Below are 115,343 nucleotides of genomic sequence, written 5' to 3'. Positions count from 1 at the left end.
TTGGTGGACGTCACTTGCAGCCAGGCCATGCCGGCGCCGCGGCCCTTGGCCCAGCGGAGGATGGCAGCGACCAGCTTGCCGCCATGACCCTTGCGGCGGGCGTCGGCGGAAACGGCAAAGGCCTCGATCCCGCTCATGTCGAAATCATGCACGGCGAGCGCTGCCGCATAGGGCGTGCCGTCTTCGCTCTCGCGCATGAAGAGACCGTGGGCGGGCTTGATCGCGGTCACCACCTCGGCAAGTCCCGCCTTGGTGAGGCCCTCGACCGGATTGATGGCAAGCGACGCATCGACGAAGCGCCCGACATCCTGGCTTGGCAGCACCTCTATGGCATCCTCGGCGGAGAACGCCTTGAGATCGAGCGTCATCACGAGGCTTTCGTCGAAATGGGTCGCACCTTCCGCGCCGAGATAGTCGCAGAGCGGTTGGGGTGTCAGCGGCGTCTCCCGGATCAGCAATGGCCGGCCGAAGGCGGCGTAATGACGCTTCGCCTTTTCAAGCCGGATTTCCATGTCGGCGATGTCCGAGCGGTCTAGCACCGAAAGGCTGTTCAGCCGTTTGGAGGGGTGGCCGGCGGTGATGCGCAGCTGCCAGGCGCCATCGTAGAGCACGTTCTTGGCAGGCCAGGCACGCAATCCCATGGCTTCCAGCCGGCGGACGAGCGGAAGATCAATGTTCAAGTCAGTTCCGATCCAGTGACGATCCGTTTGCCGCATCTAAGCGCGGCAGGCTTTGGCTGTAAACACGGAAGGCGGCGTTGCCGCCGCCTGTGTTGCGATGCAGCAACGCCTGTTTCAGCTGCGATAGTCGCCGTTGATCGCGACATATTCCTTTGTCAGATCGCAGGTATAGATCGTCGCCTGGCCGTCGCCGATGCCAAGATCGGCACGGATGGTGATATCTTCCTCGCGCATCACGGCAGAGGTGTGGGCTTCCGAATAGTCCGGGTCGCGTTCGCCGTTGACGGCAACGCGGACATCGCCAAACCAGATCGACAGCCGGTCGCGGTCGGCCTTTTCGCCGGCCTTGCCGACGGCCATGACCACACGGCCCCAATTGGCGTCTTCGCCGGCGACCGCTGTCTTGACCAGCGGGGAATTGGCGATAGAGCGGGCAATCTCGAAGGCGGCGCGATTGTCTTCGGCGCCGGTGACATTGACCGTCACCATCTTGCGGGCGCCTTCGCCGTCGCGCACGATCTGGATTGCGAGATCCTTCATCAGCGCGTGGAGCGCGGCGCGGAAATCATCAAGGCGGGGATCGCCGGCGTCAGTCACCGGATCCTGGCCGGGCGCTTTTCCGGTGGCGAACACGAGCACGGTGTCGGATGTGGACGTGTCGCTGTCGATGGTGATCGAGTTGAAGCTTTCGCCGACGCCTTCAGACAGCAGCGCCTGAAGCGCTTCGGCGGAGATCGCCGCATCGGTGGCGATGAAGGACAGCATCGTCGCCATGTCGGGCGCGATCATGCCGGCGCCCTTGGCCATGCCGTTCAGCGTGACCTCGACGCCGTCGATGGTGGCGCCGCGGGTTGCGACCTTAGGATAGGTGTCGGTGGTCATGATCGCCCGGGCGGCATCCTGCCAGAAGTCGGGCGTTGCATCCCGCGCCATGTCTGCGAGCACGCCTGCGAATTTGGAGGCATCGAGCGGTTCGCCGATCACGCCCGTGGAGGCAAGGTAAACCTCGCCGGTGCTGCATCCGGCAGCTTCCGCAGCCGTCCTTGCCGTCAGCGCGGTCGCCTCGCTGCCCTTCTTGCCGGTAAAGGCGTTGGCATTGCCGGAATTCACCACGACAACCTTCGCCGTGCCGTTTGCAAGATTGGCCCTGCAGAAATCCACCGGCGCCGAAGGGCAGCGCGAACGCGTGAAGACGCCGGCAACCGCTGCCGGTTCGTCGAAGATCATCATCATCACATCGGTGCGGCCCTTGTACTTGATCCCGGCGCTGGCCGTTGCCAGGCGCACCCCGTCGATCAGGGGCATCGGGGTCAGGGATTTGGGCGCGAGCGGAGAAATGGCAGTGGACATGATGACCCTCATTGTGGCCGGGCAGCGTCAGTGCCCCGGCCGGATAAGTTTCCGGCCCGCAGAGCGGGCCGGAGTTTGATTTTACTTCTGCATTTTATTGACGGCGTCGTAGCTTGCTTGCAAGTCCTTATCTTCGATAACGACCGTATCGCCCTGCTTGAGATCGTTGACGACCTCATTGTATTTTTCGCCGGCGACCAGCTGCTGCAGCTGCGGCTTGATCTGATCGAAAGCGACAGGGGCCTTCTCGCGCTTGTCCTCGACCTCGATCACATGGTAGCCGAAATCGGTCTTGACCGGGGTTTCGGTGTATTTGCCGGGCTCGAGCGCAAAGGCTGCCGCTTCGAATTCCGGTACCATCTGGCCCTTGGTGAAGTAGCCGAGGTCGCCGCCTTCCGGGCCGCTCGGACCGGTGGAGTGTTCCTTGGCGAGCTCTTCGAAGCTTGCGCCGCCGTCGAGTTCCTTGATGATCTCGTTGGCTTCGGCCTCATTTTCGACGAGGATATGGCGGGCGTGGACTTCTTCCATCTTCGGCGCCTTGGCGATTTCCTCGTCATAGCGCGCCTTCAGCATGTCATCGGTAATCTGCTTGCTGATCACCTGATCGAAATAGGCGTTGTAGAGTTCCTGCTCGCGCAGCTGTTCCATACGGGTCTTGAACGCATCGGTCTCGTCGAGGCCTTCGTCGGCAGCGGCATCCGAAATCAGCTTCATGTCGATGAGGCTTGAAAGCGCGATGGCGCGCATCTGGTCTTCCGGCATCTGGCCGAACTGACCCTTGAACTGGTTGACCGTCTCCTGAAGTTGCGCTTCGGTGATCGGCGTGCCGGCAACGGTTGCCACCACGGCATCACCATCGGCGGCGGTTTCGGTTGCGCCGGTGGTCTGGGCGGTCTCGGCGGCGGTGTCGGAAGTGGTGGTGTCCTGCGCAAAGACCGGTGCGGCAAAGCTGACGGTGGTTGCGAGCAGCGCTGCGGCTGCCAGGGTTCGTTTCTGCATGAGTTCACCTTTTTGGTTTGTTTGAACGTAAACGTTGCGGCCCGTCGAGATCAGCCGATGAATGGTCGGGAATGTGGTTGCCTCTCCTCCGTCCGTCAACGCAAAACGGCGTCGAACGTTGCAACCTTTCTTCTTTTTAATCTGAAGCGAAGCTGAACGGAGGGCGGTTCTTCGCGCGATTCTGCCTTTTTTGCCACGGGCTTTGACGTTGACATAGCTTGACCCCCCTCTTATCTGTCTGCCAATCCAGCGTCCACACGTCCGGACGCGCATCGATGCAACGGGCGATACATAGAATTCAACTGTGACAACTTTCGGAAAGAGCGATTGAAATGGTCTCACTCGGTGGCGTAGCCCGCAAATTGTTCGGTTCGGCCAACGACCGCCGGATTCGTGCCTACCGGCCCCGTGTCGCGGCGATCAACGCGATGGAAGAGCAGATTTCGGCCCTTTCCGATGAGGCGCTGAAGGCCAAGACGGCAGAATTCAGGCAGCAGCTCGCCGATGGCAAGACGCTCGATGACATTCTGGTCGAAGCTTTCGCGGTGGTGCGCGAAGCTGCAAAGCGCGTGCTTGGCATGCGCCCGTTCGACGTTCAGCTCATCGGCGGCATGATCCTGAACGAGAATTCGATCGCCGAAATGAAGACCGGTGAAGGCAAGACGCTGGTCGCAACGCTTCCGGTCTACCTGAACGCGCTTGCCGGCAAGGGCGTCCATGTCGTCACCGTCAACGATTACCTCGCCCGCCGCGACAGCGAGCACATGGGCAAGCTCTACGGCTTTCTGGGTCTCACGACCGGCGTGATCTATCACGGCATCGACGACCGTCAGCGTCGCGACGCCTATATCGCCGACATCACCTACGCCACCAATAACGAGCTCGGCTTCGACTATCTGCGCGACAACATGAAGATGCAGCGCTCCGAAATGGTCCAGCGCGGCCACAACTATGCGATCGTCGACGAAGTCGACTCGATCCTGGTTGACGAGGCGCGCACGCCGCTGATCATTTCCGGCCCGCTTGATGACCGCTCCGACCTCTACGTGTCGATGAACAAAATTATCCCGATGCTGGAAGAAGGCGATTACGAGCTCGACGAGAAGCAGCGCTCCGCCAACTTCTCCGAGGACGGGATGGAGAAGCTGGAAAAGCTTCTGACCGAAAACGGCATGATGAAGGGCGCCTCGCTCTACGATATCGAGAATGTCGCGATCGTCCACCACCTCAACAATGCGCTGCGCGCCCACAAGCTGTTCTCGCGCGACAAGGACTATATCGTCCGCGACGGCGAAGTGGTGATCATCGACGAGTTCACGGGCCGCATGATGCCGGGCCGGCGCTATTCCGATGGCCAGCACCAGGCGCTGGAAGCCAAGGAAAACGTCAAGATCCAGCCGGAAAACCAGACGCTCGCCTCGATCACCTTCCAGAATTATTTCCGCATGTATGACAAGCTTGCCGGCATGACCGGTACGGCTGCGACCGAGGCGGAGGAATTTGCCAATATTTACGGTCTCGAGGTCGTCGAAGTGCCGACCAATGTGCCGATCGCCCGTCTCGACGAGGACGATGAAGTCTATCTGACGCAGCAGGAAAAATACCTGGCGATCGTCGAAGAGATCAAGGAGGCCAAGGCCAAGGGCCAGCCGGTTCTGGTCGGCACCACCTCGATCGAGAAGTCCGAGCTTCTGGCCGCTGCCCTGAAAAAGGACGGCATTACCGATTTCAGCGTGCTGAATGCGCGTTATCACGAGCAGGAAGCCTTCATCATCTCGCAGGCCGGCGTTCCGGGCGCGCTGACGATCGCTACCAACATGGCCGGCCGCGGTACCGACATCCAGCTCGGCGGCAATCTCGAAATGCGCATCGAAGCCGAGCTCGGCGATACCGAGCCGGGCATCGACATCGTGACCAACGAGCAGGGCGAGCGGGTGGAAGTCGCCCGCAAGTTCACGCCGCCGGGTCCCGAGCGCGAGGCGAAGGAACAGGCGATCCGCGAGGACATCGCCCGGTTGAAGGCCCAGGCGCTTGCCGCCGGCGGACTTTACGTGATCGCGACCGAACGCCATGAAAGCCGCCGCATCGATAACCAGCTGCGCGGCCGTTCCGGCCGTCAGGGCGATCCGGGCCGTTCGAAATTCTATCTGTCGCTTCAGGACGACCTGATGCGCATCTTCGGTTCCGACCGCATGGAAAGCATGCTGACGAAGCTCGGCCTGAAGGAAGGCGAGGCGATCGTCCATCCCTGGATCAACAAGGCTCTGGAGCGCGCGCAGAAGAAGGTCGAAGCCCGCAACTTCGATATCCGCAAGAACCTGCTGAAATATGATGACGTGCTCAACGACCAGCGCAAGGTGGTCTTTGATCAGCGCAAGGAACTGATGGATTCGGACGACATTTCCGAAATCGTCACGGAAATGCGCGAAGACGTCATCGAAAAGGCGGTCAAGAGCCGCATTCCCGAGCGCGCCTATGCCGAGCAGTGGGATGTTGCCGGGCTCAAGGAAGACTGCCTGCGCATTCTCAATCTCGACCTGCCGATCGAACAGTGGGCGGAAGAAGATGGCATTGCCGAGCCCGAGATCGAGGAACGCATCAACCAGGCCGCAAAGCAGATTGAAGCCAGGCGTGCCCAGCAGGCCGAGCAGTTCGGTCCCGATGTTCTGAAATATGTCGAACGCCAGGTCGCGATGCAGGCGCTTGATCACCTGTGGCGCGAGCATATCGTCAATCTCGATCATCTGCGCTCGGTCATCGGCTTCCGGGGTTACGCCCAGCGCGACCCGCTGCAGGAATACAAGGCCGAGGCTTTCGAACTGTTCCAGGCACTGCTGAGCAATATGCGCGAAGTCGCCGTTTCGCAGCTGTCGCGTGTCCAGCTTGTTCGCGAGGCCCCGCCGCCGCCACGCCCCGAGATCGATCTCGCGCAGGTGCGCGCCAGCCATATCGATCCGGAAACGGGCGAGGATGAAATGGGCGCCGAGCAGGTTGCTTCCGGCGAGGCCGCGTCCATTCCCGATGAATGGAAGAATGTCGGCCGCAACGAGCCGTGCCCTTGTGGCTCCGGCCTCAAGTTCAAGCACTGCCACGGCAAGTTCGCGTGATGATCGGTCGCCCCGGAGATTTCAACCGGGGCGATGACATCCTGCTTGCCAGCATCCCGGCCTTGCGTTACACATTCTGCATGATGATCAGCACGAACAACATTGCTAACTGGTGGTGGGCTCGCTAAAGGCGGCCGCGATCACCCATGTTTACCTGATCAGACGAAGCCGCCCCCGCAAGAGGCGGCTTTTTTGTTGGCCGTCCTTGTGAAGGGTTTAACGTTTTTCTGGATGCGCGCGGCGCATCGCGCGATGGAGCAAGCAGAATGAGCCTTCATGAACGGCCCGACGGCGGCGAAACCTATATCACCAGGGGTGGCGTGACCATCACGCGCACGCGGCGCTTCGTGCCCTATGACGACGCGATCTCGGGCTATATCGATCGGCTGGATTCGCGCCGGGGTGCGGTGCTCTCGTCAAACTATGAGTATCCGGGCCGCTACACCCGCTGGGACACCGCCGTCATCGATCCGCCGGTGGCGATTTCCTGCAATGGCCGCAATGTCTGGCTGGAGGCCTTCAATGGCCGTGGCGAGGCGCTCCTCTCGCTGATCCTGCCGGTGCTCGAGGCGCTGGATGCCCTCACGATTCTTTCGCGCGAGACCCGCCGCATCGACCTGAAGGTGGCAGAGCCCGACCGGCAGTTCACCGAGGAGGAGCGCTCCAAGGCGCCGACGGTCTTTACCGTGCTGCGGGCGATCACGGATCTGTTCTTCTCCGAGGAAGACGCAAGTCTCGGGCTTTACGGCGCGTTCGGATACGATTTGGCCTTCCAGTTTGACGCGGTGACGCTCTCTCTTGAACGGCCCGCCGACCAGCGCGACATGGTTCTGTTCCTGCCGGACGAAGTTCTGATGGTCGACAACCATGCGGCAAAGGCCTGGATCGACCGCTATGATTTCGAAAAGGACAGTGTCACCACCAATGGCCGGGATGGCACGATCGAACCCGATCCCTTCCGCCCTTCCAACAGCGTACCGCCGAAAAGCGACCACCGCACGGGCGAATATGCGGAACTCGTCACCAAGGCCAAGGAAAGCTTCGTGCGCGGCGACCTGTTCGAGGTGGTCCCCGGCCAGCAGTTCATGGAACGCTGCGCAAGCCAGCCCTCGGCGATCTCCAAGCGGCTGAAGGCCACCAATCCGTCGCCCTATTCCTTCTTCATCAATCTCGGCAATCAGGAATATCTGATCGGCGCCTCGCCGGAAATGTTCGTGCGCGTGACCGGAAGGCGGGTCGAGACCTGCCCGATCTCCGGTACGATCAAGCGCGGCGAAGATCCGATCGCCGACAGCCAGCAGATCCTGAAGCTGCTCAATTCGCAAAAGGATGAGTCCGAGCTGACCATGTGCTCCGACGTCGATCGCAACGACAAGAGCCGGGTCTGCGAGCCGGGCTCGGTCAAGGTGATCGGGCGGCGCCAGATCGAGATGTATTCGCGGCTGATCCATACGGTCGATCATATCGAGGGCCGGCTCAGGGCCGGCATGGATGCCTTCGACGCCTTCCTCAGCCATGCCTGGGCCGTGACGGTGACCGGCGCGCCGAAGCTCTGGGCCATGCGCTTCATCGAGCGCAATGAAAAGAGCCCGCGCGCCTGGTATGGCGGCGCGATCGGCATGGTCGGCTTCAACGGCGACATGAATACGGGGCTCACGCTGCGCACCATCCGCGTCAAGCAGGGCGTGGCCGAAGTGCGCGCCGGCGCGACGCTGCTCTATGATTCCGATCCCCATGAAGAGGAAGCGGAAACCGAGCTGAAGGCATCGGCGATGCTTGCCGCCATCCGCGAGGCGGATGCGGAAAAGCGCGCGCCGGCCGTCCGGGCCGTCGAGAAGGTCGGTACGGGGCTGAAGATCCTGCTGGTCGATCACGAGGACAGCTTCGTTCACACGCTCGCCAATTATTTCCGCCAGACCGGCGCGGAGGTGTCCACCGTGCGTTCACCCGTGGCCGATGAAACCTTCGACCGGGTGGCGCCCGATCTGGTGGTGCTGTCGCCCGGGCCGGGCATGCCGAAGGATTTCGATTGCAAGGCGACGATCAAGAAGGCGCGGGCGCGCAATTTGCCGCTCTTCGGCGTCTGCCTCGGGCTGCAGGCGCTTGCCGAGGCCTATGGCGGCACGCTGCGCCAGCTTGCCGTGCCGATGCATGGCAAGCCATCGCGCATCCGCATTCTCGAGCACGGCCGCCTCTTCGACGGGCTTCCGAGAGAGATCACCGTCGGCCGTTATCACTCGATCTTTGCCGATGCCGTGGCACTGCCGCAGGAATTCGTGATTTCGGCCGAAACCGATGACGGCATCGTCATGGGCATCGAGCACCAGAGCGAGCCGGTGGCCGCCGTTCAGTTCCATCCGGAATCGATCATGACGCTCGGCGGCGATGCCGGCATGCGGATCATCGAAAATGTGGTGGGCAAGCTTGTCGGTCATCAGGATGTTTCCGGCAGGAAAGCTGCCGGCTGAGGCTTGCGGAATGCGGAAGGTTTGAGTAGCTATGCGCGGCGGACCGCTCCGGTCCGCCTATTGCATATGACCGTCATGGCATTCCGGTACGGTCGGACACTCAGGCAGTTTGCATCCTCCGAAGGGAACCGTCCGGTTTCCCGCTGATGCATGAACGGCAGGGAAGCGCGCGATGAGCACAGCCGAAAAACACAGCATCCCCCGCAAGCTCGCACTGGCGACCATTCCACTGTCGATCCTGGTGCTCGCGATCAAGCTTGCCGCCTGGTATCTGACCGGCTCCGTTGCCCTTCTGTCGGATGCGCTGGAATCGATCGTCAATGTGGTCGCCTCGGTCGCGGCCTTTGTCGCGATCGTCTATGCGTCGAAGCCCGCCGACCATGATCACCAGTTCGGCCATCACAAGGCGGAATATATCTCCGCCGTGATCGAGGGTGTCGCGATCGTCTTGGCGGCCCTCCTGATCTTCAAGGAGGCGGCTTCGGAGCTCTTCCACCCCGACATGCCCAATGACATCCATATCGGCCTCGCCGTCAACGTTGTGGCAAGCGTGATCAACGGTGTCTGGGCCTATGTGCTGGTGCGCGCGGGCCGGGCGGCGCGCTCGCCCGCTCTGGTGGCGGACGGCAAGCATATCCGCACCGACGTCATCACCTCGATCGGCGTCGTGGCCGGCCTCGCGCTTGCACTCGCCACGGGTTATGCGATCTTCGATCCGCTGATCGCAATCGCGGTCGCGCTCCATATTGTCTATGCCGGCTGGCAGTTGATCAGCGAATCTGTGGGCGGGCTGATGGATACGGCGCTGTCGCCGGACGAGATCGCGACCATCGAAAGGGCGATCATCGAGAATGGGTCCGGCTCGTCAGGCGCGCACGATCTGCGCACGCGCCGGGCAGGCTCCGCAGCCTTCATCGATTTCCATCTCGTGGTGAGCGAAAACATGCCTGTCGGCGAGGCGCACGACATCTGCGACCGTCTGGAGGCAGCGATCAAGCACGCGATCCCCGGTGCGTCGCTTGCCATCCACGTCGAGCCCGAAGGCGTGAAGCCGCACGGGGTCCGGGTTCGCCTCAGCTAGAGCATGGTCACGGTTTCACCGAAGCGCCGCGCTATCGTGCGTTTGTGAAGCATTTTCGTTGACGTCAGGTTTTTCCACCTGAGCGAAGTGCATTGAAGGAGCCTTCCATGGCAAGCACAGATGTTTCCGGTCTCTCCCAGCTTGGTCACGCGGTCGAGACGCCGTCCTCGCCCGAAGAGGCGGTAATGGAGAGGGTGCCGTTTTCCGAGGCCGGAACGGATTTCGTGGTGCGCTTTACCGCACCCGAATTCACCTCGCTCTGCCCGATGACCGGGCAGCCGGACTTCGCCCATATCGTGATCGACTACATTCCCGGCAAATGGCTGGTCGAATCGAAATCGCTGAAACTGTTCCTGCATTCCTTCCGCAACCACGGCGCCTTCCACGAGGACTGCTCGATCTATATCGCCAAGCGCATCGTGGCGCTGACCGAGCCGAAATGGCTCCGGTTCGGGGCCTATTGGTATCCGCGTGGCGGCATTCCGATAGACGTGTTCTGGCAGACCGGCGCGCCGCCCGACGGTGTGTGGCTGCCGGATCAGGGTGTCGCGCCTTATCGCGGCCGCGGCTGAACGAATAAAGGCGGCGCCTTGCGGGGCCGCCTTTTGCGTGAGGGTGATCAGCCGGCCATCATGGCGATGCCGGCAAGCGCGGTGGCGCCGCCCAGGATACGCGACAGCGTCATGCCACCGAGCCGGTTGAGGCCGATGCCAAGGCCTACGCCTGCCGCATGGAGCAGCGCCGTGCCGGCGATGAAGCCGAGGCCGAAGGTTGCAGCGCCGGCGCCGCCGAGCTCCGTGCCGTGGGCGTAGCCGTGAAACAGCGCGAAGACGGCGACCACGGCCGCACTTGCCGAAGCCGGAAGCTTGACCGCGAGCGCCACCATGAGGCCGAGGGCGACCACGGAGGCGAGGATTGCAGGTTCGACGAAGGGCAGCGATACGCCGGAAAGCGCCAGCGCGAAGCCGATACCCATGGTCACAACGAAGGCCGCCGGAACCGCGAGCATGGCGCGCCCGCCGATCATCGCGGCCCAGATGCCGACCGCGACCATCGCCAGGATATGGTCGGCGCCGGTCATCGGATGCGACAGGCCGGCCATGAACGAGCCGTGCTCGGCGGGATTGAGATGGGCGAAGGCCGGAGCGCCGGCGGCAAGAAGAAGGCCAGCCGAAAGGGCGGCGGGCCGGGCGATGCGCTTGAACATGGTTCCCTCTTTGTCAGTCTATGAAATGTCAGTCTATGAAATCAGCGGGTCCAGACTATCGCCGGGTTCTCCGGCCTGTCCACTGGCAATTTGACGTAGACTGTGCAGCGCAACATAAAAAAGCCGCCCGGTGGTACGGGCGGCCGTGTGCGTCAGCTCGGTGCCTTTTATTTCAGCACGCGTGGTTCGGTCTTGACCTCGTTGCCGGACTGGCGTTCGAACATCCAGCCCGGATATTCGCGCGGCAGCGCGGAGACGGCGTTGAGTTTTTCCATCTCGTCGGCAGTGAAGGTGATGTCGGCGGAGGCAATGTTGTCGTTCAGCTGGTCGGCCCGCTTGGCGCCGACGATCACGCTGGTGACGGCCTGCTGGTGCAACAGCCAGGAAAGCGCGATCTGTGCGACTGAAACGCCTTTTGCTTCGGCAATCGGTCGCATCACGTCGATGGTGGCGAAGCCGCGCTCCTTGTCGACGGGCGGGAAGTCGAAATCGACCCTTCGTCCGCCGCCATCCGTCTGGTTGTCGCGATCATATTTGCCGGACAGGAAACCGCCGGCAAGCGGCGACCAGACCATCAGGCCGACGCCTTCCGATCTCAGCATTGGAACGATCTCGCGCTCGAGGTCGCGCCCGGCGATGGTGTAATAGGCCTGAAGCGACCGGATCGGCGCGAGCCCCTTGCGCTCGGAAATGCCGAGCGCCTTGGCAATCTGCCAGGCGGCCCAGTTCGAGACGCCGACGTAGCGGATATGGCCGTGGCGGACGAGCGTGTCCATGGCTTCGAGCGTTTCCTCGATCGGGGTCGTGTTGTCGAAACCGTGGAGCTGGTAGAGGTCGATATAGTCGGTATTGAGCCGCTTCAGGCTGTTCTTGACCTCGCTCATGATTGTGACGCGGGACGAGCCGCGCTGGTTGACGCCTTCACCCATGGCGCCGAACACCTTGGAGGCGATCACCACCTGGTCGCGGGGGATGCTGAGGTTCTTCAGCGCCTGCCCGGTAATCTCCTCCGAGCGGCCCTCGGAGTAGACATTGGCGGTATCGAGAAAATTGATGCCGGCGTCGAAGGCGATCTTCACGAGATCGTCGGCGCCGTTCTGGTCGAGACCGCCGATGTGTTTCCAGATGCCTTCGCTGGTGCCGAAGGTCATCGTGCCAAGGCAGAGTTCGGAGACTTTAAGGCCGGAATTTCCAAGTCGATTGTAACGCAAGGTCTTATCCTTTCGCGTTGAAAAGGGTTTGCCTCAGGCATCGCTTTGCGAAGCCATGGCAGGATCAAACAGATAGAAATGATAGGAATGGCGCGGGGAGGTATCCCCGGTACTGACAGTGGTTGATATGGTGATCCAACACTCGGATTTCAAGATCGGGACGGGAACTGCGGGCCACCCCCTGTTGTTTTGAGCCAGACATTGTATTGGCCCGATATTCGCATTAAGTCGGGGTAGAGAATCCATACTCCGGAGATTGCGATGAACGACGAAGACGACGACAAGACGAAAGAACTGCCCTTGGGCAAGGAAGCGGAAGCCAATCTGTTCAAATCGCGATCGATCTTCATCTATGGCCCGATCACGCAGGAACTGGCGCAACGCGTCTGCTCCCAGCTCGTGGCGATGGCCGCCGTCTCCGATGAAGACATCCGTATCTTCGTGAACTCGCCGGGCGGTCACGTCGAATCGGGCGATTCCATCCACGACCTGATCAAGTTCATCAAGCCGAAGGTGATCATGATCGGTTCCGGCTGGGTCGCCTCCGCCGGTGCCTTGATCTACGCCTCTGCGGAAAAGGAACAGCGCGTCTGCCTGCCCAATACCCGCTTCCTGCTGCACCAGCCCTCCGGCGGCACCCGCGGCATGGCGTCCGATATCGAGATCCAGGCGCGCGAGATCATCAAGATGAACGAGCGCCTGATCAAGATCTTCTCCAAGGCGACTGGCCAGCCGGAAGAGAAGATCGCAAAGGATATCGATCGCGACTACTGGCTGTCCGCCGAGCAGGCGATCGAATACGGCCTTGTCTCGCGCATCGTGACGAGCCAGAGCGAACTTTGAGAACAGGCGGCCCGTGACCTCTTATGGGTCGCGGGCCGCAAAATGTTGCAGACAGTCTTTCCGGGCGGGTCTCGTCCCTAGACGTCATTCCTGCCGGCTTCCGCCTCTTCCTTCTGCCCCGCCCACGTCAATAGCGCGTCGAGCGCCGGGCAAAGCGCCTGACCCCAGTCCGTGAGGTGGTATTCCACCCTTGGCGGCACCTCCGGATAGACCACGCGGCCGACGATGCCGTCCGTTTCCAGCGCGCGAAGCTGCTGGATCAGCATCTTCTGCGATACAGCGGGGATTGCCTTTTCCAGCTCCGAAAACCGCATGACCCTGCCGCCGAAAAGGTGGAACAGGATCACCAGTTTCCATCGTCCTTCCAGAAAACGCAGTGCAGTCTCCACGCCTTCCGCGGCGGATTCGCGCGTGTACTGAACCTTACTTAAAGGTGGGTACCCTACTTTTTTGTCCGTACTTGTCATTTTTTGAGTTTAGCCCACATTTCAACGGCGCGCAACGAAACCATGAACAAGGACAATCATTATGCTCGATCTACCCAAGGCGATTGCGACATATCTTTCCGCCGATCCAGGCGATGGCGATACGGTCATGCATTGCTTTACCGAGGATGCAGTTGTGCGCGACGAAGGCGAGATCCACACCGGAAGGCCGGCCATTGCGGCCTGGAAGGCAAGCACGGCAACGCAATACCAATACACCAGCACGCCGTTTGCCGCCAGAAACGAAGCTGGCAAGATCGTCGTCAGCGCGCACGTCGAAGGCAACTTTCCGGGGAGCCCCGTTGACCTCGATTATGCCTTCACCCTGAGCAGCGACCTCATACAAACGCTGGAGATCGGCTGATGGATGAGTTTGCGGGAAAGCGGGCGTTCGTGACCGGCGGCACCCGCGGCCTGGGCGCCGCGGTCGTCGCCTATCTTGCGGCGCGCGGTGCTGATGTGGTGACAACGGCCCGATCGAAGCCGAGTGAGGTGCCGGACGGCGTCGCTTTCGTCGCGGCTGATATCGCCAGTGCCGAAGGGTGCGCGACTGCCGCTGCCGAGGCCGTGCGCCTTCTCGGCGGGCTCGATATCATCGTTCACGTCGCGGGTGGTTCGTCGGCGCCGGGCGGCGGTTTTTCCGCGTTGACAGACGATATCTGGCAACGCGAAATAGACCTTAACCTCATGCCTGCGGTTCGGCTCGACCGGCAGCTTGCGCCGCAACTGGGCGAAGGCGGGGTCATCGTGCATGTGACCTCGATCCAGCGACAATTGCCGCTGCCGGAATCGACCACGGCCTATGCCAGCGCCAAGGCAGCGCTTTCAGCCTATAGCAAGAGCCTGTCGAAGGAGCTGGCACCCAGGGGCATTCGCGTGGTGCGGGTGTCGCCCGGCTGGATCGAAACGGAAGCCTCCATTCAGCTTGCCGAACGCATTGCCGAGGGCTACGGAACCGACTACGAGGGCGCAAAGGCGATCATCATGCGCTCCCTCGGAGGCATTCCGCTTGGGCGCCCGGCGAAGCCCGAGGAAGTGGCTGCCGTCATCGGCTTCCTTGCATCTCCCGCAGCCTCGGCGGTCACCGGCGCCGAATTCGTTGTCGACGGTGGCACGATCCCTGTGGTCTGAACGTCGGCACGATCGTCAGCCGTCGGACTTTTTTTTGAACCTCGCGCATTTTCGCACGTTTATAGAAAGCTAAACAAGCCGTTAATCCTGAGTTCAGGTGGCAGGTTTTATATACGTCACCATAGCTTTCGAGGCCATTCCGGGCTTCGGGTTTGTAATAAAAAGAACGGGAGATGCAAATGTTGAATAGGGCAAAGAAATTGGTGGCTGCTGCGCTTGCCACGCTTGTCGTTGCGACAAGTGCTATTCCTGCGCAGTCAATGCAGGTGAACGGCAATCCTGCCGGTGCGAACGGCAATATCGAGCGCGTTGACGGACGCAACTGGGACCGCGACGGCCGCGATGGCCGGAATTGGGATCGCCGTCAGGGTTATGATGGCCGTCACGGTTATGACCGCCGTCATCACGCCTATAATGGTCGCGGCGGCTACTACAATCGTGATCGCTACAACCGTTATCCGCCGGGCTACCGTCCGCCGCGTCCCGGTCCGAACTGGCGCTGGGACAATAACGACAATGCGTGGGTTCCGCTTGCCGTTCTCGGTGCGGGTGCTCTGATCATCGGCGGTGCTATTGCTGCCAACAACAATAACAACAATCGTCAGCAGCAGACCAATGGTGTGAACCCGCGTCATTACGCATGGTGCGAGCAGCGCTACCGCTCCTACCGCGCCTATGACAACACCTTCCAGCCCTATAACGGGCCGCGTCAGCAGTGCCTGTCGCCCTATTATTGAGCGCAATAGAATGGCCTGACCAGACCCCGGCGGATAACCGCCGGGGTTTTTTCATGCGCGGGTGAGCAGCGCCACCGCTTCGACATGATGCGACCACAGGAACTGGTCGATCGGAATTACCTTCTCAAGCCGGTAACCGCCATCGATCAGGATCCGCAGATCGCGGCCGAGCGTTGCGGGATTGCAGGAAACGGCGACGATCTTCTTGACCTTAGAGGCCGCAAGCTCCTCGCATTGCTCGCGCGCGCCGGCGCGCGGCGGGTCGAACACCACGCCGTCGAAACCCTGCAGCTCGCGCGGCAGAAGCGGCCTGCGGGAAAGATCGCGGCGCTCGCTGGTCAACGGCTTCAGACCCTGGCGGTTGCGCACGGCAAGATCGAGAGCGGCAAGGGCCGGGGCATCGAATTCCACCGCATGCACGCGCGCCTTTGCTGCAAGCCGGAGCGCGAACGTGCCGAAGCCCGAAAACAGGTCGGCGACCGACTTGCAGCTCTTCAGATGCGCCACCACAAGGCCTGCCATCGTCTCCTCCGCTTGGCGGGTTGCCTGCGCAAAGCCGGAGGGCGGCGGGCTCACCCTGGTGCCGGCAATATCGAGCGTTGGACGGGCGGGCTCGATGATGATTTCATCCTCATAGGTCAGCCGGGCAATGCCCTTGACCGCCATCACCGCCCGGGTCGCGGCCTGGCGGCGCTTGTCCGACGGCGATTTCAGCCCGGAAAAGCTCACGTCAAGCCCGGTTTCCGTTTCGAGCACCGAAATGCGGAACGGCTCGTTGCCGGTCGCCAGGATGCCGGCCAGGAGTTTCAGCGCCGGAAGCCGTGAAAACACGGCCGGCGAGAGCACCGGACATTCCTCGATCTCGACGATATGATGGCTCTGCGGGCTAGAAAACCCGAGGATGATGCCCTGGTCGGTTTTCCGCGCCGAAAATGTGGCGCGGCGGCGCTCGCCCGGGGAGGCCGTCACCAGCGGATCGACCGGACAGTCGATGCCGTGCGCGGAAAGCGCGTCGATCACCACCTGACGCTTGAACGCATGATATGGCGCCGCGGCGAGATGCTGCAGGGAACAGCCGCCGCAGGTGCCATTCACGCCGTCAGGGCCGAAATGGCGACAGGCAGGCGCGATTCGCTCCGGGGCGGGCTTCAGAAGCGAGATCAGGTCGCCCGAGGATTTCTGCCTTGCAATGGTGATCGTCTCGCCTGCAAGCGTGAACGGCACGAAGACCTGGCCCGAGGGCGTCGAGGCAATGCCGTCGCCCTGGGCGCCGAGCTTCTCGATCGTGACGGTTTCGGCTGACATGGGATTTAGTCCTCTTTCTCTTCGGGTTTGCGACCGGCCAGCAGAAATTCGCGGTTGCCGTCGCCGCCTTCGATCGGGGAGGGCGTGGTGCCGAGACTGATCCAGCCCATGTCTTCGGTAAGCCAGCGTTCGAGCTCGGCGGCAATCGCCGGGCCCATCGCCATGTCCTTGAGGAGACCCTTCTTGCCGACATTGTCCTTGCCTGCCTCGAATTGCGGCTTCACCAGCAATACGCAGAAGGCGCCGGGCGCCGCAAGCGCGAGCGCCGGCGGCAGCGCAAGCTTCAGCGAGATGAAGGAGACATCGGAAACGATGAAATCGACCGGTCCGTAGGTCACATCCTGCGGGCCCAGGTGGCGCGCGTTGAGGCCTTCGATATTGGTGACGCGCGGATCGGCGGCGATCCGCTCTGCCATCTGAGCATGGCCGACATCTATGGCCGTCACATGGCCAGCGCCACGCTCGAGCAGGACCTCGGTGAAGCCGCCCGTGGATGCGCCGATATCGAGCCCGTGCTGACCGGCCGGCGACAGCGTGAAGTGATCAAGGGCCGCGGCAAGCTTCAGTGCCGCGCGCGAAACATAATCCTTGGCGGGATCGTCGATCTCGATCCTGGCATCGGCGCTGACCGTCATCGCGGGTTTGGAGGCCTTGCGGCCGTTGACGGTGACAGCGCCGCGCGCAATCGCGTCGCGCGCCCGTGAACGGGTTTCGAAACGGTTGAGCGTGACGAGAAGCTGGTCGAGGCGCATGGCGGTCATGGCCGCTCCATGGACGGTTTTTCCAGGCTGCGCAAGCCTTCAGCCGATCGTGCCGGTTGACATGCCGCGATGGCCGAGTGCTTTGAACACCGTTTCGACGATGCCGTCACGGTCAAGGCCCGCATGGGCATACATGTCCTCGGGCTTCGCCTGTTCCATCCAGATATCCGGAAGAACGAGTTGGCGCACCCTGAGCCCGTGGTCGAGCAGGCCTTCATTGCTGAGGAACTGGACGACATGCGCGCCGAAGCCGCCAACCGAGCCTTCCTCGATCGTCACCAGCACCTCGTGATGGGCGGCAAGCTGGCGGATCAGGTCGTGATCGAGCGGCTTGGCGAAGCGGGCATCGGCAACCGTGGTGGAAAGCCCTGCGGCGTTGAGCACGGTTGCCGCCTCGCGACATTCCCCAAGCCGCGTGCCAAAGGACAAGAGCGCCACCTTGGAGCCCTCGGAAATGATCCGTCCCTTGCCGATTTCAAGGATTTCGCCGCGCTCCGGCAGAAGCACGCCGGTGCCTTCGCCGCGCGGATAGCGGAACGAGATCGGACCTTCATCATAGGCTGCGGCGGTGCGCACCATATGCATGAGCTCCGCCTCGTCGCCTGCGGCCATCACCACGAAACCGGGAAGCGCTGCAAGATAGGTGGTGTCGAAGGAGCCCGCATGGGTCGGGCCGTCGGCGCCGACGAAACCGGCGCGGTCAATGGGAAAGCGCACAGGCAGGCCCTGGATCGCGACATCGTGAACCACCTGATCGTAGCCGCGCTGAAGGAAGGTGGAGTAAAGCGCGCAGAAAGGTTTGATGCCTTCGCTGGCAAGCCCTGCGGCAAAGGTCACGGCATGCTGTTCGGCAATGCCGACATCGAAGATCCGGCTCGGATAGATTTCCTCGAACTTGTCGAGACCCGTGCCGGACGGCATGGCAGCGGTGATCGCCACCACATCCTTGTCGTTGCGTGCTTCCTCGATCAGCGCCTTGGCGAAGACGGAGGTATAGCTCGGCGCATTGGGCTTGGACTTCGCCTGATGGCCGGTGACGACATCGAAACGGCTGACGGCATGACACTTGTCGGCGGCGGCTTCTGCGGGCGCATAGCCCTTGCCCTTCTGGGTCACGACATGGATCAGCACCGGCCCGCGGGCATTGTCGCGGGCATTGCGCAGCACCGGCAGAAGGTGATCGAAGGAGTGACCGTCGATCGGGCCGATATGATAGAAGCCGAGCTCCTCGAACATGGTGCCGCCAGTAACATAGCCGCGGGCGTGCCCGACGGCACGCGAGATCGCGCTTTCGATCGACTTGCCGAGATAGGAGGTGAGCCGCTTGCCGAAATCGCGGACCTCGAGATAGGTCTTGCCGGAGGCAAGGCGTGCGAGATAGGCGCTCATCGCACCGGTCGGCCTTGCGATCGACATGTCGTTGTCGTTGAGGATCACGATCTGGCGGGCACCAAGCGCGCCGGCATTGTTGAGCGCCTCGTAGGCCATGCCGGCCGACATCGCGCCATCGCCGATCACGGAGATCACGTTGCGGGGCTTGTCCTGCAGCTTGGAGGCGACAGCCATGCCGAGACCGGCGGAAATCGAGGTCGAGGAATGGCCTGCCCCGAAGGGATCATATTCGCTCTCCGCGCGCCGGGTGAAGCCGGATATGCCGCCTTCCTGGCGCAGCGTCGTCATCCGGTCGCGGCGGCCCGTCAGAATCTTGTGGGGATAGCACTGGTGGCCGACATCGAAGATCAGCCGGTCGTCAGGCGTATTGAAAACCTTGTGGATCGCGATCGTCAGTTCGACCACGCCAAGGCCTGCTCCCAGATGACCGCCCGTGCGCGAGACGGACGAAATCATTTCCGCGCGCACTTCATTGGCAAGCTGCGGAAGATCGCGGTCGTCCACCTCGCGCAGGTCCGCGGGATAGCTGATCCGGTCAAGAATGGACGTTTTGGACGGTAGCGTCACGATAGCGGCCTCTCACGCCCCAAAAGAGCGTTCTTTTCTAAATCGTTTCTAGCGAATATCAGCGTTCGGGCAAAGGAACAAATTCCTGTTCGTCTCCGGGCACCAGCCCGAAGCGCCCCTGACGCCAGTCTTCCTTCGCCTGTTCGATCCGTTCCTTGGAGGATGACACGAAATTCCACCAGATATGGCGGGGCTTTTCGAGGGCCTCTCCTCCGAAAAGCATGAGACGGCATCCGTGTTCCCCGGCGCCTGCAATCGTGATCGTGTCCTTGGGCGCCAGCACAAGCAATTGCTCGGCCTCGAATGTGTCGCCGCCGACTTCAAGCGCGCCCTCAAGGATGTAAATCGCGCGCTCCTCATGCTCGGCCGGAAACGACAGCCTGGCGCCGGGGCGGAGCGCAATATCGGCAAGCAGCGTATCGGTGAAGGTCTTCACATCCGCCGTGAGGCCGCAGAAATGGCCGAGCACCACGCGCCCGCTCACACCGTTTTCGGAAATGGTCGGCAGCGCCTTCTTTTCCGTATGGCCGAATGTCGGATCGATCTCCTCGTCACGCTCGGGCAGCGCAAGCCAGGTCTGTACGCCTGAAAGCGCGTGCGGCCTCAGGCGCAGATCCTCGGGCGTGCGCTCGGAGTGAACGATGCCGCGCCCTGCCGTCATCAGGTTGACGTCGCCGGGCCGGATCACGGTGTGATTGCCAAGCGTATCGCGGTGACCGATCTCGCCTTCGGTCAGATAGGTGACAGTCGAGAGTCCGATATGGGGATGCGGCTTCACGTCGAGGGCCTCGCCATGGCCGCCGAAGCGGGCCGGGCCCATCCGGTCGAAGAAGATGAACGGCCCGACCAGACGGCGCTTGATCGTGGGCAATGCGCGGCGGACTTCGAACCCGCCGATATCGCTGGTGCGCGGGATGATCAGCTGGGTGACGTCATTGCAGCTTTCGGCATCGCCGAATTCGGGGTCCTTGCCTGGAAAGAAAGACATGTCCGATACTCCCGGCGCTTCGAAGCGCCCATGATTACTGCGGGTCGAGCGGCTCCGTGCCGGCCGGACGCCCCTCGCGGTCGAGGCGGATCTTCTCGACGCGGGCTTCCGCCGCGCTCAAGAGCTTCTCGCAATGTTTCTTGAGCGCTTCGCCGCGGGCATAGATCGCGATCGATTCTTCGAGAGCCACATCGCCACGCTCGAGACGGGCAACGATCGATTCCAGCTCCTCGACGGCGCGTTCGAAGGTCAGCCCTGTTACATCCGTCGGTTTTGCCGCTGCTTCCGCCATGTCAGGGCCTCTTTCCTGTCCGTGAAGTGATGCCAGTGTGTTTTGGGAAGGTAATGCGCCCCGAGCTTATTGCAAGTCAAGCGATCGCGGGCGCCCTGCTAACCATTCGATAACCCTGTCATGGCGTTTGCCCGTGAAAGCGCCTATATAACGCTGAGCTTTTCGCGCTGCGGCACTTTAAACGCGCGCGCAATGCCGGTGAAAACGTGCGTAACGGCGTCCTCAGGCGCCGAAAGGGTGTGGGCTATGGATGAACGACATCCAGAAAGAACGGAACTGCGCGTTCCCTATCGAGATATCGACATGCATGGGCGGATGCACACCGCAGCCTATATCGAGCATGCCGAGGAAGCGCTGGCGCGGTTCTGGCAGTTCCGGCCCGAGGTTCCAAACGAGCCCGCCTATGTCGTGCGCAAGGTCGGCTGCACCTTCTATCGCGGCTTGAGAAATGGCGAGCTTGCCGAACTGATCGTGCGCGCGGCCAAGATCGGCGGCAAGTCGATCGGCTTCAATGTGGCGGTGCAGTCGGGCAACCAGATTGCGGCCGAAGTCGAGCTGTTGTGGACCGCGGTCCACCGCGCCAATGGCGAGCCGGCCCCGCTGCCGGAGGCAACGCGGGACTGGCTGTTTTCGTTTCTCGATTAGGCGTCGCTCGAAAGTCTCTGCGGCAGGAGCGGATAGCCAAGCATCACCGCGCGGGCGGCAAGCGCTGCAAGCACGGCCTTGATCAGGTCTCCCGGCACAAAGCCCATCGATCCTGCAACGGCTGGCGAGATACCCATGCCGACGCCATAGGCAAGCCATGCGATGCCCAGGAAATAGACCACCACCACGCCGCCGGCGACGGCTGCGATGAAAAAGCCGAAGGTCTGGCGAAGCGGATTGTCGTTTTCCGCAGCATGCTCTGCAAGTGCGCCGCAGATATAGGCGCCTGGGAGCCAGCCGATCAGAAAGCCTGCCGTCGGTCCCGCGAATGCGCCAAGCCCGCCGCGACCGCCGGCAAGGATCGGCAGCCCGATCGCGACGAGCACATAGATGACCAGAATGGCGGCAGCGCCGCGCTTGCGGCCGAGGATAAGACCCGCCAGCATGACGCCGAGCGTCTGCGCGGTAATCGGCACGGGAATGAAGGCCAGCGGGATCGCCGGAAGCATGCCGAGGGCTACAATGATGGCCGCGAACAGCGAAACCAGAACCAGATCACGTGAGGTCATTTCAAGTTCCTTCTGTCTGCACCGCGAATGCCGCGGGCATCGATGGCATCGGCGATACTGTCCGCGTCCCGCAAGGTCAAGATGATCAGCGGCACAATCGCGCCCGACGGCCTGAACCTGATGCCACGGGCGCGGTGGGCGTCACGGATTGCGCCATAGCGGGAGAGAATATCCGGGACGAAGCGAATGACAAGGCCGACCGCAAGCCCGATATCGGCCGCCTTCACCAGGCCGAGCCTTTCAAGCGGGCGGGCCCAGCGGGTAATCGTGTCGATGAAAGCGGGGACAGGCGTGGCAGCGGTCACGGCTGCTGCCGCCAGCATCAGCGCCGAGAGCCTGAGCACCGATTGTGCCGCCTGCTGCCACGGGTTGAAGATCAGGCCGACGCCGCCGACGAAGAGAGCTGCAAGCGCCAACGGCACCAGCCGCGAAAACGCGGCGCGCAATCCGAGCGGCAGGCTCGCATAGGCAAGCGCTGCCAACAGCATGAAACCTGACAGCAGAAGAAGGTCCTTGACGAGGAAGGCCGCAAGCGAAAACGCTACCAGCCCGGCAAGCTTCGGCCCCGGCGGCAGCCGGTGGAGCAGGCCATTTCCCTCGACATAAAGCGCCTGCATCAGCGGTTCATTTCTTCGTATTGCGCGATCACAGCAGACGGCGCGCCGTCTGCTGCAAGCCGCCCCTCGTGAAACAGCAGCACCCGCTCGAAATCGACCAGCGATGCCAGATCGTGCGAAACGACGATGACGTCTTCTTCAAGCGCCTGAATGGTATCTGCCACACGCTTGCGGTTCTTCAGGTCGAGCTGGTTGGTCGGCTCGTCGAGGATCACCAGCGAGGGTTCGGTTGCAAGCACGGCCGCGAGGGCTGCAAGTTGAAGCTCGCCGCCGGAAAGTTCGTGGGCGCGGCGCTTGGCAAGGTGCGCGATGCCGAGGCGGGCAAGCGCTGCCTCCGAGCGGGCAGGAATGTCGGCTTTGGCAACCCCGCGCGCCTTCAGCCCGAGTGCGATGTCATCCTTCAGGATCGGCAGGATGATCTGGTTTTGCGGCGACTGGAACACGAAGCCGGTATCCGCCATCACCCCTTGCGCATCCGACACGCTGTCCCGGCCATTGACCGTGACGCTGCCGGTGGTCGGGCGCGTGAGGCCGTTGATCAGCCTGGCAAAGGTCGTCTTTCCGGAGCCGTTCAGCCCGATCACGCCGATCCGGCGCCCTGTCAGTTCCAGCGTCAGGGGATGAAGCGCCACCCGGCCCTCATGGGTAACGCCGGCTGCTCTGAATTCGATGTGCACGTCTGCCCCCGGCCGGTTTTCCCTCCTTATAGGCAGGAAAAGCCGGTTCCGAAAGTGTCAGTTTGGTTGTGCTTGACGCATGCCGGGACCGATGTTCTTATTTTGTCCGAATCGGTTCAGGCTTTTTCATGACCATCACGATCTCCAACATCGATGCCCGGCGGATCTTTCTTGCACGTCAGGGCCTTTCCATGCCGCCGGGCAGGGGGATGGACAAGGCAGGTCTCCTCGCTCTGATCGAAACGATCGGCTTCGTGCAGATCGATTCGATCCGCACCGTCGAGCGCGCTCATGACCTGATCCTGTTTTCCCGCAACCAGACCTATCGCAAGGCGCATCTGGCTGAGCTTCTCGAAAAGGACCGGGCGCTGTTCGAGCACTGGACGCATGATGCCTCGTTTATTCCGATGGCATTCTATCCCTATTGGAAACACCGTTTCCGCCGCGAGGAAGCGCGGCTGATGGAGCGCTGGCGAAAATGGCAGGGAGAAGGCTTCGCAGCGGTTTTCGACGAAACCTATGAGGAGGTGCGCCGGCGCGGGCCGATCTTTGCCCGCGAGCTGAAACAGGACGACCATGTTTCGGGTGGCTGGTGGAACTGGCATCCGGCCAAGACCGCCCTCGAATACCACTGGCGCACGGGACGGGTCTCGATCTGCCACAGGGTCAATTTCCAGAAGGCCTATGACCTTGCCGAGCGGGTCGTGCCTGATCGCCACCGCCTTGCCGAGATCGATCACGATGCCTTTGTCGACTGGGCCTGCCGGGCAGCACTCACCCGCCTCGGCTTTGCAACGACGGGCGAGATCGCTGCCTTTTTCGCGCTGGTCTCGCCCGACGAGGCAAAGGGCTGGGCTGCCGCAAACAGGGACAGTCTCGTCGAAGTGGGCGTTGAAACCGTGGACGGGGAAAGGCCAAGGGCGGCGCTTGCGCTCGCCGCGGAGATCGAGACGCTCTGCGATGTGCCGGAGCCGCCGACGCGGATCCGCGTGCTGAGCCCGTTCGACCCGATCCTGCGCGACCGCAACCGCGCCGAAAGGCTGTTCGGCTTTTCCTATCGCATCGAGATTTTTGTGCCGGAGGCGAAGCGCCAATATGGTTATTACGTCTTTCCGCTTCTCGAAGGCGACCGGCTGATCGGCCGGATCGACATGAAGGCGGACCGGAAGCGCGGAAAGCTCGACGTAACGCGGCTATGGCTGGAACCCGGCATCCGCGCCTCCGCCGGACGGCTCGCAAGGCTCGATGCAGAGCTTTCGCGGCTTGCCCGGTTCTCCGGCCTTGAGGGCGTGCATTATCTGCCGGGATTTCGCGAGGCTTGATCCTCGACGCGGCCGTGATCGCTCCGGATGCTTCGGCGGGCTCAGGTGCGGAAGGCGGCAGCGCAAACCGAGATGATACGATGTCAGAAGGGGTCTTTGTGGCGCGCCGCGCCGGGTGATGATGAGAACTATGTCTACGCCATAGCCCTCTAATTGAAGATTGGAGGACGGCAGCCGTTCACTGGATAAAGTCAGAAGAAACCCATGGTCACTTTCCTCGTTGCCACGCCGTTCAGCGACTGATTTGGGGAGAGACGTGCCCGGCAGCTTTAGATTTCTGTAAGTCGATCGCGGACTTCTCTCCATGGAAGCGAAGGTCCGAAAAGGGCTCCGATATACCTCGCAGCCACACCTTATTGTCGCTCGAAGCGATAGCGCACCGAACCGCCCCGCAGCACGCGGAACCGATCGCGAGTATTCGGGGCGGCCGGGTTCGACAGCGGCAGCACGCGCCATTGGGCGGGATCGAAAACGAACGGGACGTAGAGGATACGGTATCGTCGCTTGAGCTCGAGGCTCGCACTGCCCGCGACCTCGAGTTCGCGGGCAGTGAGTTCGAACTCGCCGCCCGCGTCCACCGACGACTTCACCTCGTAGAGCCATTCGTTGCGCTCGGTGACGACCCGGAAATCATAACCGAGGCTATCGTCGCCAGCGGGGCCCGTGCAGAAAGCGGCGCGGTTGGATGAGACCCAGCAAACGTCGGTCATTTCCTTGGGATGCCGCCTGCGCAAATATTCGCGGGCGAGCCACTCACTCGCAATGCCCATCGCGGTCTTCACTGCTTCGGGTGGTTGCGTTCGCCACGACTGACCGCCACCTCCTCCGCCGCCTCCGGGCGTTCCTGGTACGCGCTGATCTTGCAGGCGCAGTCGCGGGGCACGGCTCCGCGTGAACCAGTCATCGCCGTTTTGGATCGCGGCGGTAGCAAGTGCCTCGAACCGCCGGACGAAATCTCCAGCACCCGCGTCGAGCTTCTCTCCCGCGAACGGGATCGTGCGCCGCGCGGCTTCCGCTTTCCGCTTCGCCTCGCGCGCCTCGATCGCATCGCGTTGCAGATCGTCGGGATCGAGCCCAAGGCGTGCGAGATCGGCGGTGAGCGGCATCCCCGCCGGCCAAGCTCCCACACGCGCGTAGAATTCCGGGAGCCGTGCCGCGTCGAGCTTCTCGAAGTCGAGCAAGCCGGCTTCGTCGAGCGTGCGGACCAGCGTTTGCGAGTCGGCCGCTTCGATCAATGCCGGCACCGCCTTCTCGCTTTTGCGGCACCATGCGCGCGCCAGCCCAGCGAGGTCCGGATGATAGGCCAGCACGAGCTTGCGGTTGTCTGCGGCGACACGGTCGAGCGGCGGGAGATCGACCTCCGGATTGTCCGGACCCAGAAGCTCTGCGGCGGCGGCAGCCGCGCGCGCTGCCACGACCTCGCGGGTGAGCGATTCGAGGATCCGAGGCCACGCCGGATCGAATGTCACGAAGTCGAGGCTCCGCGCGGCCGCATAGGCGGCAAGGTCCTCGCCCGCGGCCCATACGCCGGCAAAACGGCGACGGACACGATCGAGCAGCCCCGGCTTGAGTTCACCGAGATACACCTCGAACATGCGCCGGAAATCGTTCTCGTCGTTGAGCGGCGGATAGCCCAGCGACGCGAGTGTTTCGGCATAGGACGCGAAATCGAACCCCATCGCCCGGCGGATGAACCCCTGATTGTCGGTTTCCTCGACTGCGGCAAGCGATCGCTCGGCGATCGTCTCGTCGAACCGCTCGGAAACCCAGGAGCGCAGGTTCAGCGACGAACCAAGTCGCTCGTGCAGCTCTTCGAGGTCCTTGGCGCGTTCGAGCCCCCCGAGATGTGCGACGACAGGAAGCAAGGCGCGCACCCGCCATTCGACGCCGCTGCGAGTCGCCGCGAAATGATCGCGGATGATGGTCTCGTCGCGTTTGATGGCGCGTGCATAGTGTTCCTCGGTCGGCTTCCCGGCGCCACCGAACCCCGCCCGCTCCAGACGTTCGAGCATGGTTTCCAGCGTGTTCCGACGCACTCCCATCAATTTGGTAATGGCTGGCGCCGCCTCGCAGAGTAGGTCGAGCCCTATCGCGGCGTCCGCGACCAGCACAAGGGTCGGCGACTTGGGATGAGCGACCGGCTGGGCGCGTTCGTCGCCGCGTGCATGTGCGAGCTCGCCATCGATCATCAGCGCGAAGCTGGCGCAGCGCCGGAGCCGGATCTGGCGCAGGCGGCGCTCCAGTTCGTCGGGCGGTATGGTCCGCAATTCGAGGGGGTCGCCCAGGTATTCGTGAGCGAGGACGGCGGCATCGACGAGCCAGGCGAGCGCGTCGGCGACGAGCGGAGGGTCGTTCGGTTCGGGTGCGAAGTCCTCGCCGTCGACGATGAGCCGCACTTCGCTAGAGTCGGCGAGCTGCACCCGAAAGCCAGCCATGGCCTCGATAAGGCCGGCGATCGTCGCGCCGTCATTCTCGCCGACGTCGAGCACCGCTTCCCCGCGATCGGCCAAGGCCCGCGCCGCGAATCCTTGCCGCTCGCTTGTGATATGGACGAGCGGCGGATCGGTCGGGTCCGGACGACAGCATTCAAGACTCCCCATGCGCTCTACGACCAACGAGAGGGCCGCTGGCAATGCGCCCTTCGTTTCCGCGACGTCGCTCCAAGCGCGGCGTAGTTGGTCGCGCAGATCGCGGCGCTCGGCGGCTGAGAGGTCTTCCAGGCTGTCCGCGAGCGATGCGAGGCGCGCGGCCGCATTGTCGCGGCTCGACCAGTCGCGCAAACCGATGCGCGGGTCGAACAGGATCGCAGGCAACGCAGCGCGGGCGCCGACCTCGGACTGAAAACGCGGAACGAAACGCGGTGGCGGCTGGCGGGCAGCGGTTGTCGACCAGCTCGCCGCGGGCGCCGCGAAGACGATCTCGTCCTGTTTCGTGCTGGCGACCCAAGGCGCGGTGGCGAGAAACACCGCCAGCGGCGTCGGCAGCGCGACGCGGTTGTGATGGCGGTAATGCTCGATAGAAAATTGGAAATATTTGTCGCCATGGTCGCGCAGGAAGGTGACGATTAAATCGGACAGAGCGGCGCGGGCATCGACGGACAGCTCGGCATATTCGGTCTGACCCGGCAGCCGCCAGATATCGCCGGTCAGGTCGTAATCGGTGTAGGGATTTTGGAAGGATGTCGAGCCGACCTTGGCTACCCATACCCTGTCGAAGCCCTGCTTCGCCGAGACGGTGGAGAGGATATCATTCCAATAGCCGGTTGGTGTCCCGCGGCGCCGGACATCGGCAGCGAGCGCCGGAAGGCCGTCGCTCGTTCCAAGCAAGGCGAGAAAGCGGGCCCAGTCTTCGCGCCGATCGTCCGCGGCGGCTCGCGGCCAATCACCGAAACTGACGAGCAGACGGTCGCGCGCCCGACCGCAATCGGGCGAGATTGCGGCTGCCTCGACGAGATATTGTTCGACCGTGCGGCCGAGCGATGTCCAGGCACCCGAGAACAGCGCGGACCGTGCCCGGCTCCATCCGCCGAGGGTCGGCACCGACAGATCGGCCGCGCGCAGAGCTTCCTCGATCTGTTTCCCGCCCCCGCCGCGCCACACCTTGAACGACCAGAGCAATGCCTCCTGGCGCTGGAGAGCGCTCGCCTTCGGTTCGAGAGCACCCTTGAGCGCGAGCAGCACGTCGAGCGGATCGTAACCTCTGAGGAGCCCGGCCTTCTCGAATGCACGCTGGGTCGTCTCGGTCAGCGCGATCGCAGGGCTCAGGAACCGGAATTTGCGCTTGAGCGACGCCGGCGGGCTAGGCGGGCCTTCGCCGCGCCGGCCACGCCCGCCCTTCGTCCGGATGAACACTGGCGGTGCGCCGTCGCGGCCCTTTGCCGTCGCCACAAGGAGTTTGCCGTCGGCATCAACAAATATCTTCCGGCCTTCGAGCGACGACAGTTGGAGAGCGGCCGCGTCAAACACCGTGTGGAGGTCATCGAGAAATGTCTTCCACCGGGTCGGCGAGGCCCTGCGCCCGCGCGCCAGCCAATCGGCCACCGCTTCGGTCCATCCGCACAGCGCATCGCCGGATAGCTCCAGGGGCAAACTCACCGACGCCGCGAGCGCCTTGATACGCGATACGCGATCGGCATTGAGCATATCGGCAAGAATATCCGCCTCGGCGACCTCCGCGAGCCGCCGCTTGGTCATCAGACCCGTTTTGACCTCGGGCCAGACGTAAAGTGTTTTGAAGCTCGCCCAGTTCGACGGACCGCCCGACACGACGTGCCAGATCGCAGCTTCCCCGAGTGGGCGTTCGATATTTCGGAAGGCGGCAAGCACCTTGGGCAAATGCGGCGACGCCCAGGCAGCGAGATCGACGACGGCTGTCGGCGGCAGTTCGAGGCCGCGATCGACGATTTCGGTTGCCGCTATCGCGCAGGCGGTGGCCGCCGCCTCGAGCAGGTGCCTGTTGAGCGGCAGATCGGGCTTCATCGAACGGCGATCGATATCGGCGAAGAAGGGTGCATCGATATGTCCGGCCATCGGTGACGTCGCATTTTCGGTCATCGGCAGGAAATTGTAGAGACGCCCCGCCGCACCGCACCCGCCGAGCGGTACGGCGACCGATACGACCGCCTCACCCTGCCATTCGAGCCACCGTTTCAGCATCGTAGCAGCCTGCATGCTTGCACGGATGGCATCGAACAGGGGTTCTTTAGGCAGGACCGAGCGAGCGAGCAGATAAGAGTTCCCGTCGACCGTGACCTTCGCCAGCGAGCAAGCATCGGATGCCATATCGGCAATCGGTTCTACCGAGCGGGTCGAGCGGCGGTGAAGGACGGACGCATCCTCGCGTGCGATCTCCACATCCAACGCCGCAAGCCGATCGAGGAACAGGAGCACCGGCGCCTTAGGATCAAGCAACTCATTTACTTGTCGTTCAGCGAGTGCGACGGCATCCACAGATTTCAGCGGCAGCGAGACGACGGCCGCGAATCCGGCGGCCGCGAGCGCATCAAGCGCATCGTTTCGTTCTGACACGGGCTTGGGAACCAGATACCGAGGCACGGTCGCCGCCACATAGCTAGCGTCCTCGGGGCTTGCACCGATGGCTAACAAGTCGGCCTCGATCTCTTCCTGTGTCGCAAATCGTAAGCAATAGCCGTCGAAGCGGCCGCGCGACCCCGTTGGAGAACTCGAGAATATCCGAACCTCGTCGGTCAGCGCCTCGACGCTTCGGAACCCGAGTCCTTTGTTGCCGATCCCTTCTCCGATACGCTTGTCGCTGGTCCCGATATTGATAACCGCATCGAGGTTCGATCGGGTAAAGGCGCGCCCGCGGTTGGCAACGAGCAACTCGCCGCTATCGTCAGCCGAAATCAGAAGCCGGACGGCGATTTCTCCCGTGCCGTCGAGTGTGTCTGAAGGGTGCGCGTCATGCCCGTTTTGCACTAGCTCGAAAAGGACGCGGTCGCCATATTGGGTACCGATGACCTCGTTGAGATTCTTCAGGCTTTCATAGACTTTGATTTTGCGCCGGCGGCCTTCGAGCGCATATTCGAGCTGCGAGGTTGCGATATTCGCGATTTCGCGAGCGAAGTCCCACGGCATCAGATCGCGGTCGGCGTGACGAGGCGCATCGCTGTCAGCCGTGATCGACAAGAATTGCTTCCTCCCCTAAAGCTGCTCTGCAGGCTGATTGTCGCCTTCCATCCCCGAGCGAGGGATAGCACAAAGGAGAGGAAAGCAAACCGTCGCTAAAGGATCGAGAAGGTTATGCCCTTGAAAATCACCTCGAGCCCGTAGAGGCGCTCATCGTATTACAAAGAACGGTTCGAGTAACGTCCGCTTCCCCAACGTGCCAGCCTAGCTGGTGCCACGACTGCTACCTCCAGGCTCAACCGATGGATCTGACCGGCTTATTGAAGCCGCGTGCGGACCTTGGACCGGATGTGAGAATAAGTGCAGTAAAATGGCAAGTAAGCAGGATGATTTAAGGAAACATTTTTAGGTCGCGGGCATTGCAGTCCCGTTTTGCAGCCAGCCGACCCATCTTCCAAGGAACGCGCGATAATTCTTCATCGTGATCTGAAGGAAGTGCAGGCCGACGACGGCCTGATTTTTTTGCTTCGTACTAACAAAGCAGAACCTCGTAACCGGCGCCCCTTCCGTCGTTTGGCCATGGCTGTCGAGGTAGAGTACGCCCCCGTGCGCCAGGCCATTTCGCAGGATGCTGCAGAATGTTTCGGTAGCAAGCACGTCGGCAGCGGATAGAGCGGTGTCCGTAGCAAGAACTTGTTGAACGGCCAGCGGCAGGCCTTGTCTGGAAAGGTCGGGTAATGCTGTCCCCTTCGGCAAATAGTGATATCGCCACGCGCCGGCTTCGTAGAACGGTGCCTTGACAACAGGGTTCTGACCAATGTCCGCCTTCACCGCCTTTGCGAGCGAGGCATCGAGGATCGCATCATTGAGATGACCGACCGCTCGGCCGTTCTGCGGCTTCCATATCCTCTCGATGGGCAAATTCACCATCGGCGTTGAGATCGCTAGCAGGAATGACGCGTTCAGCGGGAGCTCCCGCCCATCGGCCTTGTTCGAAACCGAAGGCCACAACTGTTCAAGCAGTATCAGGCACCGTTGCGGAACGTCGATGCTAAAATTTTGCGGATTGCCCATCTACTCCCCCAACTACCTCGTTCAGTTATCGTAACACAGTCGCCGCTGTCCTTCAGGTCTCCTCGAGAGGAGCTGGGAACAGTGTAGTTCGCCAGATAATTGGTGTGTCTTCGTCCGGCTCCAGCTCCAGCAAGCCGCGACGGATTCTTGTGACAATCATTCGACCGAAAGCGATTCGAACTTTTCGCCGCCGAACGCCGCCATTTCTACGCTCTTCTGCGCGCGGGCCGGCCTCTACCAGATGCAAGGGCGTGCGCTCGGCGGCTATAGCGTACTGCGGAGGGTAATCGGCGGTATTTGGCGCGCCCGACAGGATTCGAACCTGTGACCTTTGGAATCGGAATCCAACACTCTATCCAGCTGAGCTACGGGCGCATCTGCATGGCCTTTCGGCCTGCGCGGTTTCTTTAACCCAGCTTGCCCGCTGCATCAATCTCAAAATTCGTTTCTGCCCAAAACCGGTCGCCCGGCCGTTCGTCCGTCCAGTCCTCGCGCGCTTCGTGGTATTAGACATAAGGCTAAGGCGCATGCTTCAGGGCATGCTGCGGGCGCTGGAATCCCGCAGGGGATTCAATGACCTGAGGGAAGGGCAATCTTCATATATAGCAGAATTGGTATATCAGCTTCGGTACTATCAATTTGACAGGCGCGGCTCTCCGGTTTCAGTTGCATGCCGCGATCTGCGTTTTGCAACCTTCCGGGTTGCGTTGGGGAGGACCTGAGGCCGCACGGGCGGCCGAGGCGCAGGACGAGAACATATTCGCGAATTGGGAGAGAGTTATGAAATTGGTAGTTTCCGCACTTGCCGTTGCGGCGATGACGGTCGCGTCCTTTGCCGTTCCGGCCTTTGCGCAGGACAAGGGCACGATCGGGATCGCGATGCCCACCAAGTCCTCCGCACGGTGGATTTCGGACGGTCAGTCCATGGTCGACCAGTTCAAGGAAGCTGGCTACGCCACCGACCTGCAGTATGCAGAGGACAATATTCCCAACCAGCTGTCGCAAATCGAAAACATGATCACCAAGGGCGTGGACGCGCTCGTGATCGCCTCGATCGACGGCACCACGCTTTCAAACGCCCTGGCAAACGCATCTGCCGCCGGCATTCCGGTGGTCGCCTATGACCGCCTGATCCGCGAAAGCCCCGATGTCGACTATTACGCCACCTTCGACAACTTCAAGGTCGGCGTTCTTCAGGCCGAAAGCCTTGTTTCGGGCCTGAAGGAGCGCTTCCCGGATACCAAGCCCTGGAATGTCGAGCTGTTCGGCGGTTCGCCGGACGACAACAACGCCTATTTCTTCTATGATGGCGCCATGTCCGTGCTGCAGCCGATGATCGATTCCGGCGAGATCGTGATCCCGTCCGGCCAGATGGGCATGAACCAGGTCGGCACACTGCGTTGGGACGGCGCGGAAGCCCAGGCCCGCATGGATAACCTGCTTTCGGCGAACTATACCGACAAGCAGGTGAATGGCGTTCTGTCGCCCTATGACGGCCTGTCGATTGGCATTCTTTCCTCGCTGAAAGGCGTTGGCTATGGCTCCGGCGATCAGCTGATGCCGATCGTGACCGGCCAGGACGCCGAGGTCCCTTCGGTCAAGTCGATCATTGCCGACGAGCAGTATTCGACCGTTTTCAAGGATACGCGTGAACTGGCCCGCGTGACGGTTGGCATGGTGGACGCGCTGCTTGCCGGTGGCGAGCCGGAAATCAACGACACCAAGACCTATGACAATGGCGTCAAGGTCGTCCCGTCCTATCTGCTGGCACCGGTCTCGGTCGACAAGTCGAACTGGGAAGCGGTCCTGGTTGACCAGAGCGGCTACTACACGCTCGACCAGCTGAAATAATCATCCGGGCCGGCGCCTTGGCGCCGGCCTTTTCCGTTCGGAATTCTTCTTCCGATCATTTTTGACTTACGTGCCTCAAAACCTCTGGCGTTCCCCGGTGGTTTTATGGCAGAAGACCTCCGCACATTCGGAGGTGCATCCAAGATACGGCCCTTAGAGGTCCTAAACGGGAGAGAGATATGAGAAAGATCGTATCAATTTTTGCTGCTGCTTCGGTGGCAGCGATTGCCATTGCCGCACCGGCAATGGCGGCAGACAAGGGCTATGTCGGCATCGCGATGCCGACCAAGGGCCTTGACCGCTGGAACAAGGACGGCGCGTCCATGGTCGAGCAGTTCGAGGCGGCCGGCTACAAGACTGACCTTCAGTACGCCGAAAACGAAATTCCGCAGCAGCTGTCGCAGATCGAGAACATGATCACCAAGGGTGTGACGGTTCTGGTCGTCGCAGCCATCGATGGCGGTTCGCTGACCGGCCCGCTCGCCAACGCAGCCGCCGCCGATATTCCGGTGATCGCCTATGACCGCCTGATCCTCAACACGCCGGACGTTGACTTTTATGCCACGTTCGACAACTTCAAGGTCGGTGTTCTCCAGGGCAACAGCCTGGTCGAAGGCCTGAAGCAGCGCTTCCCCGACGTGAAGCCGTGGAATGTCGAGCTGTTCGGTGGTTCGCCGGACGACAACAACGCCTACTTCTTCTACAACGGCGCCATGTCGGTTCTGCAGCCGCTGATCGATTCCGGCGATATCGTGATCCCGTCGGGCCAGATGGGCATGGACAAGATCGGTACGCTGAACTGGTCGAACGCGGCAGCCCAGGCGCGCATGGACAACCTGCTTTCGGCCTATTACACCGACAAGCCGCTCCACGGCGTCTATGCCTCCAACGATGACCTCGCCATGGGTTCGATCTCTTCGCTGAAGGGCATCGGCTACGGCTCCGGCGACATGACCATGCCGATCATCACCGGCCAGGACAGCAACCTGCCGAACGTCAAGGCGATTGTTGACGGCGACCAGTACTCCTCGATCTTCAAGGATACCCGCAAGCTTGCCGGCGTGACCGTCGGCATGGTGGAGGCCATCGGCGAAGGCAAGGAGCCGGAAATCAACGACACCAGCACCTATAACAACGGCGATAAGGTCGTCCCGTCCTACCTGCTGGAGCCGGTGATCGTCACCAAGGATAACTGGAAGCAGATCCTGGTGGATGACAGCGGATATTATACCATGCAGCAGGTCGAAAACTGATAAACTGAAATTCGTTCAAGGGCCCGTCGCCGGTTCTTCCGGCGGCGGGCCTGACGCATCATTTCGATTGCCTTCAAAGGCCGATGCGTCGATGGAAAGGGTGGGGTTTTCGCCTTGAAGCGACGGCCCGGTGCCAAACGGGTGACAGGTGTCATGACAACATTGCTCGAAATGCGAAAGATCACGAAGACGTTTCCCGGTGTGAAGGCGTTGAGTGATGTCGACCTGAAGGTCGACGAAGGCGAAATTCACGCGCTGGTCGGCGAAAACGGAGCCGGCAAATCCACATTGATGAAAATTCTGTCCGGCGTTTATCCCCATGGATCCTATGACGGGGAAATCTACTATGGCGGCGAGCTGGCGACCTTTTCCGGAATTGCGGACAGCGAGAAGAAGGGCGTCATCATCATCCACCAGGAGCTTGCCCTGGTGCCGCAATTGTCGATCGCGGAAAATATCTTCCTTGGAAATGAAGTCGCACGCGCCGGCGTGATCGACTGGCCGGAAACCTTCGACCGCACCGAAAAGCTCCTGCGCAAGGTGGGCCTCAAGGATCCGCCGGCAACGCTCGTCGAGAAGATCGGCGTCGGCAAGCAGCAGCTTGTGGAAATCGCCAAGGCGCTTTCGAAGGATGTCAGGCTCCTGATCCTCGACGAGCCAACGGCGGCCCTTTCCGAATCCGACAGCGCCAAGCTTCTGAAGCTGCTGAAGGAACTGAAGCAGCAGGGCATCACCTCGATCCTGATTTCGCACAAGCTGAACGAGGTCGAGGAAGTCGCCGACAACATCACGGTGTTGCGCGATGGCTCTTCGGTCGCCGGGATCGACTGCCACGCCGAGGAGGTTAGCGAGGCCAAGATCATCCAGGCGATGGTTGGCCGCAACATGGAAAACCGCTATCCGGAACGCGAGCACAAAATCGGCGCGGAACTGATGGCGGTGAAGGACTGGACCGTCTGGCATCCCGAGCAGGCCGACCGGAAGGTCATCAAGAGCGCCAGCTTCAACGTTCACGCGGGCGAGATCGTCGGCATTGCCGGCCTGATGGGGGCCGGCCGCACCGAGCTTGCCATGAGCATTTTCGGTCACAGCTATGGCCGCAACATTTCGGGCGAAGTCTGGCTCGGCGGCGACAAGGTGGATGTCTCCACCGTGCCGAAGGCCATTCACGCCGGCCTTGCCTATGTGACGGAAGACCGCAAGGGGCTTGGCCTCATTCTCGATGAGCCGATCACCAAGAATGTCACGCTCGCCAATCTCGCCGGCGTTTCGAAATACGGCGTTCTCAATACCGCCGAGGAGGCCAAGACCTCCGAGCACTATCGCAAGGCGATGAACATCCGCACGCCAACGGTCGGCCAGCGCGTTGTCAACCTTTCGGGTGGCAACCAGCAGAAGGTGGTGCTGTCGAAATGGCTGTTCACGCAGCCCGACGTACTGATCCTGGACGAGCCGACGCGCGGCATCGATGTCGGCGCGAAATACGAGATCTATACCTTGATGAACCAGCTCGCCGCCGAAGGCCGCGGCGTGGTGATGATCTCGTCCGAAATGCCGGAACTGCTCGGCATGTGCGACCGCATCTACATCATGAACGAGGGGGCACTGGTGGGTGAACTGAGCGCTGAAGAGGCGAGCCAGGAACGCATCATGTCCTTCATTGTCAGGAAGTAAGAAAGAGATGACGATGAATACACCCGAGGAAACCACGGCAGACGAGAACAAGCCCTCGATCCGCTCCTATCTGACCCTGCGAATGCGCGATTACGGCATCCTGCTCGCGCTGATCGTCATCATCGCATTCTTCCAGGTCGTGACCGATGGCGTGCTGATGCGTCCGGTCAACATCACCAACCTGTTCCTTCAGAACTCCTATGTGATCATCATGGCGCTCGGCATGCTGATGGTCATTGTCGCCGGGCATATCGACCTGTCGGTCGGCTCGGTCGTCGGCTTTGTCGGCGCGCTTGCGGCCGTCATGATCGTGCACTGGCAGGTGCCCGTGGTCGTGACCTTCTTCGCCTGTATCGCGGCCGGCATGCTGATCGGGGCGTGGCAGGGCTACTGGGTGGCCTATTGGCGCATCCCGTCCTTCATCGTCACGCTCGCGGGCATGCTGATCTTCCGCGGCCTGTCGCTGTGGATCCTCAATGGCCAGTCGGTCGGCCCGTTCCCGGGTTCGTTCCAGCTTCTGTCCACCGGCTTCGTGCCCGATCTCTTCGGCGTTGGACGCCCGAACATGACGGCGCTTGCCGCCGGCATCATCGCGGCAGCGGCGATCGTCTATCTCGCATGGCGTTCGCGGGCGCGCAATGTCGCCTACGGCATCGAGGATGAGCCGCTGTCCTTCTTCCTGGGACGCAACATCATCGTCGCCGGCGTGCTGGTGTTCGTGTCCTGGAAGCTTGCTTCCTTCCGCGGCCTCCCTAACGTGCTGATCTCGATGGCCATCCTGACCGTGATCTACACCTTCATCACCGAAAGCACGACTTTCGGGCGGCGGGTCTATGCGATTGGCGGCAACGAGAAGGCGGCAGCGCTTTCCGGCATCAACACCAAGCGGCTGAACTTCATCGTGTTCGTGAACATGGGCATGCTGGCGGCACTTGCAGGCCTGGTGTTTGCAGCCCGCCTCAACATAGCAACGCCGAAGGCCGGCAATGGCTTCGAACTCGATGTGATCGCGGCCGTGTTCATCGGTGGTGCGTCGATGTCGGGCGGCGTCGGCAAGATTGTCGGTGCGGTCGTCGGCGCGTTCATCATGGGCATCATGAACAACGGCATGTCGATCATGGGTATCGGCATCGACTATCAGCAGGTGATCAAGGGCCTGGTTCTGCTCGCAGCCGTCGTCTTCGACGTCTACAACAAGAACAAGGCCTGACAAAAAAGAGGAGGCAGGGCCCCAAGGCCCTGCCTCAAGCGTCGGAACGAGCTTCGTCCGTCGCAGTGGCCGGGTTACCCCGACCACCTCCAGTCATGGCCGCGCTGCCGGTCCTGCGCTTTCGCGACATGCAGGCTGCTGCAGCCAAGCACCCCCGGCACATCGGGGGGTGATGTACCGGGGCGGGGCGCACCCCCGTTCCAGACAACCGGCATGGCCGGCACCTTGGCAAGTCTGGATTTCTATTCTACGCGGGATAACTGCGTCCGGATTGAGGCGCGCACGAAAAAAACGGCGGCCGCAAATGGCCGCCGTTTCGAAAATGCGCAAAAATGCCTGCCGCGATCTCGGTTCGCGGCGCTTGCGCTTCCCTCCGCCTCATCGAAACACGCAAACGCTTCATCTGTTCGTGCGGCGCTTTCCCGAGATGTCAGGCGCACACATCACACTGCGCAAGGTTCGCTCGGGTGAACGGAGACTGCGGTCAGGCCCGGGCGTCGACATCCGCCTTTGTCGGAATGGAAGGCTGGGCGCCCGGCTTCAGGCAGGCGAGAGCGCCGGCAACGGACGCCCTGTGGGCGGCCTCCTCGAAGGAGAGGCCGCTGTCGAGGCCGCTCGCGAGATAGCCGCAGAAGGTGTCGCCGGCGCCGACCGTGTCGACCGGATCGATCTTCAGGGCGTCGATCCGATGGAAATTGCCCTCATGCATGGCTACAACGCCATCGGCGCCGAGCGTGATCACGATCGTCTGGCCGGTCTTGTCGTGGCGGCTCTTCAGCATCGAAATCCGGCCTTCACTGCCGAGTTCGTCGGCGCCCACAAGGCGCTCGAATTCGGTCTCGTTGGCGATGACGATGTCGGCGAGCGCGCCGAGTTCCGCGGCTTCGGCTGTCAGCGGCGCTGTGTTGAGCACGGTCCGGATGCCTTTTTCGCGGGCGCCAACAAGGGCGGCGCGAATGGCCGGGGCAGGAATTTCAAGCTGGAGCACCAGCGTGTCGCCGGCTGACATGTCGGCGACCACCTTTTCCGCATCGGCGGCGCTGACCGCGCCATTGGCGGCGGCATTGATGACGATCACGTTCTCGCCGTCGCCGCCAACCAGGATCATCGCGGTACCGGTCGCGCCGTCGACCGTTCGGACGGCGGAAAGGTCGACGCCTGCGTCATCGAGAAGCTGGGTTGCAGAGGTTGAGAAATCATCCGTACCGACGGCGCCTGCCATGGCGACCTTCGAGCCCGCGCGGCGGGCGGCGAGCGCCTGGTTCGCCCCCTTGCCGCCCTGTGCCGTGGCAAAGCCGGTTCCCGTCACGGTTTCGCCCGGCTTTGGCAGGCGCTCGGTGTTGGCGATGAGGTCCATGTTGATCGAACCAAAAACCGTGATCATGACTGTCTCCCGTCGGCTGCAAGGCCGTTATTCTGAATGAAGCCGTCTGCGCGGTGCGGCGGCGTCGGTCGCAAAGGAGCGTCGCGCCTTGTGTGCGGGCGATGCTTTCAACGCTTGTATTGCCCGGGCGCGCCGATGGCAATCAATCCTCGTCGACGACGCGCAGCTTCATGCGCCCGAGCCCTTCCAGGTCTTCGGTGCGCTCCGGGGCAGTTGGACTTTCCGTTCTTGCCTTCTCGAATTCCAGCGCGCCGATGCGCTCGCCCCGTCGCGCAATCTTGCCTGTGGAGATCCGGATCGTCTCGACATCCTGGCGAGCCTGGTTGAAATGGCTCTCCAGCTTGCCAACGCGTTCGTTGAGCCGGGTCAGGTCCGAAAGAAGATTGGCGACTTCGCCCTGGATCAGATGCGCCTGTTCACGCATTCTCTGGTCCTTCAGGACCGCCTGCACGACCTGGATCGACAGGACCAGAAGCGTCGGCGAGACGATCACCACTCGCGCGGCATGGGCGCGCTGGATGACGGCTTCATGATGTTCGTGGATATCGGCGAAGATCGATTCGGACGGCACGAACAGGAAGGCAGTGTCCTGGGTCTGGCCCGGCAGGAGATACTTGCCGGCAATGTCGCGGATATGGGTGTCGAGATCGCGTCGGAAGCGCTGGCTGGCGCTGCGCGTTGCCTCCTCGGTCTCGGCGGCCCGCATCGCGTTCCAGGCTTCGAGCGGAAACTTGGCGTCGATGATCAGCGGCGGCGCGCCGTTGGGCATGTCGATGACGCAGTCGGGACGGGTGCCGTTCTGCAGTGTGGCCTGGAACCGGAAACTGCCGGCGGGCAGCTGGTCGGCGATGATCGCTTCCATCCGGCCCTGGCCGAAGGCGCCGCGCGTCTGCTTGTTCGAAAGAATGGCCTGCAGGCCGACCACGTCCTTTGCCAGCGACTGGATATTGTTCTGCGCGGCATCGATGACGGCGAGCCGCTCCTGAAGCCGTCTCAGGTTTTCGTGCGTGGTCTGATGCTGCTGGTGAAGGGTTGAGCCGATCCGGTGGGAAAGCCCGTCAAGACGGGAGCCGAGCGCGGCGTTGAGCTCCGACTGGCGGCTGCCGAAAAGCTCGGCCATCGTTGCCATCCGCGCCTGCATCTCCCCCTGCGACACGACCAGCTTCTCGAGTTCGCGTTCAAGCGGCTCCTGGCGTCCCCTGCGCCCCGCCAGGAGCACCGCGACGATCGCGAGCAGAATGAAGAGGGCCGCGCCCATGGCCAGCATGGTTGGATCCATCGTTTGCAGTGTCGCCCACATCATATCCATCCGGTTTCAGACAGGTTGAAGCCTAGCATGTTTTCACAGGGAAGTAAGATCAAAACGTGAACATGGTGGATTGGCGCAAAAACGAAGCCACTCGGTTTCTGACCGGCACATGAAAAGATTTCCCCCGGCGCGAACTTGCGCTATGGGGAGGGCATGACCACGATGCCTTTGATTATCCTGCCCGACCCTCTGCTGCGCAAGGTCTCCGAACCGGTCGAACGCATTGACGACGACCTGAAGAAATTTGCCGATGATATGCTGGAGACCATGTATGAGGCTCCTGGCATAGGCCTCGCTGCGATCCAGGTGGGCGTTCCGCGCCGCATGCTGGTGCTCGACGTCGCCAACAAGGACGAGGACGAGAAACGCCCCATGGTGGTGATCAATCCGCAGGTGCTGCACGCCTCGGATGAGCGCTCCGTCTATGAAGAGGGCTGCCTCTCGATACCGGACTTCTATGCCGAGGTGGAGCGGCCGGCGATGGTGCGGGTGCGCTACACCGACCTGTCGGGCAAGGAACAGGAAATCGAGGCGGATGGGCTTCTCGCAACTTGCCTTCAGCATGAGATTGATCATCTGGATGGCGCGTTGTTCATCGATTACCTGTCGCGTCTGAAGCGCGACCGCGTGATCAAGAAATTCTCCAAGTCGGCGAAAGCCAAGCTCTGAACCTGCCGCAAGGGCAGGGGCTTTGCACACGTTCCGGCCTGTGCGCGTCGCGGCAGGCCTTCAGGTGAGAAGGAGCGATCATGGCGCTCAGGATAGTCTTCATGGGCACGCCGGAATTCTCGGTGCCAACGCTTCGCGCCTTGAAGGAAGCGGGCCACGAGATCGCCTGTGTCTACACCCAGCCGCCGCGCGCGGCCGGCAGGCGCGGGCTTGCAACGGTAAAGTCTCCGGTCCACCAGGCGGCCGAACTTCTCGGCCTGCCGGTGCGCACGCCCGCCAATTTCCGCGAGGAAGGTGACCGGGCGGCCTTTGCAGCGCTTGAGGCCGATGTCGCGGTGGTGGTGGCCTACGGCCTGCTGCTGCCCGAAGCGATCCTCTCCGGCACGCGGCTTGGCGCCTACAACGGTCACGCCTCGCTTCTGCCCCGCTGGCGCGGTGCGGCGCCGATCCAGCGCGCGATCATGGCCGGCGACAGCGAGACCGGCATGATGGTGATGCGGATGGAAAAGGGGCTCGATACCGGCCCCGTTGCCCTGACGAAGCGGGTGGCGATCGGCCCGGACATGACGGCAGGCGCGCTTCACGACCGGCTGATGCTCGATGGCGCGCGGCTGATGGTCGAGGCTATGGAAAAGCTCGAAGCGGGCGATCTGCCGCTTGAGCCGCAGTCCGAAGACGGCGTTCTTTATGCCCGCAAGATCGACAAGGCCGAAACCCGGATCGATTTTTCCCGCCCGGCAGAAGAGGTTCACAACCACATTCGCGCGCTGGCGCCATTCCCTGGCGCCTGGATGGAGGTGCCGTCTGCCAAGGGGCCGGAACGGGTGAAGGTTCTTGAAAGCGCGATCGGCGCGGGAAGCGGCGCGCCCGGCACGGTTCTGGACGGTGCCGATCTGACGATTGCCTGCGGCGCTGGCGCCGTTCGCCTGAAGATGTTGCAGAAGGCCGGCGGCAAGCCGCTTGCCGCAGACGCATTCCTGCGCGGCGTTGCCCTGCCGCCCGGCACGGTGCTTTCCTGATGCCGCGCTACCGGCTGACGGTCGAGTATGAGGGCACCAAGTTCGTTGGCTGGCAGCGTCAGGCGACGGGGCGCTCGGTGCAGAGCGCGCTCGAGGAGGCTGTCGCCGGGTTTTCCGGCGAAACCGTTTCGATCCGTGGGGCCGGCCGCACCGATTCCGGCGTCCACGCGCGCGGGCAGGTCGTGCATCTCGATCTTGAAAAGCCCTGGAGCCCGTTCACGCTTCTGAACGCGGTGAACGCGCATCTCCGTCTTGCCCGCGATGCCGTCTCGGTGGTCGATGTCGTCGAGACGGATCAGAATTTCGATGCCCGCTTTTCCGCTCTGCGCCGGCATTATCTCTACCGGATCATCAATCGCCGCGCCCATCCGGCGCTCGATTGGAACCGGGGTTGGTGGGTGCCGAAGCCGCTCGATCACGCCGCCATGCATGCGGCGGCGCAGGTGCTTGTCGGAAAGCATGATTTTACCACCTTCCGCTCGGTCCAGTGTCAGGCCAAGTCGCCGGTGCGCACGCTCGACCGTCTGGACGTGACGCGGGTCGAAGACGTGATCGAAATTCGCGCGACCGCCCAGAGCTTCCTGCACAACCAGATCCGGTCCTTTGCGGGCACGCTGAAGCTTGCCGGCGAAGGCAAGATGTCGCCCGAAGATGTGCGCGCCGCGCTCGAAGCGCGCGACCGCAGGGCCTGCGGGCCGGTGGCGCCACCAGAGGGCCTCTACTTCATGAAGGTGGAATATCCAGGCGATTAAGCCTGTTCCGGCGGTCTTGCGCAATCGCACAATTCTGTATATCGATGCTTCCAGTATTATGGATATGTCGGAGGCTTCGTTGCCGGTTACCATCTATCACAACCCGAATTGCGGCACCTCACGTAACGTGCTGGCGATGATCCGCGCTTCCGGCGAAGAGCCGGAGGTAATCGAATATCTCGAAACGCCGCCGAGCCGCGAGCGGCTTGTGGAACTGATCGCGGCGATGGGCATCTCCGTGCGTGACCTGCTGCGCATCAAGGGCACGCCTTATGAAGAACTCGGCCTCGACGATCAAAGCCTCTCCGATGATCAACTGATCGATGCCATGATGGCGCATCCGATCCTGATCAACCGGCCGATCGTCGTGACGGAAAAGGGCGTGAAGCTCTGCCGGCCGTCCGAAACCGTGCTGGAGATCCTCCCGAATCCGGGTGCGGTCGGCGCCTTCGTCAAGGAAGATGGCGAAGTGGTGATCGGTTTCCACAACAGCTGATCGGTTCACCAAGGCGCGGGCACTTGCCATTGCAAGTCGCTGCAGCCGGCTTGCCATCTTCTACTTCGAGAAGGTCTGTCCCGTCACGCAGGCAAATTCGCTGAGCGGGGGCTGGGCCATCTGCAGACTGTAAGCCGCGCGCTCTTCCTTGGTCTGGCAATAGGGCACCTGCACGGCTTCAAAGCCCTTTTCCTGCAGGCAGCGGTCAACCACACGGTCGCGCAGTTTCTCATTGGTGTCGTAGCTGTAGCTCTCGATCGGGGTGGTGTAGCCTCCGACCTCGGTGCAGATGCCGTTGTCGCTGCAGGCGATGGTTCCGGGAACGCTGTAACCGCCGGAGACGTCCGTCACCATGTTCTGCGGGACCTCCCGAAGAGCGGCGATGAAGCACTGGTCATAGGCCTGTTGCCGCTCGGAACGGGTCGAGCCTTCCTTGTAGAGAACGGATACGGGGCCGGTCTGGCAGGCGACAAGACCCAGCAGAACGGCCAGTGCCGGAAATTTTCTGATCATGCGTCATCCCCCGATGTGGCTGCAATCCTTGCGCGCGCGCAGGTCTGTGTCAAGTAAGCGCGGTCTCACACCCCGACGATGTAACGGGTTCCGATATCGGTCACGAGGAGGGCCGTGATGGCGGACGCGATGATGGCCACTGCGGTCGGCAGCACCTTCTCGCTCATCAGCAGATAGATGATCCGGACCTCGAACAGGAAGGCGGCCAGCAGCACGATCTGGAACAAGAGCAGAATGATGCTGGCGAGCGGCTGCAGCCCGGTCGCAATCAGGAAGATCGCAAGCGCTGCGAAAAGGTTCACCGGCAGGCTCAGCCAGTTGGTGGCGACGATGATCTTCAGGAAGGCCCGCGGCAGGCCGGAGACCATGCAGACGACGCCCAGCACCACCAGCGGCGCCATCCAGCTCAGCCCCTGGATCAGCGCGGTGCGCAGCAGCGCCATGACGGTAAGGTCGATCGACGGCTGCACCAGCCGCGTCAGGCTCACAAGCTCGCTTGCGACCATCAGCGGGAAGGAATAGGCCAACGCCCAGAACGAGCGGGCGACGCCGCGCTCGGTGAAATCGAGATATCGCGCATGGGCCGGATCGGCCTTGCTCAGAAGCCAAAGTCCGCGCAGGTAGAACAGGACCTCAGCAAGCCGCGGCACGAGCGAACCACCTTTCGATGAAGGCGCGGTAGATCTCGGTGAGCGTTTCCAGATCCTTGACCGCCACGTGCTCGTCGACCTTGTGCATGGTCTGGCTGATCAGGCCGAATTCGACCACGGGGCAGTAATCCTTGATGAAGCGCGCGTCCGATGTGCCGCCGGTGGTGGAAAGCGCGGGCGTCCGGCCGGTCACGGCCTCGATTGCGGATGACAGGCTTCCGGCAAGCTGTTCGTCCCGGGTGAGGAAGACGGGGCTGACGCGCCCGAGCCACGCGACGGCAAAATGCGCGGGGGACTTGCGGCCGGCGGCTGCGGCGCGTTCGAGACGGCTCAGGATTTCGGCCTTCAGCGTTTCCTCGCTCCAGAGGTCGTTGAAGCGGATGTTGAAGGTTGCAGTCGCCTTTTCGGGAATGACATTGGTGGCCGCATTGCCGGTGTCGATCGAGGTCACTTCCAGATTGGTCGGCGGAAACAGATCCGTGCCTTCGTCGAGCGGCGTCCCCATCAGGGCGTCGAGCATGGCGGCCATGGGCCGGAGCGGATTGTCGGCCAGATGCGGGTAGGCGACGTGGCCCTGGGTGCCTGTCACCGTCAGCCTGCCGGTCAGCGAGCCCCGGCGGCCGACCTTGATCATGTCGCCGAGCGCGTCCGGATTGGTCGGCTCGCCGACAAGGGCCGCATCCCATGTTTCGCCGCGGGCCTTCGCCCATTGCAGAAGCTTGTCGGTGCCGTTGATGCCGGGGCCTTCCTCGTCACCGGTGATCGCGAGCGAGACCGATCCCGCAGGCGCGCCATTCTTTTCGATGTGCCGGGCGAGCGCTGCGATGAAGCAGGCGATACCGCCCTTCATGTCGACGGCGCCGCGGCCATAGAGACGCCCATCGGCGATCTGGGCCGCAAATGGCGGGTGGTTCCACGAGGACGAATCGCCGGGCGGCACCACATCGGTGTGCCCGGCAAACATCAGATGCGGGCCGCTTGTGCCAAGCCGGGCATAGAGATTTTCAACGTCGGGCGTGCCCTTTTCGCTTGCCGTCATCCGCTCGATCGCAAAACCGAGCGGGGCAAGCATGTCCGAAAGCGCGCTCAGCGCACCGCCGTCTTCCGGGGTAACGGAAGGGCAGCGGATCAGGGCTTTCAGGTTTTCAACGGGATCTGTGGCGCTCATCATCTCTATCTGGATTGGTCAGCGGTGATTGAAAGCCCTCAGTCGCGCAAAAGTTCGTTGATGCCGGTCTTGGAACGGGTCTTCTCGTCAACGCGCTTGACGATCACCGCGCAATAGAGGCCCGGAGCCGGAGCGCCATTGCCCATCGGCTTTGCGGCCGGCAGGGAGCCTGCCACGACGACCGAATAGGGCGGAACCTCGCCATAGGTGATCTCGCCGGTGGCGCGATCGACGATCTTGGTCGACTGGCCGATATAGACGCCCATGCCGAGCACCGAGCCCTCACGGATGATGCAGCCTTCGACGACTTCCGAACGGGCGCCGATGAAGCAATTGTCCTCGATGATGGTCGGGCCGGCCTGCATCGGCTCCAGCACGCCGCCAATGCCGACGCCGCCGGAAAGATGCACATTCTTGCCGATCTGGGCGCAGGAGCCGACGGTGGCCCAGGTGTCGACCATCGTGCCTTCGCCGACATAGGCGCCGAGATTGACGAAGGAGGGCATCAGCACCACGCCCGGAGCCACATAGGCCGAGCGGCGGACGACGGCGTTGGGCACGGCGCGGAAGCCTGCGGCGCGGAACTGGTTGTCGCCCCAGCCTTCGAACTTGGAGGGCACCTTGTCCCACCAGGTGGCGTTGCCGGGGCCGCCCTTGACCACTTCCATGTCGTTCAGGCGGAACGACAGCAGCACCGCCTTCTTCAGCCACTGATTGACCTTCCAGGCACCGTGCTCCTGCCTTTCGGCAACGCGGGCCTTTCCGCTGTCGAGCAGGTTCAGCGCTTCATCGACGGCCTCGCGCACCTCGCCGGTGGTCGAAACCGAAATTTCGCCGCGGTTTTCGAACGCGTCTTCAATGGTTTTCTCGAGCGAGGTGAGATCGGTCATGCTGGTATCCTGTGCCGGTCGCGCCTAAGGGCGCAAAGAGAAGCTTTGGTCTGAACCGATCTAAGCGAGGGCAGCCACGGCGTCAATCTTTGGGGTGTCGTGTACGAGGATAACCAGTGGTCAGGGCAAACGAAAAAAGCCCCCGCCGTGGGGCGGAGGCTTGCCGATGGAGGTCATCGGTTTCGGCGGGTGGCCCGATCAGGGCATCGGGCGACGATTCGGCAGGTCTTCGATCGTGATCACCATATCGCCGTTGCGATCCATGCGGCTGAACATCTTGGCGGCGAGATTTGCGAACTCTTCCTGGCTCACCTGGCCGCTTCGGTCCGTATCGGCGCGGACGAAGAAGATGCGTTCGACATTGCCGGGCTTTCCGCCCCATTTCCGGTCGTCGCCCTTCCGTTCGCCCATATTGCCCCTGTCGTTGCCGTCCATGCGGTGCTGCGGGCCGCCGTCATTCATCGCCATGCGGCGCGGGGCGTCCTGACCGCCAGGCATGGCCTGGTTTTCGGCATTGCCGGCCATCTTCGGGCCGGGCTTGCCATCGGGCCCAGGCATCTTTCCGGGAGCGCCGTTCTCCGCAGCCATCCTGGCGCCGGGGGCGGGCTTGCCAGGTGCCGCATCAGTGGCGGCCATCTTGCCCTGCGGGCGGGGATTGGCGTCACGGAAGGCCTTCATCTGGGCCTTGCGATGGTCGGCAAACTCGCCGGGCGTGATCACACCGTCGCCATTGACGTCGATCGCCTCGAACTGGCCATCCTGAAAGGCGATCACCTCGTCTTCGGTGATCTTGCCGTCCTTGTTGGCGTCGGAGGTCTTGAGCAGGTATATGAAGCGGCCTTCCGGCTGGGGCCCGCGCATGTCGCGGGCGAGGCTCGGGGTTGCTGCAGCGCCGAGCACCAGCGTGGCGGCAAGGGCCGAGATCGTCAGTTGCTTCCCATTCATGGCTTCTTCCTCGTGTTGGTGGACCGATGAGGAAAGAATAGGTGAGGGGCGGCGCCAAGACGACTTAATTATAGGACAGGTAGCCTGAATAATCGGTAATTCATACTCTGTTCATCATGCTAGACTTGTCACAAATCCTGCAAGATCTTCGGTCACGTAATCGATGTGCCCGGTCTCGTCGCCGAGCCGCTCGAAGGCTTCCGAGAACCCGTATTCCAGGTTGGGCGGCACGATCAGCACGGTGCGCATGCCAAGCGCTTTCGGCTCCTTCAGATTGCGCGGGAGGTCCTCGAACATTGCCGCATGGGCGGTGTCGACGCCGGAGCGGTCGAGGAACTTCCGATAGGCCACGGCATCCGGCTTCGGCACATAGCCGGCCGCAACGATGTCGAAGATATCATCAAAGTGATCGCGGATGCCGAGGGCGGCCGCCGTCTTTTCGGCATGGGGCACGGAGCCGTTGGTGAAGATGAACTTGCGCCCCGGCAATGCACGGATCGCCTCGCCAAGCGCCGGGTTCGGCTCGATCACCGTATAGTCGATCGCATGCGCCTTTTCGAGGAAGTCGTCGGGATCGATCTCGTGGTTGATCATCAGGCCCTGAAGCGTGGTGCCATGCTCGCGGTAATACTGCTTCTGCAGCACGCGGGCCTCGTCATGCGGCAGCGCCAGCAGGCGCGCGACATAGTCGGTCATGTTGCGGTCGACCTGCGCGAACAGGTTGACGTGATGCGGATAGAGCGTGTTGTCGAGATCGAACACCCAGTCGCGGACGGTTTCGAAATCGGTTTTCAGAGGATGTGTCATCGGTTTTGTCATGACCGTCTTATGGCAGAGACCTGCGGCCAAGGGAATGGACTTTGGCGTTTCCGCAGAACTGGCGCGGCGCGTGCCCCGGTGGTATAGGAAGGCATGCTGAAACAACGCCACCAGAAACGATGCCGTATCGTCCTGCAGGACCGCAAGCGCCTGCCGGCCCGGTTCTTTGGCGAGTTCTGCAAGACCGCGAACGGGCGGAGCGGCTGACGGCTCGCCGTCAAACCCTTCCCGTCACATCAAGGTCTTTTCCCATGGAACTCTGGATCGGCATCACCTTCGCCGCTGCCTTCCTGCAAAACCTGCGCTCCTCGTTTCAGAAATATCTGAAGGGACGCATGGCAACGCTTGGCGCCACCTTCACCCGTTTCGGTTTCGGCGTGCCTTTCGCCGCTCTCTATTTCGCTGTTCTGGCCTTTGGCCTTCATCGGCCCGTTCCCGCCGTCAATGGCGATTTCATGCTGTGGTCGGTGATCGGTGCGGCAGGCCAGATCGCCGCGACCTTTCTGCTGGTCTATCTGTTTTCCTTCCGCAATTTCGCGGTCGGCACGGCCTATTCGCGCACCGAGCCGGCGCAGGCGGCAATCCTCGCCTTTTTGTTCTTCGGAGCGACGATTTCCACTGTTGCGGTGATCGCAATCCTGATCTCGATCGCCGGCGTGATGCTGATTTCGCTGTCGCGCAGTGCCGTCAGCTTTCAGGCGCTGGTTTCAGGGCTGATGACGCGAACGGCGATGATCGGGATCGCATCCGGCACGCTGTTCGGACTTTCGGCCATTTCCTATCGAGCCGCCTCTCTTTCACTCGCGGCAAGCCTGCCCCAGCCCGACAGCGTGATGCAGGCCTCGTTCACCCTGCTCGTCGTGATCGTGATGCAGGCGGTCGCGATGCTTGCCTACATGTTGGCCTTCGATCGGAAGGAACTCGGCAAGGTCATCCGTGCCTGGCGCCCGGCGCTTGCCGTCGGCTTCGTCGGCGCAACGGCGTCCTTTGGCTGGTTCTTTGCCATGACCCTTCAGCAGGCGGCAATCGTCAAGGCGGTGGCGCAGGTCGAGATGCTGTTCACCATCGCCACCTCCGTCCTGTTCTTCCGGGAAAGGATTACCCGTGTGGAACTGGCGGGCTGCGGCCTGGTGGTCTGCGGCGTTCTGGTGCTGCTGATCGCGTGAGGCATGCCCTTTCGGCTTCGCGGAGAGTGCCGCCTGGACCCTCGGGTTAAGCTCGAGGGTGACAAGGAGAGGAGGAGAGGGTGTTGGAAAAACAGCCGCCGTCATCCTCTGCCGCACAACCCACGCCGTGTCATGCGCGTGCTTGACACGAGCATCCAGGCCACACGATGAACGCTGCTTGCACGCTCTGCCAGAGCCGACAGCGCTTCGGGAATGGCCAACAAAAAAGAGGCCGGGATGACCCCGGCCTCAATCGCAATCGATAATGCTTCGGAAAGCTTACAGCAGCTTGCCCATGGCAACGGCGACGTCGCCCATGCGGTTGGAGAAGCCCCACTCATTGTCGTACCACGACAGGATGCGCACGAGCTTGCCTTCCAGAACCTTGGTCTGCTGTGCAGAGAAGATCGAGGATGCCGGGTCGTGGTTGAAGTCGCGGGAGACCAGCGGCTCTTCGCTGTATTCCAGAACGCCCTTCAGCTTGCCTTCGGCGGCTTCCTTGATCGCTGCATTGATTTCTTCTTCCGTGACATCGCGGCTCGGAACGAACTTCAGGTCGACGACCGAGACGTTCGGGGTCGGCACGCGGATCGACGAACCGTCGAGCTTGCCCTTCAGTTCCGGAACGACGAGGCCGATCGCCTTTGCAGCACCCGTCGAGGTCGGGATCATGGAAAGGGCGGCGGCACGGGCGCGGTAGAGGTCCTTGTGCATCGTGTCCAGCGTCGGCTGGTCGCCGGTGTAGGAGTGGATCGTGGTCATGTAGCCACGCTCGATGCCGAACTTTTCATGCAGCACATAGGCAACGGGCGCCAGGCAGTTGGTGGTGCACGAGCCGTTGGAGACGATGATGTCGTCCTTGGTCAGGCTGTCATGGTTGACGCCGTAGACGATGGTCTTGTCGGCGCCGGCCGACGGAGCGGAAACCAGAACGCGCTTCGCGCCGCTTGCCAGCAGCATTTCGGCCTTTTCCTTGGCCGTGAAGATGCCGGTGCATTCGAGCGCGATGTCGACGTCGCTCCAGGGCAGGTCCTTGGGGTCGCGAATGGCGGTGACGCGCATCGGGCCGCGGCCGGCATCGATGGTGTCGCCATCGACCTTGACCTCATGCGGGAAACGGCCATGAACGGAATCGTACTTGAGAAGATGCGCGTTGGTTTCAACCGGGCCGAGGTCGTTGATGGCAACGACTTCGATGTCGGTGCGGCCGGATTCGATGATGGCGCGCAGAACATTGCGGCCGATACGGCCAAAACCATTGATGGCAACTTTAACAGTCATGTCAGAAACTCCCTATTCGCGAATAGTTTCGAAAAGTCTCAAGGCCGCCCATCTCTGAGAGCTTCCGGAAAGGGAGCGGAGACAACGGTCTTGCGAGGCCTCGGCCCCGATATAAGCGGTTACGATCGCAATTGCAGCAAACATCTTCGGTCTGCGACAATTCGATGCGTAGCGTCCGGCTCGAACAGCCGGACGCTACGGCTTTTCAAAATCAGGCGCGCTTCTTTTCCACGGCCTTGACGACGGCATCGGCGGTGATGCCGAAGTGCTCGAACAGCGCTTCGCCATTGCCGGATGCGCCGTAACCGGTCATGCCGATGAAGATGCCATCCGAACCGATGAAATCGTCCCAGCCCATGCGCAGGCCTGCTTCAACGCCGACCTTGATCGGCGAATTGCCGATGATGGCCTTCCGGTATGCTTCCGGCTGCTTGAAGAACAGCTCCATGCAGGGCACGGAAACGACGCGGGTGGAGATCCCCTTGCCGCTCAGCGTCTTCTGGGCTTCGACCGCGAGGCCGACTTCGGAACCGGCAGCGAAGATCGTCACTTCGGCTTCGTTGGCCGGGATCAGATCATAGGCGCCGGTTGCGCAGAGGTTCTTCTCGGTGAACTGGGTGCGCACGGCCGGCAGGTTCTGGCGGGTCAGCGCAATGCCGGACGGCGCGTCGCGGCTTTCGAGCGCCAGCTGCCAGCATTCTGCGGTCTCCATCGCATCGGCCGGGCGGAACATCAGAAGGTTCGGCACGGCGCGCAGCGAGGCCATCTGCTCGACGGGCTCATGGGTCGGGCCGTCTTCGCCGACGCCGATGGAATCATGCGTCCAGACGTGGATGACGCGAATGCCCATCAGCGCTGCCAGACGCACCGAGGTGCGGCAGTAATCGGAGAAGATCAGGAAGCCGCCGGAATAGGGGATCAGGCCGCCATGGAGCGCGATGCCGTTCATGGCCGCTGCCATGGCATGTTCGCGGATGCCCCAATGCATGAACCGGCCGGAGAAATCATCCGGCGTGATCGGCGCGGTCTGGCTGGTGTTGGTGTTGTTGGAACCCGTCAGGTCGGCAGAGCCGCCAAAGGTTTCCGGCACGACGCCGTTGATGACTTCCAGCGCGTTCTGCGAGGATTTGCGCGAGGCAAGCTTCGGCTTCTCCTCGGCAAGTTCCTTCTTGTACTTCTGGATCGCACGGTCGAACCCGCCGGGAAGATCGCCGGCGAAGCGGCGGTTGAACTCGGCCTTGACGTCCGCCTTGGCGTCGTCGAGCTTTTCTTCCCATTCAACGCGCGTCTTGGTGGAGCGAAGGCCTGCAACGCGCCATGCGTCGAGAACGTCTTCCGGAACTTCAAAGGCCGGGTATTCCCAGCCGAGCGCCTTGCGGGTCGCGGCAATTTCCTCGTCGCCGAGCGGCGAGCCATGAACCTTGTTGGTGCCAGCCTTCTTCGGCGAGCCGTAGCCAATGGTCGTCTTGCAGGCGATCATCGTCGGCTTGTCGGACTTGTGGGCTTCTTCGATGGCAGAAGCGATCTCATCGGGATTGTGGCCGTCAATGTCGATCGTGTGCCAGTTGCAGGCGCGGAAGCGGGCGTGCTGGTCGGTCGAATCGGACAGCGAAACGGCGCCGTCGATGGTGATCGAGTTGTTGTCCCAGAACAGGATCAGCTTGTTGAGCTTCAGATGGCCTGCAAGCGCGATGGCTTCCTGGCTGATGCCTTCCATCAGGCAACCGTCGCCGCACAGCGCATAGGTATAGTGGTCCATCAGCTCTTCGCCGAATTCTTCGGCAAGCTTGCGCTCGGCAATGGCCATGCCGAGTGCATTGGCAATGCCCTGGCCGAGCGGACCGGTGGTGGTCTCGATGCCGGAGGCATGGCCGTATTCCGGGTGGCCGGCGGTCTTGGAACCCAGCTGACGGAAGTTCTTGATGTCCTCGATCGTCATGTCCTCGTAGCCGAGGAGATAGAGCAGAGAGTAGAGCAGCATCGAGCCGTGGCCGGCCGACAGGACGAAGCGGTCGCGGTTCGGCCAGTCAGGGTTCTTCGGATCGAAGCGCATGAATCGGGTAAACAGAACGGTCGCGACGTCGGCCGCGCCCATCGGCAGGCCGGGGTGGCCGGAATTCGCCTTCTGCACGGCATCCATGGAGAGGAAACGGATCGCGTTGGCCATCCGGTTGTGTTTATCAAGAGAAGTCATGTTGCTCTTCGCTTCTTCAAGTCTGTGGGAATGACATCGGTCGACGGATTACCGGCGAAATCGCTGGACGGCAATGCTGCCGGTGAAACTATTCTTAATGTTCCGGCTCCAGGCAAGGCTGCATCCCAAACGCGCCTTGCCCGCCCGAAAACGTCGGGACCGTACACCATTTCCAAACGCCCTGCCACCGCTTAAATGTCCCGCATTGCGCGTATCCCGCTCGCCATGCCCGGCCCGGTGGCGTCAGCATCATCTGCCGAGCGGCAATGTTTGCCTGCAGCAACCAAGTTTCCTATTGACAACCTTCACGCTGCGTTGACCTCTGCTGTTAACTCTTCCTAAGATCGCAATGAAAATTAGAGCATCTTGGCGATTCGCGTGCGGCAGTGCGATGGTTTTGCGCAGGATGCCGGGTCAAATTCCATCACGGGGTGGGGTTCTTACGAATGGTCGCACATACTGACCGGCTGGGTGAAGCTCTCGCATCGCTCGAAAAGGCGTTTGCCGGGCTCGAAAGCGCGCTCGATGCCCGCGCCGAAAATCTGCAGAACCGTCAGGACCTCGAAAACGAGGTCCGGATCGTGCATGAGGACAGGGCCGGGCTTGCGCGCGAGCTCGACCAGGCCCAGTTCCGCGCCAACCGGCTGGAAGAGGTCAACCGTGAGGTTTCGGGCAGGCTGGTGGCGGCGATGGAAACCATCCGCTCCGTCCTGGCCCACGAGAAATAGGACGCGTATCCATGGCGCAAGTCACCGTCAACATCGATGGCAAGGCCTACCGGATGGCCTGCGAGGAGGGCCAGGAGGATCATCTTCTGGATCTCGCCGCACGGTTCGATTCCTATATCGCCAACCTGCGTGGCAGTTTCGGCGAGATCGGCGACCTGCGTCTGACGGTGATGGCGGGTATCATGATCATGGATGAGCTTCACGATCTGCAGGCAGCCGTCGACGCCAATGCGGCAGAGCTTTCCGCGCTTCGAAAGAGCGCCGGTTCCGCCGATGCAAACCGTGCCGCCGAAGCCGATGAGCTTGCAGCCAGGCTCGAAAGCCTTGCCGAACGCATCACCGGATTGTCGCGTAAGGTTTCCGGCGTCACACGATAGGTTTCGCCTGCCTTCTTGCCACTTGGTGGCCGGCCGCCAGGGCCCTCTCCCGCCTTTCGAAAATATAGCGTGCCTCGCCCCTTCCAGCGGGCCCTGCAACACTCTATATAAGGATTACGGTCTGCGCTTCTCGACAGGAATCAACACGAATCCCCGGGGCCTTACTCGATCCTAAGGGAGCTGTCCCTGACCTGGCCCGTGGGCTGGGTTATATGGCGCCCACCTACTTCTGTAGGCGCCCAGGATCAAACCGGTTCCATCGGTTGCCGCGGACCGCACTTTCTGACCGGAGGAGATTGTCTTGAGCCCTCCCGCCAAAGAGGCGATCCGCGCTTCCGTATTGAAGCGCCGTGATGCGTTCTCTCCAGACGAGCGACGGTCAAAGAGCCTCGCCATTTCCGAACATGGTTTTGCAGCGCTTGGCGCTTTCGTCGCAGGCAAATGCGTTGCTGCCTTTCATCCGATCCGTTCCGAGGCTGATGTTTCCCTTCTTGCCGGTATGCTCGAGCAATCAGGCGCGTCCCTTGCTCTGCCCGCCGTCATCGACCGCGAGACCATCGTGTTCCGGGCGTATCTGCCGGGGCGTGCGCTGGTTCCCGGCGGCTTCGGCACCATGGCGCCGGACAAGGATGCGGCGGTGGTCGATCCCGATATCCTGCTGATGCCGCTGTCGGTGTTCGATGCCCATGGAAACCGCATCGGTTACGGCGCCGGGCATTACGACCGCGCGATCGCAAAGCTCATCGAAAAGGGCCGCAAGCCGTTATTGATTGGCGTTGCCTTCTCGCTGCAGGAGGAAGCCATGGTGCCCGCAGAGGACCATGACGTGCCGCTTGACGGCGTGGTGACGGAGACCGGTTTTCGCTGGTTTCGGGGGCCGCCCGAACGATTTTGAGCGTATCAAGACCGTGATTTCGGCGAAAAAGCCATTCCCATGACGCTTCCGTGACGCTAAACCGGCCTTGAAAACAAGGCGCCCAGCGCACGGCAGGATAAGATTTCATGCGATTGCTTTTTCTCGGAGACATGGTCGGCAAGACCGGGCGCACGGCGGTGTGGGAACGCCTGCCGGGCCTGATCAGCGATCTGAAGCTCGATTTCGTCATCGTCAACGGCGAAAACGCCGCCGGCGGATTTGGCATTACCGAGGCGATCTTTCAGGAAACAATCGACGCGGGCGCCGATGTGGTGACCACCGGAAACCACGTCTGGGACCAGAAGGACGCGATCATCTTTGCCGACCGGCACGAGCAGTTCCTGCGTCCTGCGAATTATCCGCAGGGCACGCCGGGGCGCGGCTCCTCGGTGTTTTATGCCAGAAACGGCGCGCGCGTGCTGGTCGCCAACATCATGGGCCGGGTGTTCATGCATCCCGAGCTCGATGATCCCTTCAAGTCCGCCGAGACCATTCTGGAAGCCTGCCCGCTGAAAGCCGAGGCGGATGCGATCATTTTCGATTTCCACGCGGAAGCGACCAGCGAGAAACAGGCCTTCGGCCATTTCGTTGATGGCCGCGCGAGCCTCGTCGTCGGCACCCACACCCATGTGCCGACCGCCGACTGCCAGATCCTCAATGGCGGAACGGGCTACATGTCCGATGCCGGCATGTGCGGCGATTACGATTCCTCGCTCGGCATGGACAAGGAAGAACCGCTGAACCGCTTCATATCCAAGATGAACAAGTCCCGTTTCGAAGCCGCAACCGGCCCGGCCACGATCTGCGGCCTTGGCATCGAGATTTCGGATCGAACCGGACTTGCCGAGAAGATAGCGCCCTTGCGGCTCGGCCCGCGTCTGGAAGAAACCGTGCCTGCATTCTGGGATTAGGCCTTCGACGTCTGAAGCCTGTCAGAAAGATCGTCCCCGAGACGTCACGGCATTTGTCGGCCTGCGTTCTCTCGGTTATGGTGCTAACGTATCATAACGGGATGTTATCAATGGACATCAACGCAGCGCTCAAGGCGTTCGTTCGCACTGTCGAGCGTGAATCGATCACTGCGGCTGCCCGCGATCTGGGTATATCCCAACCGGCGGTGACAAAGCATATCAGAAACCTTGAAGCCCGGCTGAATGCCCGTCTTCTGGAGCGGTCGCCCAAAAATGTCAGGGTGACGGCCCAGGGGGCCGAGCTTTATGATTCCTGCCGCCATGCGCTTGCCTCGATCGATGCTGCCCTTGAAGGCGTCAGCCTGAACGATGGTGTAGTGGAAGGCGCATTGCGGATCCATGCGCCGGTCTGCATCGGAGAAAAGCATGTTCATCCCATCGTCATGGCGTTTCTGGATGCCCACCCCAACACCAATATCGAACTCGTCCTGGAAAACAGGCAGGTCGACCTGATCCACGAGAATTTCGACATCGCCATCCGCTTCGGCAAGATCGAGGGTCAGGATGTCATCGCGCGGCGCATCGGCTGGATTCAACGCATACTGGTCGCGTCGCCGGAATTTCTGGATGTCGCGCCGCCTGTCGACAGGCCTGAGCAGCTTTGCGACATTGCCCTGGTCGCCACCAAGAATGTGCTTGAAAAGCGGAACGAACTTCAGCTTTTGAGCCATGCAAACGAGGCCGTGACCATTGCTGTTTCGCCGGTACTGACGACCAACAGCGCACAGGTGCTCCTGAAGAGCCTGCTTGCAGGACGCGGCATCGGCACCATCCAGACCAATCAGGTCATCGACGAGATCGACGACGGACGGCTTGTGCGCGTTTTGCCGGATTACGCGCTAAAGCCGATCGCTGCCTCACTGACCTACCCCTCGACCAAGTTCATGCGGCCCGTTGTCAGGGCTTTTACCGATTTCGCAATCACGAGGCTTCGGGCCATCACCGGCATCAGCGCCGAGCCGGCTTGCGCCTTCGACGCAATGCCGGAGAAAGCGTAGGCCTGGCTCATCCCGCTGTCCTGAGCGGGAAAAGTCGCGCTGTCGGCAGCTCGGGCGAAACGGCCTGGGGCCGGCCCATCGGGCTATAAAGATCAGACGCGCGCCGCCTCACACGCCAACCGGCTGCTGGCGGACAACGATACGGGCATGGTAGGGCACCCGGTCATAGAGGTCGATCACGTCCTGGTTCATCAGACGGACGCAGCCCGACGACACGGCATTGCCGATCGATGACCATTCCGGCGAGCCATGCAGCCTGTAGAGCGTATCCTCGCCGTTTTGAAAGATGTAGAGCGCACGCGCGCCCAACGGGTTTGATATTCCGGGCGCCATGCCCCCGTTTGCGACCGAATAGATTTCGAGCGCTGGATCCCGCTCGATCATGTCGCGCGGTGGCTTCCACCTCGGCCACTCCTGCCGCCAGTGGATGACGCCTTCGCCTCCCCAGGAAAAGCCGGTCCGCCCGATGCCGACGCCATAGCGCATGGCGGTGCCATCATCTTCGACAAGGTAGAGAAACCGGGATGGGGTATCGACCACGACGGTGCCGGCCGGTTCGCCCGTGAGGTTTTCGACGCGCTGGCGCAGCAATTGCGGGTTCATCTGCCAGTAGGGCACTGCGGGAATGTCATGACCGCCGTCGGTCATCGCCCCATATTGCAGATCGCGTTCGGCGCTGCGTGGCGTCAGAACCGGTGCCTGGGGCGGCTCCGCAGCGGGTGGGGCTTGCACAGTCGGGTTTGTCGAAACGCATGCCGAAACCGACATGGCGAGCGGGAGTGCGCTCAGGACAAAGGCCCTGCGCGAGAGGTTTGATCGGTTTTCAGAATTTTGCATGGAGGAGGCGATCTTTTTGCTGGTCGGCTTGGTGTCGTCGATCACAGATAATGCCTTCATCTTCCATGTCCAGTGGCTTGGCGGTGATGCGTTCCATATCCAAAGGTTATGCGGGCTTCCGCAGCTTTGGAGCCCGGCCGGAAGTGTTCACGAAAAGCCGCTTGCTGTTCGGCCTGGGCAAGACCTGTTTCCTGGAGGAGACAAGGCAGGGGGTTCGGGAGTAGGATAGGGCCTGGTGACGGTGACGTGACGTACCGTCTGCCATGGACTGGCGGCTTGAAACAGGAGGGCCCGATGGCGGCTGCGATCAAGTTAGTTCTTTCGAATTTCACGCTGACCTGCTTTGTTCTGGGGCTGGTTGCTGCAGCGATCGCGCTTTTGCTCCAGCGTTCACCGCGCCCGAACGGGGCGGTGGTGGAAGCCCTGCTTTCCTGGTTCCTGTTCTTTTCGATCGGCGTCTCGCTGTTCTACAACTTCATCATGCATGTCTTTTTCGGCAAGATGGTCGCCGCGTTCATCGGCTGGGCAGACAGCCCGTTTCAGGCAGAGGTCGGTTATGCGAGCCTCGGCTTCGCCGTTGTCGGCTTCATGGCCTTTGCGGGGAGCCGCGGTCTGAGGATCGCCGCCATCATCGGGCCAACCTGCTTTCTGTGGGGCGCTGCCGTCGGACATGTGCTGGGCATGGTTCGCGACCATAACTTCGCGCCGGGCAACGCCGGAATGGTGTTCTGGACGGATATCCTGCTGCCGGTCTTCGGGCTTGTGCTTCTGGCGCTGAGCCGCAGAGAGCGGCCGCACTGAATGTTCGTGGAAGGCCCCGGTTTATCCGATGACCGTTTGTGCAACGGTCTCAGATGCCAAGGAGAGCTCGTCCGCCCATCCACAGGCCCATGAACATCATCATCAGGTTTTCGGTCAGTGAAATGAAGCCGAGGGGAACGCTGGAATTACCGCCGACGCAGGCGCATTTCAGCTCGCGTTTGTCGATATAGACGGCCTTGAAAACACTGACTGCGCCAATTGTACCGATGAAGAGCGCGACCGGCGCGGACACAAGCGGAAGCACGCCCGCGGTCATCAATATGCCGGCCAGCGCTTCGCCGTAAGGGTAGATCTTGCCGTAGGGAACCCAGCGTCTGGCGAGCAGATCGTAGTTGAGAAACATGATCGAGAACTGCTCGACATCCTGCAGCTTCTGGATCGCCAGGATCGACATCGACAGCGAGATGAACCAGATGAAGCTCTGGAAGGTCAGGACCGTGCCGTATTGGTGCCAGGCAAGGCCCAAGGCCAGAAGTGCGGCCACGGCAAAGATCGCAATCACCGGGCGGTAGGTCGTGTCCGATTGCTCTTCCGCTGGCGGCTCGACGCCGAAAAACACCTTCAGATCGTCATATCCGCCGATGCGCTTGCCGTCGATGAAGGTCTGCGGGGTGGTCTCGACCTGGTGCTTGGCCTTGAACGCGTCGGTTTCCTCGCGCGTTTCAAGATGGTGGTCTTCGACCGTGTAACCCTTTCGCTCGAGCAGATCCTTGGATTTCAAACCGTAGGGACAGATGTGGTCTGGCATGACCATGCGGTGAAGTTCTGCGGTTTTTTCTGCCATCGTCCTTTCCCTCGCATGTCCGGTTGCCTTTGATGTTGTTTTGGCGCCTTGGCAAGACAGGCCTCTAAACGGGAACGCCGGGCCATGCGGAATGTTCCTCGCAAGGCAGGCAGAGGAAAGGCCTGACAACTTCCTGCCACTTTGTGGTCCGCCATGAACGCTTTGGTAACCAAAGCATACGAGAATCCGGTTCGTCACCAGTTTTCGAGTACGTGTACAAAGCGAGTATCACATGGTTCCGGTTTCCGCCCTTCAGGCAAAGGCGGCGCGTCCTGCGCCGTGGCTCGACACCATCATCAAGGGCGATTGCGTGGCTGCGCTGGAGCGGCTGCCGGATCATTCGGTCGATGCAATCTTCGCCGATCCGCCCTACAACCTGCAGCTCGGCGGCGTGTTGCACCGGCCGGACCAGTCCAAGGTCGATGCCGTCGACGACGCATGGGATCAATTCGCCTCCTTCGAGGCCTATGATGCCTTTACCCGCGCCTGGCTTCTCGCCTGCCGCCGGGTGCTGAAGCCCTCAGGCACGATCTGGGTGATCGGCTCCTATCACAACATTTTCCGTGTCGGCGCCAAGATGCAGGATCTCGGCTTCTGGATCCTGAACGATATCGTCTGGCGCAAGACCAACCCGATGCCGAATTTCAAGGGCCGCCGTTTCCAGAATGCCCATGAGACGATGATCTGGGCAAGCCCGAGCGCCGATGCCAAGGGCTATACCTTCAACTACGACGCCATGAAGGCCGCCAATGACGACGTCCAGATGCGATCCGACTGGCTGTTCCCGATCTGCTCGGGCGGCGAGCGGCTGAAGGACGATGACGGCCACAAGGTTCATCCGACGCAGAAGCCGGAAGCGCTGCTGTCTCGCATCATCCTGTCTTCCACCCGTCCCGGCGATGTCGTGCTCGACCCGTTCTTCGGCTCCGGAACCACCGGTGCGGTTGCCAAGCGCCTCGGCCGTCATTTCGTCGGCGTCGAGCGCGAGCAGGACTATATCGATGCCGCCCAGGCGCGCATCGATGCGATCGATCCGCTGGCGCCCCAGATGCTGAAGCCGCTGCCGAGCAAGAAATCGCTGCCGCGCGTCGCCTTCGTCTCGCTCATAGAAAGCGGCCTGCTGGCGCCCGGTGATCGTCTGACATCGCCCAAGGGCGAGCATGTCGCGCTCGTGCGCGCCGATGGCACGCTTTCGAGCGGAACGGCGGCCGGTTCGATCCACCGTCTGGGGGCGCAGGTCCAGGGGGCGGAAGCCTGCAATGGCTGGACCTACTGGCACTACGAACAGGAAGGCGAGCGTCACCCGATTGATCGCCTGCGCGGCCAGATCCGGGCAGAGACGGCCGCACTTTGATGCGGGTTATGCTGCCCTGGCTTCAACCGTGCTAAATTAGAAAGAATGAAGCTAAGTATACGATTTGTTTAGCATTTTTCTTTAAGCCTAATTAGGCAAACCCTGCAGCAAACGTTCGACCTTCGTACTTAACTTAAGGGCCCGGCAGACATGCCGGGCCCTCAGTTTATTGACAAACTTGTCTTTAAACTCTGCGTCATCCTCGTGCTTGACGCGAGGATCCAGGCGGCACGGAAAATGTTTGTAATAAGTCTTTGAAATTCAATGGCTTCAGCCGCCTGGATGCTCGGATCAAGTCCGAGCATGACCCCTGTGGGAAGGCAGGTGAAGGTATCAACCTACGCATCCGAGAGTTTGTCAGCAGTCTGAGTGCCCGGCAGATATGCCGGGCGCGTTTCGTCAAACGGTGATGCTGTAGGCGGCGAGATCGTCCGCGAGCTGACCGGCATTCCTGAACTGGATGCCGTGCCAGCCAGCCGCTTTCGCGCCTTCGATATTGACCGCCTTGTCGTCGATGAAAAGCGTTGCTGCGGGTTCGAGGTCAAAGTCCTTGGCATGGCGCTCGAAAATGTCGCGGTCGGGCTTCACCATGCCGATCTCGCCGGAAACGGTGATGCCGCGGCCTTCTTCCAGGAACGGAAACCGCGCCCGGCAGATGCTGAACGTGTCGGCGGCGAAATTGGTGAGCAGGGTCACGTCATAGTCGGAGGCAGCAAGCTTGCGGAACAGCGCGACTGACGCGTCATAGCTGTGCGGAATCATCTCAGGCCAGTTTGCGCGGAACGCACGGATATTGTCGGCCTCCTCCGGGTGGCGGGCAATTGCTTCCGCCTCGGCCTCGGCCCAGGGCCGGCCGCGATCCTGCTCGTGGTTCCAGGCATCGGTGCAGACCTCTGAAAAGAACCAGTCCCGCTTGTCCTTGTCGGGAATGATCCTCGAAAACGGGATCAGCGGGTCGTAATGCACCAGAACATGGCCGATGTCGTAGACGATATGGCGGATGTCAGCGGTCATGGGAACTCCGTTTGAATGCGTCGGGAATGGCCTTGGCAATGGCCTTCTTCATTACACTGGGAAGCGCCTTTTCGCCAAGCGCGGTTTCCCAGCGCCCGCCTTCGATGGCGCGCTCCGGCGTTATCGCGTGCCAGACGGTCAGCCGCAGTTCGAAATGGGTGAAAATGTGGGTGATCTCGCCGGCATCGGTCCAGTTTGCCGCAAAGGGTGCCGCGCTGCTTTCGGTCTCGCCATCCAGACGCGCCGTCCAGCCGGTCGTCGGCGGCTCGGCCATGCCGCCGAGAAGGCCGGTGCCGGGGCGGGTGCGCAACAGCACCCGGCCATCGGGCGTTTCCGCGACAAAGGCTGCCCCCCGGCGCACCGGGCGCTGCTTTTTCGGCAATTTCAGAGGAAACCGCTCGGGATCGTCTTCCGCAAGAGCCCGACAGTTGCCATTGAGCGGACAGAGCGCGCAGGCCGGGCGTTTCGGCGTGCAGAGCGTGGCGCCGAGATCCATCATCGCCTGGGCAAAATCGCCGGGTCGCTCATCCGGCGTCAGTTTTGCCGTAAAGGCGCGGATTTCGGGCTTTGCGGCGGGAAGCGGCGTCTCGATTGTAAAAAGACGCGTCACGACGCGCTCGACATTGCCGTCAACCACGGCCTCCGGCCGGTCGAACGCGATGGCGGCGACGGCGGCGGCGGTATAGTCGCCGATACCGGGCAAGGCCTTCAGACCGTCGAGTGTATCGGGAAATATGCCGCCATGCTCGGCCGCAACGGTTTCGGCACATTTCTTGAGGTTGCGCGCGCGGGCATAATAGCCAAGCCCTGCCCATGCGGCCATCACATCGTCGGAAGGGGCGGCTGCCAGATCCTCCACCCTCGGCCAGCGGGCGAGGAATTTCTCATAATAGGCTTTGACGGCCTGAACCGTCGTCTGCTGCAGCATGATTTCCGAAAGCCAGACATGATAGGGGTCGGGGCGCACGCCCCTCATTTTCTCGAGAGGCCCGGTGCGCCATGGCAGGTCGCGGTGGTGGCGGTCATACCAGGCAAGCAGATGTTCGGAATAATGGTTCATGAAAGTCCGATGCTTCGCTATTCCCTATTGATCGGGTATAGTGCGGCGATGAACGAGGCAACTGTTTGCCGCATATTTCACCGCCTTTCGAAAGAGTATGATGCGACGTCCGAGAAGCGCCAGCCAGATTGCCGATGTCGCCAACGCCCTGATCGATCCGATCCTCGCCAGGCGCGCGGGGATATCGACGTCGCTGCTCAGCGCCTGGCCCGAGATCGCCGGTGAAACCTACGCGGATTTTTCGCGGCCGGAAAAGATTGTCTGGCCGAAGCGGCAGGGCGAGGGCGAGGATAGCGGCTTCAGGCCCGGCACGCTGACCATTGCGTGCGAAGGCGCGCGCGTGCTGTTTCTCACCCACGCGCAGGATGAGCTGATCCACCGGGTCAACGGCTTCTTCGGTTTCATCGCCGTCGATCGCATCAAGGTGATCCAGAAGCCGGTGCAGCCGCCGGGGCCGCAGCGCAGGCCGAAACCACAGCTTTCACCCGCCGAGCGGCGCGATCTCGAAGCGCGGCTCGACGGCATCGAGTCCGAGGCGCTCAGAAATGCGATCCTGAGGCTTGGGGCCGGGGTGATGAGCGAGAAGCGGCGAAAGTAGTTTAGTAGATGCTAATTCAGGCGCCGTTCAGCATCGATCGGTCACATTAGTTTGAAGGTTGGCCGTCTCACGTGACTTGTGCATTTTTGCCTGCGTCGCTAGTGAGGATGGCAGGAAACAGACGAGGATCAGATATGGCTGAATTCGAGATCACCAAGCGGACTTTGTTGCGCGGCGCTGCCATGGGCGCGGCGTTTGGTGCTGCGGGCCTTTCCGTCAGCGCCCATGCCGAGGACCTGCCGAAGAGCCAGGGCAATGTCGACATGGATAAGGCGCTTGAAGCCGGGCCGCTGCCCGAGATCGCGCTTGGCGAGGAGAACGCACCGGTCAAGATCATCGAATATTTGTCGATGACCTGCCCCCATTGCGCCCGCTATCAGGAAGAGACCTTCCCAACGATCAAGAAGGACTTCATCGATACCGGCAAGGTCTATTACATCTTCCGCGAATTCCCGTTCGATCCGCGCGCCATGGCGGCCTTCATGCTGGCCCGCTGCGCGCCGAACGACAACTATGTTCCGTTCGTGGACATGATGTTCAAGCAGCAGCGCACCTGGGCAACCGCTGAAGATGGCAGTGCTGCAATGCTGCAGATGGCGAAACTTGCCGGTTTTACACAGGAAAGCTTCCAGGCTTGCTTGACGGACCAGAAGTTGCTCGATGACATAAATGCAGTCAGAAAGCGCGGTACGGACGAATTCGGGGTCAATGCCACGCCGACCTTCCTGATCAACGGTAAGAAATATGCGGGGGAAATGTCGGTTGACAGCATGTCGGCCCTCATCAACAGCTTGCTTTAGGCGTGTGACAGCCAGAGTGACGGCGCGCGCCTTTTCAGGTGCGCGCTTTTTTGCGTCTGGCGTTTTCCGTATAATCGCCTCCCGCTCGCCTGCAGGATGGGCTCTATGAAGTTCACCCGCCTGCGCCTCACCGGTTTCAAATCCTTCGTCGAAGCGAGTGATTTCATCATTGCGCCGGGGCTCACCGGCGTTGTCGGGCCCAATGGCTGCGGCAAGTCCAATCTTGTCGAAGCGCTGCGCTGGGTGATGGGGGAGAACTCCTACAAGAACATGCGCGCCTCCGGCATGGACGACGTGATCTTCTCCGGCTCCGGAAACCGTCCGGCGCGCAATTCCGCCGAAGTCGGCCTCAATATCGACAATTCCGATCGCACAGCGCCTGCTGCCTTCAACGACAGCGACGAAATCCAGGTTTCGCGCAGGATCACGCGCGAGCAGGGCTCGCAATACCGCATCAACGGCAAGGAAGCGCGCGCCAAGGATGTGCAGCTGCTGTTTGCCGATGCCTCCACCGGCGCGCGCTCTCCGGCCATGGTAGGGCAAGGGCGGATCGGCGAGCTGATCCAGGCAAAGCCGCAGGCCCGCCGCCAGCTTCTGGAAGAGGCCGCCGGTATTTCCGGGCTCTATTCGCGCCGCCATGAAGCCGAGCTGCGGCTGCGGGCGGCGGAAACCAATCTCGAGCGTCTGGAAGATGTCACTGCGCAGCTTTCCGCGCAGATCGACAGTCTCAAGCGTCAGACGCGGCAGGCGACACGGTTCAAGATGCTGTCGGCCGATATCCGGTCGAATGATGCGATCCTGCTGCATTTGAGATGGGTCGAGGCCAAGGAGGCGGAGGCCGAGGCGACCAGCACGCTGAACCAGCTGACATCGGATGTCGCAGGGCGCGCCAACCGGCAGATGGAAGCGGCCAAGGCGCAGGCGATTGCCGGTCTGAAAACCCCCGAGCTGCGCGATGACGAGATCAAGGCCGCCGCCCTTCTGCAGCGCCTGCAGATCGCCCGCCGCCAGCTCGAGGACGATGCCGCGCGGCTGAGCCAGCGCCGTGACGAGTTGTCGCGGCGACTGTTGCAGCTTGGCGAGGATATCCGACGCGAAGAGGCCATGGTTGCCGATAATAGCGCGATCCTCGAAAGGCTTTCGGAAGAAGAGGCGGAGCTTGCAGAACTGATCGGCTTTTCCGGCGAGGAGCTTGCCGAGGCGGCGGCGTTGATGGAGGAAGCGGCCGGACGGCTGGAAACTGCCGAGGCGACCTTCACGGCGCTGACGGCAGAGCGCGCCGAAGTTGTCGCAAACCGTGCCCAGCTTCAGCGCCGCATTGATGAGCTTTCCGATCGCAGCATCAGGATCGGCCGGCAGATCGGCGAGGCCGAGGCGGAGCTGCGTGCGATCGTGGAACGCATCGCGGACCTGCCCGATCCTGCAGAGAAACAGGCCCTTCTGGAAGAGGCAGCGATTGCCGAGGAAGAGGCGCTCTCCGCCGCTGAAGAGGCCGAAGAGCGCCTTGCCGCCGCCCGCCATGCCGAGGCCATGACACGCCCGCCTGTCGATGCCGCGCGCGCACGATTGTCGGAGATCGAAACCGAGGCCCGGACGATCGAAAAAATGCTGGCGGCAAGCGCTGCTGGTGGCGATTTTATCCCGCTTGCCGATCTCCTGTCGATCGAGCATGGCTATGAGACAGCCCTTGGCGCCGTGCTGGGCGATGATCTCGATGCGCCGCTTGAAGCCGATGCGCCGGCCCACTGGCACGGTAACGGAGAGGGCGGGGATGATCCGCGCCTGCCGGAAGGCTGCCGCCCGCTGTCGGCCCTCGTCGATGCACCGGCGGCCGTCCTGCGGCGGTTGAAGCAGGTGGGGCTGGTGGAAGAGAAACGGGCGATGACGCTGATGGCCGCGCTCGCCCCCGGCCAGGAGCTGGTGACGGAAGCCGGCGCAGTGTTCCGCTGGGACGGCTTCGTCAAGGGTGCCGATGCACCGAGCGCTGCTGCCCTGCGCCTGTCGCAGAAGAACCGGCTTGCAGCGCTTGCGGATGAGCGCAGCGAAGCCGAGGTGATGCTGGAAGATGCCCGTGACGCACAGGCTGAAGCTGCCGATGCCGTCAGAGCCGGCGAGCAGGCGCTTGCCGCGCGCCGAGACGCGCAACGCCTTGCTGGCCGCGCCGTGTCGGATGCGCGCCAGGCCCTCGCCGAGGCCGAGCGCGCCTCCGGCGATCTGGTCCGCCGCCGCGATGTGGCGGCTGAAACGCTGAGCCAGCTTCAGGCCCAGGGCGAGGAGATCGCGGCAAGTCTGGAGGATGCGAGCGTCGCTCTTGCGGAGGCGCCCGACCATTCGGCGCTTGAACAGCGCCTTGCTGCACAGGGCGCGGAGGTTGCGCATGGCCGGGGTGCGCTTGCCGAGGCCCGCGCGCGCCATGACGGGTTGCTGCGCGAAAACGACAGCCGCAGGCGCAGGCTGTCGTCCATTGCCCAGGAACGCGCAAGCTGGCAGAACCGCGCCAAGAGTGCGCAATCCCAGATCGCGGTTTTGAAAATGCGCGAGGAGGAAGCGCGCGAGGAGCTGGAGCGGATCGAGGAGGCGCCCGAGGAATTCGAGGAGAAGCGGCGGCTTCTCACCCGCGAGCTGGAACAGGCGGAAACGGCGCGCAGGCAGGCTGCCGACCGTCTTGCAGAAGCCGAGACGGCGCAGCGCGAGGCCGACAAGCGCGCAGCCGCAGCGCTTTCCGACCTTGCCGAAGCCCGCGAAAAACGCGGCCGTGCGGAAGAGCGCCTCGTCTCCGCCCGCGAACGCCGCGAGGAAACGGAAAAGCGCATCCGCGAGGTGCTGGAAGTCGCCCCGCACGAGGCGTTCCGCCTGACCGGGCTTGCGCCTGACGCTGCGCTTCCCGATCCCGCCTCGGTGGAGCGCACGCTGGAGCGGCTGAAGATCGAGCGCGAGCGGCTTGGCGCGGTCAACCTGCGCGCGGAGGAGGAGCAGACCGAGCTTTCAGGTCAGCTCGATCTGCTGGTCAACGAGCGCGACGACATCATCGAGGCGATCCGCAAGCTGCGCGGCGCGATCCAGAGCCTGAACCGCGAGGGCCGCGAGCGGCTGCTGGCCGCCTTCGACGCCGTCAACGAGCAGTTCCAGCGGCTGTTCGTGCATCTCTTCGGGGGCGGGATGGCCGAGCTGCAGCTGATCGAATCCGAGGATCCGCTCGAAGCCGGGCTCGAGATCCTTGCCCGTCCGCCCGGCAAGAAGCCGCAGACCATGACGCTGCTTTCCGGCGGCGAGCAGGCGCTGACGGCGATGGCGCTGATCTTTGCCGTGTTTCTGACCAACCCCGCGCCGATCTGCGTGCTGGACGAGGTCGATGCGCCGCTCGACGACCACAATGTCGAGCGTTACTGCAATCTGCTCGACGAGATGGCGGCGACCACGCAGACGCGGTTCATCGTCATCACCCACAACCCGATCACCATGGCGCGCATGGACCGGCTGTTCGGCGTCACCATGGCCGAGCAGGGCGTCTCCCAGCTTGTCTCCGTCGACCTTCAGACGGCGGAAAAACTGGTGGAAGAGGTCTGATTGCGGGCAAGGCCCGACAAAGGCGGATATTCGCCTCATTTTTCTGTTTTGACCAATTCTCATTTCCCCCGCGATGCTCTAACGTCTCGGACCAGAAGAGGAATTCGCGCTTGCCGGTATTGGCGCAGACGGCCGGAAAGCGGGTGAAGGCAGGTTGATGGCGAACTGGGTTTATGGTTTCGGCGCGGGAGACGAACACGCGATTGATCGCGATCGTCTTGGAGGCAAGGGCGCAAGCCTTGCCGAGATGGCCCGCATGGGACTGCCCGTGCCGCCCGGCATCACCATCGTTTCCGATGCCTGTCACTATTTCTACGATCACGGACGCGCCTTTCCCGACGGCTTGAAGGAAGAGGTCGCCGCAGGGCTTCAGGCGGTCGAGCAGACCACCGGGCGCCGTTTCGGCGAGGGCGACCATCCGCTGCTCCTGTCGGTCCGGTCCGGCTCGCGCGTTTCCATGCCGGGCATGATGGACACGATCCTGAACCTTGGCCTCAATGACGAGACGGTGCTGTCGCTTGCAAAAGACACGGGCGACGCCCGTTTTGCCTGGGACAGCTACCGCCGCTTCATCCAGATGTATTCCGATGTCGCCCTCGGCCTCGACCAGGAGGTGTTCGAGGAATTGCTGGAGGAGCGGCTTTCCGAGCTCGGCCACAGCAGCGAAACCCAGCTCACCGCCGGTCAGCTGGAGGATATCGTCGAAAGCTACAAGCAGCTTCTCTCCGACGAGATGGAATGCGATTTTCCGCAGGATCCGTTCGAGCAGCTCTGGGGCGCGATCGCCGCGGTGTTCCTGAGCTGGAACAGCGCAAGGGCGCTTGCCTATCGGGCTTTGCATTCGATCCCGGCCGAATGGGGCACGGCGGTCAACATCCAGGCCATGGTGTTCGGCAATCTCGGCAACAGTTCGGCAACCGGCGTCGCCTTTACCCGCAATCCCTCGACCGGCGAGAACGCGCTTTACGGCGAGTTTCTGGTCAATGCGCAAGGGGAAGATGTGGTCTCGGGCATCCGCACGCCGCAAAGCGTGACGGAGGCGGGCCGCATTGCATCGGGCAATGAAAAGCCCTCACTTGAGAAGCTGATGCCCGAGGCGTTTCAGGAGCTTTCCACCATTGCTGCCCGGCTCGAACGCCAGTATGGCGACATGCAGGACATGGAATTCACCATTGAGCGCGGCAAGCTCTGGATGCTGCAGACCCGCAGCGGCAAGCGCGCGGCAGGCGCTGCCGTCAAGATCGCCATGGATTTGGCGGATGAAGGGCTCATCAGCCGCTCCGAGGCGATCGTCAGGATCGACCCGGCGACGCTCGACCAGATGCTGCATCCGACGATCCGGCCGGAATATCGCGGCACCCAGATCGGCTCCGGCCTGCCGGCATCGCCGGGCGCGGTGACCGGCGAGATCGTGTTTACCGCCGAAGAGGCGATCGCTGCCAAGGCTGAGAACCGCAAGGTCATTCTGGTGCGTACCGAAACCAGCCCCGAGGACATCCACGGCATGACCGCTGCCATCGGCGTGCTGACCACGCGCGGCGGCATGACCAGCCACGCGGCCGTTGTCGCCCGCGGCATGGGCGTTCCCTGCGTGACCGGCGCCGGAAACATGCGGGTCGACCGCTTCGACAACATCCTCCACGGCATTGGCGGCGTGATGCTGCATGCCGGCGACAAGGTGACGATCGACGGCGCCACCGGGCGCGTGCTGAAGGGGGCGGCGCCGACGCAGAAGCCCGCGCTTTCCGACGATTTTCAGCGGCTGATGGTCTGGGCCGACGAGATCCGGCGCATGAAGGTGCGCACCAATGCCGACACGCCTGCCGATGCCCGCGCCGCGCGCGACTTCGGCGCCGAGGGTATCGGGCTTTGCCGCACCGAGCACATGTTCTTCGAAGGCGGCCGGATCCACATGATGCGGCGGATGATCCTGGCTGAAACGGAAGAGGGCCGGCGCGCAGCGCTTGACCAGCTTCTGCCGATGCAACGGGATGATTTCGAGGCGCTGTTTTCGATCATGCACGGCCTGCCGGTGACGATCCGCCTGCTCGACCCGCCGCTCCACGAATTCCTGCCGAAGACGGACAGCGAGGTCGATGATGTCGCCATCGCGCTTGGCATGGAGAAACAGGCGCTGAGACACCGGCTCGACGCGCTCTATGAGTTCAACCCGATGCTCGGCCATCGCGGCTGCCGGCTTGCGATCTCCTATCCCGAGATTGCCGAAATGCAGGCGCGCGCGATCATCGAGGCAGCCGTTGCCGCCGCCCGAACAACCGGCGAGCCGGTGGTGCCGGAAATCATGGTGCCGCTCGTCAGCCTGCGGGCGGAACTCGACTATGTGAAGGCGCGGATCGATGCGGTTGCCCGCGATGTCATGGCCGAGACCGGCATGGAGATCGAGTATCTGGTCGGCACCATGGTGGAACTGCCCCGCGCGGCCCTCAGGGCTCATGAGATTGCGGAGGTCGCGGCCTTCTTCTCGCTTGGCACCAACGATCTGACCCAGACCACGTTTGGCCTGTCGCGCGACGATGCGCCGGGTTTTCTCGGCACCTACCAGAAGAAGGGCATCATCGAGCGCGATCCGTTTGTCTCGCTCGATTTCGATGGCGTCGGCGAACTGATCCGCATGGCTGTCGAGCGCGGAAGGCTCACCAAGCCGGACCTTCAGATCGGCATTTGCGGGGAACATGGCGGCGACCCGGTCTCGATCCGTTTCTGCGAGGGTCTTGCGCTCGATTACGTCTCGTGTTCGCCGTTTCGCGTGCCCACCGCCCGTCTTGCCGCCGCACAGGCGACGATTCGCCAGTCTCAGACTGGCAGCCTGTAGCGGTTTGCCAGCATGGGCGGGCCATCGGTGTCGACCCGGCCGCGTTCGACCAGATCTTCGAGATGCGCAAGCACCGAAAGCCCTGCCGCGCCGTGAAGCTTCGGGTCCGTCGTGCGGTAGATCACCTGAACGATTTCGTCGATGGTCTCGTCACCGGCAGCCAGGCGTTCGAGGATCGCCTTTTCACGCATGCGCCGGTGTGAGCGCGTTGCCCGCACCACGTTTCTGGCATCGGCGATGATGTCGCCATGGCCGGGGAGGTAGATGCTCTCCGCGCGTTCCAGAAGCTTTTCGAGCGAGGCCATGTAATCGCCCATCGCGCCGTCCGGCGGGGCGACGATCGTGGTCGACCAGCCCATGATGTGGTCGCCGCAGAAGAGATAGGGCGTATCCTGTAGCGCGAAGGCGAGATGATTGGCGGTATGGCCGGGCGTGTGTATGGCTTCGAGCACGATGCCGCCGGCTGCAAGCGTGTCACCGTCCTGCAGCACGATGTCGGGGATCAGCGCCATGTCGGCGCTTTCGGCGAAGGGGTTGATCTCGCCTTCAAAGAGAGGGCGGGCCGGACGGTGCGGGCCGAAGGCTGCAATCGGCGCGCCGATCGCCGCCTTCAGCCTGTGGGCCATCGGCGAATGGTCGATATGGGTATGGGTGATGGCGATGGCATGCACCTTGCGCCCGCCGATGATGTCGAGCCAGGTGTCGAGCCCGCCCGCAAGATCGGGGCCCGGATCGATGATGATCAACTGCTCGCCGCCGACGAGATAGCCATTGGTTCCGAAATAGGTGAAGGGCGAGGGATTGTTTGCGGTCAGGCGGGCAATGCCGTCCGCGATCGTCACCGCGCGGCCATAGGCCGGATCGAATTCGGGTATGCTCATGGCCTGTCCTAAAACGTCTCGTCCCTGTCTCGGACATTGCGGCGTCAAAAGCAAGGCCATCGCGGCGCGCGGCGGCAGCGCGGAAAATTCTCGCAGACGCGGTCGAATTAGGCGTTGAGGCGGGCTTGTAGCTTTGCTATGAGGCTGTGCGCTCCGCCGGCCACAGCCCGCGGACCTCTTTGGGGTGTAGCCAAGCGGTAAGGCACCGGTTTTTGGTACCGGCATGCGCTGGTTCGAATCCAGCCACCCCAGCCACACCAGCCAGATCACATCGCAAGGCATTGAAAAACAAGACGTTCATGTCTGTTGCGCTGCTCTTAGACACGGCAGTGTCGGCACTGTAACGTTAACCGGGCGGCGATCAAAATGTGGGGTCTTGGGGGCATGGTCAGATTTGTCCGTGATCCACTTTATCGTCGGCCTCGATCTTCAGCCGGCGATTGCCCATGCGGTGTGGCTTTGCCGGTTTCCACTCAGCCTGCGCACGGCGGCGATGAGCCTGCGGGCGAAAATGGCCCGCGCATCGGGGTCATTCATTGGGCTTGCAGCGAGATCACCCGGCTTGCCGACAGCTCTCCCGCATCGGACAGGATCGGATAGGACACGGCCGCGATATGCGCGTTGATGCGCTTCAGGTCGCGCAAAATGTCCAGATGAAGCGAGGTCGAGCCGAGCGTTTCCGGCTGCCCGTTCCGAAGGCGCTCGATATGCTTCTTCTGCGAGCGTTCCTCGATCTGGCGGACATGGACCTTCTCGGCTGTCAGGCGCCGGGCAAGATTGACGTCGCGGCTGAGGAAAACCGATTGCGCCAGTTCGAGGTTGAGCAGCGTCTTGCGATAGAGCTCGCCGATTTCCTCCTCGCCGGCGGTTGAGAATTTCACCTGCCGGTCCGCCTTCTTGCGCGCCATTTCCGAAAGGTCCCGGTCGATGATATCCCCCACATGTTCCAGATTGATCGCATAGGACAGGATCTCGCGCATGCGGGCATTTTCCCCGTCGTTCAGTTCCGTGCGCCCGAGCCGGGCAAAATAGAGCTTCAAGTCGGTGAGGGCGGCATCGACGCGGTCATCAAGCTGGGCGATCTTGCGCGCGGCATCGGGATCGTCAACCAGCAGGGATCGCAGGTTGAGCTCCATCATCAAGCCCACATTGTCGCCGATGCGAAGCACCTCGCGTGCTGCCCCGCCAAGGGCGAGGGCGGGCGTGCCGAGTGCGGCGTCGTCGAGATAGGAGGCTTCGCCCCTTTCCCGCGCGGGATCAGGCCATATCAGACGCGCGAGGCGGTCGAGAGGGCCGAGCAGCGGCAGGAACAGCACCAGCAGGATGGTGTTGAAGGCAAGATGTGCGGCAATGGCAAGACGACCGCCGGACGGCAGAAACTCCGAGAGATAGGGGCCTGCAATGCCGGCGGTGAGCAACACCAGCAATGCCCCGACACCCCGCACAGCCAGGTTGCAGCGAACGAGCCGCCGTGCATTCGGCCCCTCGTCGGCGACGGCCAGGCAGGGCGGCAGCGCCCCGCCCAGATTGGCGCCGGCCACCAGCACCAGCACCAGCGCCGGCGTGAGGGCGCCGTTTTCGGCAAGGATCGAGACAAATAACACAACGGCAAGGCTTGAGGACGACGCGAAGGCCAGAACGGCGGCCAGCAGCAGACCGAAGATCAGCCCCTGATCCAGCGCAGAAAGGACGGCGGCGGTGACCTCGGCTTCGCGCAGCGGTTCCGTGGCTGCGCTGAGCAACCCCAGGGCGAGGAGCATCAGGCCGAGCCCGATCATCGCTCTTCCGATGCCGCGCCCGCGCGGCAATCGGCTGCGGGCATGGGTTACGAAACCGCAGAGGATCAACGCCGGCGACAGCCAATGCAGGTCGTGCACCAGGATTGCGGCGGTCAACGCGGTGCCGAGGTTGGCTCCAAGCAACACCGCCTGTGCCATGCGCGGCGCAATGATATTGCGCGAGACGAAGGAGCCGGTGATCACCGCGGTCGCGGTCGAAGATTGCACCGCGATCGTGACGAGCATGCCCGAGATCGCCGCCAGAAACCGGTTGCCGGTACCCTTCGCGATCCCTTGCCGCAACGAAGCGCCAAAGCCTGACAGGATGCCAGACTTGATCATGCGCAGGGCCCAGAGAACCAGAGCGGCGGCGCCCAGAAGGTCGATGAGCTGGATGGTCGAGTTCACGCCGCGCCTCCTCTCCGATCGGCAGGTAACAGGCTCGCCCCAGCTTTCGCTTGAGCGGCGCCGGGCAAGGCATTACGGTGCTGTTGAGTGAACATTCTTGCAACTATTTTCAAAGGCTGTGCATGACGAAACCGACCATGCCGCGCGGTGACCGGGTCTCCTATGTCAGCGCCAACGAGGTGGCCGAACGCGCAGGGGTTTCCCGCTCGGCCGTGTCGCGCACCTTTTCCGGCGCCGGCAGCGTGGCGCCCGCCACGCGGCGCAAGGTGATGAAAGCGGCAGAGGAATTGGGCTATCACGCCAATCTCCTCGCCCGGGGCCTGGTCGGCGAGCCCTCCAAGATCGTGTGCCTGATCGCCGCCGATATCGGCCAGCCCTACCACAGCGCGTTGATCGAAAAGGTGACGCGGCAGCTCCAGTTGCACGGCAAGGTGGCGATGATCATCAATACCGGCGGCGATGACGATAGTGTCAGCCAGGCGTTGCGGCAAAGCCTGCATTTCCGAGCGGAAGCTTCGGTGGTGCTCAGCGGGTCTCCGCCGGCGAAGCTCGTGCAGAGTTGCCTGTCGAACGGTCAGCGCGTCGTGCTGGTCAACCGGGACGACGATGCCGAGGGCGTCGAGCGGATCCGCATCGACAATACCACAGCCTGTCGCGAAGCACTGGCGCTGCTGCGGCGGGCAGGCTGCGTGCGGCTGGCCTGTGTATCGTCGCAGGCGCGTACTTCGTCCATGACCACGCGCGAAAGCGCCTTTGCCGAGGCCGCTGCCGAGGTAGGCATCGAGATCGACGTCGTCCGGATCGGCCCCACCAGCTATGACACCGGCCTGGAGTCCGCGCGGGTCCTGCTGGGGCGGTCCAACCCGCCCGATGGCGTGTTTTGCGTCACCGATCTTCTGGCTTTTGGCTTCATTGACGCAGCGCGCAAAATATTCGGCATCGAGATCCCGCGCGATCTCTGCGTGATCGGCTTCGATGACGTGCCGCAGGCGCGTTGGTCGGGCTATGAGCTGACCACGTTCCGCCAGCCGATGGATGAGATGGTTGCGCGTATTGCCGAGATCCTGACTTCGGAGACCAGCGGCAGCGTTTCCGCCTTCCAGGCGCTTCCGGTCTGGCGCAAGACTGTGCGCATGGGCTAGCACGGGACGGAGACCTCCCTCAGCCGGCCGAGAGCGGCCCGTTTCCCATCATCGCCGGCCAGGATAAGGCCGAGCGTGCGCAGGAAGACCGCCAGAATGGCGGCGTCGGAACCACCCGGAAAAGTCATCCCGGCTGCGCTTTGCGCGAGCCCGGCGTAGAGCGCACGGCGTTCCGTCGACAGGCCGGCGGCAGCGCCACCGCCGGCCTCGCGCAGCCGGTACCAGTCGACGAAGATATCGGAAAGGGCGATATCGGGCAGTGCTGTCTGCGGGAGCGAAAGAAGGCCCGCGATATCGGGCAGGCGCATGGTCTTCACCATGGCCCGCATCCGGGCTGGCCAGTCTTCAGTCAGGCGTCGCTCAAGGACGACCGTCTCGAAATGGCGATCCAGAAACTCCCAGTAATCCGCGACAGCCAGACTTGAACTCTCCCGTCCTGTCCGATCGGCCTCGGCGGCATAGCGGGCGAACCAGGCGTCGAAGCCGGGGGCATCATGAACCGCGCGCTCCAGAACATGCGTGCCTTCCGCGCTGATTTCGAGACATTTCCAGCCGGCTGGATATGCGACCGTCGATGGAACGGAGACGTTCACCAGCCCGCCGACGGCAGCGGTGGCATCCACGTGCCAGTGGCCACTGAGATGGAGCGGAAGGCCGGTGGCGGCGATGGCGGCAGCCACATCCGGTGCCGGCATGCGCCGTGCGCCGGCGCGGGAGCCGGGCAGGGTTTCCAGCTCCGGGGTGCAGCCATGGAATATGTCCGCTACGGGATAATGCGAGAAGGCGACCAGCCGCTTGTTTCCGGCCCGGGCCCGGCGGGCGACATCGCGCATCCAGCCCAGCAAATAGGGCTTGTGCCGCACCGTTGCATTCCAGCCCTCCTTGCTGCAATCGACATGGCCGCCGGACCCGTCCGGCAGATAGACATTGGCGTCTATGGAAAGCAGCCACAGCCCCTCGATCGGCTCGACCAGATAGGAGAGGTCGCTGACGAAGGCACCGCCGCCCTGCGGCGAGGCGAAATGCGCCTTGCGGTACTCCAGCTCGGGCGTTGTGCCGAAGGGAGTTTCCCAGTGCAGATCGGAGGGCTGAGGGTGATAGCCAAAGCGGGCGGCATAAGCCGGCACCTCATCGTAGCCGACCATGCGCATGCCGGGGCAGAGTCGCGCGCCTTTTCGGGGCGGGGCGCCGTGGCCTGCCCGCGCTTCGACATTGCCGTCTGGGTCGACGACGTTTTTCACCAGCGGCTTGCCGGTCATCGCCCACTGGTCGTGGTTGCCGGGCGTGGCGAAGAAGCGGATGCCATGGCGTCGGGAATAGTCGGTCAGCAGGGCAGCCGCCGCCTGCCAGTTCGCGGGCTGGCCATCATCCGTCAGGTCGCCGGCGATGATGCACAGCCCGATCTTCTCGGCAGCGATGGCATCGAGAGCCGCGCGCAACGCCGGTTCGCTCTCGTTGAAGATGCGGGTGGAATGCAGGCTGTCGGAAAGCGAGCGCACGAACGGCGCCTCGGCCGCCGTGCTGCCGAAGCGGACGTCATGCAGATGCGGATCGGACAGGACGGCGATGCGGATCATTGGGCGTGGCCGTCATTGTCCGGGTGCTCGGGGTCGCGGTGGCCGATCCGGTCGATCCAGGCCGAGGCCTTGCGCGTCGCCTCGACGAGCATCGGCTTCGGCGCCTCGAACCATTCGTCGGGGCGCAGTTCGCGCCTTGTGCGGACATGGTCGAGCGCGGCGTCGAGCGTCGGGTAGCGATCGGGCATCTGCTTGTGCAGCAGCAAAGCCACGAGCGCCACCGAGCGGCTGCGTCCTCCACGGCAGTTCACCAGGATGTTGCCGCGCTCGCGCAGCGGATACGAAGGCCGGTTCGGCAGGATTTGCGACAGCGCGCCAAGCAGCTGGTAATAACCGGCGAGAACCATGGTATCCGCGTTGCCCGCGCCGTCGACGAGGCCGAGCTTGTAATAGCGATAGGCGCCGTGGCCATAGGTCAGGTGACCGTCTTCCATAGACGGGTCAGGGGCATCGACGACGTTGATGTCGAGATTGACGGCGCAGTTCACCACGGTGGTGATGTTGTGCGCGCGCAAGAGAGGCAGGTTCGACATGCCCTCGCGGCCGCCGACATAGAGGGCGACGCCATAGGGCTCAAGCCGCTCTTCGATCAGGCTGATTTCGGGACGGTCATAGTGGGGCGATTTGGGCATGGGGCGGACCTGGTTCATGCGATCATCCTTGCGCGATCAGTTTCATTCGAAAGCGATGCCAGCATGATGCCGGTCGCCGCGCTGACTTCCGGGGCCAGGGCCGGCACGACGGCCAGCACAGGGCCTCCGTGGCCGAGACCATCTTCCGGCAGGTCGCTGACCCGTCCGCCGGCCTCCTCGACCAGCAGCAGACCGGCCAGGCAATCCCAGGCATTCATGTGAAGCTCGGCATAGCCGTCGGAGCGGCCATCGGCGACATAGGCAAGCCCGAGCGCCCCCGAGGCGCCGCGGCGGACATTGGCGCCGTGATCCAGCAGCCGGTTCATGACCGTGATATAGTCCTTCTGCGGGCGTCGATTGCTCCACCCGAGTTCCAGGCAGGCGGCCGAGAAGCTGCGGGTTCCCGCAACCCGGATCGGCCGGTCGTTGCAGCTTGCCCCTGCGCCGCGCCGGGCAAACCAGAGTTCGTTCGTCGCCGGGGCGAAGATTGCGCCGATCTCGGTGATGCCGTCGCGGACATAGGCGATGGAAATGCAGAAATGCGGAATGCCGCGGGCGAAATTGGCGGTTCCGTCGATCGGATCGACAACCCAGACCGAACGCCCGCTCACCGCGCCGCCGGTTTCCTCACCGAGGAATTCATCCTCGGGCAAGGCCTCAGCAAGGCGCGACTTCAGATGCGCCTCGACGGCGGCGTCGGTCTCGGTCAGGAAATCCTGCGATCCCTTCATCGCGATCTCTTCGGATTCTCGGCGGCGAAAACCGTCGAGCGCGATCCGGCCCGCGCTTCGGGCAAGGGAAAGGCAAAGGTCGGCGCGATCGTCGATTTGCTTGTCTGTGGCTGCTTTGCTCATGCAGGAGAGACTCCATTTAAGAGGTGGCGTCGGGGCGCCAGTGTTTTGATGTTTGTGAAGGGCCCGTCCGTCACAGGGCAGGGGCCATGGCGCCTGCGCGACGACGCGAATCCACGCCGTCCGCGACGCGGTCGAGGGTTGAAAAACGGGCGCCCGGCCCGTGTGCGACGTAACCCGGGCAATGATGGGCCGGCGCTCCGTCGGGCTGCTTGCCGAGTGTCAGGGGGCGATAGCTGCCGCCGGCGCGTTCCAGAATCAGGATTGCGGCGGTGACGTCCCACGCGTTGACGCCGAAGCCGGCCGCCGCATCCGCCCAGCCAGCCGCGACATGGCAGAGGCTGAGGGCGGCGCTGCCGGGGCGGCGCAGGCACGAAAAGGCGGAGATCAGATCGCCGAGCCCGGCAAGCGCCGCCTCGCGACCTTCCAGGCGGAAGTCGCGCTGAACGGGATAGCCGGTGATCAGCGTCGCGCGCGCTTCCTCGCGGGCCTCAGGGCAAATGAGCGGCGCGCCATCAAGCCAGGCGCCGTCGCTGTCGGCGGAAAACATCGTGTCGGACATCGGGTCGTAGACCGCGCCGGCGACGATCCGGCCATCGACCACGGCGCCGATCGAGACGCACCAGAAGGCGAGGCCGGCGGCGAAGTTCGAGGTGCCGTCGATCGGATCGACATACCATTTGACCGGGCCGCTGCCGATTTCACCACCTTCCTCGCCGACGATGGCGGATCCGGGAACCTCGGCCAGCAACTGCTTTCGGATTGTCGCTTCGGTCCGCTTGTCATGCACCGTTACCGGATCGTGCAGATCGGCCTTGTAGTCCACGGTCATGTCGGCGCGAAACACCGCAGTCAGGGGCGAACCCGCGGCCCGGGCCACGTTTTCCGCCACCGCGCGAAGGCGGGCGGGCGAGGGGATCTCTGTGTCGGCGATGGCAGTCATTCGAAAGCGTCCTTCGTTGTCATGGCCCCGGGCTCAGCGGGAGCCCGGGGCGTGGCGGCCGAGGAGATCAGCGGCTGTAGTGGATGCGCCAGAAATCCTGCCAGTCCTGGCGGCTGTCCCAATCGTCCAGTCCGGTCCTGGAATCGTAGGCCTGCAGGTTGTCCCACAGGTCGACAATGCCGGAGGGCTCATCGGCAGGCATCGCGATCGTGGTGTTGGTCGGCACCTTGCCATCGACCATCTGCGGCGCAATGCCTTCCTCGGTCAGGATGTAGTGGATGAAAAGCTTGGCGGCGTTCGGGCTGTCGGTACCGGAAGCGATCAGGGCGAGCTTGGAATAGGTCCAGCCGACCCAGGGTTCGAGCGTATCGCAGATCGCCATCTTGTGGCCCTTGTCCTCGACGTCGCGGAACTTGGCAGACGACATCAGTCCGAAGAACGGTGCGTCCTGGCCGGGCGCGCCGACGGCGGCTGAGGTGTTGTCGTCCCCTTCCGTCACCAGCGGCGCATTTGCGCCGATCGCTGCGACCCACGCCTTGGTCGCGCTGTCGAAATCGGTTTCAAGCGGCTTGCCGTAATGGGCCTCGTAGGCCGCTCGCACCGCCTCGTCATGATGGCTTTCCATCTGGCTGAACCAGTCTGTGTAGCTCGACTTGGACAAGGGATCGATCATGGCGAAACGCCGGTTCCATTCAGGATCCGTCAACGCCCAGATATTGTCGACCGGGCAGGCGTCATAGACCTCGGTGTTGTAGGCGAACACATTGGCATTCGTGGTCGCGGTCAGCGGATCCTGATAGCTTTCGGGGATCACGTCCGCCATGTCGGGCGGCAGATAGCTGTAGACGAAGTCTTCGGGGATGAGCTGGGCAAGCGCTGCCGGCGCGTCGGTGATCATCAGAACGTCGCCCTGGACGTTTCCGGCCTGCGATTCCCGGATCACCATTTCGAGCTGCGACGTCGCCTTCACCTTCTGGCCGATGGCGTCCACCCCATATTTTCCGGCGAAATTTTCCACGATTTCCACGATCTTGCCGGTGCTGTCATAGACGGTCAGCTGTGGTTCGCTTCTTGCGGCCTCGACCAGCGCGTCGAGATCGAAATCCTGCGCCAGCGCCGGCGCGGCAATGGCGGCCGTCAGCGTCAGGACGGTCATGCCCGTTCGTATATGCGTCATGTTCATCATCTCGGTTCTCCTCCCTTGTGATGGCCGGGCGGTTTGTCCGCCCGGCCTGTTCGCTCAGCGGGCGTAGTTCAGACGCCAGAAATCCTGCCAGTCCTGACGGGTGTCGTAATCTTCCATCGCGGTGGACAGGTCGTAGGTCAGCAGTTGATCCCAGGCGGCGCCGATGCCGGACGGCTCGTCGTCAGGAAGGGCGACCTCGGTATTGGCGGATTTCTTGCCGTCATCTGCCTGGGGGGCGATGCCCTCGGCCGTCATCACGTAATGAATGAACAGCTTGGCCGCGTTCGGACTGTCCGTGCCCTTGGCAATCAGACCGACGCCGGCATTGGTGAAGCCCAGCCATGGTTCGATCCCGTCGCAAAGGCCGAGCTTGTAGTCGGCGTCGGCATTGTCGCGGTACTTGGCGGAGCTCATCAGGCCCATGAAGCCTTCCTTCTGGCCCGGTGCGCCGACAGCCTCTGCCGCATTGCTGTCGGAGCCGCCGAGAAGCGGTGCGTTGGCCGCAAGCATGGCGACCCATTGTTCCGTGGCACTCTGCTCGGATGTGTCGATCGGTTTGCCGAAAAAGTCCTCATAGGCAGCGGCGAGCTGGTCGTTGCCATGGGATTCCATCTGGTTGAACCAGTCGGTGTAGACCGATTTGTTCAGGGGATCCTGCATGGCGACCTTGCCGTGCCATTCCGGCTGGGTCAGTTCCCAGACGTTCGAGACGGGGCAGCTGTCGTAGAGCTCGGTGTTGTAGGTCCAGACATTGGCCATGGTGACCACCACGAGCGGGTCCTGATAGCGCGCCTCGATCACACCGGCGAGATCCGGCGGTACCCAGCTGACGGCGAAGTCATTCGGCAGCAGTTCCGCGATCGCCGCCGGCGCATCCGAAATGATCGACACGTCGCCCTGCACGTTTCCGGCCATCGCCTCGCGCGCCATCATCTCGAGCTGCGCATGGGCCTTGACCTTCTGGCCGACAGCGTCAACGCCGTATTTTCCGGAAAAATTCTCCGCCATCGCCACGATCTTGCCGGTGCTGTCGAACACAGTCAGCTGAGGCTCTCCCTTCGCCCCCTCGATCAGTGCGTCGAGGTCGAATTCCTCGGCGTGGGCGCCCATTGCCATCAGGCAAAGCGCGAGAGCGCCGGTGGATTTCAGAACAAACCGTTTCATGTCTTTCCTCTCCTCCCGTTGAAATGATTGCGGCCCGCTCCTCCCGCGGGCCGGCCGTTACCGGCTGTAGTGGATGCGCCAGAAATCCTGCCAATCCTGGCGCTTGTCGAAATCGTCGGCCGCAGTCGCGGTGTCGTAGACCATCAGGTCGTCCATGAAGTCAGCCACGCCCGACACTTCTTCCGGGTTTGCAGGAACGGCGCTGTTCGACGAGACCTTGCCGTCGACCGACATCGGCGCGATGCCGTCCTCGCTGAGCAGGTAATGGACAAACAGTTTCGCTGCGTTCGGGCTGTCCGTATCGGCGGCCATCACGGCGAGACCGGGATAGAGCCAGCCGGAGAAGGGCTGCAAGCTGCCGCAGATGCCGAGCGCGGTTTCGCCGCTCTCATTGGAGCGGAACTTGGCGGTGGACATGATGCCGAAGAAAGGCTCCTTCTGGCCGACTGCGCCCACGGCTTCTGCAACCGAGGTGCTGTCGCCGAGAAGCGGCGCGTTTTCCGCGTACATCCGCACCCATTGCTGGGTCGCGCTTTCTTCCGACCGATCGATCGCCTTGCCGAAATGGGCCTCATAGGCGGCTGCCATTGCGTCGTCGTGATGGGTTTCGAGCTGGTTGAACCAGTCGGCGTAGTTCGGCTTCACCAGCGGGTCGAGCATGGCGATCTTGCCGTGCCATTCCGGCTCGGTCAGCGCCCAGATATTGTCGACCGGGCAAGCGTCATAGGCCTCTGTGGAATAGGCCCAGACATGGGGGTCGGAAACCACCACCAGCGGGTCCCGCTGCCCCTCGGGGATGTTGGCTGCCAGATCCGGCGGAAGCCAGCTGGTGACAATGCCCTCCGGGATCAGCTGCCCCATGATCGAGCCGACATCGGCAGCAATGCTCAGATCGCCAACGATATTGCCGGCCTGGTATTCGCGGATCATCAGGTCGATCTGATCGGCCTCGTTCACCTTCTTGCCGGTGGCCTCGACGCCGTAGAGCGCGGTGAAGGCCTCGGCGGTGCCGACGATCTTGCCGGTCACTGCATAGACTGTGATCGGCGGCTCTGCACGGGCGGCCTCGATGAGCGCGTCGAGGTCGAAAGTGCCGTCATCGGCTTTGACCGCGCCGCAAAGCGCGAAAGCGATGGGCAATGCCAGGAGCGCGGTGACGGTTTTATGATTTGTGTTCAACTCTTTCTCCTCCCTAGAAAAATGTGGTTCACGCCGCGGCGGCCAGAACCTGGTCTGCCGCGTGTATCCGGTCGCCCTTGGCATCGAAGACGTTGAGTGCGCGGGCCTGAACGCGGAAATACGCGCGCTCGCCCTCGCGCACGGCGGGCGCGACATGGGTGTTCATGAAAATCACCTCGTTGCCGGTCTCGAGCTCGATTATCCAGCTTCCGCCTGTGGGCAGGATCGCGGCAACCCGCGCCGGTGCGCCGAAGTCGCTGTCGGCAAGGTCATCCTTGCCGTGGACGAGTGATATCGCTTCCGGCCGGATGCCGACCGAGCCGATGGCCTTGATCTCCGGGTGGCGTCGCGAAAGGAAGCGCTTGAGGTTCTGGACCAGCTCATCCTCTTTCTGGAAGTCGAGGATGTTGATCGGAGGCGAACCCACGAATTCCGCGACGAAGCGGTTTGCGGGCCGTTCGTAAATGTCGTCGGGCGAGCCAAGCTGCTGCAGCGTGCCTTCGTTCATCACCGCGATCGTGTCGGCAAGCGTCATCGCTTCCCACTGGTCATGGGTGACGAAGACGATGGTGGTTGAGAACTGCTCGTGGATCCGCTTCAACTCCGCGCGCATTTCGAGGCGTAGTCGGGCATCGAGGTTCGACAGCGGCTCATCGAGCAACAGGACGCTCGGGTTGACGGCCAGCATTCGTGCAAGCGCCACGCGCTGCTGCTGTCCGCCCGAAAGCTGGGACGGATAACGCTTGCCGTATTTGCCGATGCCGAGCGCCTCCATCACCTCGGCGGTGCGCTTCTGACGCTCGGCCTTTGCGACCTTGCGCAGCTTCAGGCCGAATTCGACATTCTGCTCGATGGTCAGATGCGGCCAGAGCGCGTAGCTCTGGAACACCAGGCCCATGCCGCGCTTTTCCGGCGCGATGAAGGTTGCGGTCTCGGGGCAATCGACGACGCGATCGCCCACTTTGAGCTCACCGCTGGACAGGTTTTCGAGCCCCGCGATCATCCTGAGCGTTGTGGTCTTGCCGCAGCCCGAGGGCCCCAGAAGGCACAGGAATTCTCCGTCCGCGACGGCAAGATCCAGGTGATGGATCGCCTCATAGGCGCCGTAGCTCTTCTTGATATTCTTCAGCGTAATTCCCGGCATCGCTTACCCTCCCAGGCCTTCGGCGAGATTTGTCTTGGTGAGTTTCTGTGCGGCGAGCGTGCCGAAATAGGCGAGCCCCGCGACGATCAGGACCACCGCATTGGCGGCCTGGGTGTAGTTGTAGTCGACGAGCCGCAGCGAATAGGTCGTCAGCACGTCGGTCGAGGGCACGGCCAGCACGACGAACAGGCTGAGGCCCTTGATGCCCGAGATGAACGGCAGCAGCACGCCGGTTACCAGCGACCCCTTCTGGATCGGCACCACGATGCGGGTCATGCGATGGAACCAGCTCGATCCGGCGACCTGGGCTGCCTCCTCCGGCTCCTTGCCGAGCTGCATCATCGCCGAAATGCCGGCGCGCGAGGCATAGGGCATCTGGTCGGCAATCAGCGCCAGGATCAGGATTGCCATGGTCCCGTAAAGCGCCGGTATCGGTCCGCGCTGCACGGCAAACAGCGAGAGATACGCGGCAGCGAAGGCGATGCCCGGCACCAGATAGGGGAAAAAGGTCACCTGCCTGAGAAAGCTTCCGAGCGGACGCAGCGGCGTGCGCACCACGGCGTAGCCGACGAGCAGGCCCAAGAGACCCGACACGACCGATGCGGAACCGACGATCCACAAGGTGTTCCACGCAGCGTTCCAAAGCTCTGGCGTCAGCAGAATGCCCTGTTGCAGCGCGACGGTGTCGAGGTTTGTCCCAAGCCAGTAGTCGAGCGTGAAATTGTCCCAGGTGAAACGCGCAGGGACATTCATGATGGTCGACAGGAACAGGGTCAGCACCGGCAGTCCGACGCTGATGAGGAAGATGAAGGCGGCAAAGCCGGTTGCCGGCAGCCGCATGCCGCGCAACCGGCTCAGGCGGTTCATCGATCCCTTGGAGCCGACGGTGACGAACCTGCGGGCCTCGCGGATCAGATAGGCATCGATCAGCAGCGTCATGATGCCGAGGATCATGATCGAGGCGGCCAGCACGCCGGCAACGCCCGTCTGGCGCGAGCCGAGATTGCGATAAAGCGAGGTGGCAAGCACGTCGAACTTCACAGGCAGCCCCAGCACATAGGCAACACCGAACTCGCCGAGGCATTTGGCGAAGATCAGCACGATGGCCGAGATCAGCGCGGGCTTCATCAGCGGCAAGATGATCGACCACGCAATCCGGCCGCGGCTTGCGCCGAGCATCCGTGCGCTGTCCTCGAGCTGGCTGTCGAAGCGGCGCAGCGCGCTGCCGAACAGAAGGATGATGAAGGGCGTATAGTGCAGCGCCAGGATGACAGTGATCGGCACCTGGCCATAGGCCAGCCAGTCCGGCGGCGAAAAACCCATGGCCTCAAGCCAGCCCTGCTGGCCGCCGACCGTGCGGTTCTTGAAAAGCGTGGTCCAGGCCAGCGCGAAGGTCCAGGCCGGCAGCATGTAGGGAACGATCAGCGCGGTTGCGAACCAGCGCCGGGCAAACATGTCTGTGCGGCTGATCAGCCAGGCGAGGATGCCGCCGACGATGACGGAGACGACGATCGCGCCAAAGGCGACGCTGAGCGTGTTCTGCAAAGGCTCCCAGAACATGTCGCGGGCGACGGGCGAGAAGAAGGTCCTGTGCAGGTAATAGCCGGTCCACTCGCCGACGGCGGTGCCGGTGCGCCGGGCATCGCCGAACTGGGTCTGCACAGCGTCGAGCAGGATCGAGATAATCGGAACGACGATCAGGTAGGTGAAAAGAAGTGCCATGAGCAGGCCGATCAGGGTCGTCGGCTCTCGCATGGCGATCCGCGTCCGGTATTTCAGCCTCGTGGTCCAGCTTGAAGCGGCCGTTCGGCCGATGGAATCCGCAGCATTGCTCATTACGCGCACCCTGAATGCGCAAGCGGTTGCGGTAAGTTGATCCGTTTCATGTCTCTCCTCCCATGAGTGCCGGATTCCACAGGTCATTTGTTCGAATGAGATCGATGCACTCCCTTGCATCATTGACGCTCACCCGGTTGTGGACCGACGAAGTGGTGCCCATGGTCGCAGCAATTTTAAGGGGTGTCAAAGAGAAAAAATTTAAAACAACACATAGGTGCAATAACTATTGAGATTTAAATATATGAAAAAGATATTCTTTTTGTAAAACAAAGGGCGCTAGTGAAAAAATTATGCACATATGTGCAACGACGCCTCTGCGGTAATCCCATGCCGTGGCAAGCGCCACACGTGTGCAAAGGTCGGGTTAACCCGCTGTCCCGCTCAATTCTCCAATCGCTTCATGATGGATTTCCAAAGGTCTTCGAAGAAGCCTCTGTCCGGGCCGGAGCAATGGTTTTTGCTCTAGCGATCGCGGCCAGATCACGCTGCAGGCGCGCATCGATGCCGCGTGCGAAGAACGGACAATCCGGCCGCAAGCGCCGTCCCCGGGGCAGGAGCGGCCGCCGGCTTTTCGATTTGCGATCGAGAACAGTGTGAAGGCCTCTTTTGGCGGTTCGCGTGTCGCGTATCTGTTGTTGCGGGAATGGGGCCGTGATAGCCTGCGGGGAGGGAGGAAGCGATCATGTCACAGCCTTTGGCCGTCGGCACGGGCGGGGCGTTTTCCGCAGCCGTGCCCGTGAACGTGGAAGCGGCGCGCGAAGCCCTGGTCAGGGTTTGCGGGCGGTTCGAGCTTGTTGCCCACGAGGGCAGCGACACCTTCACCGGCGCCATCGAGATGCGGGATTTTGGCCTGTTCAAGGCCGCTGTCGTCGCCACGGAGGTGGATTCCGTCTGCCGCGATGCAGCGATGATCCGGCACGATCCCGCCAAGCATCTCTTCCTGATCTATCAGGAAAGCGGCGAAAGCCTGATTTGCCATGGCGAAACGGAAACGCTTCTGCGTCCGGGAAGTTTTCACCTCGTCGATTCCGCCTTTCCCTCGGTGTTCCGCTACAAGGGTGGACTGTCGCGCAAGGTCTCGGTCCATCTGCCGCGCGATGAAACATTGCGCCGTCTGCGCGGTTCCTGCATTGGCGGGCTGCCGATCGATCCGCACGATCCGCTCTCGACCGCGCTGGAGGCAGTTCTCGTGCGCATGATCACCGCTGATCAGGCCGCGGTGACCAAGCTGGCTGATACGCTTGTCGAGTTGCTTGCGACCTATGTCCGCTGCCGGGAGCTGGAGGTGCCGGCTTTCGATGCGCGCGCCTCTGAACGGCTGGCGCGGGCGCGGACCCTGATCGAGATGAACGCCGGAAAGACGCAATACGATCTCGACGCGCTTGCCAGCGATCTGTCGATGTCGCGGCGGTCGGTACAGAGGATTTTCGCGGCAGCCGGCGAAACGGTCACGGAAGTGTTCCAGGACGCGCGTCTGATGCGGGCAAAACGCGAATTGCTGGCGGCGCCCGAGCGCAACGTCGCTGAGATTGCGTTTGAGGCGGGCTTCAATGATCTGTCTCATTTCCATCGCGTGTTCCGCACGCGCTTTGGCCATGCGCCCGGTACGCTGCGGAGGAATTCCTGACCAGCGGCCGCGCCATGCATGAAAATGCCCGCCCCTGAAGGGAGCGGGCATCAGCAATGTCTGAGATCGGCGATCAGTCTTGCGTGGCCTTGATCATGTCAGCCGCCTTTTCCGCGACCATGATGACAGGCGCGTTGGTATTGCCGGCCGGAACCCGCGGGAAGATCGAGGCATCCACGACGCGCAGCCCCTGCACGCCATGAACGCGCAGTTCCGGGTCGACCACCGCCATTTCGCCTCTTCCCATGGCGCAGGTGCCGTTCTGGTGGTGATAGGACATGACGGCGGAGCGTGCGTATGCGGCCAGGTCCTCATCACTCTGGACGGCCTCGCCCGGGTATATCTCGCGCCCTTTCCATTCCGCCAGTGCAGGTTGGCTGGCGATGTCGCGCATCTGGCGGATGTTCATCACCAGGATGTCGACATCATGCTGGTTCGAAAGCACCTTGGGATCAATGTGCAACGGGTCGTCGATGGAACTGCCGGTCAGGCGGATCTCGCCTGCAGAGGCGGGTTGCACTCCTGATGCGTTCAGCGTGAAGGCATTGCCTGTCGGCTTCTCCATTTCGGGCGCGTAATACGGCACGTTGAAAAACAGCGGCTGCATGTCGGGGCCGGGCAGGGATGGGTCCGAGCGCAGGAACAGATGGGCGTGCAGTACGGTGATCGTCATGTCGGATGGCGGCGGCAGTTCCTTGGCGCCCTCGTAGATCACCGGGCAGAGCGTGTGGTCGTTGAGGTTCTGTCCAACGCCCGGGAGATCCTGAAGCACCTCGATGCCCACCTCTTCCAGATGCGCCTTCGGTCCGATGCCGGACATCATCAGGATGCGCGGGCTCTCGATCGCGCCGCCGCAGACGATCACTTCGCGGGCGGCCGCAACCTGCCGCATTTCGTTCTCCTGCAGGTAGCGCACGCCGGACGCGCGATTGCCGTCGAAATCCACCTTCAGCACGCGTGCATTGGTGATCAGCGTCAGGTTCTCGCGCTCGAGCGCAGGGCGCAGGAAGGCAACGGCGGTCGAGGCGCGTTTGCCGTCCTTGGTGTTCAGGTCGACATAGGCGACGCCGTCCTGCCGGGCGCCGTTGGTATCTTCGTTCAAGGGGTGGCCGGCTTGGATCGCCGCATCCACGATGGCTTTCGTCACCGGATGCGGCTCGAAATCCGCCGTGACATGAAGCGGTCCGCCCACGCCGTGATAATCGTCGGCGCCGCGCGAGAAGTCTTCGGATTTCTTGAAGTAGGGCAGGACGGAGGCATAGTCCCAGCCCTCGCAGCCGAAATCGTTCGCCCAGGCATCGTAGTCGGATGCATTGCCGCGCACATAGATCATGCCGTTGAGCGAAGACGATCCGCCGAGCGTCTTGCCGCGCGGCCAGTAGAGCTGCCGGTTGGCAGCATGTTCCTGCGGAACCGTCTCATACCCCCAGTCATATTCCGTGCCCCAGAGTTCGATCAGCCGCATGGGGGTCGAGATCATCTCGCTTGCGTCCGGTCCGCCGGCCTCGATCAGGAGCACGCTCGCGCCATTCTCCGTCAGCCGGTTGGCAAGCACGCAACCCGCGCTTCCGGCGCCGATGATGATGTAGTCATAGGTGGTTTCCCCGGCATTGGCCGGGTTGACCGATGCGCCCAAAAGCCCGCTGCCGAGGGTGAGCACGCCCGATGCGACCGCCGTGCGGCCGATAAAGCTGCGGCGCGTCATTGTGTTCCTGTTTGCTTCCGTCATGGTTTCCTCCCACGGATAGTGCGGAAAGCGTGCCTCCTCGAACACGCTTTCCCGATGGACATTTTCAGGAAAAGACGACCTGAATATCTGTGTATTCGAACAGGCCCTCTTCGCTGAATTCGACGCCGAGGCCCGATTGCTTGACGCCTCCGAAGGGGGCGTTGGGCTGGATCGCGCCGTGCTTGTTGATCCAGACAGATCCGCATTCCATGCGCGCCGCCATGGCGCGGGCAGCCTTGATGTCGCTGCTCCAGATCGAGCCGCCCAGTCCGGTCTCGAGCGCATTGGCATCCGCCAGCGCCTGTTCCACATCGGTGTAGCGGATGACCGGCAGCGCTGGACCGAACTGTTCCTCGTCGACCAGCGGGTCGCCGTTTTCCAGCCCGGAAATGATCGTCGGCGGGAAGAACAAGCCTTCGCCCGGCTCTCCGCCCAACAGCACATTGCCCTTCTGCCTGGCGCTTTGCACAAGGCGCTTGAGCTTTTCGAACTGCATCCTGTTCTGCACCGGCCCAAGGATGCTGTTCTCATCCAGGCCGTCGCCGACGGGGATGTTGCGGGCGTAGGCCACCAGCGCATCGCACACGGCGTCGTGAATGCTGTCGTGGACGTAGAGCCGTTTCATCGCCGCGCAGGTCTGGCCGTTGTTGATGAAGGCGCCCCAGAACAGGCCCTCTGCGATTGCAGCCGGGTCGGCATCGGGCAGAACGATGCCCGCGTCATTGCCGCCCATTTCAAGCGTCAGGCGCTTCATCGTCGCGGCAGCGCTTTCCATTACCTTCTGTCCGGTCGCGCAGGAGCCGGTGAAGATGATCTTGCGGATATCCGGATGCGCCGACATCAGCGCGCCGAGGTTCACCGCCTTGTCATCGCCGGTGACAATGTTCAGCACGCCCGCCGGAAGGACTTCATTGAGGAGTTCGACCATCCGCAGCGTGGTCAGCGGCGTGTTCGGCGAAGGCTTGATGACGACCGTGTTGCCGGTGCGCAATGCGGGGACGATATGCCAGATCGCGATCATCAGCGGAAAATTCCACGGCGTGATCGAACCGACGACGCCGAGCGGCTTGCGCTCCAGCGTGATCAGGCCGTTCTCATCGTCCTGAAGCACCTTGGATGGAATGGCGAGTTCGGCGGTGTGGCTTGCCCAGGCCTGAGCGCCGCCGACTTCCCAGCGCGATCCGAGGCCGTTGAGCGGCTTGCCCTGTTCCTGTGTGAGCAGATGCGCAAGTTCTTCGGCATTGTCGCCAAGGATAGACGCAATCTTGCGGCAGATCTCCTGCCGCTTGCCGTCCGGCGTGGCGGCCCAGGCGGGAAATGCGGCCCTGGCGGCGGCCACGGCGGCATTGAGCGTCTCTTCGGTGGCATTCGGCACATTGGCGACGAGCGCCCCCGTGCTCGGGTTGTAAACGGCAAAGCTATCGACGGTCGCCGTCGGGTCGCCGCCATTGATGCGGGGCTTGTCGAGCATTCTTCAGTCCTCCCATGATCTCGCGCGAAGCGAATTCTGGGAAACGGTAATCATCCGTTGCAATGCCGTCTTGGCGTCCTGTGCCAAAATATATGGCCTTTTGCGCCAATCACCCGCTTCTGCGCGCATGCGTCTCGCCACAGCGGGCTTGCGCTGCTCCATGGCCTGGCGCGGGCGAAGGGTTCGTGCGGACAGTTCTGTAGTCCGGAGCCTGATCACGCAAAGCCGCATTTTGCCGATCCCGATCGGCTCAGGCTGTTACCCGTTCGATAGAATTTTGACGCTGATAGCTGTCACACGCGCGGGGTCGCAGGTTCTTATCCCGCCAAATCCTTGACGCTGTCGGGCGATCAGGGGCAAGAACCAGGCGAAGACTTGAAGGACAGCCTGGCCGCGACGATCCGTCTATCGATCCGGCGAAGACAATCTGTTGCCCGTTCGGCGATTGTCGCGCCATCGAACGCCTGACCTGCGCCCGAATAGCCATCAACGGTTGATAGCAATTCGGGCTTAAAGGTCCGTCGAGATGGATCTCAAATTCAGAATCTCCAGCTCAGCGTGCCCCGAATGTCGTTCTGCCGCGTTTCGCTGGCGAACTGGCCAACATAGGAAATGCCGGCCGTCATCGAACTGCCGATCTGAAGGTCGACGCCGATGTCGATCAGCGCCGTATTCTCGGAGAGAGGGACGCCGCTTGCGGTAAACGCCGAGCCACCGAGTGCGGCAAAGCTCAAGGTCGTGCCGGGGTTCAGGTCGCCAAACGCATATTGCCAGGCAAGTGCTGCGCGGGGCGTGAGGATGCCGCCGCCCTGCAGCGCAAAGTCTTTCGCGACACGGATGCCAAGGGTGCCGTAGCCGACATCGGAGACCTGGCTGTCGGCGGTCAACCCGGCTGCGGCGCTCGTTTCGGTGAAGCCTTCCGTGTTGAGGTGCGCCCAGGCAAGCCCCGCGAACGGTTCGACCGCCACGTCCTGGAATTCCATCCCATAGCCGATCTCGCCGAAGATCTGGGTGAGCCCGGCATTGAACTGACCATTCGCGCTGGTGGCAAGCGCGGGAAGCGAAATACTGCGGGAGGTGTTGACATCGCTGAAGGTGTAGCTCACGCCGCCGCGCACATTCACGCCGTCAAGATTTGTTCCCGCATAGGCGGCGATGATCCCGCTATCCGCATCGGCCGAGCTGTTCACGCCGTCGCTGGTGCTGCTGGAATGAGAGTAGCCGAGAGCCACGCCGGCATAGCTGTTCTGGTCGAGCCTGGCGTCAATGCCGGTGAGGATCCCGCCGAGCGATGTGTCGACGCTTGAGGCATTGCCATCACCGTCGATGCTTCCCCAGCCGCCGTAACCCGTTCCCCATACCGAAAACCCAGAGCTGCCGCTGTCGGGAAAGCCGGGGACGCTGCCGGTCGTGTCGGGGGCGTAACCTGTCACGAGGCTGCCGGTTTCGGCCTGCCCACCGCTAAGCGGTGCAAGCGCCGCCGCCGCATTGCCATAGTTGAGCTGACGCAGCCGATCGAGAACCGTTTGTCGCGTAAATCGGCCATCGTTGAGCAGAACCGAACGCTGGCTGGCATAAATTTCACCGGACAGGCTGCCGAGCGCCGGCGCCAACTGTGTGCCGGACAGGCTGTAGATGCTGTTGAGCGCATCCGCGGTGGCGTTTCCGGCTGTCGCCAGAGCGCCGCTGTTGAAGGCGGCATCCACGGCGCCGCCAACGGCGGACTGGTTGGCCGAAAGGCCGGTCTGCGAGGCCATTTGCGAGGTCAGGTCGAGCGTGACGCTGTTATTGGCATAGTCGAGTGCCGTTGCCACATAACCCGGCAGGCCAGGCGTGGTCAGGGTGGTGAAGGTGCCGGTGATCTCCTGGCTGGCGGTGAACAGATCATAGCTGTTGACCAGCGTCGAGGTCTGGAACGGAACCTCGAGCGTACCGGCGAGCCGGGCGGTGCCCGTCAGGCCGAACCTGTCGTTGCCGCTTTCGCCGACGCGCAGTGACAGCGTGCCCGCCTCGGTCTGCGAATAGATGCCGCTGAGGAGATGGGTGATCGGTACTCCGTCGCCGCTGACGCCGATCCAGCCGCTGTTCTCGAACCGCTTGGCCGGCCCCGCCGTCGCGGCGATGCGGCCGTCAATGACGCCCGCGTTGACGATCACGGTGCCGAAACTGTCTGGACCGGTGCGCAGGGCATCGGCGACAGCCGACGCGCTCAGGGTGCCGTAGTTCAGGAACGTGCCATAAACGCCGTGCAGTTCGACCGCTGCGCCGGCGATGCCGGAGGCGGTAATCGTGCCGTTATTGGTCAGCACGCCATAGGTCTCGCCGCGCATGCCGATGCCGCCATTGCCGGTCATGCTGATGGTGCCGTCATTGACGATGTCGTCGCCCTTCCGACCCGAAAGGGCGACATCGCCGTCAACGGCTGAGGTCAGCACGCCGCTGTTGCGGATCGGATTGTAGATCCCGGCAACCGTGGCGACATAGCCGTTGGGCGCCGTGTCCCCGGGCATCAGATAGATCCCGACCACGGTGTCGCCATAGGCCGAGTTCGAGGACACAACGTCGGCGCCGGGGATGTCGAGCTCGTACCAGCTGGGGATGCCGAGGGCGTTTACGTGCAGCACCCCGGCATGCAGCGATCCGTCCGGCATAACCCAGTTCGCCACCATGTTGTATTCGCCGGAGCGGCCCGCGCTGGTGATGCCTTCAAAGTGCGTCACGATCGCGCCGGGATGATCATAGGTTGTCCAGGCATCGGTGACGGTGTTGTAGAGATAACCGTGCTCGAACCCGATGCCGCCGCCCGGTCCGACTTCGGCGTAGCCGCCGGCGATCATGTCGCCATAGACGCCGTAGGCTGTGGTGCTGACGGCGCCGGGCTTGTTGTTGGTGACATAGGTGCCGGTGCTGATCGTGTAGATCATGGCGTTGCCGGTCGCGAGACGTCGGTCGTAATTGCCCACCACGGTATCGCCGAAGGTGCTGTGCGCGATCGTGTAAAGCGTCGGGTTGTCGGACGTGCCGGGATAGACCAGCTCGGTGATCTGTGCTCCCGGAGCCGCGGCAGCGTCATAGAGATAGCTGAGATCGTAGGGCGCTGAAGCCTCGGTGATGTAGCTTCCCACGGTGCGCAGCACACCGCCCTGATTGCCGAAGCTCGGCCCATAGGGCGAGGAACCGATCGCACCCGGATAATTGACCCCGTTTGCCGTTGCAACCGGCATCGCCGACCATGTGCCGGAGCGGGTATCGTAAAGAAGCCCGCCCGTGGCGGTGGTGCCGGGCACCACGTAATTGCCGACGATGGTATTGCCCCGAATGCCGGTGAGAAATGTCCCGCTAGTCCCGAAATTCAAGGTTGTATAGGGCGTCGGTGTTTGCGCGTGAGCATTCAGCGCAACGCCTGAGACTGTCAGGAAAACAAGCGGAAATGCAACGGACGAGAGTAAATTTGCAGATACTCTACTTTTTTTCACAATATTTCCTGACATCAATAAAAGAGGAATTTCTAAAATAACATATATATAGAAATGATAATCAGAACAATTCTAATTTTGGGGAATGATGCCAGCCTGCCTCGGTGTCGCAGATGCCGTCGCAAGGGCCGCAAGATTGCGCGTCTTTTTGACCGTTTCGACAGTCTGGCGGGATAAGGGGGCGCTTCCCCGTGGCCCGGGTAGCGGCGCGGTCATGCGCCCGCTTGCGATCTCGAATCCGCGTCGGGCAAGCCGGGCGGAGACCAGACGGCGCACTCAATCATTGCGGTGATCCGCAGGAAGGCCGAAGGCCTGGACGAGGCGATGTTGCTGAGAAAAAGCTTGGACAGCCCGCAAAGGCGGATGCCCGGCCGAGTGAGCGTCCGCGCGGGCAGCAGAAAGGCCTTGCCCGCGCGCGCTACTTTTTGACGGGCCGATTCTCATGCTTGACCCATAAGTCGGGACGAGGTGCTCAAGGTCATGGACGCCCTCGCGGGCGAGGGCCGCATCATCATCCCACCTTTGAAATGGGCCTTGCCATGCGGAAGAAACCTTCGATCGGATCGGCACGGCGAGGAGGATAGCCTATTCGACCGCGGCCGCGTCGCCGTCCTTCCGTCCTTTGCCAAACAGCCTCAAGATACCGCGCACGACGTCGTCGACCAGCGTGTAGATCACCGGAATGACGAGCAGGCTGAGCATGGTCGAGGTGATCAGTCCGCCGATGACGACGACGGCCATCGGCTGGCGGAAGCTCGGATCGCCCTCCACCAGGCTGAGCGCAGCCGGCAGCATGCCGGCCGACATGGCAACCGTGGTCATGATGATCGGCCGTGCCCGCTTGTGGCAGGCATCGACGATGGCTTCGAACCGCGCCATGCCATGGCGCCGTGCCTCGATCGCGTATTCCACCAGCAGGATCGAGTTCTTCGAGACGATGCCCATCAGCAACAGCAGGCCGATCACGGCCGGCATCGAGAAGCTTGTCCCGGTGATCACCAGCGGGAACAGCGCGCCGCCGAGGGCGAGCGGCAGGGCCATGAGGATGGTGATCGGCTGGAGGAAGTCGTGGAACAGCAGGACAAGGACGGCATAGACGCAGAAAATGCCGATTGCCATGGCCGTTGCGAAGCTCTCGAACAACTCCGTCTGGCGTTTCAGGTCGCCCTGTTCGACGAATGCGACGCCGGCGGGAAGGTTCCGGTAGCTGTCGAGCTGCTGTGCCTCCCGGTTGACATCGGACAGGTTGCGGCCGTTGAGTTCGATTGAAACCGTCACATTGCGCGACCGGTCCAGTCGGTCGATTTCGCTGGGCGAGGCGCCGATGGAGATATCGGCGATCGTCCCAAGCGTGACGTTGCCGTCGGTGCCCGCCACGGGAATAAGCCCGATCTGGTCCAGCGACTGGCGCGCGCGCTCTGCAAGCAGGACGCGGATATCCAGTTGCCGTTCCGGCAGGTTCAGATGCGACAGCGCTGAATCGTAGGCCCCCGAGGTCGCCATCCGGATCGCGTCCGAAATTGCCTGGGAGGTCACGCCATAGGATGCAGCCTTCGCTAGATCGGGCGTGATCACGATTTCCGGTGACTGGAGGGCGGCTGACGAAGTGACATTGCCGATACCCTGGATGTTGGCGCGGACATCCTCTTCAAGCTGGGCCGCTGCGGATTCCAGCGTCTCGGAGTTGTCGCCGGCAAGCGTCAGCTGCAACTCGGTTCCGTTTCCGCCGCTGCCAATCTCGATCCGCGCTCCGGGTATCCCGTCGACGGCCTTGCGTATGTCGCTTTCGATCTGGGTCTGGGTCACGTCGCGGTCATCGATATTGGTCAGGTTGACGACCAGTGTTGCCGAAGTGACGGAGTCGGAATCGCCGCTGCTGCCGCCCATGCCGCCCGTCGATGCGCTGCCGGTAGCCTGGAAAATCCCGGTGACATGGTCGACCCCGGAGGCGAGTTCCGCAGCCTTCTTCGCAACCGCGTCGGTCTGCTCGATGGTCGAGCCGGGCGTCGTCGTGATCGATATCTGTGTCTGGCTGTCATCGGACGCGGGGAAGAAGCCCGTGGACAGGTTGCCCAGCAGCAGCACGGTCGCTGCGAAAAACAGGACGACGCCCAGGACTGGTACCCACCGGTGCCTCAGTTCGCCCCGCACCACCGCGAGATAGCGGCTCATCAGCCAGCCGTCCTCGGACTTTGTCTTCGCCGGCGTCTTCATCATGTAGGCCGCCATCATCGGCGTCACGAAACGGGCGACGAGCAGGGAGCAGAGCACCGCGACCGAGGCGGTGATTCCGAACTGCTTGAAGATGATGCCGATGACCCCGCTCATGAAGGCGGTCGGCAGGAACACGGCGATCAGGGTGAAGCTTGTGGCGATCACCGCAAGGCCGATCTCGTCGGCCGCCTCCATCGACGCATCATAGGCGTTCTTGCCCATGTGCATGTGCCGTTCGATGTTCTCCACCTCGACGATCGCGTCGTCGACGAGGATGCCGACGACCAGCGACAGGGCGAGCAGGGTCACCGTGTTCAGCGAATAGCCCATGAGGTCCATGACAAGGAATGTCGGAATGATCGAGAGCGGCAGGGCAACCGCTGAAAGCAACGTCGCCCGCCAGTTGAGCAGGAACAGGAACACCACGGCGACGGCGATCGCCGCGCCTTCATACAGCATGTTCATCGATGCCGTGTAGTTCTGTTCCGTCGGCAAGACGGTGTTGTAGGCCTCCTCGAGCGTGACCTCGGGATGGGCCGCCGCGAAACCGGTCATGGCCTCCCGGACGGCGTCGGTCACCGCAAGGTCCGAATATCCCTTGAGGCGCTTGATCTGGGCGGCGATCACCGGCTTGCCGTCAAGATAGGCGAGCGATGTCAGGTCGGCATGGGTGTCGGTGACGGTTCCGAGCTCATCGAGGCGCACCCATCCGCCATTCGGCAGCGGAATCGGCATGCGGCGCAGTTCATCGATGCTTTCGGCGGCTGCGGCAACCCTGACGTTCTGCTTGTTGCCGCCGACCTCCGCCTCGCCTCCGGAGAGGTCGCGCTGGACCTGTTCCAGCCGGGTGTTGATGTCGCCTGCGGTCAGGCCCATGCCATCCAGGAGGGCGGGATCGAGTTCGACGCGGATTTCGCGGTCGATGCCGCCGAGCCGGCCGACTTCGCCGACGCCGTCCACCCGCATCATCGCCTTCTCGAGATCGTTGTCGATGAACCAGCTCAGCTCGGCATCGTCGAGCTTGTTGGAACTCACCACATAGGTGATCAGAGGCGAAGACCCGATATCGCTTTTGGAGACGGTCGGCGTGTCCATGTCCGAGGGCAGGTCGCTCTGCGCCTGATCGACGGCGTTCTGGACTTCGTCGAGCGCAACCTGTGTGTCCTTGCCGACCTGGAAGGCGACAGAAATCGAGACCGATCCGTCGGTGATGGTCGTGGTCACCGAATCCAGCATCGGCAGGCCGGTAAGCTGGTCCTCGATCTTGCGCGCCACCTCGGTTTCAAGCTGTGCGGCGGCGGCGCCGTCCTGCGTTGCCGAGATGTTGATCGTCGGCAGGTCCATATCGGGGAAATTCTGCACGTCCAGACGGTTGAAGGCCATCAGGCCCATGACCGTGAGCAGGACGAAGGCGAGGATCGGCGGGACCGGATTGCGGATTGCCCATGCGGAGAAATTCATTGTGCAGTCTCCTGGCCGGCAGCCCCGGTCTCATCATCAACGACATTGACGGTCACGCCTTCGGAGAGGAACGCGCCCCCTGACTGGATCACCTCGGCATCGGCGGGAAAATCGCCGAGAAGCTCGACCCGGTCGTCCTGACGCCGTCCGGTATCGACCTTCACGCGCGTAACCTTGCTGCCATCTTCCCCGTCGAGGACGAAGACATAGGAAAAGCCGTCGGCCACCACGATCGCCGTTGAGGGGACGCTCAGCGCAGCGCTCTCGCCAAGTCTGAAAATGCCGCTCGCCATCATGCCGATCGTTGGCTGGGGAGCGTCTTCCGGCGGGGTGAGCTCGACATAGACGATCACGCGGCCAGTCTTCGAAGAGGCCGATGGAGCGATCTGCCGCACGGTGCCGTTGACCGTCCCGCGCGGGGAAGAGATCTCGGCCGGGGTCCCGACGTCGATCTTCTCGAGTTCATTCGCAGGCACTTCAGCCTGCCATTCGATCCTGTTGTCACGGATCAGCCGGAACAGTTCCTGGCCCTGGCTCACCACGTCTCCGAGCGCAGCGCTGCGGGAAGAGACGACGCCGTCGCTGACGGCAATGATGCGGGTGCGCTCGAGGTCGAGTTTCGAGGACGCCAGATCGGCCTTGGCTGAATCGAGATCGGCCTTTGCCTTGCGCTCGTCCACCAGGTATTCGACGATCTGCTGATCGGAAACCGAGCCGGACCCCTTCAGCTGCCGGGCCCGATCGGCATCCGCCGTCGCCTTGTCGAGGGCGGCCTCTGCAGAATCCACCGAAGCCTGCAGGGCGGCGATGTCATTCTTCAGGCGGTCCTGCGACAGTTCGGCGAGAACGTCGCCCTTGGCGACGCTGTCCCCGACATCCGCATTGACTGCCGTGACCCTGACCTGCCCGACCTCTGCGGAGATGACGGCTTCCTGCCACGCTTCAAGCCAGCCGCTTGCCGAAAGCTCTTCGGGCCATACCGCGCTCATGGGCCTGGCGACCGTCACCGACAGTGCGGCCGGCGATGACCCTTCCTGCTCGGCGCCGCTCGCCTGGCGGGCCGCGACCATATATCCGAGGCCAAGGCTGCCCATCAGGCACAACATAACTGCGACAAGTCGAGAGATGGTCGTCATCCGTGTTCCCTTTTGATCTCTGCTGAGCGCATGGAAGGCTTGCGCGGTGTGGTTTTTCCTGGGTGCCGCGCCGGTGCGTCTGGGCGGAGAGAGGTTCGGAGAAAAGCCCGATACATCATTTGCGTGCGATGACATGCGGGCCCTCCTGCGTGTCTTCGACCAGCGGCTTTGATACGTCGATCATGCCGCTCCAGCCGCCGCCGAGCGCCTTGTTCAGTGCTACATAATACGTCGCGACATTGGCCCTGGATTGAATAAGGCTTTCCTCGGTGGAATAGAGCGAACGTTCCGAATCAAGCGTATCGAACAAATCCGTCTCGCCGGCTTCATAGGCTTGTTTGGAAAGCCGCACGGCATCGCGGTATCCATTGGCGGAGGAGGAGAGCAAGCCGATCCTTGTCCGCGTCCTGTTGAGCGCGATGATCGCGTTGTCGACCTCTTCCAGCGCGTTCAGGACTGCCGACTGGTAGTTGGCAAGGCTCTGGTCGCGCTGAGCCTTGGCGACGTCGACGGCGGCCTTCAACTGCCCGCCCTGGAAGATCGGTATGCTCAGTTGCGGTCCCCATGACCAGCCGATCGTCGATTTTTCACCGAGTTCGCTGAGTGACGTTGCCGATGTGCTGATCGAGCCCGTCAGCGACAGCGACGGATACCGGTTTGCTTCTGCCTCGCCGATTTTTGCCGTGGCCTCGGCCAGCTGGCGCTCTGCCGAACGCACGTCCGGGCGCGTGACCAGGACTTCGGCCGGAATTCCGACGGCGGTCTTGCCGGGCGGGGCGGGAATTGTCTTTCCTGCGCCGAGCATTGCATCGATTTCGGATGCGGGCCTCGCCAGGAGAACGGCAAGCCTGTTCACCGACTCCGTGTACGAGATCTGGTAGGAGGGAACATCGGCTTCAGTCGATGCTGCCTGTGCCTCTGCCTTGCGCAGGTCGAAATCGGACACGAGGCCGACCTCGAGCCGGCTCTTGGTGAGCCTGGCCGTCTTCCACTGGGACGCGGCGGAGCGTTGCGCGAGGCCGGCGAGCTGCTGATAGGCGCGCGCGTCGATATAGTAGGACGCGACATCGCCAATCACGGTCACCAGCGTGTCGCGAAGCTCCTCTTCGGTGGATTGCGCGGCATAGCGCTGAGCCTCGACCGCCCGTTTGTTGCCGCCGAAAAGATCGAGTTCCCAACTGGAATCAAACCCGCCCTCGTACTGGGCATAGTCGCTCGAACCCGAGGCGTTCGTCTGCGCGCGATTGTCTGTCGCCGAGGCGGAGCCGGCGAGGGCGGGAAACAGAGCGCCCGACTGTTCCCGCTCTGTGGCGCGTGCCGCGCGGACCGCTGCCTTGGCCTTGGCGATGTCGCGGTTGGACTGGATCGCCTGGTCCACGAGCTGGTCGAGTACGGGATCGTTGAAGCGCTTCCACCAGTCGGCAAGCACGGGTGCGGACTGGGCGTCGGTCGCGGGTCCGCTGGAGGCCCATTTGGCCGGAAGCGGAAGCGCGGGAGCGTGATAATCCGGGCCGACCACGCAACTGCTCAAGGCTAAGGATAGCGCCGCGAGCGCAGAAAGACGGACACCGGTCACCATTGGCGCGCCTTCGTTTCCGCGATTTCAGGGCGGCCGTTCTGCCATGTATCGGCTATGTGAAAGGAAGGGCTGGGACGCAAGGAACGATACTCCGGCTGGCGGTTATCGGACCTACATAAAGGCGGGGATGTGAAGCGCCGTTAAGACTGTGTAAAGATAGGTAAAACTTCTTCAGTGTGCTGCCGCCGGATGTATGACTGCCGGGGGAAGAGGCCATCGAACATGCCAAATGTACTTCTGATCGACGACGACACGGAATTCACCGCGCTGCTGGGAGAGTATCTGCGCGACGAGGGTTTTCAGGTCGAGAGCTCCGTTGACGCGCGCATCGGACTGTCTGCCGCCGAGGACGGTCATGTGGATATCATCGTGCTGGACGTCATGATGCCGCATATCAATGGCATCGACGCCCTGCAGCGCATTCGCCGCAGGAGCGATATTCCGGTGATCATGCTGACGGCCAAGGGCGACGATGTCGACCGTATTGCGGGGCTCAATCTTGGCGCTGACGACTACATCGCCAAGCCGTGCATGCCCGGCGAGCTGGTCGCCCGGATCCGCGCGGTCCTGAGACGAACGGGAGCGAAGCCGGCGGGCGATGCCGATGGTCTGGGGGCCGGCGCGTTGCTGCTCTATCCCGGCACACGCACGGCGCAATGGCAGGGCGAACCGCTGGAGCTGACCGGCACGGAGTTCAGCATCCTTGAAATCCTCGCGCGCAACGGCGGCCAGCTTGTCGCCAAGCAGGACATTTCGCGTCGCGTTTTCGGACGCAATCTGGCACCCTTCGATCGCCGGATCGATGTGCATATCAGCAGTATCCGGCAGAAACTCGGCAATCGCGCCGACGGGACCACGTGGATCAAATCGGTTCGCGGCCAGGGATACCAGCTTCTTCAGGAGACCTGATGCAGAAGCTTTTTCTGAATGCCTTCATCATGATCTGGCTGGCGATTGCCTGCTCGCTCGTGGGCGTTCTTCTGGTCGCCTATCTCAGCCGGGCGACGCCCTTTGAAGAGGAACTGCGGCAGCGGCAATCCGAATTCGCCCTTGCGGCGGCGGCCGGACTACTCGAAAAATCCGGCCCGGCGGCAGCGCGCGATTTCATCGCGGTCGCCGGCAGTCCGCCGCTCGATGTCGGGCTGGAGCTCACGGAAGCTGCCGATCCGGTCGCCTGTTCGCAAAGCGAAAACATGGGTCGCGAACGGTTCATCGCCGTTGATGCGACGTGCTACAGGCTTGCGGCAGACGATCTGGAGCGAAGCCTCTTTTCCCGGCTGCTTCCACGCAGCCTTCCCTGGGTTTCGGCCATCATCGCGGCGGCACTGGCGGCGTTCTGGCTTGCCCGCTATCTCACGCATCCGGTTCAGGAGATCAAGGTTGGCCTGCGGGCGCTGGCCGAGGGCCGTTTCAGCACCCGCATCGGCGACCGTATCGACCGCAAGCGCGACGAGATTGCAGGCCTTGCCTATGACTTCGATCTGACCGCGGAACGGCTGGAAGAATTCCAGGATGTGCAACGCCGGCTGTTCCACGATGTTTCCCACGAACTGCGCTCGCCGCTGGCGCGGCTGCAGGTCGCGATCAGCCTTCTGAAGAAGAATCCGGCGCGCATGGAAGCGATGGCGGACCGGCTGGAGCGGGAGATCGCCCGGATCGACGATCTGGTCGAGGAGATCCTGACCCTTGCAAAACTCAATGCCTCGGAGCCGCTGCCGCTGCAGCGGCAGACCATCGACATCATCGATCTCGTCGCGGACATCATCGATGACTGCCGGTTCGAGAGCCTCACGAAGAACGTCACGATCAGCTATGAGGGTCTTTCCTCCTCTGTCGCCACGGTCAATGGTGAACTGATCTACAGGGCGATCGAGAATGTCATCCGCAACGCTGTCAAATACTCTCCGCCAGGCTCCGAGGTTTCGGTGACCGCGATCCGTCGCGTCGACGCCCTGGAGATCAGGGTTCGGGATAGCGGACCGGGGATACCGCGCGAGCAGCTGAAGAGCATTTTCCGGCCCTTCGAACGTGTCGATATGGGTGGAGAAAGCCAGCTCGGCTTCGGTCTCGGCCTCTCCATCGCCCAGCGAGCGCTTCACGTTCACGGCGGCGACATCCGCGCCGACCTCAACGACGAGAGCGGACTTTCGGTGGTGCTCCGCATTCCCTTGTGATGGCTAATCGACGTGTTCGATGGCGGAAAAGCCCTCGTTTCTTCGATGCGGCATGCTCGGCCTTCTAAAGGCTGGCGCTTGTCGAGCGTAAGCCGTCAATGCCGCAATGTCGCCGCACCCGGCACTGAAGGTCGGGAGCGATCCTGTTATTGTCTTGGAGTTTCCCGCATGCGTGCCCTTGGTCTTTTTGCTCTTGCTTTCCCGCTGCTTTCCCAGCCGAGCCTGGCCGAGCTTCCGGTCAAGACCGAGCCTCTCGCCGATTGCGCGGCCCTTCTTGCATCCATTCCAGACGTCAGAACCAAAGAAGACACGTCCATCGAGGACATTGATGGAGGCTGCCGGGCCACCAACCTGTCTTTTGCCGAAACCGAATACGTCCATTTCAGAGTTGACGAAGTCACCCTGCTCAGTCCCGATCTGCTGGACCGTTTTCCATCCGGGAAACTTTTCGTCGCTGCCGAGCTGACGGTGAAGGGCTTGCGTGCCGTGCCGCAAACGGGTTCTCCGCTCCAGGACTATATCATCAGCCTCACGAGCACGGACATTGACTTTCACCTTGCCTACAAGACCGATCCGGCTGAACTGACCGGAGATGTCGATTTTGAACTCAGTGCCGGAAAGCTCGGCCGGCTGGCGCTGTCGGCCAGGCTGTCTGACGTCGATCCCGGCAATGTCGAGATGGCAGACGTCACCGATTTCACGGCGACGATTGATCATCTGGGGGCTTCTCTTGAAGATAGCGGCTTGTTCGCCAGCTTCTTTGCACCGCCGATCCTGGGCGTCCTCCCGCCGGACGAGGACCCCCGTCCAACGATCGCGGCAACCCAGGAGACCGTGATTGCGACGCTGTCCGAGGTGCCAGAGCCAATGCTGTCGCCACAGTCATTGGCCGCATTGAGCGCTCTGATCCGGGCCTTTCCGAAGCCGGAGGGCCGCTGGACTGTCAGTATCGACAGCGAGACCGGCCTCTCCCTTGACCTGCTGCGCAGCGGTGGACCTGCGGCACTCGCTGCCGTCGCCGAAGGCATCAGGATCACGGCCACCGGCGCGCTGGCCCTGCCTTAGCAAGCGCCCCACAGCGGCAGCAAACCTGGATCCCATGGCCGCGGGTTTTGCGGCCATGGGAAACCTGATCAGAAGACCGGGACGACCGCGCCGCCATAGGTCTTTTCGATGAAGTTGCGAATATCGTCGGACTGATAGATTTCCACGAACTGCTTCACCCAGTCTGCATCGGCATCTTCCGTTCGCGCGACGATCACATTCGCGTAGGGGCTGTCGGCGCTTTCGATGGCGATCGAGTCCGCGATCGGGTCGAGGCCGGCGTCGAGCGCGTAATTGGTATTGATCGCGGCCACCGAGACATCGTTGAGGACGCGCGGCAGCTGTGCCGCGTCAAGCTCGAGAATGTCGATGTTCTTGGGATTTTCCACGATGTCGAGGGGCGTTGCCTTGAGGCCGACGCCATCGGCAAGCTTGATGAGGCCCTTGTCCTGCAGGAGCAGCAGCGCGCGTCCGCCATTCGTCGGATCGTTCGGGATCGCGATACGGGCGTTATCCGGGATGTCATCAAGGCTTTCGACCTTTTCGGAGTAGATCCCCATCGGCGTGATGATCGTCTTTCCGACAGCCGTCAGGTCATACCCGCGATCGGCAACCTGGTTGTCGAGATAGGGAACATGCTGGAAGCTGTTGAGATCGAGGTCGCCGTCATTCAGCGCCTGATTGGGCACGACGTAATCGCTGAAGGTCGCAATCTCGACATCGAGCCCCTTTTCCTTGGCGAGCTTCTGGACCTGCTCAAGGATTTCCTCGTGCGCGCCCGGCGTGACGCCGACGATGATCTTGTCCTTGGCGGGAGCGGAACCCGCAGCAAGGCCCGCCGCGATGGCGATAGCGGCAAAAATCGATGTTTTTTTCATTATCATGTCCTTGGGTCGGTCAATCCGGCGTGGCCGGACGCACCGTGTTTCCTGTGATTTTCTTCTGTGTAACGGGCGTCCGGATGCCCTTTAAGGAATCCGGTTTCCAAATCTCGGCTTCTGGCGCAATTTTTTGCCACGGACCTGACGCGCCCGTCAGAAGGCGGGCGCGCCGGCGAGGCTTACCAGGTCGGCGTGATGGCGCCCTTGAACTGCTCTTCGATGAAGGCCTTGACCTCGGGGCTGTGATAGCTTTCGACGAAGGTGTTCACCCAGGCGGCGTCCTTGTCTTCCGCGCGCACCGCAATGACGCCGACATAAGGCGCCTTGGCGCCTTCGCGGAAGAGCGAATCATTGACCGGGTTGAGACCGGCATCGAGCGCGTAGTTGGTGGTGATCAGGGCCACGTCGACATCGCCGAGCGCGCGCGGCAACTGCGCGGCGTCGAGCTCGACAAACGTGTAATCGTGCGGATTGTCGACGATGTCGATCACGCTCGCACGCACGCCGACCCCTTTGGTCAGGCCGATCATGCCCTGGTCCTCGAGCATCAGAAGGGCACGTGCGCCATTGCTCGGGTCGTTGGGAAGCGCGATCGTTGCGCCATCCGGAATGTCAGCCTTGCTGTCGATCTTGCTCGAATAGCCGGCCATCGGAAAATTCACCGACTGCGCGACGCTGACAAGATCGAAGCCGCGATCGGCGACCTGATTGTCGAGATAGGGCTGGTGCTGGAACGAGTTGATATCGAGATCGCCGTCGGCGAGCGCCTGATTCGGTACGACGTAATCGGAGAATTCGATCACCTCAAGGTCGAGCCCCTTTTCTGCGGCGACTTCCTTGACCTTTTCGACGATCTGGGCGTGAGGGCCTGGCGTCACGCCGACCTTCCTGGTTTCGGCATGGACCGCACCCGCGGAGAGGAGGGCGGCGAAAACGGCGGCGGAAATCAGTTTCTTCATGGCTTAACCCTGTTGTCTTTTGAGCGGAGCTCAGGCCGAGCTCCGCGTTCAGGCAGGCCTTACTGGCTCCTGTTTTTCTTGTCAAAGCCGCGCGCCAGTCTGTCGCCGGCGCTCTGGATCGCCTGCACCAGCACGATCAGAACGACGACGACCGCGAGCATGACGCCGGGCATGAAACGCTGATAGCCATAGCGGATGCCGAGATCGCCAAGACCTCCGCCGCCGACCGCGCCGACCATGGCGGAGTAGCCGATCAGGCTGACGATGGTGAGTGTGAAGGCAAGCGTGATCGCAGGCTTTGATTCCGCGAGCAGCACCTTGATGACGATCTGCATCGGCGTGGCGCCCATGGCGCGCGCGGCCTCGATCAGACCCTTGTCGACCTCCCGGATCGCACTTTCCACCAGTCGCGCGAAGAACGGGATGGTGGCAACCGTCAGCGGCACGATCGCGGCCTGCGTGCCGATCGACGTACCTGCGATCAGCCGCGTGAACGGAATGATCGCGACCACCAGGATGATGAAGGGGGTGGAACGGGTCGCGTTGACGATGAGGCCCACGATGCGGTTGAGCATCGGCGCCTGCAGGAGCTCGCCCTTGGCGCTGGTTGCAAGGAAAATACCGATCGGCAGGCCAAGTGCGGTTCCGATCAGCCCGGAAACGATGACCATCTGCAGCGTCTGCAGCGTACCCTTGGTCAGAAGACCGATGAGCATATCAGGCGACATAGCCGACGACCTCCGCGTTCAGGCCCGTCCGGGCATAAAATTGATCCGCCTTCTGCATCACCGCCGGCTCTGCGGAATAGGCGACATAGAGCGTGCCATAGGGCTCGCCAGCGATCTCGTCCACCGTGCCGGCGATGATGTTGACCGGGCTGTCGAGCTCGGCCATCAGTCGCGAGACCAGCGGCTGGTCCGCCGTTTCTCCGAAGAACCGCAGGCGCAGCAGCGCCCGCGCGCCGGGTTGCGGCGCGGCAATCACCTGCCGGCCGATCCAGTCCGGAAGGCTGCCGCCCGGCAGTGCCGAGAGCATCGATCGGGTGATATCGTTTTGCGGGGCGGTGAAGACATCGAAGGTGCGGCCGCTTTCGACGATCTGCCCCTTGTCCATCACCGCCACCCGGGACGTGACGGCCTTGACCACTTCCATCTCATGCGTGATCAGCAGAACGGTGAGGCCGAGGTCGCGGTTGATCGTCTTCAGGAGCGCGAGAATCTGTTGCGTCGTTTCGGGGTCGAGCGCCGATGTCGCCTCGTCCGACAGAAGCAATTTCGGCTCTGAGGCAAGCGCGCGGGCAATGCCGACCCGCTGCTTTTGCCCGCCGGAAAGTTGCGCCGGGTAGTGACGCGCGCGCTCCGTCAGGCCGACCAGATCAATCAGCGGTTCGATCCGCCTCTTGATATCCTGCTTTTCCATGCCCGCAATCTCGAGCGGCATGGCGACATTGTCATAGACCGTGCGGGAGGACAGGAGGTTGAAATGCTGGAAGATCATGCCGACCGAGCGGCGGACGGAACGAAGTTCGACCTCCGACAGCGCCGCGACATCCGTGCCATCGACGATGACGCGGCCTTCGCTCGGTCGTTCAAGACCGTTGACGAGCCGCACGAGTGTCGACTTGCCCGCGCCCGATCGCCCGATGATGCCGGTGATCGCGCCGCGCGGAACGCTGTAGCTGACATTGTCGAGCGCCCTGAAAGCCACCCTTCCGGTTTCCCGGCTGTTGAAGGACTTGGTGACGTTTTCGAAGCTGACCATCGGCGAGCCGGTTTCGACAACCGGCCGATCGGCCAGGCCGGAGACATGTTCTGCCATCGGATTCTCTTCTGCTATGCGGGAAACCGGCAAAAAACTGCTGGAAACCGCTGGGAAAAGGTTGGCGTTCCGTTAGCACTGCGGACCCGATGTTTTCAAATTTAAAATTTCAGACGCGTCGGATCGAAGACATCAGTACCGGTTTGCGGCGCATTTCTCATGCAATGCGCAAACGTTGCCGACTGCGGCGAAAGGGAAAAGCTGGAGGAACGGGCGGTTCGTGGACCGGTCCTTCCCCGGGCAGGCGAATCCGGATCCAGCCTCTTGCGGCTTTGTCCGGTGGACCGGAGGAGCGCTTTTCCGCACATGGCTGACGTCAAAGGCTGTCATGTGCCGATCGGCCCGGCGGGGAGGGCCGATCGGCGGTGCGAGAACTACAGCGCGCCGAAAAAACGCTGCAGGCGATCCATGGCTTCGGTGACGCGCGCGGTTGATTGCGAACCGAAGCAGACGCGCAGATGGCCTTCTCCGGCGGGACCGTAAAAGCTGCCTGCCTCGACGACCACGGAGGTCTTTTCGAGGATGGTTTCGGCTAGCGTCTGCGAGGGGATGCCGAGTGCCGAAATATCCGGGAAGGCGTAGATCGTGCCCTCCGGCCAGTCGCAGGTGATGCCCGGCATCTGGTTGAGGCGGCTGACGACGATGTCGCGCTTCACGCGATCTTCCTCGACAAGCGCGGCGAGGATCTCGGACGGTCCGGTTATGGCTGCAAGGGCGCCTTCCTGAATGAAGGTGTTCACATGCGTTACGTCGTTGGTGGTGATCTTCAAAATGCCCGCGATCAGATCGGCGGGAGCCGCCAGATAGCCGAGCCGCCATCCATCCATGGCAAAGCTCTTGGTGAAGGCGAACATCGAGATGGTTCTCTCCCGCATGCCGGGGAGCGAGGCGATCGAAATGTGTCTGGCATTCCCGAAGAGAATTTCCTCGTAGACCTCGTCGGAGGCGACCAGCAGATCGTGCTTGATCGCTAGATCCGCCAGTCCCTGCAATTCCGCGCGGCTGAACACCCGTCCCGTCGGGTTGCAGGGGTTTACCAGCGCGATCATCTTGGTGCGGGGCGTGATCTTTTTCTCGATCAGCGCCGGATTGATCGAAAAGCGGTCTGTGGCATCGAGCTCGGCAAAGACGGGCCTGGCGCCGGCAAGCTCGATCTTGCCAAGATGCTGCGGGTAATAGGGTTCAAGCAGGATAACCTCGTCGCCTGGATCGAGCAGCGCCATGAAGGTGGCGAAGGATGCATGCGTCAATCCATTGGTGACGACGATTTCATCCGCCGAATAGTCGAGGCCATTCTTGGCGGCCAGCTTGTCGCGCAGCGCATTGCGCAGCTTCGGAATGCCCTGGAAATGCGAATAATGCACATTGCCCGCCAGCAGTGCCTTGATCGTTGCCTGCTTGATCGGCTCCGGCGTATCCGCATGCGGACTGCCAAGCTCCATGTGGATCAGGTCCTGGCCGTTGCCTTCAAGCGCTGCCGCCTTGGCATACATGCCGAACGACTTCTTGGAGCTTTCGGTGATTCTCCGGGCGAGATAGGTCATGATTTTCTTTCCGTTTTTTTGCCACGCTCAAAGGCTGTGGAGATGATGGACCGCACCGACATTCCGCGACATTCCGGCTGCGGATTCGATGTCTTGCGGGGGCTGGAAACCTGCGCCATTGCGCTTCCGGAGAGCGGTCATCTCGTCCTCCAGTCGTTGAACCTTGCCTGCGCAAGGGCCGCAGACGCCACCATCGGGGTGAGCGCGTGAAAGGGCAGGGGCCGCGCCTTCTGGTGGGGAACCGGCAAGCGCTCGACCGGCTCGCCCAGTGCCGCCCGCGCAAGCACGCGCCCGAGCCCGGCCGTCATCGCGATGCCGCGGCCATTGCAGCCGATGCCGCCGAAGAAACCATCGCCGAAGGTGTGGATGCGCGGCAGGAAATCGGGCGTCATTGCCGCAACGCCCGTCCATACGATCTCGACGCCCGGATGGGTTTCAAGCTTGAGCTCGTCTGCCAGCCGGTCGACCACCGCCTTGCCGACGCGCGCGAAGGCGCCGAAGGGAATGATGGCCATGCCGCCGCTGATCAGCCGGTTGTCGCGGTCGAGGCGGTAGGTGAAGAGGTTCGAGCGGGTGTCGCCCACGGGGCGGCGGTCCGGCGCGATGCGGGCGACGGCTTGAGGTGAGAGCGGCTTCGTCGCCACCTGATAGACCCTCAGCGGCACGGTGCTGCGTCCCATGCGGCTTGCCGCGCCTGTGGTAAACGCATTGGTGCAGAGCAGCACCCTGTCGCCCACAATCTCGCCCCCTGCATAGGCAACCGTCCATGCCGTGCCGCTGCGGTGAATGCTCTCGACCGGCGCATTCTCGCGGATCACGCCGCCATGGCGCAGAATCGTGGCGGCCAGACCATAGGCATAGTTCAGCGGGTGGATGGTTCCGCCGGATTCGTCGAGCAGCCCACCGGAATAGATCGTGAGGCTTGTCTGTTGCTGGATTTCTTCGCGCGACAGGAAGCGGACAGGCCGGCCGAGCGCCTGCCAGTCTGCCGCCCGTTTCTGCAGCATTGCAGCGGTTGCCGCGCCATAGGCCGGTTGCAGCCAGCCAACCTGTTCTGCGTCGCAGGAAATGCCATCCTGGCGGATGGTTGAAAACACGGTGTCGGCGCTTTCGCCCACCAGCCGCAGAAGCGCCTCCGCCTTGTCACGGGAGAGCTTCTGGTAAACGGCTGCTGGATCGGCCTTGGCGAAGTTCGGGACCACGAAACCGGCATTCATGCCGCTTGCGCCAGCGCCGATCCGGGATGCTTCCAGCACGACGACGCTCTTGCCGGAGAGGGCGAGCTCCCGCGCGGCCGTCAGTCCGGTAAAGCCCGCGCCGATCACCACGACATCCGCATGCGCGGGAAACGCGGCCGTCAGGTCCGGCTTCGCGTTCGCGGTCATCGTCCACAGGGTCTTCTGTTCGGCGCTCTCCATTTCAATTCCAATCTGCGGGGATCAAGACTGCTTTTCGGCTCTGTGTTGCGGAAGATTCAGGCAACCGAAATCCGCTCGATGAGAATGTTCATAGCCTGCCAGCATCTTCAGCCGGACGGGTCATGCGCTTGCCACGGACACATGTCTCGGGTCTGCAGGCTGTGGCTCCGTACATTGCTGGCAATGGAAGTGCTCCGAAACTCAAGGGGTGAAACGGCGCGAGCCGCGCCGCAGCGATGCGCTCACTCTGCAAGAAAAGATCTTGCTTGTAAAGATTTGTGATCAAATGATCGTTTATGAAAATGGGCCGCGCTTCGTCCCGGCCCGGTTTTGCCGCCTGATGGGTTTTCCGGACGTTTGCGAAACAGGCGGTGCGGCGCCGCAAACATCGCCGCTCGGGGTTTTGTGGATTGGCCGATCAGGCAGAGGGCGTCGCTGACATTCCCTCGACGGTCATATGGTCATGGTTCATCGAACATGTCCCGATGCCGGCTTCGATCCGGCAGACATAAAGCAGCATGTCGGGGGTAAAGACTGCGCGCAGAGCGCCGCAGGCTCGCACGCCGTGGTCGCGCGCCCGGACAATAGAGACAGGCTGCTTCTGCCCGCCCAAAAGCGCGCGAAGATACCGGACTGCCTGGTGCATGATCGTGTTGGGCGTTTTCTTCTTCAGGCCGCAGGGCCACGACATCCCGCTTTCTCGTGTTGCGGGATGACAGGCCGGGACGATCGCGCAATTGCGGAGAACCGGATGGCGCTACCGGTAGATCTCCGTTTGCGGTTCTTCGCCAGAGCGGACGTAGCCGCGATACATGCCCTCGGAATTGAAGGGCAGGGTGATATTGCCATCGCGATCGACGGCAATAACGCCGCCGGAGCCGTCATTCTCCTTGAGGTCGACCATCACCACGTGGCGGGCGGCCTGTTCCAGGCTTTCGCCGGCATGGCGCATGCGGGCGGCAATTTCGGAGGCAGCCGTCCAGCGCATGAAGATTTCACCGTGACCGGTGCCGGAGACGGCGCAGGTGGCGTTGTCGGCAAAGGTGCCGGCGCCGATCACCGGCGTATCGCCGATCCGGCCTGCGGCCTTGCCCGTCCAGCCGCCGGTGGAGGTCGCGGCCGCAAGATTGCCGTCAACGTCGCGGGCGACAGCGCCGACGGTGCCGTGACGCCGTGCCGGATCGCCGTCATCCTCGCCGGCTTTCTTCAATCGCAGTGTTTCCTGCAGCGCATCCCAGCGCGCCTGGGTAAAGAAATAGTCCTTGTCGGCAAATTCGAGGCCGGCCTTGCGGGCGATTGCAAGGGCATTCGGGCCGGTCATCGTCACATGGACGGTATGCTCCATCACGGCGCGGGCCGCGCGCACCGGGTTTTTCGGTCCGAAAATGCTGGCAACGCTGCCCGCCCGGCGGTCCCTGCCATCCATCACGGCAGCATCCATTTCCTGCTCGCCCTGATCGGTAAACACCGCGCCGCGCCCGGCGTTGAACAGCGGCTCGTCTTCCAGGGCGCAAACCGCAGCGGTCACGGCATCGAGCGCCGAGCCGCCATCGCGAAGGATCTCTTCCCCGGCGTCCAGCGCGCGGCGCAGGCCTTGATGATAGGCGGCTTCCTTTTCGGGCGTCATGTTGGATTTGAGGATCGTTCCGGCACCACCGTGTACCGCCAGTGAATAGCGCATGTGTTTATCCTTTCAGCCCGGCCTGCTCTGCGCAGTAGCGGGCGATCTCGGCATGGGTCGCAATCCAGCAATCGCCCTTCTCGGCGATATGCGCGAGCAGTTCATCGAGAATGAAGATGCGCGAGCGATAGCCGGTGATGTGCGGGTGCATGGTCAGAAGAAAAAGGCCGCCCTCTTCGTGGGCGCCGTCGAATTCGCGCCGGAAGATGTCGAGCACGTCGGTGGGCGGCGTATAGGGGCGCTGGGCGCCGAAACGGTTCATCATGAAATAGACCGCGTCGTCGCGGATCCATTCCACCGGCAGTTCGACAATGCCCGTCGCCGAGCCGTGATCGAGGATCTCATACGGGTCGTCATCTGCAAACAGCGAGCTGTCATAGAGCAGGCCGAGTTCGCGGGCGATCCTGAGCGTCGCGCCGGAATAATCCCAGGAGGGCGTGCGCATTCCGACGGGGCGGGTGCCGGTAACTGTTTCCAGCGTATCGGCGGCGCGCAGCATCAATTCGCGCTCCTTTTCCGGCGGCACGTCGGTGTTTCGCTCGTGGATCCAGCCGTGAAGGGCAATTTCGTGGCCGTCACCGGCCAGCGACTTCTGCTCTTCGGGGTGCAGCAGGGCGGAGACGGCAGGCACGAAGAAACTTGCCTTCACGCCATGGCGGTCGAGCACCTTGCGGATGCGCGGAATGCCGCGCCTTGCGCCGAATTCACCCCAGCTCAGGCGTGCAGGCGAAAGCCCGCCATCGCGCAGCTCGTTGGTTTCGTGGTCGCTGTCAAAGCTCAGCGCCACGGCGCAGCGCGCGCCGCCCGGCCACTTTGCCGGCAGCAGGTTGCGGCCGGCGCGAACCTGATTGACCCGGCCCCTCCAGGTCGCCTCGTCCCATTCGAAGGGTTCGCTCATGCATGGCCTCCATCGACCGAAATGATCTGTCCGCTGATCCAGCCTGCCTCTTGCGAGGAGAGGAACGTCACGGTGTTTGCGATATCCTCGGCCGCGCCCAGACGGCGCATGTGAATGCCCGCGATCACGGCCTTCTGGCGTTCCGGACCGAAAGCCGCCCATTGCCGCTCCGTCGCGGGATTGGAAAGGATGAAGCCCGGCGCCACGGAATTGACGGTGATGCCGAAGGGGCCGAGTTCCAGCGCCAGCTGCTTTGTAAGTCCGACAAGGGCGTGTTTGGCGCTGGCATAGGCCTGAATGCCCGTCAGGCTCGGCCGCAGCCCGGCGCCAGAAGAAATGGTGATGACGCGGCCCTCGCCGCGTTGTTTCATGCCGGGGGCCGCCGCCTGTGCGCACCACATGGCGGCATCGACATTGGCTTCGAAGATCGCCCGCCAGTCATCCTCGCCGATTTCCTCCAGCGGACGCCCTGCCTGACCGCGCACGCCGCCTGCCGCAGTGACAAGGCCATCGACCCGGCCGTGCCGGGCAATGACGGCCTCGATCGCGGCATGGGCGCCCTCGCGGGAGCCGAGATCGGCCTGGTGAAGGCTGATGCCGGCTTCGGCCAGGCCCGCCATGCCGTCGCGGTCGATATCGATCGCGGCAACCTCAGCGCCGGACCGGGCAAGCCTCAGCGCAATGGCCGCGCCGATGCCCTGGGCTGCGCCGGTGACGGCGAAAATCTTTCCGGAAAGATCTAGCTGCACAGCGGCACCATCTCGTCGACCAGCGCGGGCGATTGCTCCTTCTCGCCGTTTTCGATCGCATGGATCAGCGCGACGAGTTTTGTCAGCACCGGCACGTCGAGGCCGTGGGAGGCGGCAAGCGGGATCATGGTGCCGATCTGTGCATCCACCTCGGTGCGCCGTTTGCGCACGGCAAGATCGCGCCAGATGCCGGAATGGGTCTTGGCGGTCTTTCGGTTATGGGCGACCATGGTTTCGAGCGCCTTTTCCATGCCGGCCGCATCGGACCGCAGGAAGGCGTCCGGATCAAAACCGTTGAAGCCGAGCGGCGTGACGCCCTCTGCGTTGGCGAGCGCCATCACCTCATGGCCGAGCGCCTCATAGACCACCCGATGCTCCGGCCGGGCCATGGCATCCGACATCGAATCCGGCGTCAGCGCCGTGCAGAACAACAGCGCGCCATAGCCCATCTTGCCCCAGAGATAGCCCCAGATATTGTCGGTCGCGACCGCATCAGGCTCGACGATGGAAAGCAGCGCGTGGATGTCTGCCACGCGGTCGCTCACCCGCCCGTCGAGTTCGCCGACGGCGACGGCTGCGCGGTTGCCGTACAGAATGCGGCCAGGCTCCAGCCAGTCCGCGCCGAAATTGACGAAGCAACCGACGGTGTTTTCCGCGCCGATCCTGTCAGCGATCACCTTTTCATTAAGCCCGTTCTGCGCGGAGACCACATAGCCGCCGTCTGCCAGATGCGGGATCAGCATGTCGAGCGCTGCCTCGGTGTGGTGGGCCTTGACGGCCAGAAACACGCGCTCGTAGCGGCCTTCCAGCTCTTCGGGCGTGCTTGCCGGCAGGACTATGCTGAATTCCTCGACCGGCCCTTCGATCTTCAGGCCGGTGGTGCGCATGGCTTCGACATGCTCGGCGACGATGTCGACCATGTGCACGTCATGGCCGGCGCGGGCGAAATAGGCGCCGAGAACGCCGCCGATGGCGCCGGCGCCCCAGATCAGGATCGGGGAATTGCTCATGCCCAGTCACCCTCGATCAGAGCGCGGGTTTCCTCGACGGCAACGGCCCAGACCCGCTCCATGTCGGCGTCGGGCCGCTGGTAGAGCCCGCCATAATTGCCGTCGCCGATCAGCTCGCGCACGCCTTTCGAATTGCGGTCGCGCAGCCGGTCGAAATCGACATAGGGCTTCTGAACATCGGGCATCGTGCGGCCGGGAAGCCGGGTCCAGGGGAAGTTCTCCATCCAGCTCGCATGGCTTGCCACGGGATCGATCTCGCGCACGGTCGCCATGGTTTTCGGCGCCCGCCACCAGTCATGGAAGCGGCAGCGCGCGCCGTCGTGCCGCTCCATCCACTCCATCGTCACCGGCAGGACGGGCGAATTGCCGCCATGGCCGTTGACGATCAGGATGCGGCGGAAGCCGGTCGCATATAGGCTGTCGAGAATGTCCGAGACGAGCGCCGCATAGGTGGAAAGTTTCAGCGACACCGATCCCGGATAGCTCATGAAATAGGGCGTCAGTCCGTAGGCGACCGCCGGGAATACCGGCACGCCCAGAGGTTCGGCAGCGTCGGCGGCAACCTTTTCGGAAAGGATCGAATCGACCGACAGGCTGAGCCAGGCATGCTGCTCGGTGCTGCCGAGCGGCAGGACGCAGCGATCGTCCGATTTCAGATAGTCCTCGATCTCAAACCAGTTGCTTTCGGAAATTTTCAACGTTGCCCCTCCGTTTTTTCAGGATTTTTGTTCTGTAGGCCTCGATCGTGGGAACCAGTTCCTTGCGTACGGAATGGATATCGGGCGTGTGACGGTATTCGAATGCGCGCTGCTCGGGCCGCAGGGTCTCGAGCAGGTATTCGGAGCCGGTGGCATAGACCAGCACATCGGCGCCCGAGATCACCGCGTCCGCATCGGCGTCGCCGCGCACCACCATCTTGAGCTCGGTGATGTGCGGGCCGAAACGGCGGATGCCGGCCTTCATGATGGTGACGAACGTGTCGAAATAGGAATAGCCGACGACTTCGGCGTCGGTCGGAAGCGCCGCGAGCGCCACACGCGTCGCCTCGTCTGGAATGAGCGTCACGCCGGTGATCGGGGTGTCGGCCAGAATTTCGCGGGCGGGTTTGAGCAGGCTGCGCGGCGAGATCACCAGGTCGATGGTTGCGGGGTCGAGCGTTGCGAGCGTTTCGATGGTGGCAACCGAAAGCGCGTCGCCATGGGCGATATGCGGCTTCAGGGCGCGGGCATAGGCCTCGGTCGCCTCCTGGAAATTGCCGAGCACCAGAAGCCGGAGATGGCCCTGGGTCCGGTTCGCGGTCATCGAGACGCGCGTGGCAAGCTCTGCAGGCGAAACGCCGCAGTCCCGCGCATAATCCACCAGATCCGCGATGCGCATGTCGAGTTCGCGCAGCTTTGCGGCATTGGCGGAAACCGACATGCTCTTGACGAAGGTGCCGGAGCCGACGCGCCCTTCCAGATGGCCGATATCCTGCAGTGCGGCATAGACAGTACTGACGGTGACCGGCGAAATCCCGAGCCTGGATGCAAGCGAACGCACCGAAGGCAGACGTCCCCCCGAAGGCAGGTCGCCGGAAGCGATCCCGAATTCCAGCGCGCCGCGCAACTGCACGGAAACCGAAACGGATGAGCTTCTGTCGATCGCATCGACAATACGGTCCATCGCCTGATCAAATTGCGTCTGTGTCTCTGTCATGGTGTTATAATGGACAAAAACACTATGCCTGCCAAGCCCGCCCAAACATGTTTCAGT

95 protein-coding genes, 2 tRNA genes and 1 other RNA gene (1 of these 98 cut by a window edge) are annotated in these 115,343 nt (G+C 62.5%); 37 read left to right on the top strand and 61 right to left on the bottom strand.

Features of this window, described 5'->3' with window-relative positions; translation table 11 throughout:
- The 3 genes from HPQ62_RS11555 to HPQ62_RS11545 form a co-directional block, all read right to left on the bottom strand.
- Positions 1-641, bottom strand: partial view of a GNAT family N-acetyltransferase gene (locus HPQ62_RS11555; RefSeq protein WP_425312626.1) — the 5' portion only. 76 nt of this gene lie to the left of the window's left edge; only the first 641 of its 717 coding nucleotides appear in the window; it begins with the start codon at positions 639-641; the stop codon falls past the left edge of the window.
- A gap of 153 nt (positions 642-794) precedes the next feature.
- A complete protein-coding gene (gene argJ / locus HPQ62_RS11550) occupies positions 795-2,030 on the bottom strand; it encodes a bifunctional glutamate N-acetyltransferase/amino-acid acetyltransferase ArgJ (protein ID WP_174802692.1) in 1,236 nt (411 codons plus the stop codon).
- A gap of 81 nt (positions 2,031-2,111) precedes the next feature.
- Positions 2,112-3,029, bottom strand: a complete 918-nt coding sequence (locus tag HPQ62_RS11545) for a peptidylprolyl isomerase (RefSeq protein WP_174802691.1) — start codon at positions 3,027-3,029, stop codon at positions 2,112-2,114.
- Positions 3,030-3,361: 332 nt separating this feature from the next.
- Between HPQ62_RS11545 and secA the strand changes: the two genes are divergently transcribed.
- From secA to queF, 4 genes are all read left to right on the top strand, one after another.
- Positions 3,362-6,136 carry a preprotein translocase subunit SecA gene (gene secA / locus HPQ62_RS11540; RefSeq protein WP_174802690.1) on the top strand — a complete coding sequence of 925 codons (2,775 nt, stop codon included), beginning with the start codon at positions 3,362-3,364 and terminating at the stop codon, positions 6,134-6,136.
- Positions 6,137-6,402: 266 nt separating this feature from the next.
- A complete protein-coding gene (locus HPQ62_RS11535) occupies positions 6,403-8,604 on the top strand; it encodes an anthranilate synthase (protein ID WP_174802689.1) in 2,202 nt (733 codons plus the stop codon).
- Between the two features lie 172 nt (positions 8,605-8,776).
- Positions 8,777-9,685 (top strand): cation diffusion facilitator family transporter, encoded by a 909-nt coding sequence (locus tag HPQ62_RS11530; protein ID WP_174802688.1) that lies wholly within the window; start codon positions 8,777-8,779, stop codon positions 9,683-9,685.
- Between the two features lie 107 nt (positions 9,686-9,792).
- Entirely contained in the window at positions 9,793-10,257 is a 465-nt protein-coding gene (gene queF / locus HPQ62_RS11525) for a preQ(1) synthase (RefSeq protein ID WP_174802687.1), read from the top strand.
- Between the two features lie 47 nt (positions 10,258-10,304).
- Here the strand turns inward: queF and HPQ62_RS11520 are convergent, their stop codons facing one another.
- Together HPQ62_RS11520 and HPQ62_RS11515 are read right to left on the bottom strand one after the other, a co-directional pair.
- Complete coding sequence (locus HPQ62_RS11520; RefSeq protein WP_174802686.1) at positions 10,305-10,892, bottom strand: HupE/UreJ family protein; 588 nt, start codon at positions 10,890-10,892, stop codon at positions 10,305-10,307.
- A 167-nt stretch (positions 10,893-11,059) separates the two neighbouring features.
- On the bottom strand, positions 11,060-12,103 hold the full coding sequence (locus HPQ62_RS11515) for an aldo/keto reductase (RefSeq protein WP_174802685.1): 1,044 nt from the start codon (positions 12,101-12,103) through the stop codon (positions 11,060-11,062).
- Positions 12,104-12,364: 261 nt separating this feature from the next.
- Between HPQ62_RS11515 and HPQ62_RS11510 the strand changes: the two genes are divergently transcribed.
- Positions 12,365-12,946, top strand: a complete 582-nt coding sequence (locus HPQ62_RS11510; protein WP_174802684.1) for an ATP-dependent Clp protease proteolytic subunit — start codon at positions 12,365-12,367, stop codon at positions 12,944-12,946.
- A gap of 77 nt (positions 12,947-13,023) precedes the next feature.
- Here HPQ62_RS11510 and HPQ62_RS11505 read toward each other — a convergent pair whose 3' ends face one another.
- Entirely contained in the window at positions 13,024-13,413 is a 390-nt protein-coding gene (locus HPQ62_RS11505; protein ID WP_174802683.1) for a winged helix-turn-helix transcriptional regulator, read from the bottom strand.
- A gap of 61 nt (positions 13,414-13,474) precedes the next feature.
- On the opposite strand from HPQ62_RS11505, the gene HPQ62_RS11500 reads away from it, so the two are divergent.
- The 3 genes from HPQ62_RS11500 (at position 13,475) to HPQ62_RS11490 (ending at position 15,299) form a co-directional block, all read left to right on the top strand.
- Complete coding sequence (locus HPQ62_RS11500; RefSeq protein WP_174802682.1) at positions 13,475-13,795, top strand: nuclear transport factor 2 family protein; 321 nt, start codon at positions 13,475-13,477, stop codon at positions 13,793-13,795.
- Positions 13,795-14,562 (top strand): SDR family oxidoreductase, encoded by a 768-nt coding sequence (locus HPQ62_RS11495; protein ID WP_174802681.1) that lies wholly within the window; start codon positions 13,795-13,797, stop codon positions 14,560-14,562. The genes HPQ62_RS11500 and HPQ62_RS11495 overlap by 1 nt, the downstream gene beginning before the upstream one ends.
- 179 nt (positions 14,563-14,741) lie before the next feature.
- Positions 14,742-15,299: a BA14K family protein gene (locus HPQ62_RS11490; RefSeq protein WP_174802680.1), complete on the top strand. Its 558-nt coding sequence runs from the start codon at positions 14,742-14,744 to the stop codon at positions 15,297-15,299.
- Between the two features lie 51 nt (positions 15,300-15,350).
- On the opposite strand, the gene HPQ62_RS11485 is transcribed toward HPQ62_RS11490, so the two are convergent.
- From HPQ62_RS11485 to HPQ62_RS11465, 5 genes are read right to left on the bottom strand one after another with little or no spacing between them, the layout of a single operon-like run.
- The gene (locus tag HPQ62_RS11485; protein ID WP_174802679.1) at positions 15,351-16,604 is read right to left on the bottom strand and encodes a class I SAM-dependent RNA methyltransferase; all 1,254 of its coding nucleotides are present in this window, start codon (positions 16,602-16,604) and stop codon (positions 15,351-15,353) included.
- Positions 16,605-16,609: 5 nt separating this feature from the next.
- Positions 16,610-17,356, bottom strand: coding sequence for a TlyA family RNA methyltransferase (locus HPQ62_RS11480; protein WP_174802797.1), 747 nt, complete (start codon positions 17,354-17,356; stop codon positions 16,610-16,612).
- Positions 17,357-17,404: 48 nt separating this feature from the next.
- Complete coding sequence (dxs, locus tag HPQ62_RS11475; RefSeq protein ID WP_174802678.1) at positions 17,405-19,324, bottom strand: 1-deoxy-D-xylulose-5-phosphate synthase; 1,920 nt, start codon at positions 19,322-19,324, stop codon at positions 17,405-17,407.
- 58 nt (positions 19,325-19,382) lie between these two features.
- Complete coding sequence (locus HPQ62_RS11470) at positions 19,383-20,312, bottom strand: pirin family protein (RefSeq protein ID WP_174802677.1); 930 nt, start codon at positions 20,310-20,312, stop codon at positions 19,383-19,385.
- A 34-nt stretch (positions 20,313-20,346) separates the two neighbouring features.
- Complete coding sequence (locus HPQ62_RS11465) at positions 20,347-20,604, bottom strand: exodeoxyribonuclease VII small subunit (RefSeq protein ID WP_174802676.1); 258 nt, start codon at positions 20,602-20,604, stop codon at positions 20,347-20,349.
- Between the two features lie 246 nt (positions 20,605-20,850).
- Between HPQ62_RS11465 and HPQ62_RS11460 the strand changes: the two genes are divergently transcribed.
- Positions 20,851-21,249, top strand: a complete 399-nt coding sequence (locus HPQ62_RS11460) for an acyl-CoA thioesterase (RefSeq protein ID WP_174802675.1) — start codon at positions 20,851-20,853, stop codon at positions 21,247-21,249.
- Here HPQ62_RS11460 and HPQ62_RS11455 read toward each other — a convergent pair.
- Genes HPQ62_RS11455 through HPQ62_RS11445 form a run of 3 tightly spaced genes read right to left on the bottom strand, consistent with a single transcriptional unit; the run spans position 21,246 to position 23,112 of the window.
- Positions 21,246-21,818, bottom strand: coding sequence for a biotin transporter BioY (locus tag HPQ62_RS11455; protein ID WP_174802674.1), 573 nt, complete (start codon positions 21,816-21,818; stop codon positions 21,246-21,248). The genes HPQ62_RS11460 and HPQ62_RS11455 overlap by 4 nt on opposite strands.
- Positions 21,815-22,435 carry an energy-coupling factor transporter transmembrane component T family protein gene (locus HPQ62_RS11450; protein WP_174802673.1) on the bottom strand — a complete coding sequence of 207 codons (621 nt, stop codon included), beginning with the start codon at positions 22,433-22,435 and terminating at the stop codon, positions 21,815-21,817. The genes HPQ62_RS11455 and HPQ62_RS11450 overlap by 4 nt, the downstream gene beginning before the upstream one ends.
- The gene (locus tag HPQ62_RS11445; RefSeq protein ID WP_174802672.1) at positions 22,435-23,112 is read right to left on the bottom strand and encodes an ATP-binding cassette domain-containing protein; all 678 of its coding nucleotides are present in this window, start codon (positions 23,110-23,112) and stop codon (positions 22,435-22,437) included. Before HPQ62_RS11445 ends, HPQ62_RS11450 begins: the two co-directional genes overlap by 1 nt.
- Before the next feature lie 128 nt (positions 23,113-23,240).
- Here HPQ62_RS11445 and HPQ62_RS11440 point away from each other — a divergent pair, with 128 nt between their 5' ends.
- Positions 23,241-24,434 carry a winged helix-turn-helix domain-containing protein gene (locus HPQ62_RS11440; RefSeq protein WP_174802671.1) on the top strand — a complete coding sequence of 398 codons (1,194 nt, stop codon included), beginning with the start codon at positions 23,241-23,243 and terminating at the stop codon, positions 24,432-24,434.
- A gap of 353 nt (positions 24,435-24,787) precedes the next feature.
- Here HPQ62_RS11440 and HPQ62_RS11435 read toward each other — a convergent pair whose 3' ends face one another.
- The 3 genes from HPQ62_RS11435 to HPQ62_RS11425 form a co-directional block, all read right to left on the bottom strand.
- Positions 24,788-30,082 carry an ATP-binding protein gene (locus HPQ62_RS11435; protein ID WP_174802670.1) on the bottom strand — a complete coding sequence of 1,765 codons (5,295 nt, stop codon included), beginning with the start codon at positions 30,080-30,082 and terminating at the stop codon, positions 24,788-24,790.
- Between the two features lie 345 nt (positions 30,083-30,427).
- On the bottom strand, positions 30,428-31,096 hold the full coding sequence (locus HPQ62_RS11430) for a hypothetical protein (RefSeq protein WP_174802669.1): 669 nt from the start codon (positions 31,094-31,096) through the stop codon (positions 30,428-30,430).
- A 298-nt stretch (positions 31,097-31,394) separates the two neighbouring features.
- Positions 31,395-31,471, bottom strand: a tRNA-Arg gene (locus HPQ62_RS11425).
- 405 nt (positions 31,472-31,876) lie between these two features.
- On the opposite strand from HPQ62_RS11425, the gene chvE (HPQ62_RS11420) reads away from it, so the two are divergent.
- From chvE (HPQ62_RS11420) to mmsB, 4 genes are all read left to right on the top strand, one after another.
- Entirely contained in the window at positions 31,877-32,947 is a 1,071-nt protein-coding gene (gene chvE, locus HPQ62_RS11420; RefSeq protein ID WP_174802668.1) for a multiple monosaccharide ABC transporter substrate-binding protein, read from the top strand.
- Between the two features lie 179 nt (positions 32,948-33,126).
- Positions 33,127-34,200, top strand: a complete 1,074-nt coding sequence (gene chvE, locus HPQ62_RS11415) for a multiple monosaccharide ABC transporter substrate-binding protein (protein ID WP_174802667.1) — start codon at positions 33,127-33,129, stop codon at positions 34,198-34,200.
- Between the two features lie 153 nt (positions 34,201-34,353).
- The gene (gene mmsA / locus HPQ62_RS11410) at positions 34,354-35,874 is read left to right on the top strand and encodes a multiple monosaccharide ABC transporter ATP-binding protein (RefSeq protein WP_174802666.1); all 1,521 of its coding nucleotides are present in this window, start codon (positions 34,354-34,356) and stop codon (positions 35,872-35,874) included.
- A 13-nt stretch (positions 35,875-35,887) separates the two neighbouring features.
- A complete protein-coding gene (gene mmsB, locus HPQ62_RS11405; protein WP_174802796.1) occupies positions 35,888-37,084 on the top strand; it encodes a multiple monosaccharide ABC transporter permease in 1,197 nt (398 codons plus the stop codon).
- 484 nt (positions 37,085-37,568) lie between these two features.
- Here the strand turns inward: mmsB and HPQ62_RS11400 are convergent, their stop codons facing one another.
- Both HPQ62_RS11400 and HPQ62_RS11395 read right to left on the bottom strand, forming a co-directional pair.
- Positions 37,569-38,468, bottom strand: coding sequence for a ribokinase (locus tag HPQ62_RS11400; protein WP_174802665.1), 900 nt, complete (start codon positions 38,466-38,468; stop codon positions 37,569-37,571).
- 142 nt (positions 38,469-38,610) lie between these two features.
- Entirely contained in the window at positions 38,611-39,768 is a 1,158-nt protein-coding gene (locus tag HPQ62_RS11395; protein WP_425312623.1) for a DNA recombination protein RmuC, read from the bottom strand.
- 162 nt (positions 39,769-39,930) lie between these two features.
- Between HPQ62_RS11395 and def the strand changes: the two genes are divergently transcribed.
- From def to arsC, 4 genes are all read left to right on the top strand, one after another.
- Positions 39,931-40,446 (top strand): peptide deformylase, encoded by a 516-nt coding sequence (def, locus tag HPQ62_RS11390; RefSeq protein ID WP_174802663.1) that lies wholly within the window; start codon positions 39,931-39,933, stop codon positions 40,444-40,446.
- Positions 40,447-40,526: 80 nt separating this feature from the next.
- The gene (fmt, locus tag HPQ62_RS11385) at positions 40,527-41,465 is read left to right on the top strand and encodes a methionyl-tRNA formyltransferase (RefSeq protein ID WP_174802662.1); all 939 of its coding nucleotides are present in this window, start codon (positions 40,527-40,529) and stop codon (positions 41,463-41,465) included.
- Positions 41,465-42,217: a tRNA pseudouridine(38-40) synthase TruA gene (gene truA / locus HPQ62_RS11380; RefSeq protein WP_174802661.1), complete on the top strand. Its 753-nt coding sequence runs from the start codon at positions 41,465-41,467 to the stop codon at positions 42,215-42,217. The genes fmt and truA overlap by 1 nt, the downstream gene beginning before the upstream one ends.
- A gap of 79 nt (positions 42,218-42,296) precedes the next feature.
- Positions 42,297-42,713 carry an arsenate reductase (glutaredoxin) gene (gene arsC / locus HPQ62_RS11375; RefSeq protein WP_174802660.1) on the top strand — a complete coding sequence of 139 codons (417 nt, stop codon included), beginning with the start codon at positions 42,297-42,299 and terminating at the stop codon, positions 42,711-42,713.
- Between the two features lie 60 nt (positions 42,714-42,773).
- Here arsC and HPQ62_RS11370 read toward each other — a convergent pair whose 3' ends face one another.
- The 6 genes from HPQ62_RS11370 to HPQ62_RS11345 form a co-directional block, all read right to left on the bottom strand.
- A complete protein-coding gene (locus HPQ62_RS11370; protein ID WP_174802659.1) occupies positions 42,774-43,226 on the bottom strand; it encodes a hypothetical protein in 453 nt (150 codons plus the stop codon).
- A gap of 65 nt (positions 43,227-43,291) precedes the next feature.
- Complete coding sequence (locus HPQ62_RS11365) at positions 43,292-43,876, bottom strand: hypothetical protein (protein ID WP_174802658.1); 585 nt, start codon at positions 43,874-43,876, stop codon at positions 43,292-43,294.
- Positions 43,860-45,044, bottom strand: coding sequence for a succinyl-diaminopimelate desuccinylase (gene dapE / locus HPQ62_RS11360; protein ID WP_174802657.1), 1,185 nt, complete (start codon positions 45,042-45,044; stop codon positions 43,860-43,862). Before dapE ends, HPQ62_RS11365 begins: the two co-directional genes overlap by 17 nt.
- Before the next feature lie 38 nt (positions 45,045-45,082).
- Positions 45,083-45,934 carry a 2,3,4,5-tetrahydropyridine-2,6-dicarboxylate N-succinyltransferase gene (dapD, locus tag HPQ62_RS11355; protein WP_174802656.1) on the bottom strand — a complete coding sequence of 284 codons (852 nt, stop codon included), beginning with the start codon at positions 45,932-45,934 and terminating at the stop codon, positions 45,083-45,085.
- Positions 45,935-46,132: 198 nt separating this feature from the next.
- Entirely contained in the window at positions 46,133-46,879 is a 747-nt protein-coding gene (locus HPQ62_RS11350; protein ID WP_174802655.1) for an EF-hand domain-containing protein, read from the bottom strand.
- Positions 46,880-46,993: 114 nt separating this feature from the next.
- Positions 46,994-47,686: a pyrimidine 5'-nucleotidase gene (locus HPQ62_RS11345; protein WP_174802654.1), complete on the bottom strand. Its 693-nt coding sequence runs from the start codon at positions 47,684-47,686 to the stop codon at positions 46,994-46,996.
- Between the two features lie 263 nt (positions 47,687-47,949).
- Here HPQ62_RS11345 and HPQ62_RS11340 point away from each other — a divergent pair, with 263 nt between their 5' ends.
- Positions 47,950-48,864, top strand: coding sequence for an EamA family transporter (locus HPQ62_RS11340; protein WP_174802653.1), 915 nt, complete (start codon positions 47,950-47,952; stop codon positions 48,862-48,864).
- 279 nt (positions 48,865-49,143) lie between these two features.
- On the opposite strand, the gene gap is transcribed toward HPQ62_RS11340, so the two are convergent.
- Both gap and tkt read right to left on the bottom strand, forming a co-directional pair.
- Positions 49,144-50,145, bottom strand: a complete 1,002-nt coding sequence (gene gap / locus HPQ62_RS11335) for a type I glyceraldehyde-3-phosphate dehydrogenase (RefSeq protein WP_174802652.1) — start codon at positions 50,143-50,145, stop codon at positions 49,144-49,146.
- A gap of 211 nt (positions 50,146-50,356) precedes the next feature.
- The gene (gene tkt, locus HPQ62_RS11330) at positions 50,357-52,339 is read right to left on the bottom strand and encodes a transketolase (RefSeq protein ID WP_174802651.1); all 1,983 of its coding nucleotides are present in this window, start codon (positions 52,337-52,339) and stop codon (positions 50,357-50,359) included.
- Between the two features lie 446 nt (positions 52,340-52,785).
- Here tkt and HPQ62_RS11325 point away from each other — a divergent pair, with 446 nt between their 5' ends.
- The 6 genes from HPQ62_RS11325 to HPQ62_RS11300 all read left to right on the top strand — a co-directional run bounded on the left by HPQ62_RS11325 (position 52,786) and on the right by HPQ62_RS11300 (position 56,329).
- A complete protein-coding gene (locus tag HPQ62_RS11325) occupies positions 52,786-53,067 on the top strand; it encodes a DUF4164 domain-containing protein (protein ID WP_174802650.1) in 282 nt (93 codons plus the stop codon).
- Between the two features lie 11 nt (positions 53,068-53,078).
- On the top strand, positions 53,079-53,444 hold the full coding sequence (locus tag HPQ62_RS11320) for a cell division protein ZapA (protein WP_174802649.1): 366 nt from the start codon (positions 53,079-53,081) through the stop codon (positions 53,442-53,444).
- Between the two features lie 115 nt (positions 53,445-53,559).
- Positions 53,560-53,723, top strand: a non-coding RNA gene (gene ssrS / locus HPQ62_RS11315) — 6S RNA.
- Between the two features lie 22 nt (positions 53,724-53,745).
- Complete coding sequence (locus HPQ62_RS11310; RefSeq protein WP_174802648.1) at positions 53,746-54,339, top strand: 5-formyltetrahydrofolate cyclo-ligase; 594 nt, start codon at positions 53,746-53,748, stop codon at positions 54,337-54,339.
- Positions 54,340-54,446: 107 nt separating this feature from the next.
- Positions 54,447-55,271 (top strand): TIGR00282 family metallophosphoesterase, encoded by an 825-nt coding sequence (locus HPQ62_RS11305; RefSeq protein ID WP_174802647.1) that lies wholly within the window; start codon positions 54,447-54,449, stop codon positions 55,269-55,271.
- A gap of 110 nt (positions 55,272-55,381) precedes the next feature.
- A complete protein-coding gene (locus HPQ62_RS11300) occupies positions 55,382-56,329 on the top strand; it encodes a LysR family transcriptional regulator (protein WP_174802646.1) in 948 nt (315 codons plus the stop codon).
- 108 nt (positions 56,330-56,437) lie between these two features.
- Here the strand turns inward: HPQ62_RS11300 and HPQ62_RS11295 are convergent, their stop codons facing one another.
- Positions 56,438-57,166, bottom strand: a complete 729-nt coding sequence (locus HPQ62_RS11295) for a L,D-transpeptidase (protein ID WP_174802795.1) — start codon at positions 57,164-57,166, stop codon at positions 56,438-56,440.
- 294 nt (positions 57,167-57,460) lie between these two features.
- Between HPQ62_RS11295 and HPQ62_RS11290 the strand changes: the two genes are divergently transcribed.
- On the top strand, positions 57,461-57,967 hold the full coding sequence (locus tag HPQ62_RS11290) for a DUF6790 family protein (RefSeq protein WP_174802645.1): 507 nt from the start codon (positions 57,461-57,463) through the stop codon (positions 57,965-57,967).
- Between the two features lie 49 nt (positions 57,968-58,016).
- Here the strand turns inward: HPQ62_RS11290 and HPQ62_RS11285 are convergent, their stop codons facing one another.
- Positions 58,017-58,772, bottom strand: coding sequence for a glutaredoxin family protein (locus HPQ62_RS11285; protein ID WP_206678063.1), 756 nt, complete (start codon positions 58,770-58,772; stop codon positions 58,017-58,019).
- 232 nt (positions 58,773-59,004) lie between these two features.
- Between HPQ62_RS11285 and HPQ62_RS11280 the strand changes: the two genes are divergently transcribed.
- Positions 59,005-60,126, top strand: coding sequence for a site-specific DNA-methyltransferase (locus HPQ62_RS11280; protein WP_174802644.1), 1,122 nt, complete (start codon positions 59,005-59,007; stop codon positions 60,124-60,126).
- Between the two features lie 399 nt (positions 60,127-60,525).
- On the opposite strand, the gene HPQ62_RS11275 is transcribed toward HPQ62_RS11280, so the two are convergent.
- Positions 60,526-61,140, bottom strand: a complete 615-nt coding sequence (locus tag HPQ62_RS11275; RefSeq protein ID WP_174802643.1) for an HAD family hydrolase — start codon at positions 61,138-61,140, stop codon at positions 60,526-60,528.
- Positions 61,130-62,200: an A/G-specific adenine glycosylase gene (gene mutY, locus HPQ62_RS11270; RefSeq protein ID WP_174802642.1), complete on the bottom strand. Its 1,071-nt coding sequence runs from the start codon at positions 62,198-62,200 to the stop codon at positions 61,130-61,132. Before mutY ends, HPQ62_RS11275 begins: the two co-directional genes overlap by 11 nt.
- 100 nt (positions 62,201-62,300) lie before the next feature.
- Between mutY and HPQ62_RS11265 the strand changes: the two genes are divergently transcribed.
- From HPQ62_RS11265 to ppdK, 4 genes are all read left to right on the top strand, one after another.
- Entirely contained in the window at positions 62,301-62,798 is a 498-nt protein-coding gene (locus HPQ62_RS11265; protein ID WP_174802641.1) for a DUF721 domain-containing protein, read from the top strand.
- A gap of 134 nt (positions 62,799-62,932) precedes the next feature.
- Positions 62,933-63,598, top strand: a complete 666-nt coding sequence (locus HPQ62_RS11260; RefSeq protein WP_174802640.1) for a DsbA family protein — start codon at positions 62,933-62,935, stop codon at positions 63,596-63,598.
- Positions 63,599-63,703: 105 nt separating this feature from the next.
- Complete coding sequence (locus HPQ62_RS11255; RefSeq protein WP_174802639.1) at positions 63,704-67,165, top strand: chromosome segregation SMC family protein; 3,462 nt, start codon at positions 63,704-63,706, stop codon at positions 67,163-67,165.
- A 157-nt stretch (positions 67,166-67,322) separates the two neighbouring features.
- Positions 67,323-69,998, top strand: coding sequence for a pyruvate, phosphate dikinase (gene ppdK / locus HPQ62_RS11250; protein WP_174802638.1), 2,676 nt, complete (start codon positions 67,323-67,325; stop codon positions 69,996-69,998).
- Here the strand turns inward: ppdK and HPQ62_RS11245 are convergent.
- Positions 69,980-70,879 carry an MBL fold metallo-hydrolase gene (locus tag HPQ62_RS11245; RefSeq protein ID WP_174802637.1) on the bottom strand — a complete coding sequence of 300 codons (900 nt, stop codon included), beginning with the start codon at positions 70,877-70,879 and terminating at the stop codon, positions 69,980-69,982. The genes ppdK and HPQ62_RS11245 overlap by 19 nt on opposite strands.
- Positions 70,880-71,059: 180 nt before the next feature.
- Here HPQ62_RS11245 and HPQ62_RS11240 point away from each other — a divergent pair.
- Positions 71,060-71,134, top strand: a tRNA-Gln gene (locus HPQ62_RS11240).
- A gap of 278 nt (positions 71,135-71,412) precedes the next feature.
- Here HPQ62_RS11240 and HPQ62_RS11235 read toward each other — a convergent pair.
- Positions 71,413-73,065 (bottom strand): Na/Pi symporter, encoded by a 1,653-nt coding sequence (locus HPQ62_RS11235; protein WP_174802636.1) that lies wholly within the window; start codon positions 73,063-73,065, stop codon positions 71,413-71,415.
- 122 nt (positions 73,066-73,187) lie between these two features.
- Here HPQ62_RS11235 and HPQ62_RS11230 point away from each other — a divergent pair, with 122 nt between their 5' ends.
- Positions 73,188-74,207 carry a LacI family DNA-binding transcriptional regulator gene (locus HPQ62_RS11230; RefSeq protein ID WP_174802635.1) on the top strand — a complete coding sequence of 340 codons (1,020 nt, stop codon included), beginning with the start codon at positions 73,188-73,190 and terminating at the stop codon, positions 74,205-74,207.
- On the opposite strand, the gene HPQ62_RS11225 is transcribed toward HPQ62_RS11230, so the two are convergent.
- From HPQ62_RS11225 to HPQ62_RS11185, 9 genes are all read right to left on the bottom strand, one after another.
- Entirely contained in the window at positions 74,204-75,784 is a 1,581-nt protein-coding gene (locus HPQ62_RS11225; protein ID WP_174802634.1) for a metallophosphoesterase family protein, read from the bottom strand. The two genes, HPQ62_RS11230 and HPQ62_RS11225, sit on opposite strands and share 4 nt — an antisense overlap.
- Complete coding sequence (locus tag HPQ62_RS11220; protein ID WP_174802633.1) at positions 75,781-76,434, bottom strand: dual specificity protein phosphatase family protein; 654 nt, start codon at positions 76,432-76,434, stop codon at positions 75,781-75,783. Before HPQ62_RS11220 ends, HPQ62_RS11225 begins: the two co-directional genes overlap by 4 nt.
- Positions 76,431-77,270 carry an inositol monophosphatase family protein gene (locus HPQ62_RS11215; protein ID WP_174802632.1) on the bottom strand — a complete coding sequence of 280 codons (840 nt, stop codon included), beginning with the start codon at positions 77,268-77,270 and terminating at the stop codon, positions 76,431-76,433. Before HPQ62_RS11215 ends, HPQ62_RS11220 begins: the two co-directional genes overlap by 4 nt.
- A gap of 70 nt (positions 77,271-77,340) precedes the next feature.
- Positions 77,341-78,210 carry an inositol monophosphatase family protein gene (locus HPQ62_RS11210; RefSeq protein WP_174802631.1) on the bottom strand — a complete coding sequence of 290 codons (870 nt, stop codon included), beginning with the start codon at positions 78,208-78,210 and terminating at the stop codon, positions 77,341-77,343.
- Positions 78,211-78,277: 67 nt separating this feature from the next.
- A complete protein-coding gene (locus tag HPQ62_RS11205) occupies positions 78,278-79,393 on the bottom strand; it encodes an ABC transporter substrate-binding protein (protein ID WP_174802630.1) in 1,116 nt (371 codons plus the stop codon).
- Between the two features lie 57 nt (positions 79,394-79,450).
- Positions 79,451-80,560, bottom strand: a complete 1,110-nt coding sequence (locus HPQ62_RS11200; RefSeq protein WP_174802629.1) for an ABC transporter substrate-binding protein — start codon at positions 80,558-80,560, stop codon at positions 79,451-79,453.
- 57 nt (positions 80,561-80,617) lie between these two features.
- Positions 80,618-81,739, bottom strand: coding sequence for an ABC transporter substrate-binding protein (locus tag HPQ62_RS11195; protein WP_174802628.1), 1,122 nt, complete (start codon positions 81,737-81,739; stop codon positions 80,618-80,620).
- A 28-nt stretch (positions 81,740-81,767) separates the two neighbouring features.
- A complete protein-coding gene (locus HPQ62_RS11190; protein WP_174802627.1) occupies positions 81,768-82,883 on the bottom strand; it encodes an ABC transporter ATP-binding protein in 1,116 nt (371 codons plus the stop codon).
- 3 nt (positions 82,884-82,886) lie between these two features.
- The gene (locus HPQ62_RS11185) at positions 82,887-84,638 is read right to left on the bottom strand and encodes an ABC transporter permease (RefSeq protein WP_425312625.1); all 1,752 of its coding nucleotides are present in this window, start codon (positions 84,636-84,638) and stop codon (positions 82,887-82,889) included.
- Between the two features lie 766 nt (positions 84,639-85,404).
- Between HPQ62_RS11185 and HPQ62_RS11180 the strand changes: the two genes are divergently transcribed.
- On the top strand, positions 85,405-86,349 hold the full coding sequence (locus HPQ62_RS11180; protein ID WP_174802625.1) for a helix-turn-helix domain-containing protein: 945 nt from the start codon (positions 85,405-85,407) through the stop codon (positions 86,347-86,349).
- A 73-nt stretch (positions 86,350-86,422) separates the two neighbouring features.
- Here HPQ62_RS11180 and HPQ62_RS11175 read toward each other — a convergent pair whose 3' ends face one another.
- The 6 genes from HPQ62_RS11175 to HPQ62_RS11150 all read right to left on the bottom strand — a co-directional run bounded on the left by HPQ62_RS11175 (position 86,423) and on the right by HPQ62_RS11150 (position 99,415).
- Positions 86,423-88,078, bottom strand: coding sequence for a GMC family oxidoreductase (locus HPQ62_RS11175; protein WP_174802624.1), 1,656 nt, complete (start codon positions 88,076-88,078; stop codon positions 86,423-86,425).
- Between the two features lie 64 nt (positions 88,079-88,142).
- The gene (locus tag HPQ62_RS11170; protein ID WP_174802623.1) at positions 88,143-89,549 is read right to left on the bottom strand and encodes an aldehyde dehydrogenase family protein; all 1,407 of its coding nucleotides are present in this window, start codon (positions 89,547-89,549) and stop codon (positions 88,143-88,145) included.
- 539 nt (positions 89,550-90,088) lie between these two features.
- Positions 90,089-92,905 carry an autotransporter outer membrane beta-barrel domain-containing protein gene (locus tag HPQ62_RS11165; RefSeq protein WP_244629644.1) on the bottom strand — a complete coding sequence of 939 codons (2,817 nt, stop codon included), beginning with the start codon at positions 92,903-92,905 and terminating at the stop codon, positions 90,089-90,091.
- A gap of 705 nt (positions 92,906-93,610) precedes the next feature.
- Positions 93,611-96,700, bottom strand: coding sequence for an efflux RND transporter permease subunit (locus HPQ62_RS11160; RefSeq protein ID WP_174802621.1), 3,090 nt, complete (start codon positions 96,698-96,700; stop codon positions 93,611-93,613).
- Entirely contained in the window at positions 96,697-97,836 is a 1,140-nt protein-coding gene (locus tag HPQ62_RS11155) for an efflux RND transporter periplasmic adaptor subunit (protein WP_244629643.1), read from the bottom strand. Before HPQ62_RS11155 ends, HPQ62_RS11160 begins: the two co-directional genes overlap by 4 nt.
- Positions 97,837-97,951: 115 nt before the next feature.
- A complete protein-coding gene (locus HPQ62_RS11150; RefSeq protein WP_174802620.1) occupies positions 97,952-99,415 on the bottom strand; it encodes an efflux transporter outer membrane subunit in 1,464 nt (487 codons plus the stop codon).
- 222 nt (positions 99,416-99,637) lie between these two features.
- On the opposite strand from HPQ62_RS11150, the gene HPQ62_RS11145 reads away from it, so the two are divergent.
- The 3 genes from HPQ62_RS11145 (at position 99,638) to HPQ62_RS11135 (ending at position 102,654) form a co-directional block, all read left to right on the top strand.
- A complete protein-coding gene (locus HPQ62_RS11145) occupies positions 99,638-100,324 on the top strand; it encodes a response regulator (RefSeq protein WP_174802619.1) in 687 nt (228 codons plus the stop codon).
- Positions 100,324-101,589, top strand: coding sequence for a HAMP domain-containing sensor histidine kinase (locus HPQ62_RS11140; RefSeq protein WP_174802618.1), 1,266 nt, complete (start codon positions 100,324-100,326; stop codon positions 101,587-101,589). Before HPQ62_RS11145 ends, HPQ62_RS11140 begins: the two co-directional genes overlap by 1 nt.
- Before the next feature lie 168 nt (positions 101,590-101,757).
- A complete protein-coding gene (locus tag HPQ62_RS11135) occupies positions 101,758-102,654 on the top strand; it encodes a hypothetical protein (RefSeq protein ID WP_174802617.1) in 897 nt (298 codons plus the stop codon).
- 68 nt (positions 102,655-102,722) lie between these two features.
- Here HPQ62_RS11135 and HPQ62_RS11130 read toward each other — a convergent pair whose 3' ends face one another.
- The 13 genes from HPQ62_RS11130 to HPQ62_RS11070 all read right to left on the bottom strand — a co-directional run bounded on the left by HPQ62_RS11130 (position 102,723) and on the right by HPQ62_RS11070 (position 115,286).
- A complete protein-coding gene (locus HPQ62_RS11130) occupies positions 102,723-103,511 on the bottom strand; it encodes a MetQ/NlpA family ABC transporter substrate-binding protein (protein ID WP_174802616.1) in 789 nt (262 codons plus the stop codon).
- A 182-nt stretch (positions 103,512-103,693) separates the two neighbouring features.
- The gene (locus HPQ62_RS11125) at positions 103,694-104,473 is read right to left on the bottom strand and encodes a MetQ/NlpA family ABC transporter substrate-binding protein (protein WP_174802615.1); all 780 of its coding nucleotides are present in this window, start codon (positions 104,471-104,473) and stop codon (positions 103,694-103,696) included.
- A 59-nt stretch (positions 104,474-104,532) separates the two neighbouring features.
- On the bottom strand, positions 104,533-105,201 hold the full coding sequence (locus HPQ62_RS11120; RefSeq protein WP_174802614.1) for a methionine ABC transporter permease: 669 nt from the start codon (positions 105,199-105,201) through the stop codon (positions 104,533-104,535).
- Positions 105,191-106,234 (bottom strand): methionine ABC transporter ATP-binding protein, encoded by a 1,044-nt coding sequence (locus tag HPQ62_RS11115; protein WP_174802792.1) that lies wholly within the window; start codon positions 106,232-106,234, stop codon positions 105,191-105,193. The genes HPQ62_RS11120 and HPQ62_RS11115 overlap by 11 nt, the downstream gene beginning before the upstream one ends.
- 431 nt (positions 106,235-106,665) lie before the next feature.
- Positions 106,666-107,835 (bottom strand): pyridoxal phosphate-dependent aminotransferase, encoded by a 1,170-nt coding sequence (locus HPQ62_RS11110; protein ID WP_174802613.1) that lies wholly within the window; start codon positions 107,833-107,835, stop codon positions 106,666-106,668.
- 137 nt (positions 107,836-107,972) lie between these two features.
- Positions 107,973-109,253 (bottom strand): NAD(P)/FAD-dependent oxidoreductase, encoded by a 1,281-nt coding sequence (locus HPQ62_RS11105; protein ID WP_174802612.1) that lies wholly within the window; start codon positions 109,251-109,253, stop codon positions 107,973-107,975.
- Between the two features lie 418 nt (positions 109,254-109,671).
- Positions 109,672-109,944, bottom strand: coding sequence for a hypothetical protein (locus tag HPQ62_RS11100; protein WP_174802611.1), 273 nt, complete (start codon positions 109,942-109,944; stop codon positions 109,672-109,674).
- Between the two features lie 66 nt (positions 109,945-110,010).
- Positions 110,011-110,934 (bottom strand): isoaspartyl peptidase/L-asparaginase family protein, encoded by a 924-nt coding sequence (locus tag HPQ62_RS11095; RefSeq protein ID WP_174802610.1) that lies wholly within the window; start codon positions 110,932-110,934, stop codon positions 110,011-110,013.
- A gap of 4 nt (positions 110,935-110,938) precedes the next feature.
- Positions 110,939-111,832: a polysaccharide deacetylase family protein gene (locus tag HPQ62_RS11090; RefSeq protein WP_174802609.1), complete on the bottom strand. Its 894-nt coding sequence runs from the start codon at positions 111,830-111,832 to the stop codon at positions 110,939-110,941.
- A complete protein-coding gene (locus HPQ62_RS11085) occupies positions 111,829-112,581 on the bottom strand; it encodes an SDR family oxidoreductase (RefSeq protein WP_174802608.1) in 753 nt (250 codons plus the stop codon). Before HPQ62_RS11085 ends, HPQ62_RS11090 begins: the two co-directional genes overlap by 4 nt.
- Positions 112,572-113,591 carry a ketopantoate reductase family protein gene (locus HPQ62_RS11080; RefSeq protein WP_174802607.1) on the bottom strand — a complete coding sequence of 340 codons (1,020 nt, stop codon included), beginning with the start codon at positions 113,589-113,591 and terminating at the stop codon, positions 112,572-112,574. Before HPQ62_RS11080 ends, HPQ62_RS11085 begins: the two co-directional genes overlap by 10 nt.
- On the bottom strand, positions 113,588-114,289 hold the full coding sequence (locus tag HPQ62_RS11075; RefSeq protein WP_174802606.1) for a creatininase family protein: 702 nt from the start codon (positions 114,287-114,289) through the stop codon (positions 113,588-113,590). The genes HPQ62_RS11080 and HPQ62_RS11075 overlap by 4 nt, the downstream gene beginning before the upstream one ends.
- Complete coding sequence (locus tag HPQ62_RS11070) at positions 114,261-115,286, bottom strand: GntR family transcriptional regulator (RefSeq protein ID WP_174802605.1); 1,026 nt, start codon at positions 115,284-115,286, stop codon at positions 114,261-114,263. The genes HPQ62_RS11075 and HPQ62_RS11070 overlap by 29 nt, the downstream gene beginning before the upstream one ends.
- Positions 115,287-115,343: the final 57 nt, after the last annotated feature.

The sequence above is a fragment of the Martelella limonii genome (genome assembly GCF_013344475.1).
GTDB classification, from domain to species: Bacteria; Pseudomonadota; Alphaproteobacteria; order Rhizobiales; family Rhizobiaceae; genus Martelella; species Martelella limonii.
This window is presented reverse-complemented; position numbering and strand designations above follow the sequence as displayed.

What these genes read in the sequence shown, in the direction of transcription:
- HPQ62_RS11395 (WP_425312623.1), bottom strand. Translation starts at nt 39,768, where the DNA reads ATGTGGGCGACACTGCAAACGATGGATCCAACCATGCTGGCCATGGGC.
- HPQ62_RS11320 (WP_174802649.1), top strand. Translation starts at nt 53,079, where the DNA reads ATGGCGCAAGTCACCGTCAACATCGATGGCAAGGCCTACCGGATGGCC.
- HPQ62_RS11175 (WP_174802624.1), bottom strand. Translation starts at nt 88,078, where the DNA reads ATGACGGAAGCAAACAGGAACACAATGACGCGCCGCAGCTTTATCGGC.
- HPQ62_RS11070 (WP_174802605.1), bottom strand. Translation starts at nt 115,286, where the DNA reads ATGACAGAGACACAGACGCAATTTGATCAGGCGATGGACCGTATTGTC.
- HPQ62_RS11455 (WP_174802674.1), bottom strand. Translation starts at nt 21,818, where the DNA reads ATGACCTCACGTGATCTGGTTCTGGTTTCGCTGTTCGCGGCCATCATT.
- HPQ62_RS11215 (WP_174802632.1), bottom strand. Translation starts at nt 77,270, where the DNA reads ATGAGCAAAGCAGCCACAGACAAGCAAATCGACGATCGCGCCGACCTT.
- HPQ62_RS11300 (WP_174802646.1), top strand. Translation starts at nt 55,382, where the DNA reads ATGGACATCAACGCAGCGCTCAAGGCGTTCGTTCGCACTGTCGAGCGT.
- HPQ62_RS11200 (WP_174802629.1), bottom strand. Translation starts at nt 80,560, where the DNA reads ATGAAACGGTTTGTTCTGAAATCCACCGGCGCTCTCGCGCTTTGCCTG.
- ppdK (WP_174802638.1), top strand. Translation starts at nt 67,323, where the DNA reads ATGGCGAACTGGGTTTATGGTTTCGGCGCGGGAGACGAACACGCGATT.
- gap (WP_174802652.1), bottom strand. Translation starts at nt 50,145, where the DNA reads ATGACTGTTAAAGTTGCCATCAATGGTTTTGGCCGTATCGGCCGCAAT.
- HPQ62_RS11545 (WP_174802691.1), bottom strand. Translation starts at nt 3,029, where the DNA reads ATGCAGAAACGAACCCTGGCAGCCGCAGCGCTGCTCGCAACCACCGTC.
- HPQ62_RS11400 (WP_174802665.1), bottom strand. Translation starts at nt 38,468, where the DNA reads ATGATCACGGTTTTTGGTTCGATCAACATGGACCTCATCGCCAACACC.
- mutY (WP_174802642.1), bottom strand. Translation starts at nt 62,200, where the DNA reads ATGAACCATTATTCCGAACATCTGCTTGCCTGGTATGACCGCCACCAC.
- tkt (WP_174802651.1), bottom strand. Translation starts at nt 52,339, where the DNA reads ATGACTTCTCTTGATAAACACAACCGGATGGCCAACGCGATCCGTTTC.
- HPQ62_RS11350 (WP_174802655.1), bottom strand. Translation starts at nt 46,879, where the DNA reads ATGAATGGGAAGCAACTGACGATCTCGGCCCTTGCCGCCACGCTGGTG.
- HPQ62_RS11430 (WP_174802669.1), bottom strand. Translation starts at nt 31,096, where the DNA reads ATGGGCAATCCGCAAAATTTTAGCATCGACGTTCCGCAACGGTGCCTG.
- HPQ62_RS11470 (WP_174802677.1), bottom strand. Translation starts at nt 20,312, where the DNA reads ATGTCTTTCTTTCCAGGCAAGGACCCCGAATTCGGCGATGCCGAAAGC.
- argJ (WP_174802692.1), bottom strand. Translation starts at nt 2,030, where the DNA reads ATGTCCACTGCCATTTCTCCGCTCGCGCCCAAATCCCTGACCCCGATG.
- HPQ62_RS11090 (WP_174802609.1), bottom strand. Translation starts at nt 111,832, where the DNA reads ATGAGCGAACCCTTCGAATGGGACGAGGCGACCTGGAGGGGCCGGGTC.
- HPQ62_RS11460 (WP_174802675.1), top strand. Translation starts at nt 20,851, where the DNA reads ATGGATGAACGACATCCAGAAAGAACGGAACTGCGCGTTCCCTATCGA.
- secA (WP_174802690.1), top strand. Translation starts at nt 3,362, where the DNA reads ATGGTCTCACTCGGTGGCGTAGCCCGCAAATTGTTCGGTTCGGCCAAC.
- HPQ62_RS11450 (WP_174802673.1), bottom strand. Translation starts at nt 22,435, where the DNA reads ATGCAGGCGCTTTATGTCGAGGGAAATGGCCTGCTCCACCGGCTGCCG.
- HPQ62_RS11230 (WP_174802635.1), top strand. Translation starts at nt 73,188, where the DNA reads ATGACGAAACCGACCATGCCGCGCGGTGACCGGGTCTCCTATGTCAGC.
- HPQ62_RS11290 (WP_174802645.1), top strand. Translation starts at nt 57,461, where the DNA reads ATGGCGGCTGCGATCAAGTTAGTTCTTTCGAATTTCACGCTGACCTGC.
- HPQ62_RS11190 (WP_174802627.1), bottom strand. Translation starts at nt 82,883, where the DNA reads ATGCCGGGAATTACGCTGAAGAATATCAAGAAGAGCTACGGCGCCTAT.
- truA (WP_174802661.1), top strand. Translation starts at nt 41,465, where the DNA reads ATGCCGCGCTACCGGCTGACGGTCGAGTATGAGGGCACCAAGTTCGTT.
- HPQ62_RS11150 (WP_174802620.1), bottom strand. Translation starts at nt 99,415, where the DNA reads ATGGTGACCGGTGTCCGTCTTTCTGCGCTCGCGGCGCTATCCTTAGCC.
- HPQ62_RS11170 (WP_174802623.1), bottom strand. Translation starts at nt 89,549, where the DNA reads ATGCTCGACAAGCCCCGCATCAATGGCGGCGACCCGACGGCGACCGTC.
- HPQ62_RS11155 (WP_244629643.1), bottom strand. Translation starts at nt 97,836, where the DNA reads ATGACGACCATCTCTCGACTTGTCGCAGTTATGTTGTGCCTGATGGGC.
- HPQ62_RS11125 (WP_174802615.1), bottom strand. Translation starts at nt 104,473, where the DNA reads ATGAAGAAACTGATTTCCGCCGCCGTTTTCGCCGCCCTCCTCTCCGCG.
- HPQ62_RS11510 (WP_174802684.1), top strand. Translation starts at nt 12,365, where the DNA reads ATGAACGACGAAGACGACGACAAGACGAAAGAACTGCCCTTGGGCAAG.
- HPQ62_RS11245 (WP_174802637.1), bottom strand. Translation starts at nt 70,879, where the DNA reads ATGAGCATACCCGAATTCGATCCGGCCTATGGCCGCGCGGTGACGATC.
- HPQ62_RS11205 (WP_174802630.1), bottom strand. Translation starts at nt 79,393, where the DNA reads ATGAACATGACGCATATACGAACGGGCATGACCGTCCTGACGCTGACG.
- HPQ62_RS11480 (WP_174802797.1), bottom strand. Translation starts at nt 17,356, where the DNA reads ATGCGCCTCGACCAGCTTCTCGTCACGCTCAACCGTTTCGAAACCCGT.
- dapE (WP_174802657.1), bottom strand. Translation starts at nt 45,044, where the DNA reads ATGAGCGCCACAGATCCCGTTGAAAACCTGAAAGCCCTGATCCGCTGC.
- chvE (WP_174802668.1), top strand. Translation starts at nt 31,877, where the DNA reads ATGAAATTGGTAGTTTCCGCACTTGCCGTTGCGGCGATGACGGTCGCG.
- HPQ62_RS11535 (WP_174802689.1), top strand. Translation starts at nt 6,403, where the DNA reads ATGAGCCTTCATGAACGGCCCGACGGCGGCGAAACCTATATCACCAGG.
- HPQ62_RS11520 (WP_174802686.1), bottom strand. Translation starts at nt 10,892, where the DNA reads ATGTTCAAGCGCATCGCCCGGCCCGCCGCCCTTTCGGCTGGCCTTCTT.
- chvE (WP_174802667.1), top strand. Translation starts at nt 33,127, where the DNA reads ATGAGAAAGATCGTATCAATTTTTGCTGCTGCTTCGGTGGCAGCGATT.
- def (WP_174802663.1), top strand. Translation starts at nt 39,931, where the DNA reads ATGACCACGATGCCTTTGATTATCCTGCCCGACCCTCTGCTGCGCAAG.
- HPQ62_RS11285 (WP_206678063.1), bottom strand. Translation starts at nt 58,772, where the DNA reads ATGGCAGAAAAAACCGCAGAACTTCACCGCATGGTCATGCCAGACCAC.
- HPQ62_RS11370 (WP_174802659.1), bottom strand. Translation starts at nt 43,226, where the DNA reads ATGATCAGAAAATTTCCGGCACTGGCCGTTCTGCTGGGTCTTGTCGCC.
- HPQ62_RS11210 (WP_174802631.1), bottom strand. Translation starts at nt 78,210, where the DNA reads ATGACTGCCATCGCCGACACAGAGATCCCCTCGCCCGCCCGCCTTCGC.
- mmsB (WP_174802796.1), top strand. Translation starts at nt 35,888, where the DNA reads ATGAATACACCCGAGGAAACCACGGCAGACGAGAACAAGCCCTCGATC.
- HPQ62_RS11120 (WP_174802614.1), bottom strand. Translation starts at nt 105,201, where the DNA reads ATGTCGCCTGATATGCTCATCGGTCTTCTGACCAAGGGTACGCTGCAG.
- HPQ62_RS11485 (WP_174802679.1), bottom strand. Translation starts at nt 16,604, where the DNA reads ATGTCAGCCGAAACCGTCACGATCGAGAAGCTCGGCGCCCAGGGCGAC.
- HPQ62_RS11100 (WP_174802611.1), bottom strand. Translation starts at nt 109,944, where the DNA reads ATGTCGTGGCCCTGCGGCCTGAAGAAGAAAACGCCCAACACGATCATG.
- HPQ62_RS11135 (WP_174802617.1), top strand. Translation starts at nt 101,758, where the DNA reads ATGCGTGCCCTTGGTCTTTTTGCTCTTGCTTTCCCGCTGCTTTCCCAG.
- HPQ62_RS11080 (WP_174802607.1), bottom strand. Translation starts at nt 113,591, where the DNA reads ATGAGCAATTCCCCGATCCTGATCTGGGGCGCCGGCGCCATCGGCGGC.
- HPQ62_RS11145 (WP_174802619.1), top strand. Translation starts at nt 99,638, where the DNA reads ATGCCAAATGTACTTCTGATCGACGACGACACGGAATTCACCGCGCTG.
- HPQ62_RS11305 (WP_174802647.1), top strand. Translation starts at nt 54,447, where the DNA reads ATGCGATTGCTTTTTCTCGGAGACATGGTCGGCAAGACCGGGCGCACG.
- HPQ62_RS11255 (WP_174802639.1), top strand. Translation starts at nt 63,704, where the DNA reads ATGAAGTTCACCCGCCTGCGCCTCACCGGTTTCAAATCCTTCGTCGAA.
- HPQ62_RS11495 (WP_174802681.1), top strand. Translation starts at nt 13,795, where the DNA reads ATGGATGAGTTTGCGGGAAAGCGGGCGTTCGTGACCGGCGGCACCCGC.
- HPQ62_RS11500 (WP_174802682.1), top strand. Translation starts at nt 13,475, where the DNA reads ATGCTCGATCTACCCAAGGCGATTGCGACATATCTTTCCGCCGATCCA.
- mmsA (WP_174802666.1), top strand. Translation starts at nt 34,354, where the DNA reads ATGACAACATTGCTCGAAATGCGAAAGATCACGAAGACGTTTCCCGGT.
- HPQ62_RS11530 (WP_174802688.1), top strand. Translation starts at nt 8,777, where the DNA reads ATGAGCACAGCCGAAAAACACAGCATCCCCCGCAAGCTCGCACTGGCG.
- HPQ62_RS11185 (WP_425312625.1), bottom strand. Translation starts at nt 84,638, where the DNA reads ATGCGAGAGCCGACGACCCTGATCGGCCTGCTCATGGCACTTCTTTTC.
- HPQ62_RS11110 (WP_174802613.1), bottom strand. Translation starts at nt 107,835, where the DNA reads ATGACCTATCTCGCCCGGAGAATCACCGAAAGCTCCAAGAAGTCGTTC.
- fmt (WP_174802662.1), top strand. Translation starts at nt 40,527, where the DNA reads ATGGCGCTCAGGATAGTCTTCATGGGCACGCCGGAATTCTCGGTGCCA.
- HPQ62_RS11220 (WP_174802633.1), bottom strand. Translation starts at nt 76,434, where the DNA reads ATGAACCAGGTCCGCCCCATGCCCAAATCGCCCCACTATGACCGTCCC.
- HPQ62_RS11490 (WP_174802680.1), top strand. Translation starts at nt 14,742, where the DNA reads ATGTTGAATAGGGCAAAGAAATTGGTGGCTGCTGCGCTTGCCACGCTT.
- HPQ62_RS11130 (WP_174802616.1), bottom strand. Translation starts at nt 103,511, where the DNA reads ATGAAAAAAACATCGATTTTTGCCGCTATCGCCATCGCGGCGGGCCTT.
- queF (WP_174802687.1), top strand. Translation starts at nt 9,793, where the DNA reads ATGGCAAGCACAGATGTTTCCGGTCTCTCCCAGCTTGGTCACGCGGTC.
- HPQ62_RS11160 (WP_174802621.1), bottom strand. Translation starts at nt 96,700, where the DNA reads ATGAATTTCTCCGCATGGGCAATCCGCAATCCGGTCCCGCCGATCCTC.
- HPQ62_RS11140 (WP_174802618.1), top strand. Translation starts at nt 100,324, where the DNA reads ATGCAGAAGCTTTTTCTGAATGCCTTCATCATGATCTGGCTGGCGATT.
- HPQ62_RS11345 (WP_174802654.1), bottom strand. Translation starts at nt 47,686, where the DNA reads ATGACACATCCTCTGAAAACCGATTTCGAAACCGTCCGCGACTGGGTG.
- HPQ62_RS11280 (WP_174802644.1), top strand. Translation starts at nt 59,005, where the DNA reads ATGGTTCCGGTTTCCGCCCTTCAGGCAAAGGCGGCGCGTCCTGCGCCG.
- HPQ62_RS11505 (WP_174802683.1), bottom strand. Translation starts at nt 13,413, where the DNA reads ATGACAAGTACGGACAAAAAAGTAGGGTACCCACCTTTAAGTAAGGTT.
- HPQ62_RS11275 (WP_174802643.1), bottom strand. Translation starts at nt 61,140, where the DNA reads ATGACCGCTGACATCCGCCATATCGTCTACGACATCGGCCATGTTCTG.
- HPQ62_RS11295 (WP_174802795.1), bottom strand. Translation starts at nt 57,166, where the DNA reads ATGCAAAATTCTGAAAACCGATCAAACCTCTCGCGCAGGGCCTTTGTC.
- HPQ62_RS11105 (WP_174802612.1), bottom strand. Translation starts at nt 109,253, where the DNA reads ATGGAGAGCGCCGAACAGAAGACCCTGTGGACGATGACCGCGAACGCG.
- HPQ62_RS11340 (WP_174802653.1), top strand. Translation starts at nt 47,950, where the DNA reads ATGGAACTCTGGATCGGCATCACCTTCGCCGCTGCCTTCCTGCAAAAC.
- HPQ62_RS11180 (WP_174802625.1), top strand. Translation starts at nt 85,405, where the DNA reads ATGTCACAGCCTTTGGCCGTCGGCACGGGCGGGGCGTTTTCCGCAGCC.
- HPQ62_RS11440 (WP_174802671.1), top strand. Translation starts at nt 23,241, where the DNA reads ATGACCATCACGATCTCCAACATCGATGCCCGGCGGATCTTTCTTGCA.
- HPQ62_RS11260 (WP_174802640.1), top strand. Translation starts at nt 62,933, where the DNA reads ATGGCTGAATTCGAGATCACCAAGCGGACTTTGTTGCGCGGCGCTGCC.
- dapD (WP_174802656.1), bottom strand. Translation starts at nt 45,934, where the DNA reads ATGACCGATCTCACCTCGCTCGAGAAAACCATTGAAGACGCGTTCGAA.
- HPQ62_RS11115 (WP_174802792.1), bottom strand. Translation starts at nt 106,234, where the DNA reads ATGGTCAGCTTCGAAAACGTCACCAAGTCCTTCAACAGCCGGGAAACC.
- HPQ62_RS11465 (WP_174802676.1), bottom strand. Translation starts at nt 20,604, where the DNA reads ATGGCGGAAGCAGCGGCAAAACCGACGGATGTAACAGGGCTGACCTTC.
- HPQ62_RS11325 (WP_174802650.1), top strand. Translation starts at nt 52,786, where the DNA reads ATGGTCGCACATACTGACCGGCTGGGTGAAGCTCTCGCATCGCTCGAA.
- HPQ62_RS11095 (WP_174802610.1), bottom strand. Translation starts at nt 110,934, where the DNA reads ATGCGCTATTCACTGGCGGTACACGGTGGTGCCGGAACGATCCTCAAA.
- HPQ62_RS11265 (WP_174802641.1), top strand. Translation starts at nt 62,301, where the DNA reads ATGCGACGTCCGAGAAGCGCCAGCCAGATTGCCGATGTCGCCAACGCC.
- HPQ62_RS11225 (WP_174802634.1), bottom strand. Translation starts at nt 75,784, where the DNA reads ATGATCCGCATCGCCGTCCTGTCCGATCCGCATCTGCATGACGTCCGC.